Raw genomic sequence first — 115,343 nt, 5'->3', positions numbered from 1 at the left:
AACGTCGCCTGCGCGAACTCGGCCTTGGCCTCGATGTCGAGCCCGGTGAGAGCCACGGAGAACGAGTTGCGGTAGCCGCCGAGCTCGTTCATCGCGACCTTCAGCGTCGGCGGAGGGGCCTCGCCGCGCACCGGCGAGATGCGCACCCGGTCACGCTCGACCTGCTCCAGCTCGATCGTGTCGAAGCGCGCCGTCACGTCGGGACCGAGGTAGCGCGGCCCGCCGATCTCGTAGAGCAGCTGGCTGGTGACGGTGCCCACGGTGACCGCGCCGCCCGTGCCGTCGTGCTTGCCGACGACGCTCGAACCGTCGGCGGCGATGTCGGCCCACGGGAAGCCGAACCGGGCACCGCCGCCGACGTCGGTGCGGCCCTCGATCTCGTCGAAGAACGAGTAGTTGCCCCCCGTGGCCTGGCCGCTGCACTCGATCACGTGGCCGGCGACGACGCCACCGGCGAGCTGGTCGAGGTCGGTGCGCTCCCACCCGTGGTGCCAGGCGGCGGGTCCGCACACGACGGCGGCGTCGGTGACGCGGCCGGTGATCACGATGTCCGCGCCGGACTCCAGCGCGTCGACGATGCCGAAGCACCCGAGGTAGGCGTTCGCGCTGACGAACCGGTCGACGTCACCGAGATCTCCGCCGTCGACGAAGGGCCGCAGATCGCCGTCGGCGGCCAGCGCGGCGATCCGGTCGAGCAGGTCGTCACCGTCGACGTAGGCGATCGTCGGTGACAGGCCGAGTCGCTGGGCGACCTCGTGGACCGCCTCGGCGCACCCGTCGGGATCGAGACCGCCTGCGTTCGACACGACCCTGATCCCGCGGTCGAGGCAGGTGCCCATCACCTGCTCCATCTGCGCGACGAAGGTGCGGGCGTAGCCCTGGCCGGGCCGCTTGGCCCGGATCCGGCTGAGGATCAGCATCGTCAGCTCGGCGAGCCAGTCGCCGGTGAGCACGTCGATGGGGCCGCCCTCGACCATCTCGACGGCACCCGAGGGGCGGTCGCCGAAGAACCCCGAGCAGTTGGCGACGCGGATCGGCTCGGTCACGATCCCTCCCCCTCGTCGTCGGCGTCGCCGTCTCCGTCGGGCGCGGCCTCGAGCGCCACGAGCAGGTCGCCCTGGTCGACCCGGTCGCCGACCGCGAACAGCACCTCGCTCACGATCGAGGCCGTCGACGCGGTGATCTTGTGCTCCATCTTCATCGCCTCGACGACCATCAGCACCTCGCCCTCGGAGACCCGGCGCCCCGCCTCGACGTGGACGGCGATGACCGTGCCCGGCAGCGGGCAGACCGGCCCGCCTCCGGCCGAGACGGCGTCGTGGTCGACGAAGCGCGGCTCGAGCTGCCAGACGACCGAGCCGGCGGCGCTGCGGGTGCGGACGACCCACTCGCCGTGCGGGTGCGACTCGTGGTCGACGTCCACGACGCGACGCACCCCGTCGAGCTCGATGGCGAGGCGATCCTCACCCACGGCGAGCAGGCGCACCGCGACCCGTCGCCGCTCGTCGGCGGGCATCGCGCCGTCGGCGTCGGGCTCGGGCCAGGCGCCCAGCAGGACGGCGGCGGCGTCGCCGCACACGGTGTACTCCACCTGCTCCGACGCCTCGGCGCCGCGCCGGCTCCACCGCTGGCGCTGTCCCCTGGTGCGCAGGTTGCGCCACCCCGACGGGGCGAACCCGGTGACCCGGTCCGCCGCTCGGCGCTCGCGCTCCGTGGCGAACACCGCGGCGAGCAGGAGCGCGACGCGGTCGTCACCCTCGGGCCCGGACGCGGCGACCACGTCGGGGTGCTCGTCCAGGTAGGCGGTCGGCGTCGCCGCCGCGAGGAAGTCCGCCTCGCCGAGGATCGAGACGAGCGCGTCGAGGTTCGTCGTGACGCCGACGATCTGGGAGCGACGCAGCGCCCGGCGGAGCCGCGCCGCCGCCCCGGCGCGCGTGGGAGCGTGGGCGATGACCTTCGCGAGCATCGAGTCGTAGTCGGCGGAGACGGCCGCGCCGTCGCGGAACCCGGTGTCGATCCGGACGAGCTCGGCGGCGGCCGGAGCGTCGCGCCCACCGGACGCGCCGTCGCCGCCCGCGAGGTCGAACGCGGTGATCGTCCCGGTGGAGGGCAACCAGCCGGCCGCCGGGTCCTCCGCGACGACGCGCACCTCGATCGCGTGGCCGTCGAACGTGACGTCGTCCTGGGTGATCGGCAGCGCCTCGCCCGCTGCGACGCGCAGCTGGAGCTCGACGAGGTCGACCCCGGTCACCGCTTCGGTGACCGGGTGCTCGACCTGCAGCCGGGTGTTCACCTCGAGGAAGTTGATCGAACCCACGCTGCCGGCTTCGTCGACGAGGAACTCGACGGTGCCCGCACCCTGGTACCCGACCGCCCGTGCCAGCGCGACCGCGCCGTCGCACAGCGCCGCCCGGGTCTCGGGCGTGATCCCGGCGGAGGGGGACTCCTCCACGATCTTCTGGTTGCGCCGCTGGATCGAGCACTCCCGCTCGCCGAGGTGGATCACGTTCCCGTGAGCGTCGCCGACCACCTGGACCTCGACGTGGCGGGCGCGCTCGATGTACGGCTCCACGAACACGGTGCCGTCGCCGAACGACGAGCGCGCCTCGCGCGATCCGGCCGCGACGGCCTCGGCGAGCTCGTCGGCGCCGCGCACGACGCGCATCCCGCGGCCACCGCCCCCGGCGGCGGCCTTGACCAGCGCGGGCATCGGCACCCCGTCGGGGATGCGCACCTCGCCGTCGCCGCCACCACCGCCGGCGATCTCGAACAACGGGGCCGTCGGGACGCCGGACTCGATGGCGAGCTTCTTCGCCGCGACCTTGTCGCCGAGGGAACGGATCTGGTCCGCCGTCGGCCCGACCCAGATCAGCCCGGCGTCCGCGACCATCCGCGCGACGTCGGCGTTCTCGGCGAGGAAGCCGTAGCCGGGGTGGACAGCGTCGCAGCCCTGCTCGCGGGCGATCTCGACGATCCGCTCCGCGCGCAGGTACGACTCGGCCGGGGTGGACCCGCCGAGGGCGACGGCGAGGTCGACCGCGTCCACGTGCATCGCGTCGGCGTCGGGCTCGGAGTACACGCCGACGGTCGAGATGCCCAGGCGGTGGGCGGTGCGGGCGATGCGCACGGCGATCTCGCCGCGGTTGGCGATGAGCAGGCGGGTGATCCGGCGCGACAACGAGCCCTCGGGGACGGACAGCGACGACATCAGTGCCTCCACACGCCGTAGGACTCGGTGCCGCGCACCACGTTGCTGTGGACGGCCGAGAGCGCCAGGCCGAGCACCGTGCGCGAGTCGCCGGGGTGGATGATCCCGTCGTCCCACAGCCGCCCGGTCGAGAACAGCGCCGTCGACTCCTCCTCGATCTGGGCCTCGAGCGCGCTCGTTTGCGCCGCCAGCGCCTCCTCGTCGACCTCGATCCCACGGCCCTCGGCCGAGTTGCGTGCGATGATGTCCATCACCCCGGCGAGCTGCTTCGGGCCCATCACCGCGATCCGGTGGTTCGGCCACGTGAAGATGAAGCGCGGGTCGTAGGCCTTGCCGGCCATGCCGTAGTTGCCGGCGCCGTAGCTCGCCCCCACCATCAGGTTGAGGTGCGGCACCTCGGAGTTGGACACCGCGTTGATCATCTTCGCCCCGTTGCGGATGATCCCGCCCTGCTCGGACTTCGAGCCGACCATGAACCCGGTGATGTTGTGCGCGAACACGATCGGCACCGACATCTCGTTGCACAGCTGGATGAACTGGGCGCCCTTCTTGGCCTCCTCGGAGAACAGGATGCCGTTGTTGCCGAGCACGCCGACCGCGAAGCCGTGGATCGACGCCCAACCGCACACGAGCTTGTCGCCGTACAGGGCCTTGAACTCCTCGAACCGGCTGCCGTCGAACAGGCGGGCGTAGACCTCGCGGATGTCGAACGGGATCCGCACGTCGGCCGATGCGCACCCGAGCAGCTCCATCGGGTCGTAGAGGGGAGGCTCGTCGACCTCGGTCGGCCCGGGGCCCAGCTTGCGCCACCCGAGGTGGCGGACGATCTGGCGGATCTGGCGGATCGCGTCCATCTCGTCCTGGGCGAAGTAGTCGGACAGGCCGCTGGTGCGCGAGTGCATCTCGGCACCGCCGAGGGTCTCCTCGTCGACGATCTCGTCGATCGCCATCTTCACCAACGGCGGCCCGCCGAGGTAGGCGGTGCCGGCCTCGGCGACGAAGATCGTGTAGTCGCTCATCCCCGGCACGTAGGCGCCGCCGGCCGTGTTCGGCCCGAACACGGCGGTGATGGTGGGGATGCCGAGCTTGGAGAGCTGGGTGAGGTTCTTGAAGCTCGCGCCTCCCTGGATGAAGAGGTCGGCCTGCCGTGGGAGGTCGGCGCCCGCGGACTCGTTGAGGTTGATCAGCGGCAGCCGGTTCTCGCGGGCGATGTCCTGGAAGCGCTGGCTCTTCTTCCACGTCGTGGGGTTCGCCGCGCCGCCCTTGACGCTCATGTCGGTCCCGGTGATCGCGCACTCGACGCCCTCGACGACCCCGATGCCCTGGACGACGCCGACGCCGACGGGGTCCTCGGTGCCCCACGCCGCCAGCGCCGACAGCTCGAGGAACGCGGTGTCGGGATCGACGAGCGCCTCGACGCGATCGCGCACGAGCATCTTGCCGCGCGCGCGGTGCCGGTCGACGTAGCGCTCACCGCCGATGCCGGGGACCGTCTCCATGAGCGCGGCGACCTCGTCCCACATCTCCTGCATCGCGGCGAGGTTCGACCGGTACTCCTCCGAGCGCGTGTCAAGCTTCGAGCGCAGCGGGGTGCCGATCGTCATCGCCGGTCGTCCTCGCGCCACGTCGCAGGGCACGGCCTCGGGTCGTTCGGCCTGGGGTGGCTCATGGCGGCGACGGTAGTTCCGCCCCACCGTCGCGCTACGGGTCAGACCCGAAACGCGACGTGCCGTACGCTCCACGCGATGGCGACGACCTCCTCCCCCACCGCTGCGTCCGTGCGCGACGACCTGATCGCCGAGCAGGAGGCGCTGGATCCCATCGTGGCGGACCTCGACTCCGCCGGCTGGGGGGCGAGCACGCCCAGCGAGCGCTGGACGGTCGCCGATCAGATCGGGCACCTCGCGTTCTTCGACCGGACGGCGGCGTGGGCGATCACCGACGAGGAGCGCTTCCGCTCCTCGATGGCCGAGCTGACCTCCGGGCTCGACCCCTCCGCCGGCGTGGACGAGATGGACCGCCTGACGCTCGGGGAGTACCGCGCGATGAGCCCCGACGAGCTGCTCGAGGCGTGGCGCGCCAACCGCCGCGACCTCGCCGACGCGGCCGCGGGCCTCGCCGACGACGACCGGGTCGTGTGGTACGGCCCGTCGATGGGCGCGAAGTCGTTCCTCACCGCCCGCCTGATGGAGTGCTGGGCGCACGGCCAGCACGTCGTCGACGCGCTCGGCGTGGAGCGCGACGCCACCGACCGCCTCGCCCACATCGTGCGCCTCGGGGTCAACACCCGCGGCTGGACCTACGTCAACCGGGGCCTCGACGCCCCCGAGACGCCGGTGCGCCTCGAGCTCGACGCCCCCTCCGGGGGCACCTGGACGTACGGGCCCGACGACGCCGAGCAGTCGGTGCGCGGGCCGGCGGAGGACTTCTGCCTCGTCGTCACCCAGTGCCGCCACGTCGACGCGACCGACCTCGTCGTCGAGGGCGACGCCGCGCGCGACTGGATGTCCAAGGCCCAGGCGTTCGCCGGCGCCGCCACCTCCGGCCCGCCGGCGTGAGCCGCGACCCGCGACCCTCGACCCTCGACCCGTCCGGCGCCCGACACCGGGCGGTCCGCGGACGGCGCTGGCGCGGCGGCGGGGCGCTCCGCTCCCGAGTCGTGCGGGGGAGCGTCGTAGGTTCTCCGAGATGAGCTCCGAGGTCCGACCGTTCACCATCGACGTCGCCGACGAGGTCCTGGACGACCTGCGCTCGCGCCTCGCGAACACGCGCTGGCCGGAGAGCGAACCGGTCGACGACTGGAGCCAGGGCACCCCGCTCGCCTACGTGCAGGACCTCTGCGCGCACTGGGCGGACGGCTACGACTGGCGCGATCGTGAGGCGAGGCTCAACCGCTTCGACCAGTTCACCACCGAGATCGACGGGCTCGAGCTGCACTTCGTCCACCAGCGCTCCCCCCACGAGGGCGCGATGCCCCTCCTGCTCACCCACGGGTGGCCGGGCTCGATCGTCGAGTTCCACAAGGTCATCGAGCCGCTCGTCGACCCCACCGCGCACGGTGGCGACGCGGGCGACGCGTTCCACGTCGTGGCCCCGTCGCTGCCGGGCTACGGGTTCTCCGCCAAGCCCGCCGAGACCGGGTGGGGCGTCGAGCGGATCGCCGCGGCGTTCGCCGAGCTGATGGCCCGCCTCGGCCACGACCGCTACATCGCCCAGGGAGGCGACTGGGGCTCGGCGGTGACGAGCGTCATCGGCGCCCACGATCCCGACCACTGCGCCGGCATCCACCTGACGTTGGCGATGGGCGCCCGGCCCGACCTCGACGGCGAGCCCACGGCTCAGGAGGAGCGCGTCCTCGAGAAGATGAAGTACTACGCGGACTGGGACTCGGGGTACTCGAAGGAGCAGTCGACCCGCCCGCAGACGGTCGGGTACGGCCTCGTCGACTCCCCCGCCGCGCAGGCGGCGTGGATCGTCGAGAAGTTCTGGGCGTGGACCGACAACGACGGCCACCCCGAGGACGTGCTGACCCGCGACGAGCTGCTCGACAACATCATGCTGTACTGGATCAACGGCAACGGGGCGTCCTCCGCCCGGCTCTACTGGGAGAGCTTCTCCGAGCGTCGCGAGCTCGACATCGGCGTGCCCACGGGGTTCGCGTCGTTCGCCGAGGAGATCGTGCCGCCGGTGCGGTCGTGGGTCGAGCCGGTCTACCCGAACCTCGTCCACTGGGCCGAGCACGACCGGGGCGGCCACTTCGCGGCGTTCGAGGTGCCCGAGACCTTCGTGTCCGAGGTGCGCACCTTCGTCCGCCCTCTGCGCTGAGGCCCGGTCCCCCGGCGTCCCTCCATCCCGGCCCGGCCATCGCTCGGATCCGGCTCCGGTCCGCGCTCGGTCGCGCCCGGTGTGACGTCGGGAACGCGTCCTCGATCGACCCGAACGGCTCCCGGGCGCGCCGGTAGGGTCGCCGCTCACCCCATGACCCCCCGCCAGACACCGATGACCGCTCCGATGGAGCCGCCGGCGCACGGATTGCGGCCCGGCACGGCCCGGGCGGCGATGTCGTACCCGAAGTTCCGCCTCGTGTTCATCGGGCTCGCCCTGTCCCAGATCGGGACGTGGATGCAGAACGTCACCCTCCCGGCCTACATCCAGGACCGGACCGGACGTCCCGCCCTGGTCGGCGTCGCGATCGCCGTCCAGCTCGGCCCGCTGCTGCTGTTCTCGATCCCGGCCGGCGCGCTCGCCGACAAGGTGTCCAAGCAACGCCTCATGCTCGCGATGCAGTCGGCCTCGGCGGTGCTCACCCTGGGGACCGCGTACCTCGTCGCGACCGAGGCGAACGTGTGGTGGATCTTCGCGGTGCAGGCCGGGATCGGCACCGCGAACGCGCTCAACGCGCCCGCCTTCCAGGCCTCCATGCCGCTGCTCGTCCACCGCTCCGACCTGCCGGGGGCGATCAGCCTGAACTCGGCGATGATCAACGGGACGCGCGTGATGGGCCCCGTCGGAGCCGCCGTGCTCGGCGCGGCCGGGCTGTCGATCGCGGGGATCTTCGTGATCAACTCGATCTCCTACGTCGCGTTCATCGTCGCGCTGGTCCTCGTCAGCATGCCCGACGTCAAGGCCGACACCCTCGTGCGCGGCTGGCGCCAGCTCGGCGTCGGGCTGCAGATCGCTCGTGGCCGGCTGGTGCTGTCGCGCCTGCTGGTGGGGATGTTCTCGTTCTCGGCGATCAGCCTCATCTACGTCGGCCTGTTCCCGTCCGTCGCGGAGCTGAACTTCGGCATCGCCGCCGACTCCAGCGCCTACCGCTGGCTGTACGCCACCTGGGGCCTCGGCGCGTTCTTCGGCGCGATCTCGGTCGGCACGTTCCTGTCGCGGTTCCACCGCCGGGTGCTGATCGTGCGCGGCCTCACCGGGTACGCGGTCGCGCTCGCCGTGTTCTCCCAGCTGCGCGACGACGTCAGCCCGTTCGCGGTCGGGTTCGTCCTCGGCTTCTGCTACTTCATGACGGCGACGGCGATCACCACCTCGCTGCAGCTCAACCTGCGCGACGGCGAGCGCGCCTCGGTGATGCCGCTGTGGTTCATGGTGTTCGGCGGGACGGTCCCGATCGGCAACCTGATCGGCGGGGTCCTGTTCGAGATCGTCGGTCCGCGCACGGTGCTGGGCGTCGGAGCGGCGTGGGCCCTGTTCCTCGCCTGGTGGCTGGACCTGCGTCGCCAGCCCCCGTCGGCGTTCCTCAGCGAGGCCGACGGCGGCGAGACCCCGCCCGATCTCGTCCCCCGCAGGGCCTGACCCGCCGGAGACCGGTCCGCACGACCGCCACCCGTCCGCTCACGCCGAGCGGGGTCAGGTGACGCCGTCGACCAGCGCGCGCACGACCCGCTCGAGGCCCGCCGCGCGACTCGCCTTGACGAGGACGACGTCGCCCTCGCCGAGCCCGCCGAGCGCTGCGACGGGATCGTCGCTCGGCCGCACACCGTAGAGGTCGGTCCCGACCGCGAGCACCTCGACCCCGAGCGCCTCGGCGCGACGGGCGACGTCGCGGTGCCCGGCACCGGGATCGTCGAGCTCGCCCATCTCGCCGAGCACCGCGACGTGGCGTCGCGCGCGCATCGCGACGAGCGCGTCGAGGGCGGCGGCCATTGACGTGGGGTTCGCGTTGTAGGCGTCGTCGACCACGACGGCGCCCGAGTCGAGCTCGACGATCTGCATCCGCATCGGCGACAGGGACGCGTGAGCGAGCCCACCCGACGCCGCCGTGAGGTCGATGCCCAGGGTGCCCGCGACGGCGATCGCGGCGGCGGCGTTGAGGGCCATGTGCGCCCCGCTCACCACGAGGGCGACCTCCGCCGCGCCCCACGGCGTCTCGACACCGAAGCGCGCCCGGGCGAGGTCGTCGAGCTCGAGATCGACGATGCGCACGTCGCCGTGGTGGCCGAAGGTGACGACGTCGGCGTCGGTGGCCGACGCCATGGCCGCGACTCGGTCGTCGTCGGCGTTGAGCACCGCGGTGCCCGTCCGCGGCAGCGCCTCGACGAGCTCGCGCTTGGCGCGCGCCACGCCCTCGATCCCACCGACGCGCTCGGTGTGGGAGTGGCCCACCGTGGTCACCACCCCGATGGTCGGGCGCGCGACCTCGCACAGGCGGGCGATCTCGCCGAAGCCGCGCATCCCCATCTCGACGACGAGCACCTCGGCGTCGGAGGGAGCGTCGAGCACCGTGATCGGGAGCCCCTGCTCGTTGTTGAAGCTGCGCTCGTTCGCCGCCGTCCGCCGCGACGAGGCGCACGCCGCTGCGACGAGGTCCTTGGTCGACGTCTTGCCGACGCTCCCGGTGACGCCGACGACCTCGGCGCTCGAGCGGCCGCGAGCGAACCCGGCGAGGTCCATCAGGGCCCGCGCGGTGTCGGCGACCTCGATCGCGGTCCGCTCCCCGTGCTCGCTGCCCGAGCGGCTGGTCATGTGGGCGACCGCGCCGGCGTCGAGGGCGGAGTCGATGAAGTCGTGGCCGTCGCGCTCGGCGACGATCGGGACGAACAGCTGGCCGGGACGGACCGAGCGGGAGTCGAACGAGGCGCCGTCGAAGGCGACGTCGTCGCCGACCAGGCGCCCGCCGATCCCGGCCGCCGCCTCGGATGCCCTCATCCTCATGGACGCGAACGGTACCGTCGGGTGATGGTCCGCACCGTGATCATCGACGACGTGATGGTGACCCCAGGAGCCAGGACATGACCGACCGACCCGACCCGGACGACGCCACCACCTCGTCGGAGGCGGCGCCTGCCGCACGCGTTCGCGCCGCGACCGACGAGCGGATCGATCTGATCGTGCTGTTCGGGGGGGAGTCGGCGGAGCACGACGTGTCGTGCACCACCGCCTCCCACGTGCTCGCCGCCGCCGATCCCGGGCGCTACCGGATCACCCCGGTCGGCATCTCGACCGACGGGCGGTGGTCGATCGCCACCGCGGCCGCGGACGCGCTCGAGTCGGGAGCGGGTGCGCTCCCGGGCCGGCTCGACCCGTCCGGGACCGCGGTCTCGCCGAACGCCCTGCTGTCGGCGGCGGCGCGCGAGCCGTCGACGACCGTGGTGATGCCCCTGCTCCACGGCCCCCTCGGGGAGGACGGGACGGTGCAGGGCCTGCTCGAGCTCGCCGACATGGCCTACGTCGGGTCCGGGGTGCTCGCCTCGGCGGTGGCGATGGACAAGGCGATGGCCAAGCAGGTGCTGACGGCCGCGGGGATCCCCCAGGCACGGCACCTGTCCGTCCGCGAGCACGAGGTGAGCCCGGGGCTGGCCGACGAGGTGCTCGCCGCGCTCGGGTCGCCCGTCTTCGTCAAACCGGCGAACATGGGCTCCTCGGTCGGCGTGTCCAAGGCGACCACCGCCGACGAGGTGCGCGACGCGGTGGCGCTCGCGCTGACCTACGACGAGACGGTGGTCGTCGAGGAGGCCATCGTCGGTCGCGAGATCGAGGTCGCGGTGCTCGGCGATCTCGACCCGGTCGCGGCGACCCCGGGCGAGATCGTGCCCGGCGACGACTTCTACAGCTACGACGACAAGTACGTCTCCGACCGGTCGTTCGCCCGCATCCCCGCCCCGATCGGCGACGCCGCCCTCGACGAGGCGCGCCGCCTGGCCGTCGAGACGTTCCGTGCGCTGCGCTGCTCCGGGCTGGCGCGCGTCGACTTCTTCTGGGAGGACCCCGACGCGGGAGGGCGCGGCCTGCTGTGCAACGAGGTCAACACGATGCCCGGGTTCACCCCGATCTCGATGTTCCCCAAGATGTGGATCGCCGACGGGGTGCCCTACGGCGAGATCATCGACCGACTGGTCGGGTTCGCGCTCGAGCGCCACGGCCGCCGCCGACGCAACACCAAGCGCTGAGCACGGTCGCGCACCCGACGATACCGTTCGCCCCCCGACCGAGCGGGGAGCACCCATGACGACGAACGAGCACGCCGGCGATCCGATGGCCGCCGACCACCACATCGAGCCCGACGCCAGCGGCGGCGCGGCTCGCGGTCCGAGCGCCGACCCGCCGGGCGCCACCGACCTCGGGTCCTGGTTCGACGAGGGGGACGCCGCGGCCTCGCAGACGCCGGAGCTCGCCGACGACGCGCACGACATCGGTGCCCGGATCGCATCGGCGCGCACCACGATCGGCCTCTCCGTCGGCGACGTCGCCGACCGCCTCGGGGTGCGCACCTCCACCGTCGAGAAGTGGGAGCAGGGGGGGACCTCGCCACGCGGTCACCACGTCAGCAAGATCGCCGGGATGCTGGGCGTCTCGGTGTCGTGGATCCTCATCGGCCGTGGCGTCCCCCCGACGTCGAGCGACCCCGCCCTCGCCGAGGTGCGCGCCGATCTCGCGGACGCCCGCGCCCGGCTCGACGACCTCGCGAACAGCCTGGCGGTCCTCGACCAGAAGCTCAGCGCCGTCGATCGGCGCTGAGCTCGCCACCCCGGCCGGGCGCCTCGCGCTCGGTGATCGCCGGTCCCCTTCCTGCGCGCGGCTCCGGCGTCAGGGCGCCAGAGCCGCGCGCAGGAAGGCGCGCAGCTCGTCGCGCAGCCGTCGCAACCCGGCGGCGTCCGCGCTCCACGCCACCGCGCGCAGCGCATCCGGCTCCGTCGCGATGCCGGTGACCGTCGCGTAGGCGAGCGCCGCGACCAGGCCGGGATCCCCGCTCCGCAGTCGGCCGGCGGACATCTCGTCGCGGAGGTAGCCGACCGCCCGGTCCACGAGGGGACCGATGCGCTCCAGCAACCGGTCGGCCTGGGCGCGATCGAGCCGGCTGACCTCGCGCACGAGTCCGAGCAGGGCGGGACGGCGCACCGCGGGTCGGAACGCGGCGCGCACGATCGCATCGACCCGCTCGAGGGGATCGTCGGGGGCGGCGCGCACGGCGGCGTCGATCACCGCGAACAGCTCGGCGGCGACCATGTCGAGCACGGCGTCGACGAGGACGTCCTTCGATGCGAACCAGTAGAGGACGGTCTGCTTGCGGACGCCGACCACGCCGGCGATCTCGTCGAGCGACACCGAGTCGACGCCGCGCCGTCCGAACAGGTCGACGGCGACGGTGAGGATCCGGTCGCGGGTCGGCGCGACCGAGGTCATCGCCGACCCCCGCCGCCGGCAGCGCCGCCGCCGGGTCCGTCCGCCTCCCGGTCCCGGGGCACCCCCGGCGTCGACGCGGGAGTGGGACGGTCGGGTGAGCGGGGCACGGGTGGCGAGGGGCGGTCGACTCGTCCCGGATCGGGTGCCTTGCCCGGGGGTTCTCCGTGTCGTCGTCCCATCTCGTGCACCGCACCTGTCCCACCGGTCGAACGCGCGCTCGGTCACGGTAGTCGCCCCGAGATCGCCGGATCCGACCCCACGCCGATCGACGACCCGGCCAGGTCGTCCCCGACCTCACGGCGGGCGCCCGTCTCCCGGCCGTCGCGCCGCCGGGCCGGTCCGGCCGCGTGCACCTCTCTACCGATTGGTAGAGCATCGTGCTAGAACGGACGACCGTGGATGCCGTCCCCATCGCCGACGCGCTCGCGCACCGGCGCATCGCGATCACCGGCGCCACCGGGTTCGTGGGCACGGCGCTCGTCGAGCGGCTGCTGCGCTGCGTCCCCGACTGCGAGCTGATCCTGCTCGTGCGCGACGGGCAGCGCACCCCCGCCGCCCGGCGCACCCAGCGCGAGATCCTCAAGAACGACGCCTTCGACCGGTTGCGCGCCACCCACGGCGACGACTTCGACGACGCCGTCGGCGGCCGCATCACCACGATCGCCGGAGACGTCACGGTCGACGGCCTCGGGCTCGGCGCCGCCGACCGGGCGGCGTTCGGGACGGCGGACGTGATCATCCACTCGGCGGCGGCCGTGTCGTTCGACAGCCCCCTCGACTCCGCGGTGCAGATCAACCTGCTCGGGCCGACGCGGATCGCGGACCTGTGCAACGAGATGGCGATCACCCCGCACCTCGTCGCCGTGTCGACCTGCTACGTGGCGGGCAACCGCCGGGGGCGTGCCCCCGAGGCGCTGGTCAGCGCCGGACCGTTCGACGTCGGCATCGACTGGCGCAGCGAGGTGCGCGCGACCGAGCGGGTGCGCTCGGACCTCGACGCCGAGAGCCGCGCCCCGGAGCGCCTGCGCGGCTTCCGTGCCGCAGCTCGAGCGGAGATCGGCGCGGCGGGGGCCCCGGCCCTCGCGTCGAAGACCGAGGACCTGCGTCGGTCGTGGGTCACCGACGAGCTCGTGACGGCCGGTCGCGCCCGCGCCGCGAGCGTCGGCTGGCCCGACGCCTACGCGTTCACCAAGGCGCTCGGCGAGCAGGCGCTCACCGACGTCAAGGGCGACGTCCCCGTGTCGATCGTGCGACCGTCGATCATCGAGTCCGCCCTCGCCGAGCCCGAGCCGGGGTGGATCCGCGGCTTCCGGATGGCCGAGCCGGTGATCATCTCCTTCGCGAAGGGCCTGCTGAAGGAGTTCCCCGGGGTACCGGAGGGGACCGTCGACGTGATCCCGGTCGACCTCGTCGTCGCCGCGCTGATCGCCGTCGCCGCCCAGGGTCCCGACCGGGCGCCCGCGATCACCCAGGTCGCGTCGGGCGACGTCAACCCGCTCGAGTACCGCACGCTCGTCGACAACGTCACCGGCTGGTTCACCCGCAACCCGCTCTACGACCCGAAGGGCCAGCCGATCCTCGTGCCCGAGTGGCGCTTCCCCGGTCGCGGCCGCGTCCAGAAGCAGCTCGACCAGGCCAAGAAGGTGCTCGAGACGTCGGAGCGGGTCCTGCAGGCCCTCCCCCTCCGCGGCCGCCAGGCCGAGTTCACCGCCCAGCTCGAGGAGAAGCGGCTCGAGGTCGAGCGCGCGCTCGACTACGTCGAGCTCTACGGGCTGTACACCGAGTGCGAGGCGATCTACCAGGTCGACAACCTGCTCTCGATCCACGACTCGATGACGGCCGACGACCGGCGGACGTTCAACATCGATCCGCGCACCATCGACTGGATCGAGTACGTCAACGAGATCCACCTCCCGTCGATCGTCCAGCACGCACGGGTGAAGACGACCCCGGGTCCGTCGCGGTCGACCGACCGGATGGAGCGCATGCGCCGACAGGTCCTCGACCCGAAGCGCCACGTCGCCGCGTTCGATCTCGAGAACACGTTGATCGCGTCGAACGTCGTCGAGAGCTTCTCGTGGCTCGCGACGCGCCGCCTCGACACCGCCGAACGGGCGCGGTACGTGCTGCGCACGCTCGCCGAGGCGCCGGGCCTGCTGCGCCTCGACCGCCAGGACCGCACCGACTTCCTGCGCCACTTCTACCGCCGCTACGAGAACGCGCCGGTCGAGCAGATCGAGCACGACGCACGCGAGATGCTCAGCCAGCTGATCATGACCAAGGCGTTCCCGGAGGGGCTCCGGCGGGTGCGACGCCACCGCGAGCTCGGCCACCGCACGGTGCTGATCACCGGGGCGCTCGACTTCGCCGTCGCCGGCCTCGCCCCGCTGTTCGACGAGATCGTCGCCGCCGAGATGACCGTACGGCCCGACGGGACGCTGTCGGGGGAGATGAGCACCGTGCCGCCGACCGGGGAGGCCCGGGCCCAGATCCTCGCCGACTGGTGCGAGGCGGAGGGGTTCGACATCTCGAACTCGGTCGCCTACGCCGACTCGTCGTCCGACCTCCCGCTGTTCGACGCCGTCGGGTTCCCCGTGGCGGTCAACCCCGAGACCCGCCTGTCGGCGATCGCACGCAAGCGCGGGTGGCTCGTCGAGAACTGGGAGAAGGCCGCCGGCGGTCCCCGGCCGCTGCTCCCCATCGGCGAGCTGATGGGCGAGCGCGAGCGCCGACGGAGGTTCGCGTGACGTCGCCCGGGCCCGCACGGCGCACCACGAGGCGCCCGGCACCGAGGGCGACGCGAGGTGGCCCGCGATGAGGGCGCTGCAGGTGCGACGCTCGGTCGGTCGCTTCGGCGCCGCCCGGATCGTCGGCGCCGTCTCCCCGGCGGGAGCGACGCGCGTCGGGCCGCTCGAGCACCGCACGATCGACGACCCCGAGCGGCCCGGCGACGAGTGGCACCGGGTGACCACGCGCCTGTCGGGGATCTGCGGGTCCGACCTGTCGATGGTCGGCGGGCACGCGTCGACCTACTTCGAGGACTGGGTGAGCTTCCCGTTCGTCCCGGGCCACGAGGTCGTCGGTGACCTCGACGACGGCACCCGCGTGGTGCTCGAGCCGGTCCTCGGGCACGCCGCGCGGGGGGTCGCGCTCCCCTTCGAGGGAGCCCGCCCCGCCGACGGCGACGACCACGCCCACCTCGCGATCACCTCCCCCGACGGGATCGAGCCGGCGATCCAGACAGGGTTCTGCTGCTCGACGGGGGGAGGCTGGGCGCCCTGGTTCTGGGCCCACGAGTCGCAGCTCCACCGCCTCGATGCCACGGTCGAGGACTTCCCCGACGAGCGGGCCGTGCTGATCGAGCCCTTCGCCGGCGGCATCCACGCCGCCCTCCTCGCCGCCGGGAGCGCGACCGGCCCGTCCACGCCGGTCGTCGCCGTGATCGGAGCGGGGACGATGGGGCTCGCCGCGATCGCCGGGTTGCGGCGCCACGCCCCGGGCACCCGGATCGTGGTGGGCGCCCGCTACGCCCACCAGCGCGCCCTCGCCCTGTCGATGGGGGCGGACGTCGCCGTGGCGGACGCCGAGATCGACCGCGCCGTGCGGCGCGAGGTCGGGTGCCACATGATCGGCGGGGGACGCAGCGGCGCGCTGACGAGCGGAGCCCACGCGACGATCGACGCCGTCGGGTCCGGTGCGTCGATCGCCACCGGGCTGCGCATCACCCGTCCGGGCGGACGACTCGTCCTGCTCGGGATGCCCTCCGAGGTGACGATCGATCTCACCGGGCTGTGGCACCGCGAGATCGAGCTCAAGGGCGCCTACACGTACGGCACCGAGACCCTCGCCGACGGGAGCGTGACCGACACGTTCACGCTCGCGACGCAGACCGTCGAGGCCGTCGGCGCCGAGCGCCTGGTGTCGGCGGTCTACCCGCTCGCCGATCACGCCGACGCCATCGCCCACGCCGCGAACGCCGGTCGCCGCGGCGCCGTGAAGATCGCCTTCGACCCCCGGACCGCCCCGTGACGACACCGCCGACGACGACACGCACGACCACCCCACCTCGGACGACCACACGTCGCGCCGCGGGCCGGACCCGACCCGCGACGCGCGGGCAGGAGAACTGATGCCACGACCAGGATTCGTCCTCGACGTCGATCGCTCGACACCCCCCACCCTGTTCTGGCGCGGCGAGGGGTTCAGCCTCGAGCGGCTGCCGGCCGACCGGAGCCGCATCGTCTACCCGCCCGAGCCGCTCCCCGGCATCGACGACCTCGACGGCCACATCCGCCGGGCGCTGCTCGATCCGATCGACTCCGAACCGCTCCCCGAGCTGCTCCGACCCGACATGAAGCTGACGATCTGCTTCGACGACGCGTCGCTGTCGCTGCCCAAGATGCAGCGACCCGACAACCGCCAGCGCATCGTCGAGGCCGTGCTCGACATGGCCGCCGAAGCCGGGGTCGACGACGTCCACATCATCGCCGCGCTCGGGCTGCACCGCCGGATGCACGACTACGAGCTGCGCCACGTCCTCGGCGACCGCGTCGTCGACGCGTTCGCACCCCAGGGCGCGCTGTACCAGCACGACGCCGAGGACCCCGACAACCTCACCGTCATCGGCCACACCGACGAGGGTGAGATCCTCGAGATCAACAAGCGGGCGGCGGAGTCCGACCTGGTCGTCTACGCGAACGTCAACCAGGTCGCGATGGACGGAGGGTGGAAGTCGCTCACCACGGGCCTCGCGAGCTACCGCTGCCTGGCCGAGCACCACAACCCGAGCTCGTTGCAGAACACGCGCAGCCTGATGGACCGCCACCACTCGGCGCTGCACCACTCGATCTGGCGGATGGGAGCTCTGCTGCGCGACCAGGGCCCCCGCGTCTTCCAGGTCGAGACGACGATCAACACCGAGGCCTTCCCGTCCCCGTTCGACTTCCTCGCGAAGCGCGAGTGGGAGTGGTCGGCCAAGGACCGGGCGCTCTACCTCGCCACGTCGAAGACGCTCGACCGGATGCCGAACCGGACGAAGCGCAAGATCTTCCACGGCATCGAGGCGCCCTACCGCACGACGAGCGTGCAGGCCGGGTTCACCGAGTCCGTCCACGAGCGGACCCTGGAGAACGTCTACGCCCAGCACCTCGTCGAGGTCGACGGCCAGACCGACATCCTCACGATGGGCATCCCGTTCATCAGCCCGTACAACCCCGAGTCGGTGATGAACCCGATCCTCGTGATGTGCATGGGGCTCGGGTACCTGTTCAACATGTACCGCGGCAAGCCGCTGGTGCGCGAGGGCGGGGTCGTGATCATGACGCACCCGACCTACGAGGAGTTCCACCCGGTGCACCACCCGAGCTACATCGACTTCTTCGACGAGGTGCTCGCGGACACCACCGACCCCGCCGAGATGTCGACGCGGTGGGAGAAGAAGTACGCCGAGGACGAGTGGTACCGACACCTGTACCGGACCAGCTACGCCTACCACGGCGTGCACCCGTTCTACGCCTGGTACTGGGGCGCCCACGGCCAGCAGCACGCCGGCAAGGTCATCATCGTCGGCGGCTACGCCTCGGCGGTCCGCAAGCTCGGCTTCACCCCGGCCTCCACGATGAACGACGCGCTCGAGATCGCCTCCGACACCGTCGGGCGCTCGCCGACCGTCACCCACCTCCACGTCCCCGGCGTCCTCGTCGCCGACGTCACCTGAGGCGACCGTGTCGGCACGCACCTCCCGCACGACGATCCGCCGGGCCCAGCGGCCCGCGGGATCCGGCGCGGCGATCCGCTCGGCGCAGCGCGCCGCCGGGGCCGCCGAGGGCCTCGTGCGCTCGGCCGTCCGCCCCCTGGCCCGCCACGGCTTCCCGTACCGGCCGCCCACCGTGCCACGCTCGGTCGTCGTCCCGCGCCGCCCGAACCGACTCGGAGACGCCTACGACACCGAGTGGGCCCGCCGGCCCCTCGCGCGCGCCGTGCGCGCCGCCATCGTCGACGGGCCGATGCGCGCCGCGGTCCGGGTGGTCGCCAGCCCGACGGTCCACGGCGGCGACCGCCTCGCCGACCTCCTGCGCCGAGACGACGTGCCGCCGGTGATCTTCGCACCGAACCACCACAGCCACATCGACACCGGGGTGATGATCCGATCGATCCCGGCCGCGTGGCGGGGCGAGCTCGTCGTCGCCGCGGCCGCCGACTACTTCTTCGACGCGACCTGGAAGGCCGCGCTGTCGGCCCTGGCCCTGAACGCCATCCCGATCGACCGCGACGCGGCGAGCCGCGCCACCTTCGATCGCCTGCGCGACATGATCACGGACGGCGCGAGCCTGATCATCTACCCCGAGGGCGGCCGCTCCCCGGACGGGTGGGGGCAGGACTTCAAGGGGGGCGCGGCCTACCTCTCGGCGCGCACCGGCGCACCCGTGATCCCGGTGTTCATCGACGGCACGGGCGAGATCTTCGGCAAGGGCGCGTCGAAGCTGTCACCGGGGCGCACCAGCGTGCGCTTCGGCACGCCGCTCACCGCCGACGACGGCGAGAGCACCCGGCGGTTCAACGAGCGCATCGAGTCCGCGGTGACGCGCCTCGGCGACGAGACCCTGACCGACTTCTGGACCGCGTCGCGGCGAGCCGCTCGCGGGACGAGCCCCCGGCTGTCGGGATCGGTCGACGGGGGCTGGCGGCGGCAGTGGTCGCTCGGCGAGAAGCGCCGCCTCAGCACCGCCGGGATCCGGCGCCGGCGCGCCCGCCGGTGGCCCGACCTCGGGTGACGACGCCGCGACGCCGCGACGCCGTGACGCCGGCGCACCGGGTCCACTCCGAGCGCACGGCCGGGGCGTCGCGGCGGTCCGGGGACCCATCGGCCAGAATGGCACCGATGACCTGCCCGAACCGCCGCCGAGCGGCCCTGCTCGCGCTCGCCGTCGCCGCCGCCGGGTGCACCTCCAGCGAGGCGGTCCCCCCGGCCGATCCCGGGACGGTCCCGGTCCCCGGCGCGACCGAGCCGGGGTCCGCGGCGGCGCCCGTCGGGTCGGAGCCGTTCGTCGAGGCGACGGCCCCCGGCGGCTCGACCGCGCCGGACCCCACGACGGATCCGGCCGGGACGAGCTCCCCGGAGTCGTCGACGAGCGCGTCGAGCACGACGACCACCCTGCCTCCCCCCTCCGGCGAGCCGACCGACCGCTCCACCCCCCTGTTCGCCGGCGGCGACCCCGACGGTTGGCTGCCCGTCGGGCGCTGGACCGGCACCGACTGGGAGAGCGCGGGCGCCGACGGGGACGCACCCACCGACGTCCCGCGCTCCGGCACCGAGATGAGCGTCCTCGAGGCCGACCTCGACCCGATCGCGGGGATCAGCGGCTCGAGCGTCGAGGCGTGCTCCGACGGTCGGGTCGGTCCGTCCATCTCGCCCAACGCGCGCGCCCCGGAGGAACCCGGCTTCGGGTTCCGCTCGATCGCCCTCCCCGCCGACTGGGATCCGCGCCCGCGCCCCGTCGCCTCGGTGGACGCGGTCATCGAGAGCTACGTCACGGCCGGGCGCGAGGCGTTCGACGGGACCGACGTCGACGTCGCCGCCGGCACGATCGACCAGATCGTCGTCTCCGACCTCGACGGCGACGGGGACACCGAGTCGCTCGTCGCGTTCGGCGGCAGCGGGTACTCCAGCCTGCTGCTGATCGACGCCGACAGCGGCGACGTGATCGAGGTCGGCCTCGACGTCGAGACCGCCGTCGAGCCGCCCGCGCCCGAAGGATCCGCTCCATCGACCGGGGACGCGACCCCGGAGCCGTCGGTCGAGCCCGCGACCTCGTATCGGGTCCTGACCGTGGCCGACCTCAACGGCGACGGCCTGATGGAGATCGTCACCCACGCCTGGGTCGCCGGCGTCGCCACCGTCGGCGTCATCACCTACGACGGCGACGGCGTCGAACGGGTCCTCGTCGCCGACTGCTGATCACCCCGCGCACGTCGCGGCGCCCGGTGTCGCGCGCGCAGCTCACCAGGTGTCGACCTGCGGTCGAACGGGGCCGTCGCCACCGCGTGCGCTGCGGTGGGTGTCGGGAGCGGCGCCGAGCAGGGTCGCCATCCAGCGGCGGGTGTCGGCGGGATCGATCACGTCGTCGATCTCGAAGTGGGAGGCGATGTTGAGCGCCTTGCCCCGCTCGTACATCCGGTCCACCATCTCCTGGAACAGCTCGGCACGCTCGTCGTCGTCCTCCACCGCCGCGAGCTCCTTGCTGTACCCGAGGCGCACCGCTCCCTCGAGGCCCATCCCGCCGAACTCCCCCGTCGGCCAGGCGAGGCACGCGAGCGGCGCCTTCGTCGAACCGCCCATCATCGCCTGGGCGCCCAGACCGTAGGCCTTGCGGGTGACCACGGTGATCGTCGGGACGGACAGGTTGGCGCCCGTCACGAACAGGCGCGAGCAGTGGCGCACGAGCGCCGTCTGCTCCACGTCGGGCCCGACCATCATCCCCGGGGTGTCGCAGAGCGTGATCAACGGGAGGCCGTGGGCGTCGCAGAGCTGCATGAACCGCGCCGCCTTGTCGGAGCCGTCGCTGTCGATCGCCCCACCCAGGTGGCGCGGGTCGTTCGCGAGGACCCCGACCGGGCGCCCCTCGAGGCGTGCGAGGCAGGTCACCATCCCGTGGCCGAAGTCGCGGCGCAGCTCGAGCACCGAGTCGACGTCGAACAACCCGTCGATCGCGTCGCGGATCGCGTAGGCGCGCAAGCGGTCGAGGGGCACCACGTCCCGCAGCGCATCGGAGTCGGGATCGGTCCACTCGCCCACCGGTCCCTGGAAGTACGCGAGGTACCGCTTGGCCACCTCGACCGCCTCTGCCTCGTCGGCGACGACGACGTCGACCACGCCGTTCGCGCGCTGGACCTCGATCGGACCGATCTCGGTCGGCTCGAACACCCCGAGTCCGCCCCCCTCGATCATCGCCGGGCCGCCCATCCCAATGTTCGAGTCCTCCGTCGCGATCACCACGTCGCAGCACCCGAGGATCGCGGCGTTGCCGGCGAAGCAGTATCCGCTCGCGATCCCGACGATCGGGACCGTCCCCGACAGCTCCGCGAACCACCAGAACGCGAGGCAGTCGAGGCCGCTCACGCCGGTCGCGTCGGTGTCACCGGGACGGCCGCCGCCCCCCTCGGTGAAGAACACCACGGGCAGGCGCATCCGGGAGGTGACGTCGATGAGGCGGTCCTTCTTCAGGTGGTTCCGGTGGCCCTGGGTGCCGGCGAGGACCGTGTAGTCGTACGACATCACGGTCGTCGCGGTGCCCTCGGAGAAGAGGTCCCCGTTGACGTGGCCGATGCCCCCGACGAGGCCGTCGGCGGGGGTGTTGTCGATCAGGTCGTCGAGCTCGCGGCGGCGGCGCTGCGCGGCGATCGCCGTCGGGCCGTACTCCACGAAGGTCCCCTCGTCGACGAGGTGGGCGAGGTTCTCGCGCGCGGTCCGCTTCGCCTTCGCCCGACGCTTGGCGACGGCCGGCTCGCGCGCCTCGTCCCCGCCGCGGGCGTGGCGCTCGAGCACCTCGGCGAGATCCGGGCGCAGCTCGCGGTCCGTGTCGCCCGCCTCCGCGGCGCCCGACGGCGCGGAGTCGCCCGACGGCGCTCGCGCGCCGGCCCTCCCCGCCTCGTCGGGGGGCGGGAGCGCGGCCGAGCCGGCACCGCGAGCCGGGGACGGGGCCGAGAGCTCGAACACCACCCCTCCCGGACGCAGGGTCGTCCCCACCGGGGCGACGACCGACGCGACGTCGCCGTCGTCGGGGGCGACGATCTCGTGGTGCATCTTCATCGACTCGATGAGCGCGAGCACCGCCCCCTGCCGCACCCGCTCGCCGACCTCGACGAACACCTCGACGATCGTTCCCTGCAGCTCGGTCGTCACGGTGATCGGGTCCGACATGCGTTCGGTCTACCACCGCCCCGCGCCGAGGTCCGAAGCAGCGCCCGGCGTCAGGTCTGGACGACGGTGGATCGCTGGAACGAGGTGATCGACACCTCACCCATCACCAGGTCCGCCGCGACCGCGGCGAAGAACGCCGGGACGATGAACCCGGGTTGCCCTGTCGTCTCCGCGACGAACATGATCGCGGCGAGGGGGACCCGGTACCCGGCGCCGAGGAAGGCGGCGATGCCGAGCAGGACGTACAGCGCCGGGTCGAGGGTGTTGAAGATCACCCCGACGGCCTGCCCGACGATCGCCCCGCCGACCACCAGCGGCACGAACAGCCCGCCGACGCCTCCCCCCGCGACCGTGGCCGCCGTGGCGCAGATCCGCAGCACGAAGACCGCCGACAGCACCCACAGCGCGCTCTCCGTGGCTCCGAGCCACCGGATCACCTCGTACCCGGTGCCCAGCGACAGGCTCTCGCCGTTCGCCGGGTCCCACCCGTCGGCGGTCACCACCCGGGTCACGAGGTGGAGGGCGCTGAGGCTGGCGCCGGCGACGGCGAGCCGGAGGGTCACCGGGCGGAGGGTGAACGCCTTCGCCATCTTGACCAGACGGGAGAACAGGCGCGCCCCGACGGCGCACCCGACCCCGATCAGCACTGCGCCGAGCAGATCGACGTAGTCGAACAGCGACGCGACGCGACGCTCGTCGGTGAACGAGAAGATCGGGCTCGTGCTGCTGAGCGCGACGAAGGTCAGGTAGCCGGTCGCGCTCGCCACGAGCGCCGGCAGCAGCATGCGTCGAGCCATCTGATCGCGGTAGGGCACCTCGAGCGCGAAGATCGCACCGGTGGCCGGCGCCTTGAAGATCGCGGCGACCCCCGCGGCGGCGCCGGCGACGAGCAGGGTGCGGTAGTCGGCGCCGCGGAACGAGGCCGGCAGCCGGCGCTGGACGAGCGCCCCGATCGCGGACCCGCCGTACATCGACGGCCCCTCGAGGCCCATCGCGCCGCCCGACCCCAGCGTGCAGACCGCGGCCGCGATGCGCCCGGTGAACGCCCGCCACCGCAGCGGGTACTCGCTGTCGTGGAACGCACGCAGGTACTCGTCGGAGGTGGCGGGAGTCGCGCCGTCGCCGACGCTGCGCAGGGTGAGCGCGGACAGTACCAGCCCGAGCGGCGGGACGACCAGGCCCCAGCGCCAGTCGGCGTCGAGCAGCGCGTGGAGGGCGACCTCCGCGACCACGTACTCGAAGAACCGCACGAGCAGCCCGGTCAGGGCTCCGGTGATCGCCGCGAGCAGCACGACCTCGCGTGATCGACGCACCAGGTCGCGGAACTCGTCGGTGCGGATCTCGATCGACGGGGGCCGAAGGCCGGTCAGCACCCGATCTCGCCACACGACGTCCAACTCTAGGTGCGCGCCGCGCCGGGCGCGGCGGCGGCCGAGACGGTGTCGCGTGATGTCGACGTGCCCCCTCGTCGATGGGGGGAGATCCGCTCAAGTCGGGCGAGGTGCGCGCCGATGAACCCGCTGAGCCCGTCCGGCTCCGTCACCGTGGTGGTGCCGGGACCGCACGGACCCGGCAGGGAGTTCGGCGGAACGTGGCGTCGCAACCACTCGACGTCACACTCCGTGTGGATCGACCACGAATCGTCACACGACACGACCCCTCGGCCCCACGCTGGGTGGTATGTTGACGCACGGATGGATGAGCGGGCCTGGACGGGCCCGGGGACAGGACGGGTGGAGCGGTGCAGACCACGATCGACGACGACCGACGGCCCACGGGCGGACGGTGGGCAGACGAACCGGAGATCTCCGAGCGCAACAGCCGGGTCGTGCGCCTCTTGAACGTCGACATCGACGACATCTCGATGGACGACCTGCTCGACCTGCGCCACGGCACGTTCATCACCGTGCACACCGACATGATGCGCCTGTTCCAGCGCGATGCCGAGTTCCACCGGATGCTCGACAAGTACGACCTGGTGACGTGCGACAGCCAGATCCTCGCCTTCGCCGCTCGTCTCCTCGGGACCCCGGTCCGCGAGCGGGTGTCGGGCTCGGACTACTTCCCGCGCTTCTACGAGCGCTACGCCGACGACCCGACCGTGCGGATCTTCCTCTGCGGTGCGAAGCCCGGCGTCGCCGATCGCGCTCGCGACCGGATCAACGCCAAGGTGGGCCGCGAGATCGTGGTCGGCACCGACTCGCCCGCGTTCGGGTTCGAGGACGATCCCGCCGAGGTCGACCGGGTGATCGACAAGATCAACGCGTCGGGCGCCACCGTCCTGGTCGTGGGGCTCGGGGCGCCGAAGCAGGACCGCTTCATCCACACCTACCGATCGCGGATGCCCGACGTCGAGCTGCTGATGCCGCTCGGGGGCACGATCGACTACGAGGCGGGCGAGGTCCGTCGTCCGGCGCCGTGGGTCACCGACCTCGGGCTCGAGTGGGTCGCCCGGATCCTCGGGGACCCCAAGGCGCGCTGGAAGCGCTACCTCGTCGAGCAGCCCCCCGTGCTGCTGCAGCTCGTGAAGCAGCGCTTCGGCCGCTACTCCGACCCCTGGGCGCGCTGAGCGCCCGCCTCCCGCCCGGGAGCGCCCTCGGCGTTGCGCTCGGTGCGGGTCCAGCTCGTGCTGCGTGAGCCCGTCGCCATCTGGACGACCAGCGCGAGCTTCCACGCCACCATCCTCGGCGCTCCGAGCAGCGACCGGTACACCCATCGCGGCGCGCCCGCTCGGCGCAGCCCGACCGCCACGTGGGCGACCGTGACCGCGACCGAGGCGATCGACGCCGCACGCACCGCACGTGCCGGGCGCGTGCGTGCCGGGAGGCCGGCGACGACGAGCGCTCCCTGAGCGGCGACCAGCAGCGACAGCGGCGGGAGCACCTGGTCGAGCGCCGCGTCGACCAGCGTCGAGCGACGGGGCTCGATCTCGCGGGGGCGACGTGGTCGTGGGCGCACCGCCGCACGCAGCAGGAGCGGGACGAAGGTGCGCGCCACCTGAGCTCGCCCGAGCTCCCAGCGCTGGTGCTGGGTCTCCGACGCCTCGAAGGAGGTCGGGATCTCGGCGCGCACGATCGCGTCGGGCCGGTAGCGCACGACCACCCCGTCGAGCACGAGGCGCAGCGCCACCTCAGCACGACAGGTGGGTGGCCAGCACCGCGTTCGGGACGGCGAGCACCCCGAGGGCCGAGGTGACCCCCGCGCGCACGGCCCGGCGGAGCGCACCCGCGCGGAGGCTCACACCGTGGGGCGGCGACGGAGGGTCGCGCCGGGATCAGCCGACGACATCGCCCAGCACCCCCGCGAAGTACGGGATCGTCCGCTCCAGACCCGTGCGCAGGTCGACCTCGGGCGCCCACCCGAGCTGCTCGGTCGCGATGGTGATGTCGGGTCGTCGCTGCTTCGGATCGTCGGCGGGCAGCGGCTCGAACACGATGCCGGCGTCGCTCCCGGTCAGCTCGGTGACGATCTCGGCGAGCTCGAGCATCGTGAACTCACCCGGGTTGCCGATGTTGACCGGGCCGACCACGTCGCTGTCGAGCAGCGCCAGGAACCCGCGCACCTCGTCCTCCACGTAGCAGAAGCTGCGGGTCTGGGAGCCGTCACCGTAGATCGTGAGCGGCTCGCCACGCAGACCCTGGACGATGAAGTTCGACACGACGCGCCCGTCGTCGACCTGCATCCGCGGCCCGTAGGTGTTGAAGATCCGCACGACGCGGACCGGGAGCGAGCAGGTGCGGTGGTACGCGAAGGTCAGCGCCTCGGAGAAGCGCTTCGCCTCGTCGTACATGCTGCGCTCGCCGATCGGGTTGACGTTGCCCCAGTACGACTCGGTCTGCGGGTGGACGTGCGGATCGCCGTACACCTCGCTCGTCGACGCCATGAAGAAGCGGGCGTCGGCGCCGAGGGCCAGCTCGAGCAGGTTGCGGGTGCCGGTGCTGCCCACGGCGAGCGTCTCGAGCGGCATCTGGTGGTAGTCCTTCGGCGAGGCGGGGCTCGCGAGGTTCATCACCGCGTCGATCGGGCCGTCGATCTCGAACGGTCGGGTGACGTCCTGCTCGACCAGCTCGAACCCGTCGTGGGACGACAGGTGGGCGACGTTGTCCGGGCTCCCGGTGACGAAGTCGTCGACCACGACGACCTCGTCCCCGCGCTCGAGCAGGGCGTCGGTGAGGTGCGATCCGAGGAAGCCGGCTCCGCCGGCGACGACGACGCGCATCAGCGGCGACCCACGCCGTCGTAGCGGAGACCGAGATCCTTGACCTCGGCCGGATCGAGGAGGTTGCGGGTGTCGACGATGGTCGTCCCCGCTCCGAGGGTCTCGGCGACCTTGCGCAGGTCGAGCTCGGCGAACTCGGGCCACTCGGTGAGCACGCACAGCACGTCGACGCCGTCGGCCACCTCGAGCGGGCCGGTGGCGAGCTCGATGCCCTCGAGGCGCATCGTCTGGTGCGGGTCCAGCTCGCCGCTGGTCGTGGGGTCGTAGGCCTTCACCGTGGCCCCCACCGTGCGGAGCTCCTCGATGATCGCCATCGAGGGCGACTCGCGCAGGTCGTCGGTCCCGGCCTTGAACGTCAGCCCGAGCACCCCGACGGTGACCCCGCTGAGATCCGACTGGTGGCGCCCGACGGCCTTGGCGATCTTGTCGATCATCCGGCGGCGCTGCTCGTCGTTGACCGAGATGACACCACGCATCATCGAGAAGTCGTAGCCGTGGTCCTCGGCGATCTTGACCAGCGCTCGGCTGTCCTTGGGGAAGCACGAGCCGCCCCAGCCGGGACCGGGGTTGAGGAACCGACGGCCGATGCGGGTGTCGGAGCCGATGCCCTCGACGACGGCGGCCACGTCGGCACCGACGTGCTCGCACATCGCGGCGACCGCGTTGACGAAGCTGATCTTCATCGCGAGGAAGCCGTTCGCCGCGTACTTGATCGTCTCGGCGGACGCCGGGTCGGTGATGATGACCGAGGTGTCGATCCCCGAGTAGAGGTCGGCGACGCGCTGGGCGCCGGCCAGATCGGACGAGCCGACGACGACCCGGTCGGGGTTGAGGAAGTCGTCGACCGCGGTGCCCTCGCGGAGGAACTCCGGGTTCGACACGACCGCGACGTCGTCGCGCTGGAGGACCTTCTCGACGGCGATCGTCGAGCCGACCGGGACCGTCGACTTGTTCACCACGACCGCCCCGGGCTTGAGCACCGGCCCGATCTCTCGGGCGGCCTGCTCGATGTAGCTCAGGTCCGCGCTGCCGTCCTCGCCCTGCGGGGTCGGGACGCACAGGAAGACGATGTCGGCGTCGGCGGCTGCCGCCTGCGACCCGAGCACGAAGCTCAGCCGTCCGGCACGGCGCGACTCGTTGACGACGTCCTCGAGGCCCTCCTCGACGATCGGGATCTGGCCGTCGTTGAGCAGGTCGACCTTGCGGGGGTCGATGTCACCGCACACGACGGTGTGCCCGAGGTGGGCGAAGCAGGCGCCCGTGGTCAGACCGACGTAGCCGGTCCCGACGACGCCGAGGCGTGCAGGCGTGCTCATCCGCGCCGACCCTCCGCCGCTCTCGTTGCTCGTGCAGTCGACCATGCCATGACGGACGCCCTTCCTCGTTCAGGCCCGTGAACCTCGGATCGCCGGTCCGGGACCACCCGACGGCCGTCGAATCTATCGGAGCGGGCACGGGGCACCTTGAACACGACGGGTGACCTGCGCCCCGGGAGGCGGACCGCTCCCCTCGCCGACGCCGCAGCACGACGCACCGCGCCCTCACCGGCGCGGGTGGGGGTACGCCGGCGCGAGGTGGCCGAGTGGGTACCGTCGGGAACCATGCGATCATCGACCGTCGTCGCCGACCTCGCCGTCGCCGCCCTCCGTGCTCCGGTGCGCTCGGGGCTCGACGACGCGTGCGGCGAGGTCCCCTCGCTGCTGTGCGAGCAGGTGTACGACGCGACCGGCGACACCACCCTGACCGGGCTCGCCGACTGGATCGTGGACCGTCCCCTGACGATCCTGCTGATCGTCGCCCTCGCCTGGATCGGGTTGCGCGTCGGTCGTCGCGTCCTCGAGCGCACCATCCGTCGGATCGTGCTCACCGACACCACGGCAGCGCGGCGCTCGCTGCACGCGCTGGGCATCGACCGTGCGGACTCCCTGCTGGGCATCGAGGAGGAGGAACCGGCCCTCGCCGCCCGCCGCGAGTCCCGCGCCGCGTCGATCACGGCGGTGATCACCAGCACGGTCACGGTCATCGTGTGGACGATCGCGCTGATCATGATCCTCGGCGAGCTGGGGCTCGACCTGGCGCCGATCATCGCCGGGGCGGGCATCGGCGGCGTGGCGATCGGGTTCGGGGCCCAGAGCCTGGTCAAGGACTGCATCAGCGGGCTGTTCATCCTGATGGAGGACCAGTACGGCATCGGTGACGTCGTCGACCTCGGCGAGGCGACCGGGGTCGTCGAGGAGGTCGCCCTGCGCACCACGGTGCTGCGCGGGCTCGACGGCACCGTGTGGCACGTCCCCAACGGCGAGATCCAGCGCGTCGGGAACAAGAGCCAGCACTGGTCGACCGCCGTCGTCGACGTCGACGTGGCCTACGACGCCGACCTGGCGCAGGTGCGCTCGATCATGGCCGAGACCGCGGCGCGGGTGTGCGCGGACGAGGAGTGGAGCGACGACGTGCTCGACGAACCGCAGGTCCTCGGCGTCGAGACCCTCGGTGCCGACGGGATCACCGTGCGGATGACGCTCAAGACGGCGCCCGGCCAGCAGTGGGCGATCCAAAGAGCCCTGCGCGAGGCGCTGAAGAGCTCGCTCGACTCGGCGGGGATCGAGATTCCCTTCCCCCAACGCACCCTGTGGCTGCGGAACCAGGACACGTGATGCCATGATGACCCCTGTGACGGACCGCACGGCGACGACCAGCCGACCTCCCGTGCCCCCCCGATGATCGACGCCCTGGCCCCGACCCCCGGTGGCGCCCTGCTGGTCGTGTCGGTCCTGCTCGCGGTGGTGGGGCACGTCGCGACGAGCTGGGCCGAGCGACGTGCGACGCCGGGCCGCATCGACTCGGAGGGATCGTCGGGCGAGTACCGCTCCGAATCGCCCGCCGTGGTCAACCTGCTCACCAACGACGCCACCGTGACCGCCGCCGGGATGCGCGCGACGGTGGTGGACCTCGCCGCGCGCGGGTGGCTGCGGATCCTTCCGCCGGTCACCGACGACGAGGTCAGCCGGATCCGGCCCGCGTCGGGCGGCTACGACGGCGACGCCCTGCTCCCCCACGAGCGCCTCGTCCTGCAGCACATCCTCGCCCGCTTCACCACCGACCAGGCGATCCCCGCCCGCCACCTCGCCGTCGACGTCCACGGGTCGTGGTGGAGGCGGTACCGCAACCTGGTGCGTGCCGAGGCGCGACGCGCCGGGCTGGTCTCACGCCGCTGGACGCCGGTGCTGCTCGCCGGCCCGGTCGCCGCGGCGCTGCTGGGGCTGATGGCCTGGAACGCGTCGCGCGACGACGGGACCGACGTCGCGGTGGTCGACTCCCTCGAGCGGAGGCTGATCTCGCTCGCGGTGCTCGTCGCGCTGCTCGTCCTGGTGTACCGCATCGTGCGCCACCTCGTCGCCGACGACGTGACGCACACCCCCGACGGGATCGCGGCGACGAGCCGGTGGCTGTCCGTGCGCTCGCGCCTGGTGGCCGGCGGGTTCTCGCAGATGGCGGCCAGCTCGGTCGAGGTCGGCGACCGCCGCCTCGCCTACGCCTCCGCGATGTGCCTCGCGCAGGGGGCGCGCGTCGAGCTCCCGCTCGCCCGTGAGGACCACCGCCGGGCGTGGAGCGCGGTCGGAGGTTCCCCCCGGCTCGTGCGGGTCCGCTACCCGTGGCGACCGGTGTACGGCACCAACCCGATCTCGGCCCTGGTCGGCGGGCTGCTCGCGGCGTTCCTCGGCCTGCGCGGGCGCCGCTTCTTCGCCGACGTCGCGCGCCAGGACGCCTGGGAGTCGCTGTACGATCGCTTCGCCGACCAGGACTGGCTGATCCGGGCGATCGCGACCGGCGCCGCCGCGCTGATGTTCGTGCCCATCCTGCTCGGGCTGTGGGCGGCCTTCGCCGGCGCCGCCGACATGTTCAACACTGTCGAGCGCACCGGGGTCGTCGTGCGGGCCCGCCGCCCCGCCGAGGTGACCCCCCTTCCCCGCTCCCTCGTGCGACGCCTCGAGGGCGACCGCTACAGCCTCTACGTTGCCGTCGACGACGGGTCGTCGGACACGATCACCGCCTGGCGGGCCACGGAGCGCACCGCGATGCCCCAGGGCGCGGACGCGATCGTGCGCGCCACCCCCGTGCTGGGCCACATCCGCCGGGCGTCACCGATCGGACACGTCCTGCAGGACTGAGCTCCCCGGTGCCGACGCCGTCGGCGGTCGCGTCGGCGCGGACGAGGTCGCTGACGTCGCGGCCCGATCCGCGTTGCGGCGGATCTCGTCGACGATCTCGCCCCACCGCGGCGCCGGCAGGTCGTGGCCCATGTCGGGGAACATCACCAGGCGCGAGTGCGCCACGGCGGCGGCGGTCGCGATCCCGCCGCTGGGCTTGACGAGCCGATCGAGCAACCCGTGGACCACCAGGGTCGGCACGGTCACCTCACCCAGGCCGGGCGTCCGGTCGGGGCTCGCCATGATCGCGGTCGTCTGACGTCGCGTCCCGACCGGGCGGAAGCTGCGCTCGACGTTGCGCGCCGCTCGGGCCCGGTGCTCGACGGGGTCGTAGTGCGGACCGCTCCACAGCAGGAAGCTCTGCACCGCACGGTCCGGAGCCGTCTCGGGGGTCGGCTCGCGCAGGCGCGCGAGGCGCGCCATGACCGTGCCGGCGATGCGCCCCGACCTGCCGTCGCCGGGGTGCGACATGATCGAGGTCAGCGAGCGCACCAGCTCGGGGCGGTCGATCGTCAGCTGCTGGGCGATCATCCCTCCCATCGACATCCCCACGACGTGGGCGGACCCGATCCCGAGCGCCTCGAGCAGGCCGGCGGCATCGGCGGCCATGTCGACGACCGTGTACTCCGAGCGGGGCGGGCGCTTCGCGAACGAGCCGACGACGGCACGGACCTGCTTCGGCGGCTCCCAGTCGGTCTCTGAGCTGAGCCCGATGTCGCGGTTGTCGAACACCGTCACCCGGAAGCCCGCAGCGACCAGCATCTCGACGAACCCCTCGGGCCAGTCGGTGAGCTGGCCGCCGAGGCCCATCACCAGCAGCAACGGATCGCCCGACCCGTGCTGCTCGTACTCGATGGTGATCCCGTTCGCCTCCAGCTGCGCCATCGGGCCGAGGGTAGGGCGCCGGACCCCGCGGCGGCGGTGCGACCTCGGTCTCTCTCCCGCGGGGCTCAGGCGTCGGCGAGGATCTCGGTCGCCTCGGTGCGGAGGCGCTTGTAGTCGACCTTGCCGTTCGCGGCCCGCCCGATCGTCTGGACGACCATGATCCGCTTCGGGGACTTGTACGCGGCCAGCGTCTCGCGCACGTGGGCGATCAGCGCGGCCTCGTCGACGGTGGCGCCGGGTCGTGCCTCGACCACCCCGGTGACGGCTTCGCCGAACTTCTCGTCCGGCACACCGACCACGACGGCGTCGGCCACCGACGGGTGGGTCTTGATCGCCTCCTCGACCTCCTCGGGGAAGACCTTCTCCCCGCCGGTGTTGATGCACACCGAGCCGCGCCCGAGGAGGGTGATCGTCCCGTCGGCCTCGACGGTGGCGAAGTCACCGGGGCACGAGTAGCGGCCACCGTCGATGTCGAGGAACGTCGCCGCCGACTTGTCGGGGTCCTTGTAGTAGCCGAGGGGCTGGCGACCGCCGACGGCGAGCCGACCGATCTCGCCCGACCCCGGCTCGACCGGGCGGTCCTGCTCGTCGATGACGATCGTGTGGGGGCTCAGCTCGAAGCGGGCGGTCTCGGCGGCCTGCCCGCCACCCGACACCGACATCCCCATCCCGAGCGCCTCCGAGGAGGAGAACGCGTCGAGCAGCATCATCTCCGGGTGGTGCCGCAGCAGGCCCTGCTTGGTCTCCTTGCTCCACATCACCCCCGACGACACGATGGCGACGAGGCTCGACAGGTCCCAGCGGCCGGGCTCCGCGTCGAGGGCGCGCAGGATCGGCTTGCCGAACGCGTCGCCGACGATCGCGAGGTTGGTGACCCCTTCCCGCTCGATCGTGTCGAGCAGCTCGACCGGGTCGAAGGTGCGTCCCACGAGGGTCACGACGCTGCCGCCGCCCGTGAGCGTCGACAAGCCGGGGAAGTTGCCGGTGCCGTGCATCTGCGGGCACGCGGGCAGGAACACGTTGCCGGGCTCGGCGTAGGAGGAGCGCAGGGCGTCGAGCCCGTCCTGCGCGTCGATCGGCGTTCCGAGGGTCGCGGTCAGGGTCACGACGAGGTCGTCCTGGCGCCACATCACCCCCTTGGGCATCCCGGTCGTGCCTCCGGTGTAGAGCATGTTCAGGTCGTCGCCCGAGCGTCCGCCCTCGGGGACGGCGCGCTCGCCGGAGGTGGTCGCGGCGTCCTCGTAGGGGGTCGCCCACTCGGGGCACGAGCCCTCGCCGTCGTCGACCCACAGCCACGACCGCACCTTCGGCAGCTGGTCGCGGATCGTCTCGATCGTCGGCGCGAACCCGCCGTGGAAGACGACGGCGCCGGCGTCGGCGTTGTCCCACAGGTAGAGCAGCTCGTCGGAGGTGTAGCGGTAGTTCGTGTTGACCGGGACGAGCGCGGCCTTGAACGCCGCGAACATCGACTCCACGTACTCCGGCCCGTTGTAGAGGTACTGGGCCACCGCCTGCTGGCGCTCCAGGCCGGAGTCGAGCAGGTGGCGGGCGATGCCGTCGGCGCGCGCGTCGAGCTGCGACCAGGTCCGGTGGAGGTCGCCGTGGACGAGCGCCTGCGCATCGGGCAGCTCCTCGGCGACGATCTCCCAGATGTCCGCGAAGTTCCAGTTCCCCATGCGGCTGGTGTAGCAGGAACGAGGTCGCCGATCGCCCCCGGACGCACCGGTTCGTCCGGAGCCCGCTCACCCGCCCCGGTCGCGGCGGCGTGGATCGACCCGCCAGAACCCCGCCTTCAGGTACTCGCCCTCGGCGAAGGTCACGGGGTGGTCGACGTCGTGACCGGTGCGTCGGATCTCCTCGAGCTCCGCTCCGTGCTCGGCAGCGGCCGTGGTCACGGTCTCGAAGAAGTCGCCGGTCGTGACCCGGCTCGAGCACGACGCCTGCACGAGCACGCCCCCGTCCTCGATCACCGCGATCGCGAGCTTCGTCAGCTTGGCGTACGCGGCCCGCGCCGCGCCGATCTCCGAGGCCCGCCGCGCGAACGACGGCGGGTCGACCACGACGAGGTCGAAGCGCCGGCCCGACCGACCGAGGGAGCCGAGCGCGTCGAACGCGTCCTCGGTCGCGAACGTGACCCGGCACCGAGCGACCTCGGGGACGTGGGCGTTGAGCTCGAGGTTCCGACGTGCCGCGTCGACCGTCGGCGCGGACATCTCGATCGCGTGCACCGAGTCGGCGCCTCCGGCGGCCGCGTGCACCGTGAACCCCCCGGTCGAGGCGAACACGTCGAGCACCCTGCGGCCGCCCGCGATCCTGCCCACCTGAAGCCGGTTCGCGCGCTGGTCGAGGAAGTGGCCGGTCTTCTGGCCACGGCGCACATCGGCCTCGAAGGTCAGGTCGCCCTCGCTGAACAGGACCGGACCGTCGGGCACCTCGCCGGCGACCACGTCGCCGTCGGCGAGTCCGTGGGTGTCGCGCTCGGCGAGGTTGCGCGCCAGGCGCAGCACCACGCCCGTCGACGCGGTCGTCGACACCACGGCGGCGACGATCGAGCGCAGGTGCGCGAACCAGACCTCGCTGTAGAGCTTGACCACGGCGACGTCCGCGTAGCGGTCGACGACGAGACCGGGGAGTCCGTCGCTCTCGCCGTTCACCGCCCGGTACCCGGGTCCGTGGAGGGCCCGGCCGCTGCCCACGTGGCGGTCGATCAGGATGCGCCGACGCGCGGCCGCGGCCGCGATCCGCTCGGTGAACCAGTCGCCGTCGATCGTCTCCGGATCACCGACGTGGAGCATCCGCAACCGGATCGGGGAGTTCGGGTCCCACAGACCGATCGCCGCGAACCGTCGCTTGCGGTCGAACACGACACCGAGGTCGCCGGGGGCCCCGTCGTCGTGGTTGACCGACTCGATCGAGCCGTCGTAGACCCACGGGTGGCGCGCCCGGATGCGGCGCAGCGCGTCGGGGGTCACGCGCACCGCGAGCCGGCGCTCGGACGGTGCCGGGAGGCCGTCGGGGAGGTGGATCGCCACGCTCACCGCGACGTGTCGACCGAGGCCATCGTGGCGACGATGCCGACGTCGGGGGTCACGTCGCCGGCGTGGACGTCGGCCCACCCCGTCCGCGCCGCCTCCGGGCCGACCCGGTGCTCGACGCGCAGCCAGTCGGAGCTCGCGTCGACGAAGTCCGCCAGCGCCTCGGCGCACCGCCGCGCGTACTCCTCACGCCCCCACTCGTCCTGGCGCCGGCCGACCTCGGAGGGGGCGAAGAACAGCTGGGGCTCGGGTCCCTCCATCTCGAGGTCACCGGCCGGGCGGGCGTCGTGGTGGCTGCGCCCGACGGTCATCGAGTGGGCGAGGTCGTCGCCGAACCGGCGGTGGACGGCCGCCAGCGCCTCGGCGTCGCCCGCCATGTCGATCGACACCGCTCCCCCCGGGGTCGGGATCTCCCCGATCGCGTCGTAGCCGACGACCAGGTCGTAGAACCCGAGGCCCTCGACGAACTCCCGGTTGCGGTCGGAGGTGACCCCGACGACCTCGACCCCGCCGCGCACGGCGGCCCGCTGGGCGAACCCGATCGCGGTCTTCGACGAGGCGGACAGCACGACGACGCGCTCCGCCCCGAAGTAGGTGACACCGCTGCCGGCCCCGTCGGCGAAGAACTCCTCGGCGAGGAACCCGGTCAGGAACAGTCCGCGCAGCAGGCTGTGGCGGTCCTCGCCGTCGCTCGAGCCGACCCCGTCGGCGTCGACGCCGGGGTGCATCGGGTCGGCGTCGGTGGCGACGTAGGACCGGTACACCGGTGCGTGGGCGGAGCGATGGGCACCGTCGTCGCGGAAGCCGTCGCGCGTCGCGGTGGGGGTGAACACGACGTCGCTCGCCATCGGGTACCAGCCGTAGAACCGACGGCCGAGCGCGATGTCGGGGGCGCGCGACTCGGTCACCGTCGCCCACCCCATCGCGGGGACCTGCCCCCACCCGTCGCCGTCGGGGACGGGGAAGAAGTCCCAGTAGCCGAGCGCGTCGCCGAAGACGGCGTAGGTGATGTTGTTCGCGGTGATCGCGAAGCGGTCGACGGCGAGGCGGATCTGCCCCGGCTCGAGGTCACCCACGCCGCGGACGACCTCGTCCAACCGGGTCTCGCCGATCGAGTCGCGTCGGACGAGGAGTCGGGTCGTGCGATCGGTCGGGTCGTCGGCGCTCATCGGACCAGCATGCCCGATTCGGACCCGCCCGCGATCGTCGACCACACTCCCACGATGAGCGCCGACCCCGACGACCGCCCCACCTACCGCTCCACCGGATCGACCGACCTCGACGTGACCAACCTGTTCGGCCTCGACGGCAAGGTCGCCGTCGTGACGGGCGGGTCGCGTGGGATCGGGTACATGATCGCCGCGGGCCTGGTGACGAACGGGGTGACGACCTACATCACGGCACGCAAGGCCGACGCCTGCGACGCCGCCGCGAGCGAGCTCGACGAGCTGTCGTCCACCGCGTCGTGCGTGTCGATCCCGGGCGACCTGTCGTCCGCCGAGGGGGTCGCGGAGTTCGCGGCCGCCGTCGGCGAGCGGACCGATGCCGTCGACGTGCTGGTCAACAACGCCGGGGCCGCCTGGGGCGCCCCCCTCGGCGAGTTCCCGGAGACCGGCTTCGACAAGGTGCTCGCGATCAACGTCAAGGCGCCGTTCATGCTCACCCAGGAGCTGCTCCCGCTGCTCGAGGCGCGGGCCACGGCGCAGGACCCGGGTCGGGTCGTGATGATCGGCTCGATCGACGGGATCCGCGTCCCGGGCGGAGACAACTTCAGCTACTCGGCGGCCAAGGCCGGGGTGCACATGCTCGCCCGCCACCTCGCGGCCGACATCGTCGGGCGCCACGTCACCGTCAACTCCGTCGCCCCCGGACCGTTCGAGTCGAAGATGATGGAGTACATGCTCGACAGCGACGACAAGCGCGAGATGGTCGAGGCTTCGGTGCCCCGGGGGCGGATCGGCTCGGCCGCCGACATCGCCGGCGCGGTCATCTTCCTCGCCGGGCGGGCGGGAGCGTTCACCACCGGTGCGACGATCCCGGTCGACGGCGGGATCTCGACGATCCGCCGCGGCTGACGACGCAGGGCCGCCCCGCCGGCTCACATCATCGAGATGTCGCGGTTCGAGAACCGCCCGCGGTACTGGTCGCGCAGCATCACCTTGTGCTCGAGGTCGCGCAGGATCGCTCCGGAGAAGTCCTTGCCCGACAGGTCCTCGGCCTGGCCGATGCCGCCCGGGGTGTCGACGTTGATCTCCATCATCTTGTCGCCCACGACGTCGAGGCCCGCGAGGTACATGCCGTCGCGGATCAGCTTCGGGCCGGCGATCGCGGCGACCGACAGGGCGTCGGCGTCGGGCTCGACGAGCTCCACCGCCCCGCCCGCGCTGATGTTCGAGCGCGCGTCTCCCGTCTCGTTGTAGCGGCGGAAGCAGGCGTAGGTGCCGTCGACGATCAGCGGCCGACCGTTGAGGGTGAGCAGGCGCAGGTCGCCCTCGGACGCCGCGGGGAGGTACTCCTGGACGATCGCGTACCCGAAGCGGATGGTCGCCTCGATCATCTGGTTGACGTTGGCGCCGGAGCCGTCGGTGATCACGAAGACGCCTTCGCCGCCGGATCCCTGCAGCGGCTTGATCACCGCCTTGCCGCCCTCCTCGTCGATGAACGAGCGGATCGCGACGGGGTCGCGGGTGATGCAGGTCCGCGGCCGGATCAACTCGGGGTACTGCTGGAAGTAGGTCTTGTTGGAGGCGTCGGTGAGCTTGCGCGGATCGTTGAGCACGATCACGCCCTGATCCGCGACGAGCTGGGCGAACAGGAGGCTGGAGCCGTGCGCCCAGGGGCGCTCGACGACCTCGTCGGCGGGGTCGGCGCGCAGCATCATCACGTCCTGGTCACCGAGCGCGATCCGCTCGCGCGGGGCGTCCGCCTCCTGCAGATCCGACAGCAGGTCCGCGTCGTCGGTGTAGGAGTCGCGTCGGGGACGCGACGCCGGTGCGGTGAGCGCCCCGTCGGACTCGTAGGTGATGTCGACCAGGGAGACGAGCGAGACCTCGTGGCCCTCGTCGACGGCTCGCCGCGTGAGGCGGATGGTGGTGTAGTTGTCCTTCTCGGTCGCGATGTCGTTGATGATGAACACGAGCTTCATGAGGGGAACTCCGTTTGGTAGAGACGGGTGACGGGGGTGGCGACGGCGGCGGCGAGCCGCTCGGCCGACCCCTCCTCGGCGAGGCAGGTGGGCAGGATCGCCGGGGGCACGAGCAGGCCCTCCTCCAGGAGATCGGAGACGAGGTGGCGCTCCGTCAGCGAGTACTTCCCGAGGAACACCTGCTCGATGTCGCCTCCGTCGGCGAGCCACGCGAGCAGGTCGCGCAGCCCGGCGAGGTAGACGGCGTCCTTGGTCAGCCCGCCGCCGCGCTTGGCGCGCACGGCGACGTCGAACGCCGGCTCGGCGCCGAGGCCGTGGTGGCGGTGCAGCACGTCGAAGATCTCCTCGATCGGCTCGTGCGCGATGGCGAGATCGGCGGCGACGACCCGGGCGGCGAGCACCCGGAGACGGGTCGGCGGGAGGCAACCGGCGAGGAACTCGCAGAAGGTGGCGAGGCCCTCCTGCAGCACGTCGTAGTGCGCGAAGCCGCTCTCGAACAGCCGCAGCGGCTGGCGTCGACCGTTGTAGCGGGTGATCACGTGGACCCCGACCTCGTGGGCGACGAGGGGGGCGACGCGGGCGTGCGGGATCCGCAGCGTCGAGTCGATGACCAGGTCGCCCTGGTGGACGAGCATGATCGCATCGGCGTCGTCGACGAGCTCGATGCGGAAGTCGAAGTCGGGGACGATCGCCCGGTACCGGTCGCGCGCCTCGACGGCGGCGGCCACGACCACGTCGGACCCGACCTCGGGACCGGTCGGCGCCTCCTCCTCGACGGTCTCGAGGATCTCGACCGCATCGGCGAGCAGGCCGGGGTCGGAGCCACCGAACAGCGCCATGCTCGCGGAGGTGAACGCCGGGGTGTCGCGCGACTCGAGCAGCGTCACCAGCCGCTCGAGCTCGGTCCGCTTCTCGCTGAGCAGGACCCGGAAGGTGGGCTGCGCGATGTCGTCGATCGCGAGCGCGTCGAGCCGTGCGGAGACCGCGTCGGTGTCGAGGTCGAACTCGGGGTAGGTCAGAGGCGGGCAGCGGGCGAAGTCGCTGGCGCGGAACGCCTCCCAGCGCGCGTTGTTGTCGAGCGGCGACACGCGCGCGAGCCAGTCGATGTCGCGCTGGATCTCGAACAGCTCGGCGTCGATCGAGGCGGTGATCGAGTCCGGAGCCGGGGCGTCGACGCTCACGACAGCGGGGCCCGGGCGGCGTCCGTCGCGTCGGCGAGCCCCGAGCGCAGGTGCTGCAGCAGGGCGATGTCGGCCGTCCCGGCCCACTCGTCCATGAAGAACTTCTTGTACTCGAGGGTGATCGTGCACACGTCGTCGCCGTACTCGGCGAACACCCACTCCGGCCAGTTGCCGCCGTCGGGGAAGCGCACGTTCTCGCGCACGTCGGCGGCGCGGTCACCGATCCGGATCTCGGACAGACCGCCCCACAGCGCGTCGACGACGTCGCCGAAGCGGTCGCGGTCCGCCGTCGACAGCCCGAGGTCGATGTCGGGCAGGCCCTCGGCTTCCACCCGCTGCCCGCTGTCGTCCTCGCGCCGGTGGTTGAAGCTGTGCACGTCGAGGAGCAGGACGCGGCCGTGCTCGGCGATCAGCTCCTCGATCCAGGAGCCCATGAGGTCGTAGAAGCGGGCGTGGGAGGCCAGCGACTCCTCGACGATCCGCTCGGGGAGCTCGCTGCTCCACAGCTCGAGGCCCCAGGCGTCGCTGGGGACCTGGTACACGGCCTCGTCGGTCGGGCGGTTCAGGTCGACCTCGAAGCGCGACACCCACGAGGTGAACGTGTGGTCGCCGACGGTCGCGAGGACGTCGGTCATCGGGTCCTCCTCGAGCAGGCGCTCGGTGTCGGACAGCGCCGTGAGCTCGGCCACCTCGTCGCGCAGCAGGTGCCCCGCGTGGACCGCAGTCGCCATGACCGGTCCGGATCCACGTCGGATCGTCCAGCGTCGGTCGAGGTCGGTCTCGGGGGGGGACGACATGGCCGAGCCGTACCCGACCCCGGCGCGACCCGAACGTGGGCGGGGTCGACCGCCGCCCTCAGACCCGCTCGAGCACGGCCGCGATCACCGATGCGACGCACTCCCGGGTGGTCCCGGTCACGGTGTCGATGCGCAGGTCGGGGTCCGACGGGGCCTCGTAGGGCGCCGAGATCCCGCTGAACTCGGGGATCTCACCGGTGCGGGCGCGGGCGTACAGGCCCTTGACGTCGCGCTCCTCGCACACCTCGACCGGGGCGTCGACGAAGACCTCGAGGAAGCCGCCGGGCGGGTGCAGCGCGCGCACGGCGGCCCGATCGGCGACGAACGGGGAGATGAACGCGCTGAGCACGATCACCCCGGCGTCGTGGAGCAGGCGGCAGACCTCGCCGATGCGGCGGATGTTCTCGGTGCGGTCGGCCGGGGAGAACCCGAGGTCGCGGTTCAGGCCGAAGCGGACGTTGTCACCGTCGAGGACGTGGGCGAGGCGGCCGGACGCGATCAGCCGACGCTCCACCTCGAGCGCCAGGGTCGACTTGCCCGACCCCGACAGCCCGGTGAACCAGACGGTCAGCGGTCCGTGGCCGAGCAGGTCACGGCGGTCCCGTGCGGTGACGAGGGACTCGGCGCGCACGATGTCACGCGACCGGGGCGCTCCGGGGCGGTCGACGTCGTCCATCGCTCAGCGACCGGCGCCGAGGAACCCGCGCTCGACGAGCAGCTCGATGATCTGATCCACGGCGCCTTCGACCTCGCTCGTCTCGGCGTCGATGCGCAGGTCGGTGTCGGTCGGCCGATCGTAGGTCGCCGAGACCCCGGGGAACTGCGGGATGTCGCCGCGATCGGCCGCTGCGTACATCCCGTTCGCGTCGCGCTGGCGGCACACCGCGACCGGGGCGTCGACGAACACCTCGACGTAGCGCTCCGGACCGACGAGCTCGCGCGCTCGTTCGCGCACCTCGACCTTCGGCGCCACGAGCGCGGCGATCGCGATGATCCCCTGGTTGTTGACCAGGTTCGCGACCTCCGCGACCCGGCGCAGGTTCTCCGAACGCTCCTGAGCGCTGAACCCCAGGTCGCGGCTGATGCCCATCCGCACGTTCTCGCCGTCGAGGCGGATCGTCGTGCGCCCGCGATCGAACAGGCGCCGCTCGAGCGCGGTCGCGATCGTCGACTTGCCCGCTGCGGTCAGGCCGGTCAGCAGGATCGTGCACGGACGCTGCCCGAACCGTGCGGCCCGCTCGGCTTCGGTGATCTCCGACGCCTGGCGCGTCAGGGTCGCCGACGGAGCCCGGTTCCACGACGACGACTGCCCGACGATCATCCCGGCCGCGACGGTCGCGTTCGACAGCTTGTCGACGAGCACGAACGAACCGGTGGTGCGGTTCTTCCGGTAGGGGTCGTACAGCAGCTCGCGGTCCGATGCGATCGCGCACCGCGCGATGTCGTTCAGGCCGAGCGACTCGGATTCGACCTCGTCGAGGGTGTTCACGTCGACACGGTGGCGGATCGCGGTGACGGATGCGTTGCTCGTGCCGGTCGACGTCTGGAGCAGGTACTGCCTCCCGGGTGTCATCGGCGAGTCCGACATCCACACCACCATCGCGTCGACGTCGTGGGCTCGCTCGGGCGGATCGGCGGGGCCCGCGAGCAGGTCGCCACGGCTCACGTCGATCTCGTCGGCCAACGTGAGCGTGACCGCCCTCCCGGGCCCGGCCAGGTCGAGGTCGCGGTCGAAGGTGACGATCCGCTCGATGCGCGACCGCACCCCCGACGGCAGCGAGACCACCTCGTCACCGGGACGAACGGTCCCCGAGGCGATCGTCCCGGCGAAGCCGCGGAAGTCGTGCACGGGCCGGGTGACCATCTGCACCGGCATCCGGAAGCGCTCGAGGTCGACGCCGGCCTCGACGTCGACCGTCTCGAGGTGCTCCATGAGAGCCGGTCCGTCGAACCAGTCCATGTGCTCGCTGCGCTCGACGACGTTGTCCCCGCGCAGCGCGGACATCGGCAGGAAGTACGGGTCGACGAGATCGAGCGACTCGGTGAAGCCGCGGTAGTCCTCGCGGATCTCCTCGAAGCGCGAGCGCGACCAGTCGACGAGGTCCATCTTGTTGATCGCCACCACGATGTGGCGGATGCCGAGCAGGCTGGCGATGTAGCTGTGCCGCTTGGTCTGCGCGAGCACGCCGTGGCGGGCGTCGATGAGGATCACCGCGAGCTGGCAGTTCGACGCTCCGGTCGCCATGTTCCGGGTGTACTGCTCGTGGCCCGGGGTGTCGGCGATGATGAACTTGCGGCGCGCGGTCGAGAAGTAGCGGTAGGCGACGTCGATGGTGATCCCCTGCTCGCGCTCGGCCTTGAGACCGTCGGTCAGCAGGGCGAGGTCGATCTCGTCGCCCTGGGTCCCCGATGTCGTCGAGTCGACGGCGAGCGAGGCGAGCTGGTCCTCGTAGATCATCTTCGAGTCGTGCAGGAGCCGACCGATGAGGGTGCTCTTGCCGTCGTCGACCGATCCGCAGGTGAGCAGCCGCAGCAGGTCCTTGCGCTCGTGCTCGGCCAGGTACGCGTCGATGTCGGTCGCGATCAGCTCGCTGGCGTGCGACATCAGCGCTGCCCCGCCGACGAGGGGTCGATCGCCCTGCGCAGGCGCGGGTCCACCCGAGGTCGCCCGCCCCCGCAGCGGGCCACCGTCGCATCGGATCGATGGGCCATCAGAAGTAGCCCTCCTTCTTCTTCTCCTCCATCGAGCCGGACTGGTCGTGGTCGATCACGCGGCCTTCCCGCTCGGAGCGGGTGGCCAGGAGCATCTCCTGGATGATCTCGGGCAGCGTGTCGGCGGTCGACTCCACCGCCCCCGACAGCGGGTAGCAGCCCAGGGTCCGGAAGCGCACGGAACGGAGCTCGGGCTCCTCGCCCTCGGCGAAGCGGAACCGGTCGTCGTCGACCATGATCAGCGTCCCGTCGCGCTCGACCACCGGTCGCGGGGCCGAGTAGTAGAGGGGGACGATCTCGATCCCCTCGAGGTGGATGTACTGCCAGACGTCGAGCTCGGTCCAGTTGCTGATCGGGAAGACGCGGATGCTCTCGCCCTTCGCGACTCGGCCGTTGTACAGATCCCACAGCTCGGGGCGCTGGTTCTTCGGGTCCCACCGGTGGCGCGCGTCGCGGAAGCTGAAGATCCGCTCCTTGGCGCGCGAGCGCTCCTCGTCACGGCGGGCGCCGCCGAACGCGGCGTCGTACCCGCCGATCGTGAGCGCCTGCTTGAGCGCCTGGGTCTTCATGATGTCGGTGTAGTTCTTCGAGCCGTGGTCGAAGGGGTTGATCCCCGCCTCCACGCCCTCGGGGTTGGTGTGGACAAGGAGGTCGATCCCCGTCTCGGCGGCGATCCGGTCGCGGAAGGCGATCATCTCGCGGAACTTCCACGTGGTGTCGATGTGCAGGATCGGGAACGGGATCGGACCGGGGTGGAACGCCTTGCGTGCGAGGTGCAGCAGGACGGAGGAGTCCTTGCCGATCGAGTACAGCATGATCGGGCACTCGAACTGGGCGACCACCTCGCGCATGATGTGGATCGCCTCCGACTCGAGCTGGGCGAGGTGCGTCATCCGCACCGAGCCCTGCTCGGCCGCGGACGCCTGGACGGTCGCGCTCATGCGTCGACCCTACCGGCACCCGCCGAAACCTGACCGGGTGGGTCGGGTTTCTGGGTCGCTCGGGCACGCATCACCCGATCGGGCTCCACCGCCCCACCACCAGCGCGATCCCCGACCGCGCCAACCACACGGTCGTGTCGTCGTGGCGTGCGTCTCGGGCAGCGGCGACGACGACGTCGAGGTGGTCGCCGTCGGCCTCGACCGGGTGGAGGTACTCCATCTCGGCGCGGCCCTCGCGGTCTGCGTCGCCCTCGCCGAGGTCGACGTGCTCCTCGACCACGGCCCAGCTCGCCGCGTTGTTGACGTGACCCCACGGGTCGAGATCGGTCCGGCGGACGTGCCATCGGGCGGTCACCGGTGGCGGATCCTCCGGTCCGGTCGATCCCGGCTCCGCGGGCAGCGAGAGGCGCGACGAGATCGAACGGCCTCCGGCAGCGGCGTCGTAGGCGTCGCGGAAGTCGCTCGAGATGCGTGCCGGGCGCGAGGTGGTGACGTCGACCTGCACCCACAGGCTGACCGCGTCGATCGAACCACCCCGATCGCCGACGATGCTCGAGCGCCGCTCGGCCCACGCCCGACCGATCCCGGTGCACCAGGTCGACACCTCGACCCCTTCGCCGAGGCGGGGGACGCGGGTGACCTCGATCATCGTTCGGCGCACCAACCACCCGTACCGACGGTCGAGCCGGGCCTCGGAGGCGTCGTCGTTCGCGACGTCCTGGAGGAGCCGGGCGGTCGCGTCCAGGCGGAGCCGTCCGGAGGTGTCGACGTCGCCGAGGCGCACGGCCGTGCCGAGCGAGAAGACCCGCCCCCGCTCGGGGCGTGGGAGGAGCTGGACGGCGGGGAGCGCACTCGGCACCGCCCGATCATGCCCCCGGCATCGCTCGCCGACACGTGCGGCCCCGGCGGGGCGGCCTCGTCGCGTCCGGCGTCGCTCGGCGCGAACGAGGCCCGGCCGGACCGGCCGCCGAACGGCGCTCGGTGGCTGCGAGCACGAGCGGGCGGCGGGTCGGGAGAGGTGGCTCGACGGCGATCCGGGCGACGAGGGCACCGGTCCGGCGGTTCCGACGACTCGAGACGTCGTCGTTGCCGCTCACCGCGGCGCGCGGGCAGCGTGGCCGCCCGTCGCCGGCGCCTCGGCGACGGCGACGACGGCGACGACGATCGAGCGGGCACGGCCGCCCCCCGGATCGTGCTGCTCGAGCGTGGTCCACCGGGAGCGGACGGGGTGGCGGATGCGTGCCGCCACCGCCGCGCCCGGGAGCGGCGCCAGCTCGATCTCGCCCGCTCCGACCGGCCGGGCGACCACGTCGGTGAAGTCGACCCAGAGCGCGGTCAGCGGGTGCTGCGCCTTGTACAGGGCCTCCTTCGCGCAGAACGCCGCGGTGACCACCCCCTCGGCGTCGGGGCGGTCCGACAGAGCGGCGAGCTCGTCGGGAGCGAACACCACCCTCGAGACGTCGGCGTCGACGCCACCGACCAGCTCGGCGTCGATCCCGACCGAGCGCCACGGCTCGAGCAGACCGGCGACGGCGAGGCACCACCCGTCGGTGTGGGTGATCGAGCCGCTCACCCCGTCGGGCCAGATCGGCGACCGGTCGCCACGCCGACCGACGCCCACGTCGTGGACGCCGAGCTCGGCGAGCGCGGCGCGAGCGCACGCCCGACCCCCCGCGAACTCGGTCCGCCGGAGCCGGACGGCGCCGTCGACGGCCGGCGACTCGATCGCGTGCAGCGGCGGGGGTGGACCCGCGGCGGTGTCGAGGGCGCACGCCACGACGGGTGCGCCGAGGTGGTCGAGCAACCCTTCGACGACGGTGGTGCGCACGGGACGGTTCGCGTCGACGTCCACGGCGCCGCAGGCTACGACCGAGCCCGCACGACGCGCGACGCACCCGCCGCGCGACCGGTCAGCGGAACTCGAGCCCGGCGAAGTCGCCCGAGCTGCGCCACCGCTCGATGTGGTCGAAGTAGGCGGCCGGGCCGTCGGGGTAGCCGAGGCTGTTGCGCTTCGCGGACCCCTCGATCGGGCGGCCCTCGTTGTTGTAGTAGCCGGGGGTGCACGACGGGTCGCCGCCGAAGGTGCGTCCCCCCGCCTCCAGCAGCGCCACCCAGTCGGCCTCGGCCCGCTCGGTGACCTCGACCTCGGCGGCACCGATCTCCTCGGCGTGGGCGATGACGGCGGCGATGGTGGCCGCGGCCTCGGTCAGGTTGTGCGGCACGTTCGACACGAGGTTGGCGCCCTGGGCCGGACCGACCACGAACAGGTTGGGGAAGCGGTGGACGTGGATGCCGTGGAGGCTCGTCATCCCCTCGCCCCACCGCTCCGACAGGCGGATCCCGCCGCGGCCCACGGCGTCGAAGCCCGCTCGGCGCGCGTACTCGGTGCCGACCTCGAAACCCGACGCGTAGATGATGCAGTCGAGCTCGTACTCCCGGCCGGCGACGACCACCCCGTCCGGGGTGATCCGCTCCACCCCCCGGCCGTCGGTGTGGATCAGGTGGGTGCCCGGCTCGTTGTAGGCCTGCAGGTAGCGGTCGTGGAAGCACGGGCGCTTGCACAGCTGGCGGTACCACGGCTTGAGACCCTCCGCGGTGAGCGGGTCGGCGACGACGTCGTCGACGCGGGCGCGGATCTCGGTCATCTTCTCGTCGTCGCTCGCGTGGTACGCCTCGACCATCCCCTCGGGCGACAGATCCGGCTCCGGCGCCGACAGCAGCTCGTCGCGGATCCGCTGGGCGATGTCGGTCCAGCCGTCCATCACCAGGTCGTCGTCGGCGAAGCCACCGGTCTGGAGGGTGGTGAAGTTCTCCATCCACCGCCGCTGCCACCCCTCGTCGAGGGCCTCGAACCACTCGGGGTCGATGGGGTGGTTGCCGCGCACGTCGATCGACGACGGCGTGCGCTGGAAGACGTACAGCTCCCCGCACGCCTCGGCCAGGTGGGGGACGCACTGCACGGCCGTCGCTCCCGTTCCGATGATCCCCACCCGCTTGTCGGCCAGCTTCGCCATCGGCGCTCCCGACGGATCCCCGCCGGTGTAGTCGTAGTCCCAGCGGCTGGTGTGGAAGCTGTGCCCGGCGAACGAGCCGATCCCCGGGATCCCGGGGAGCTTGGGGCGGTGCAGCGGCCCCGTGCCCAGACCGACGTGCTTCGCCCGCATCCGATCGCCGCGGTTCGTCGTGACGATCCAGCGGCGCGCGTCGTCGTCCCACTCCAGCCCGGTGACCTCGGTCGAGAACAGGGCGCTCTCGTCGAGGCCGTAGTGCCGTCCGATCCGACGGCAGTGCTCGGCGATCTCGGGGGCGTGGGTGTACTTCTCGGTCGGCATGTGGCCGGTCTCCTCGAGCAGCGGCAGGTAGATCATCGCAGCCGTGTCGCACTGCGCTCCCGGGTACCGGTTCCAGTACCAGGTGCCGCCGAAGTCGCCGCCCTTCTCGACGATCCGCACGTCGTCGATCCCCGCCTCGCGCAGGCGCGCCCCGGTCACGAGGCCCGCGAAGCCGCCGCCGACGAAGACGACGTCGACGTCGTCGGTGCACGGCTCGCGCGGCGCCGGCTCCACGTAGGGGTCGTCGAGGTAGTGCGCGAACTGGCCCGTCGGCTCGACGTACTGCTCGTTGCCGTCGTCGCGCACGCGCTTGTCCCGCTCGGCGGCGTACTTCGCCAGCAGGGCTTCTCGGTCGATGTCGGTCGCACCCATCGCCACATCATCGCGGAACCCGCCGCGGCGGCCCCAGCGAGGTGGCCCGACGTGGCCGACGCCACGCCCGTCGGGATCGAACCCGACCCGTCGCCGCGGTGCGTCAGGCGCCGCCGTAGGTGCCGGCGAGCTCGTCGAGGCGGGCGCGGCACTCCCGAGCGCAGGTCGCGATGATGTCGGCGACCGACTCGACCGACTCGATCCGTCCCGCCACCTGCCCGGTGAGCGCGAGGCTCGCGTTCATGTCGCCGCCGAAGTAGAGGTCGAGCGTCGACCCGACGAGCGCCGTCATCGCGTTGGTCTCGGTGTCGAGCTCGAGCGCCTCGCTGCGCTCGGTGCGCAGGGCTCTCAGCGCCGGCGACGTGTGCCGGTTGAGGAACACGGTGTCGGTCTCGGCGGCCTCGACGATCGACGTCTTCCAGTTCTCGTGCACGGGCGACTCCGCCGCCGACACCATGCGCGTCCCCATCTGCACCCCCTCGGCCCCGAGGGCCAGCGCCGCCGCCATCGAGCGGCCGTCGACCATGCCGCCGGCGGCGATGATCGGCACGTCGACCTTCGAGGCGATCAGCGGGAGCAGGACCATCAGCGCCACGTCGCGCGGGTTCTTGAAACCCCCGCCCTCCCCGCCCTCGACGACGAGCCCGTCGACGCCGGCCTCGAACGCCTTGAGCGCGCCGTGCAGGGTCGGCACCACGTGGAACACCGTCAGCCCGGCCTCCTTGAGCGTCGAGGTGTACTTCGTCGGGTTGCCCGCCGACGTCGTCACGAACTCGACGCCCTGGTCGATGACGAACCGCACGATGTCGGGATCGCGCACGAACGCCTGGGCGATGTTCACCCCGAACGGCTTGTCCGTGAGGTCGGCCATCTTCTCGATCTCGATGCGCACCGCGTCGAGCTCGCCCGAGGAGGTCTCGATGATCCCCATCCCGCCGGCGTTGGACACGGCCGACGCGAGCTGGGCGCGAGCGATCCACCCCATCGGGGCCTGGACGATCGGGATCTCGACGCCGAGCATCTCGGTGACGCGGTTCGGGAAGGTGGAGCTCATCTCCCCACTCTCGCATCGGGGCCACCTCGGGGCACGAACCCGTGGCCGCCCGGCCCGATGACCGAGCCCCCGCGCGAGATCGTGCGGATCGTGCGGATCGTTCGGCTCAGGGTTCGCCGAGGCGGCGGGCCTCGACCATCCGCCCCCGACCGCGCCGCTTGGCGAGGAGCATCGCCCGGTCGGCGGCGTTCAGCGGGTCGTCGAGCTCTCCGAGCTCGGCCAGGCCGACGCTGACGCCGATGCGCTCCGGCCCGAGCTCGAGGCCGAGGTCGCACCCGACGCTGCGCAGGATGCGGTTCCCGAGCCGTGTGCCGATCGAGTCGTCGGAGTCCGCGACGAGGACGACGAACTCGTCGCCGCCGAGGCGCGCCACGGTGTCCTCCTCGCGGCAGGTCTCGACGATCTGGGCCGCGATCGTGCGCAGCACCCGATCGCCGACCGCGTGCCCGTAGCGGTCGTTGACCGATTTGAACTCGTCGAGGTCGAGGTACAGCAGGGTCCCTCCGTCGCGGTGCCGGGCGAGGGTCTCGAAGAAGGCGTGCCGGTTGGGCAGCCCGGTGAGCTGGTCGGTGGTCGCGGCGATCTCGAGCTTGCGTGACTCCTCCCACCGCGTCATCAGCATCCGGGTCGAGCGCACCAGCACCTCGATGCGATCGGCGACGTTCGACTTCAGCTCGATCGGCGAGTAGCCGTTCGGCACCAGGCTGAGCATCACGAACGCGGCGACGAGAGCGCCGTCGACGTGCACCGGGGCGATCAGGCAGCGCCGCCACCGGCGCTCGCCCATGACGTCGCGCACCGCGCTCGGCAGCTCGTCGACGTCGAGGCCTCGGACCGATCCGGGGTCCATCTCGGCCCAGGGGCTCCAGCCGTCGAAGCGGACGACGTGGTCGATCACGTCGGCGACCTGGTCGTCGGCGGGACCGACGCGGTGGACCCGCTGACCGCCGGGGTGCGCGAGGTCGACGAGGAACCACCGTCCGGAGAAGGCGGTGTCGTCCATCGTGAGCTCGTCGCACAGCAGGGCGCACACCTCGTCGCGCTCGCCGCCGTCGAGCTCCCGGTCGATCGCGCGCACGACCGAGCTGTTCAGCGCGACCGGCACGATCACCGCCGTCCATCGCCATCCCCCGGACTCGTCGCGGTGCCCCGACGGGATGATGTCGACGGGGCGGCCGATCCCGTCGCCGCCGATCACGGTCAGCCGGAACGGCATGGGGAGGGCGATGACCTCCTCGATCTCCCCCACGGTCTCGACGAGGTAGGTCGCGAGCTTGTCGACGTCGGCCGGATCGAGGAAGTCGAACACCGACGACCCGACGATCGCTTCGAGGTCGAGACCGAGGAACCCGCCGTAGCCGCCCCGGCGCTCGAGGATCGTGCCGTCGGAGTCCATCGCGAGCACGAGGGTGCGCATCTCGTCGACCATCGAGGACGGGCGGACCACCGGCCCGGGCGGCGCGGTCTCGGCGGCCGACATCGTCACCGGACTCACGATCGCTTCGCCGACCGGGCCACCTCGGCCCGCCCCGGACGGGCGTGCGACGAAGGTACCATGGACGCTCACGGTATCATTGTTCCTACTGTCAGTGACGAGTGCGGCGATCAAGTCAGGCGTAGAGTCAGTTCCGTGCCCGACGAGCGACCCACCGCCTCGGCGGCGTCGTCGCTTCCGCTCGGCTCACCACCGATCCCGATCCCCACGACCTCGACCCCACCCCGCCGAGCCGCTCGATGAGCCTGCCCACGATCGCCGACCTGCTCGACGAGTACGAGCGCGCGCTCCGTCACACCGACGACCTGGTCGCCGACCTCACGGACGCCGAGGTCGCGTGGCGCCCCCACCCTGAGTCGAGCGCGATCGGCTGGCACCTCGGTCACCAGGCGGCCGTTAGCCACTTCACGGTGCGCAACCTGATCGCGGCCGAGCCGCCCCTCGACGACGAGCTGGACCGGCTGATGGACTCGGCGACGGCGGAGAGCGAGCGCGGGGACCTCCCCGGCCGCGATCGGCTGCTCGCCTACCGCTCGAGCGCGGCCGAACGGCTCCGGTTCCACGTCACGGCGATCGACGAGGGCCGCGTCGGCGCTCCCGCGCAGCTCCGGCTGGTGGCGGCCCACCTCCTCGTCGCGGTGACCAACCACGAGTACCAGCACGACACGTGGATCGGCGAGGTGCGTCGCGACGCCCACGGGCGCGAGCTGCCTCCCGATCCGGTGTCGCCGCTGCTGTCGACGCTCGACGGCCACCTCGTCGTCGGGGCCTGAGCCCGCCGGGATCTCCGCCCGTCGCGGCGGACCGTCAGCTCGTGCGACGCCGCCGCAGGAACGGGTCCTGCAGAGCGTCGGGCACGTAGCCCGCGTCGGAGTCCGACAGGTTCACCCCGGGCGGGACGATCTCGTCGATCCGGTCGAGCACGTCGGAGCTCAGCGTCACCTCGGCCGCCCCGATCTGGGATTCGAGGTGCTCCATGGTGCGCGGGCCGATGATCGGCGCGGTCACCGCCGGGTGCTGCATCACGAACGCGATCGCCAGGTGGATGAGGGAGATGCCGGCGTCGTCGGCGAGCAGCGCCAGCTCCTCGACGGCGTCGAGCTTGCGGGCGTTGGCCGGGTCGTCCATGTCGAACATCGACGGCCGTCGCTTCGACCGGTTGGTCTCGGGCAGCTCCTCGCCCTTGCGGATGCGACCGGTGAGCCAGCCGCCGGCGAGCGGGCTCCACGGGATGACGCCCATGTGGTAGCGCTCGGCGACCGGGAGCACGTCGGCCTCGACGCCGCGCACGAGCAGCGAGTACGGCGGCTGCTCGGTGACGAACCGGCCGAGCGCTCGCTTCTCGGAGATCCACTGCCCCTCGACGATGCGGTGGGCCGGGAACGTCGACGATCCGAACGCCCGGATCTTCCCCTGGCGCTGGAGGTCGGTGAGCGCCGCGATCGTCTCGTCGTCGTCGGTGCCCGTGTCGGGTCGGTGCACCTGGTACAGGTCGATCCAGTCGGTCTGCAGTCGACGGAGGCTGTTGTCGACCTCCTGCACGATCCAGCGGCGAGAGTTGCCGCGCTGGTTCGGGTCGCCGCCGGACTCGCCCATGTCGATGTCCATCGGGCCGTGGAACTTGGTGGCGAGCACGACGTCGTCACGTCGGCCGCCGGCGAGCGCCTCGCCGACGATCACCTCCGACTCGCCGCGCGCGTAGATGTCGGCGGTGTCGATGAAGTTGATGCCCTCGTCGAGGGCACGGTGGATGACGGCGATCGAGGTGTCGTGGTCGGGCTCGCCCCACGCTCCGAACATCATCGCTCCGAGGCAGAGCGGGCTGACCATCATGCCGGTGTGTCCGAGGTTGCGGTGTTCCATGACCCGGCCGTACCCGCTCGGTCGGGCCGCCGAACCGTCGCGACGCCCGTGGCGAGGGTGCGGGTGCCTCCCGCTCAGCCGGGCGACGTCGAGAAGCCGTCGTGGTCGCACAGCGTCCGCGCGACCTTCGACATCGCCTCGGCGAGCGCAGCCGTCTCGGCGTCGTCGAGGTGGTCGAACACCAGGCGGAGCACGTCGTCGGCGTGGATCGGAGCGACCCGCTCGAGGAACCCGCGCCCCGACTCGGTGAGGGCCGCGTGCTTGCCGCGACCGTCGGCGGCGTCGGTCGTGACCTCCACGTGGCCCCGCTCGATCATCGTCCGGAGGCGGTGCGTCAGTCGGCTCGGGGACAGGTTCGCCGCATCCGCGAGGTCGGAGAGCCGCATCGTGTCGCCGGGGGCCGCCGAGAGCGCGACGAAGATCGAGTAGTGGACGACGAGCAGATCGTGCTCCTTGAGGGTGCGCTCGATGCTCGGGAGCCCCCGGTTGACGAACACGAGCAGCGCACGCCACGCCTGCTGCTGGGTGTCGTCGAGCCATCGCACCTCGTCCACGCCTCCCGAGGCTAGACCGCCCGGAGAGGTGCTCGATCGGACGGCGATCCGGCCTGGCGCGCCCGACCTCCACGGCGACCGTCGCGCCCGGGTCCCGACCCCCGGCGCGGTCGCCACGTGATCCCCGTGGCCGTCGTGCCAAGATGGCGCCCACCACGACCGGGGGAGTTGGTGCAGCGTGGCAGCAGGACAACGAGTGCTCGTCGCCAACCGCGGCGAGATCGCCATCCGGATCGCTCGGGCCGCCGCGGGGCTCGGGATCGAGTCCGTGTCCGTGCACACCGCCGTCGACGCCGCGGCGCTCCACGCGCGGATGACCACCGAGTCCCGCTCGCTGGGAGGGTCGAGCGCCGACCCGGTCGCAGCCCACCTCGATTCCGAGGCGCTCGTGGGCATCGCGCTCGACACCGGGTGCGACCTCGTCCACCCCGGCTACGGCTTCCTCGCCGAGAACGCCGGGTTCGCTCGGCGGTGCGCCGGAGCCGGGCTGACGTTCATCGGCCCCTCGCCGGACGCCCTCGCGCTGTTCGGCGACAAGGTGCGGGCGCGCGAGCTGGCGCGCTCGCTGGACATCCCGGTCGTCGAGGGCAGCGCCGAAGCGCTGGCCTCCGTCGACGACGCACGCGACGTGGCCGGGAGCGTCGGCTACCCGGTGATGCTCAAGGCCGCGGCCGGCGGTGGGGGGCGGGGGATGCGCGCCGTCGCCTCGGCCGACGAGCTCGACGAGGCGTTCGAGCGGTGCCGCAGCGAGGCTCGGTCCGCGTTCGGCGACGGGACGCTGTTCTGCGAGAAGCTCGTCGAGCGACCCCGCCACATCGAGATCCAGGTCCTCGCCGACTCGGCCGGGTCGGCGATCCACCTCCACGAGCGCGACTGCTCGGTGCAGCTCCGCAACCAGAAGGTCATCGAGATCGCACCGGCCCCGCAGCTGCCGGCCGGGCTGAAGGCCCGGATGTGCGCCGACGCGCTGGACCTGGTCCGCGCGGCGGGGCTGGTGAACGCGGCGACCGTCGAGTTCCTCGTCGACCCGGCCACCGACGAGCACCGCTTCATCGAGTGCAACCCGCGCATCCAGGTCGAGCACACGGTCACCGAGGAGATCACCGGCGTCGACCTCGTCGAGGCGCAGTTCCTCGTGGCCGGCGGCGCCACCCTCGCCGAGATCGGCCTCGCCGACCAGGACGCCGTGGGGGCGCCCCGTGGCGTCGCCGTCCAGGCGCGGGTCGTCGCGACCGGCCCGGGGACGATGACCGCCTACCAGGAGCCGTCCGGCCACGGGGTGCGCGTCGACTCGTGCGGCTACGCCGGGAACACCCCCGCGCCCCAGTTCGACCCGCTGTTCGCCAAGGTCGTGGGCAGCGCCCGCACCCACCGCGGTGCCCTGGACCGCACCCGGCGCGCGCTGGGCGAGTTCCTCGTGGAGGGCCCCGCCACGAACATCGCCTCGCTGCGAGCGATCCTCGCCCACCCCGACGTCGTGGCGGGCGACGCGCGCACGACCCTGCTGAGCGAGGCGCCGGAGCTGGTGTCGCCCGACGCCGAGCACACCACCCCGCTGGAGACGCTGCTCGAGCGCGTCGCCGGGCCCGGCGCTGCGACGCCCACCGGCGCGCCCTCCTCGGCGACCCCGTCGCTCGAGGTCGCCGACGGGCTCGAGGGCGTCGAGTCCCCGAGCGCCGGCAGCGTCGTGGAGGTGCGTGCCGCGGTCGGCGACGCCGTCCGGGCGGGCGACACCTTGCTCGTCGTGAGCGCGATGAAGATGGAGACCCCGATCACCGCCCCCCGGGCCGGGACGATCGTGGCCGTGGCCGAGGTCGAGGTCGGCGAGGCGGTGTTCGCCGGCCAGGTCGTGGTCACCCTCGAACCCGCCGACGACGCCGACGGTGGCGCGCCCGCCCCGACCGGAGCCGACTCGTGGGGTCCGATGCTCGACGACGTGGAGACGCTCCGGGGCCTGGCCGACGCCCGCCTCGGCCCCGATTCCGACGAACCCGGCGTCGTCCGCCAGCGCGACCGGGGCAAGCTCACCTGCCGCGAGCGCATCTCCCGTCTGCTCGACGACGGCTCGTTCCGTGAGGTCGGCAGCCTCGCCGGCTTCGCCTCCTACGACGCCGACGGGAACGTCGCCGCGTTCACCCCGGCGAACCACGTGGGCGGGTGGGGCACCGTCGAGGGACGGACCTCCATCGTGTGCGCCGACGACTTCACCTCGCGCGGCGGCCACGCCGACGGCGCGATCGGCGCGAAGAGCCTCCACCTCGACCGCCTGTCGATCGAGCTCCAGGTCCCCTCGATCCGCCTGCTCGACGGATCGTCCGGGGGCGGCAGCGTCGCCGCGATGGTCCCGAAGCAGGCCGCCGAGGGCGAGAGCTCCGCGAAGGAGAGCTCGGGCGCGATCACGGCGGGCCGACCGCGCGTGAGCGGAGGCGGGGGCTCGTTCCTCCCCGGCCACCTCGGCAGCACCCCGTACGCCCGCCAGCTGTCGACGGTGCCGGTGGTCAACCTGCTGCTCGGCAGCGTCGTCGGCATCGGCGCCGCGAAGGCCGTGCTCGGCCACTTCTCGGTGATGGTGCGCGACATCGCCCAGCTCTTCGTGGCGGGTCCACCGGTCGTCCGCCACGCGATGGGTGTCGACATCACCAAGGAGGACCTCGGCGACTGGAGGGTCCACTGCACCAACGGGTCCGTCGACGACCTCGCCGAGAGCGAGGACGAGGCGTTCGAGAAGACCCGCCGGTTCCTGTCGTACCTCCCGTCGAGCGTGCACGAGGCGCCGCCGGTGCTCGCTCCCGACCCCGCCGATCCGCCGGATCGGCGCGACGAGGAGCTCCTCTCGATCATCCCCCGCGGCCGCACGACCACCTTCGACATCCGTCGCGCCATCTCGCTGATGGCCGACGAGGGCTCCTTCTTCGAGATCGGCTCGCGCTGGGCGACCGACCAGGTCACCGGCTTCGTGCGGTTCGACGGGCACCCGCTCGGGGTGATCGCCTCCGACAGCCGCCACCCCAACGGCGGTGCGCTCACCGCGGACGGGTGCCGCAAGCTCACCCGCCACCTCGACCTGTGCGACCTGTTCCACGTTCCGGTGCTGAACCTGGTCGACAACCCCGGGTTCGCGGTCGGGCTCGAGCACGAGCGCGCCAGCACGATCCGAGCCGGGGCCGAGTGGATGGTGGCCTTCGCCCAGGTCCAGGTGCCGATCTTCACCGTGCTGATGCGCCGCAGCTTCGGGGTCGCCGGGAACAACTACGCCACCCCACGATCGCAGCCGTCGGTCCGCGTCACCTGGCCGGCGGCCGACGTCGGGGGGATCCCGCCCGAGGGCGGCATCGAGGCCGCCTACCGACGCCAGCTCGCCGAGGCCGAGGACCCCGACGCGCTGCGCGCGGAGCTCAACGCACGCATCGAGAGCGCGCGCGGGCCGGTCGGTCCGCTCAATCGCTTCGAGATCGAGGAGATGGTCGACCCGCGCGACACCCGCCGGCTGGTGTGCGAGTGGGTGGGCACCGCCTACCGGATCGTGCGCCAACCCGGCCGGCTCGGCCCACGCGAGATCCAGTTCCGGCCGTAGCTCGCTCGCCCGACGCGCCGGGCCCGCTCCGCCGATCGGTCGAGCGGGATCGGCTGCGACGCACCGGTCGAGCAGCCCGGCCCGTGCGTCTCAGACCGGGGTGGTGCGGAACTCCACCCCGGCGATGACGTCGGCGCGCTCGACCGATCCTCGGCAGTCGACGGCGACCAGCCCGCCGGTCCCCTCGGTGAAGCGGATCGTCGCGTCGTCCAGCTCGATCGCGCCGTCGACGACCGGGACGTCGCAGATCGCCGACCACCGGGCGGCCACGCCGTCGGGATCGGGGTCGCGGAGCTCGACGCCGGTGATCGCCGACACGACGTCGGTCCGGACCGCGTCCTGCCACCGGTCCCCCGCCGGCATCCACGGCCCGTCCGGGTCCTCGCCGCCCGGCTGGAAGTCGAGCTCGAGGAAGCTGCCGCCCGTGTCGGCCGGGTGCAGCTGGAGGATGCGGTACCCGCCGTCGTCGACGTGCTCCATGGCGACGCGCACGCCGAGGTCGTCGACCCGTCGCCGCAGCGCGTCGTGGTCGTCGGTGTGGCCGATCACCATGTACCCGCCGTCCCCTCCGAGGCGCTCGAGGCGACGACCGCCGGCGGTGCCGGGCCGGGTCGGCGACACCACCTCGACGAACTGGGAACCGAGCGGCAGCACCGCGTTGACGAGTCCGAACGCGGCGACCGACGGGTCGCGGTGCGCGACCTCGAGGCCGAGCACGCGGCGCAGTTCGTCGACGACGGCCTCGAGGTCGTGCGCGACGAGGGCGACCTGGCGGAGTCGGATCCAGCTCACGTGAACCTCGGTGGCCGCTTCTCGAGGAACGCGCGGAACGCCTCGGCGGTGTCCGCGCTCGCCGCGATGCGCAGGTGGCGCTCGGATTCGAGGTCGAGGTAGTCGCCGAGCCCCGTGCGCTCCGCTGCGAGGTAGTTGGCCTTCATCCCGCGCAGCGCCGTCGGCGACATGGCCAGCAGCCGGTCGACGACCGCCTCGGTCTCGTCGGCGAAGGCGTCGTCGGCGAACACGCGGGCGACGAGTCCGATGTCGAGCGCCTCCTGCGCGGTGACCTTGCGCGGGAGGAACGACAGCTCGCGCGCCCGGCCGGCGCCGACGAGGCGCGGGAGCGACCACGGGATCGCCATGTCGCCGGCGACCGCGACGTCGAGGAACGCCGTGTTGCACTTGGCCGATGCGGCCATCGTCCGCAGGTCGCAGGCGAGCGCCCACCCGAGCCCGGCTCCCGCGCAGGCGCCGTTGATCGCGGCGACGGTGACGGCGGGGACCTCGTGGAGCAGGGCGGCGACGCGGAACTCCCGGGCGGACAGCGTCTCGTCCTCCCCGCCCTCGGTGAAGTGGCCGAGATCGGCGCCGGGGCAGAACGAGCGGCCGGCACCGGTGAGCAGCAGGACGCGGATCTCGGGGTCGGTGGACGCTGCCTCGAGCGCGTCGGTCGCCTCGCGGACCATGCGGTTGGTCATCGCGTTCATGCGGTCGGGGCGGTCGAGGGTGAGGCGCGCGAGGCCGCCCTCCACCTCGTAGCGCAACGTCTCGAACGTCATCGCGACGTCCGACCGGGGCCGTGGGTGCGGTCCGCGGCGAGCACCTGCCCGACCCCTCGCGGCTCGTCGGGCCGCTCGAGCGCGGTCCACGTCGGCCGGTCGTCGGCTTCGTCCCGGTTGTCGTCGTCGGCCATCGTCGCTCCCGTCGTCGTCGGACCGACCGCGCGGCTCGACCTGTCGGCGAACGTAGCCCGCGACCGGTCCGCCCGGCGAGGAGGAGACGGTCGCCGATGGCGCCGTCGGCGCACGGGCGATCCGCGACCGGCCTCGCCGAGAAGTCGGTCAACCGGATCGGGTGCCGGGACGTGTGATGGTGGATGGAGATGGTGGACGACGCACGGGCCGTGGCGGGAGGTGGTGCGTCCTTCGATGCGTTCTTCCGTGCGGAGCACCGGCGCCTGGCGGCGCTCGCGACGGCGATGTGCGGCGACCGTGAGACCGGGCGTGACGTCGCGCAGGAAGCGCTGGCGCGCACCTACGAGGAGTGGGATCGGGTGGGTGCGATGGAGCGGCCCGGTGCCTGGACGCGCCGGGTCGTCGTCAACCTCGTGCGCGATCACGGACGCCACCTCGCGGTGCGGCGCCGCCGCCTCCCCGAGCTGGCGCGCCAGCTCGATCGTGGACCCTCGCCCGACGTCGCCGCGCTCGACGCCGAGACGTGGGCTGCCGTCGCGGCGCTGCCCGAGCGGCAACGGATCGCGATCGCGATCTTCTACATCGGAGATCGCTCGGTGCGCGACGTGGCCGAGGCGATGGGGGTGCACGAGGGGACCGTGAAGACGACGCTGCACGCGGCCCGTGAGCGCCTGCGCCGAGAGCTCTCGGGAGGATCGGGATGAGCGACATGGACCACGACCGCACCGACGACGTCGAGGACCGGTTGAGGGACGCCTCCGATCGCCTCGTCGCGAGCTTCGCCGACCTGGACTCCGACGCCGAGGCGCGCGCGGTCCGTCGAGGCGCGCGATCGGGCGGGATCGTGCCGCCCGATCGGCGGCGGTCGCGCTGGCTCACCGCCGCTGCGGTCGTCGCGCTGCTGGCCGGCGGCATCGCGGCGCTGGCGGGTGGGCTCGCGACCAGATCCGACGGTGGCGAGGACGACCTCCGCTCCGCGACGGTCGTCTCGACGTCGGATGAGACGGAGGACGCGTCGCCGGAGACGACCCCGGCGTCGTCGACCGCGCCCGAGCTCACCGACCCACCCCCCGCCACGTCGATCGCGGCCCCCGACACCTCCGCGCCGTCGACCTCCCCGCCGTCGACGGCGCCCGCTCCCCCGGCGCGGCCGGAGACGACCCCGCCGTCGACCGACCAGCCCGACCCCTCCGGACCTCCGACGGCCGCGGCGGGCGAGCTCTTCGTGACGGTCACGGGCGAGTCCCGGGCGGTCATCGACGTCCGCGACCCCGGCGGCGTGGTCGCGTCGTTCGACCTGACCTGCGCGACCGACGTGGACTGCGTCGTCCGGTCCGCACGGGTGATGGGTGACACGATCTGGGCCGCGATCGCCGACACCGAGCCGGGTGACGAGGGCGCCGTCGTGCGGTCGCGCATCGTGAGCGTGACGTGGTCGAACGGTGAGGTCACCGAGCACCTCTCGCTCGACGGGCCCGACGCGGTGCGGTCCGCGGGGCGGGGCGCCGACGGCGTGCTCTACGCCCACGTCGACTCGCTGCGAGGCGATGACCGTCCGTCGTTGGTCGAGGTCGACGACGGCGCGGCGCGGGTCGTCGAGACGGGGGTGGCGGGCTTCCGCCTCAGCGACGACGGGCGGTTCCTCGCGGTGTCGTTCTCGAACCCGTCGGCGGGCGCGCCGACCCGGTTCGAGGTGGAGGACCTCGTCGACGGCACGACGGCGGCGACCTTCGAGCTGGCGTACGTCAACGCCGGGCCGGCAGCGTGGTCGCCGGACGGCCGGTTCCTGATCGTCGACGAGCAGTGGGAGGACGGCACGGCGTGGGCGATTGATCCGTGGTCGGGGTCGGGCGAACCCGTCGGCGGGACGCAGCGGTTCCTCGACGGTGCGTGCTTCCTGCGCGCCGACGTCGTCGCGCACCGGACCTGGGACGTCGGGTACGGCCAGGGGGACGCCCGGCCCGGCGTGATCCGCCTCACCTCGCTCACCGACGGTTCGACGGTGGGCGAGCTCGGTGACGGCCTGTTCGGTGACGGCCTCCGCTGCCACCCCGACGGCTCGGTCAGCTACCTCCGACGCCCCGTGGTCGAGGTCGGGCAGTCGGAGGACGTCACGCAGTCGGAGCCGGATCGCAGCGCCCCCGTCGACCTCGTGCGCATCGCCCCCGACGGGACGACGACGGTCACGGCGTCCGGCGACCTCCGCCTCGTCTGACGCCCGGGTCGGCAGACGAACGCGCCTGCGAAGCGACGGCGGGTGCGCAGCCCCGGTCGTCGACGGGGCCCACGGGGTCGCCCATCCTCCCGCCGACGTCGAGGTGATCCTCCGGCGACGGCGGGATCTGGAGCGTGAGGATCCTTTGCGCCCACTTGCAGGGCCGGTGCGTTCACATGTCTCGGGACGCCACCGAGGCCGGACGCGCCCGCGGGCCCCGTTCCTCGATCGAGGCGAAGCGCAGCCGACCAAGACAAGAGCCCTGGTCAACGTGGTGTCGAAGGGGGACTTGAACTCCGGTATCTGGAGACTACGCCGAGTGTCGTTCTGTCACGTTTTACCTGGTCAGAGATTGTTTTCGTCCGTTGCTCATGTCGGTTGATGTCGTCTGATTCCCGCGAGTTTCGCCCCGTTCGCGGACATTCCGCGGACAAACTGCTGACAAGCGACACCTCCTACTGCGCCGATTCGCAGCTCTCCGTATAATACGTTGCATATATAACGTATTAACTCTACCGTGTGTGCATGTCCCAACTCAGTGTGGACCAGGCCGCCGATGCGCTTGGCGTTTCCCATGTCCAGGTGGGCCGGCTCATCGACGCTGGCGAACTGGACGCGAAGCGCTTCGGGCGGAGCTGGGCCATCGACTCCGACTCCCTCCACCGCTACCGCGTCTTGAGGCCTCGACGAGGTCGACCGCTCTCGGAACGAGCCGCCTGGCAGCGTGTGCTCGAAGCTGAACCGCCAGCCGACATCGATGAGGCCATCGACCTCGCTCGTTTTGTGCGACGACGAAGCCGCAACGAACGAGTCCGCATTCTCCCCGCCCTCGACGCCCGCATTGACGACGATCCGCGTGTCCGCCACGGCGGCGCCCACGCGGCCATCCGTCACGGCGCCAGCATCGGACGGCCGGAGCAACGAGACGTCTACATCAGCGCGCTGGACGCCGATGCGTTCCGCTCCGACTATCGAGCGAACCCGAATGCGGACCACCCGAACGTCGTTGTGCGCGTCGTCGATGAACTCATCGCCGGTGACGACCAGTTCTTGCCCCCGATCGTTGCCGTGCTCGATCTTCTCGATGCCGCTGACACACGCGCCGCCTCCGAAGCGCTCCGAGCTGTCCGATGACGATCACCGTCGACTTCACTCGGCTACACCCTGCCGCCGACGCTACGTGGACGGCGATCGCCCGACTGGTGGCCTCCACGAACATCCAGACATGGGCGGTCGTCGGCGGACAGATGGTCGCGATCCACGCGACCGTCTGGGGCGTCAAGGTGCCACGGGCGACCGACGACGGAGACATCGTGGTCGACGTCCGTACGTTCACACGCAGCGCCCTGCGAGACGTCGCCGACGCGCTCGTCGTGGACGGGTTCGGCTCGGAGCAGTCGCCGGAGGGGATCGTCCGATTCACCAAAGGTAACGCCAAGATCGATTTGCTCGCACCCGACGGACTCGGAGCCGAGCCGGTCGAGACCGGGAAGGGCCGGGTCGTCCAAGCGCCTGGTGCCACGCAGGCGGTCAAGCGTGCGGGACCTGTCATAGTGGAGCTCGCAAGCGAGCGGTTCGAGGTCCGCACCCCGAACCTGCTGGGCGCGATCGTCGCGAAGTCGGCTGCAGCGACAGAGGTCGTCTCCGCTTCACGGTTCGACAAGCAGAAGCACGAACGAGACCTCGCCACCCTCCTGATGTGCGCGGCACGAGATCCGGAGTTGGAGCAGTGGGCCGAGGCGATGACGAAGAAGGATCGAAAGCGGCTGACCGCTGCGCGCCGAGCGTTCCGGGATGATGCTCACCCGTGCTGGTCCGACGGTGCCAACCGAAGCGACGTCCGGACGGTGCTCGAAGTGCTCCTCGGGTAAATCGCTTCACTCCCCCGCTCGTGAAGTGGGCACTTGCACCATCGCAGCGCGACGAGCCTCCCAGATCTCCGGCCGCAGCCGACCTCGATCGCTCACATCCAGGCCCTCGGCGATCGCCCAGGCCCGCACCTCGGCCGTGGTCGGTTCGGGTGCCGGCACCGGGCCACCGGTGGTCAGGGCGTCGAAGCGCGCAGTGCCGACTGCATCGTTCGCACGGTGCTCGATCGCCGCACCGAAGAATCGATAGGTCCATTCCTGAGCGAGCTGGCGGGTTTCAGCGAACACGATCGGCACCGCCGGATACCTCACCGCCGCCTCGGCGATCTGCTCTGCCACCGAGGCCGGGCGAACGCGAGTGAGCTTGAACAACGACGAGTATCGATCATCGACAACCACGGCAGCATGGGATACATCGGCCATCGCAGCGAGCAAGGTCCAGAGCTTTCCGCCGACGATCGTCGACACGAGATCCTCGATGCTCTTGCGTTCGACGACTGCCACGACCTCACCGTCTGCCTCGACGGCGTAGTCGCCAACCGGCAGCGCCCGCTTCGAGGTCGTCGCCTGCTGGTCGGAGAACTTCCAGGCGTACCGCTCACGCGTGTCCACCACGATGTCGAGGCGACGACCCGACGCGCGAGCCGTCGGCACCGCAACGTTCGGCCGAGCCTGCTTGCGGGTTCGCGCCGACTGCCAGAACACCAGCTCGCGACCCCGAGCCTTCGTGAACACGAACTGCGACCTGTTCTCCCGCGCCCGATCGAGCACGAGATCGATGGCGACGCCGCGACGCACACATGAAGTCACTGGCACCCGCTCCACGATCTCGAGATCCTCGGGATCGGGCCACTCGGTCCCCGGATGGCAGAACACCTTGGCAGTGCGAGGCCACGTGTCCTTCACCTTCAGGACGACCGGACGCGATCCCACCGGCAAGCGCACCAGGAACGGCAGCGACGACTCTGCGTCGGGGTTCCGGGCGATGACGAACTCCACGACCCAACCGTAGATCGGCGAGCGACGCCCCCGGTTTACGGCGCTCACATTATGACGCTCTTCTGCTGTATCCGTGGGTCAGGTTCGGCCTGGGAGGGCGGGTGGGTGGCTGCCAAGCGCGAGCAGGGCGAGGGCGATGAGGGGTTCGGGTCCGTGGAAGCCGAACGCGATGCGGGTGAGGAGCCGAATCTTGGTGTTGGTCGACTCGATCAGGGCGTTGGAGAGCCCGGAGTCGAGGGCGTGATCGATCGCCACTCGGTGCTTCACGATCTTGCGGGCGAGTTCGACGAAGGCCGGCATTCGCGACCGGCGCGCCCACGACAACCACCTGTCGAGCGCGTGCTTGCCGGCGTCACCCTTGACGGCAAACACGAACCGCAGTCCTTCCTTGAGCAGGTAAGCGCGATGGAGCCGAGGGTCGATCTTGGCGATCCAGTCGAGCTGGGCGCATTGGTTCTCGGTGAGATCGCCGGGGTTCTTCCAGAGCGCGTAGCGGGCGCGTGCGATGCCGAGCGAGGTGCCTCGTGCGCGTCCTCGCTGGGACATGACGGTCGTGATCGCGTTTCGTCCCGATGCCTGGTTCCAGGCTCGGCGACGCTCGACGTCGAGCGCTTCGATGGCCCACGCGACGACGTGAAACGCATCGGCGCAGCGCACGGCGTTCGGGGCTCGCTTGGCGACGACGCGGGCGATCCAGCCCGCCATGTCCGCAGAGATGTGGGTCAACTCCGCAGCGCGTTCGTTGCCGAGTTCGTCGAAGAACACCTCCAAGTCGGCGTCGGTGCGGCCAGGGCCGACCCACACCAGATGGCCGGTGTCGTGATCGACCACGACGATCAGGTAGCGGTGTCCGCGCTTGTAGGAGATCTCATCGATCCCGATCCGTCGCAACCCGTCGAGACGATCAACACGCGCCTCGACATCTGCATTGACCCGCGTGACGATCGCACCGATGGTGCGCCACGCCACCCGCAACAACTCACACGTCGCGGACTTCGAGGTGCGCACCGCCAGCCACGCCGCCAAGTCGTCGAAGTCGCGGGTGTGGCCGACCCCATGACGAGCCCACGGCACTGCCACCACCGTCGGTCCGTGCGTGCGGCAACGCACCCGGGGTGCGTCGGCTTCGATGAACACCTTCGTCGTGCCGGCGTCCAACGCCCGCCACCGCCGACGACCATCACCACGGTCGTAGCGAGGCGAACGTCGATGGCAGTGTCCGCAGCGGCCACGAGCCCTCGCATCAGGTCGTGCCGACACCACGATCGATCCATCGGTGTCGTCGACACGGACCCCTTCCACGACCGTGCGCGTCAACCCGCACGCCTTCTCCCATACCTTGGTGTTCAGCACCCCGTCTGCCGTCCTTTCAGTTTCGAGCCTTCGACAGCGCGAAACCTAGGAATCAGGCGGGGTGCACCCGCGGATAGGCCCTCAACTCACCCACGGACAGAGCAGAAGAGCGCATTATGAGTGGCATTCCATGGGCGGGCACCGATCGCAAGGGTCTGCTGCACGGTTCGGTGACATCTGATCTGGCTTGCCCTCGAGGCGGGCCTGGAAGGATGTTGCTATGCCGAAGCCTTACCCGAAGGAGTTCCGCGACGATGTCGTGAGAGTCGCCCAGAACCGCGAAGAGGGGGTGACGTTGGAGCAGATCGCGAAGGACTTCGGGATCCACCCGATGACCCTGTCGAACTGGCTCTCCCAGTCCGCTGTCGACGCCGGCACCAAGCCCGGCAAGACCACAGCCGACAACGCCGAGCTACGCGAAGCGAACAAGCGCATTCGGCTCCTCGAGCAGGAGAACGAAGTGCTGCGCCGAGCGGCTGCGTATCTGTCTCAGGCGAACCTGCCGGGAAAAGGATCTACCCGCTCGTGACAGAGCTCGCTGCTGATGGGATCCCCGTCACGGTGACGTGTCGGGTGTTGAAGCTCTGCCGCCAGGACTACTACCGCTGGCGCCACGAGCCCGTCACCGACGCGCTGCTCGACGAAGCGCACCTCACCAACGCCCTCTTCGACGCCCATGTCGATGACCCGGAGTTCGGATATCGATTCCTGGCCGACGAAGTTCGAACCGCCGGCTTCGAGGTCGCCGACCGAACCGTGTGGCGAATCTGCCGCGACAACCAGTGGTGGTCAGTGTTTGGCAAGAAGAAGTCGAAGGTATCGAAGCCGGGCGCTCCTGCGCACGACGACCTGGTGAAGCGCGACTTCACCGCTGCCGGGCCTGACGAGTTGTGGCTGACCGACATCACCGAGCACTGGACGAGAGAAGGAAAGCTCTACCTGTGCGCGATCAAAGACGTCTGGTCGAACCGGATCGTTGGCTACTCGATCGACTCACGCATGAAGGCCCGCCTCGCCGTCCAGGCGATCGACAACGCAGCTGCGCGTCGAGGCGGTGACGTGGCCGGCTGCATTCTGCATTCCGACAGAGGATCGCAATTTCGTTCACGGAAAGCCCAGCAGGCGTTGATCCGTCACGGCATGGTCGGCTCGATGGGCCAAGTCGGCTCCGCCGGCGACAACGCCGCGATGGAATCGTTCTTCTCACTGCTCCAGAAGAACGTGCTGAACCGGCGCACCTGGACCACCCGAGAAGAGCTGCGGATCGAGATCGTGACCTGGATCGAACGCACCTACCACCGCCGCCGGCGACAGCCCCGCCTCGGCCGGTTGACCCCGATCGAATACGAGACCATCATGACCCCGACCGCCAAGGTCGCCTAACAAACGCCACCTGTCACCAGATCGTGCAGCAGACCCTTCCGCCATCACGGTGTGATCCGTGAGTACTCAATGATATGGTCATGGAATGACCGATGCCGAAACCATCGATGGGGCCGTTCTCGCCGCGACGCTCCACGACGCATGGAGCGCCTTCGAACGGATCTTGAACGGCAATCTCAGTGCGATTCGCGGCATCACCTACTCCGAGTACCGGCTGCTCTCGGCGATCGCTGGCGGTCTCGAGAAGGGATGTAGCCGTGTGGACCTTGCCCGATCGGTCGGCCTTTCTCCATCCGCGGTCACACGAGCGCTTCGGCCGCTGACCGAGCTGGGAATGGTGGTCACGACGAAGCACGAGCGCGACGCGCGTCTCGCAATGGCGCGTCTGACGCCTCAGGGTGAGGAGTTGGTTGCGGATGCGGCGGGAGTCGTCGACGACGTCGCGTCTCGCATGGTCGAACAGACTCCACTCGCCAATGAGCACAGAACCCGGTTGCTCGAAATGTTGACCGAACTCGCTCACCTCTGAGCCGGAAGGAACCCACCATGCACGTTTCCGACATCGAGGCCATCGGCCGCCAACTGTCTCCTCGCACCTACCTCGCGACCATCGGACCACACGACGAACCTCACGTCGTTCCGGTGCACCCCGGATGGGAAGGCTCGACCATCTGGATCATGACGGGCACCACCGCCGTCAAGACCCGCAACATTGCGGAGCACCACAAGGTCTCGATGCACTGGGAGGCCAACGACGCCGGCGACGGGCTGCTCGTCTGGGGCGACGCCACGATCCACAGCGACGCAGCAACCAAGGCCAGGTTGTGGAGCGGTGTCTTCGACTACGACCTCGCCGAGTTCGCTCCCGGCGGCAGCGCCTCACCCGACATCGTCTGCCTCGCGATCGAGCCGGTGAAGGCCGTGCACGCTCTCGCATACGGAAGCGCCGGGGTGCAACGATGGACAACGCCCTGAAGCACTCCCACGTGCAGTGGCTTTCGTGTCGGACCGGAGCGAGAAGCCGGACGACCACTCACGCGCAACCTGTCGGCCCGGGAGGGTGGGAACAGACGTTGTCTTCAGACCTTCCGCGGACAACCCTGAGTACCTGCTGGTATCCGGGAAGCCTGCCCGCTCTGGTCTCAACGCCACGCTCCGCAGGTCCTCCTCATCTGAACATCGGGCGAGCCCGCTCGGGGTCGCTCAACCCGATGTTGGCCTGCGGCGAATGGCTCACCCGGCAACAGAGCATCGGTCGATGAACCGTTACGTGGCGTCCTGCTGTTCCAGCCAGGTCAGAATCGCCTCGGTCGTGTCCTCCGGCCGTTCTTGCTGGATCCAATGGGACTGTCAGATCCGCGGTGTAACTGGTCTGGCCTGAAACGCTGAGCGACTCGCTTGGCCGGAAGGACAGACAACGATGACAGACCATGATGTGGCGGTGGTGACACCGTCGGATGAGACAAGCGAGGAGCGGCCAGATCGGTCGCTTGCCGAGCAGCTCGTCGACCAGGCACGATCGGACGGGCGGAATCTCGTCGGCCCCGGCGGGCTGCTGAGCGATCTCACGAAGCAGGTCCTCGAGACGGGTCTCGAGGTCGAGATGGAAGAACATCTCGGCTATCCGAAACACGCCGTCGAGGGCCGCAACGGTGGCAACAGTCGCAACGGGACACGTTCGAAGACGGTGATCACCGAGATCGGCCCGATCGAGCTGGAGGTGCCACGCGATCGTGACGGCAGCTTCGAGCCTGAAACGGTGCGCAAGAACCAGCGCCGGCTCGACGGGGTCGACTCGATGGTCATCTCCTTGACGGCGAAGGGTTTGACGACTGGTGAGGTCGAAGCCCATCTGGCCGAGGTGTACTCGACGAACATCTCCCGCGAGACGATCTCGAAGATCACCGACCGGGTCCTGGGCGAGTTGGCCGAGTGGCAGAACCGGCCGCTCGACCGCGTCTATCCGGTCATCTTCATCGATGCGATCGTCGTGAAGATCCGCGACGGTCAAGTCGCCAACCGGCCCGTGTACGCGGCGATCGGTGTCACCGTTGACGGTCAACGCGACATCCTCGGCCTCTGGGTCGGCACCGGTGGCGAGGGCGCCAAGTACTGGTTGCAGGTGCTCACCGAGATCAAGAACCGCGGCGTCGAAGACGCCTGCATCGTCGTGTGCGACGGACTCAAAGGCCTGCCCGAGTCGATCGAGGCGACCTGGCCGTTGGCGATCGTGCAGACCTGTGTGCTGCACCTGATCCGCAACACCTTCCGCCTCGCCAGCCGCGCCGACTGGGACAAGATGGCACGCGATCTGCGACCCGTCTACACCGCCGTCAACGAAGCCGACGCCGCAGCGAGATTGGACGAGTTCCACACCATCTGGGGCAACCGCTACCCGGCGATCCAGTCGCTCTGGAAGAACGCGTGGGCCGAGTTCGTGCCGTTCCGGAACCTGTCAAGCCGTTTGAGACATTTCTAGTTTGAGTGGATGAGGGCCTCGCGTTGGGGTTCGTTGATCCAGGCGACAGCTGGGAGTTTCGGGGGTTCGGGCCGGCGGTGACGGAATCGGGCCGGGTTTGAGGCGTAGGCAGCGTCGAGGGTGACCGACCGCTGCTCGCGGATCTGGTCGGCGGTGCCGTAGTGAACCGAGGCCGGCGTGTGGAGCCCGATCCCGGAGTGGCGATGCACGTGGTTGTAGTGATCGAAGAACTCGGCGCAGAACGCTCTGGCATCCGCGATGGAGCCGAATCGGTCGGGGAACGCCGGGCAGTATTTCAGCGTCTTGAATTGGGCTTCGGAGTAGGGGTTGTCGTTGGAGACGTGCGGCCGGGAGTGGGATCGTGCGACGCCGAGATCGACCAGCAGTTGTGACACCGGCTTGGAGGTCATTGCGCTGCCGCGGTCGGCGTGCAACGCCAACTCGCCCTTCGCGACACCTTGGTCTCGGTAGGCGGCGTCGATGAAGTCGGCAGCGAGTTGGCCGGTCTCTGCTGGTGCGACGCACCAGTTGACGACATAGCGGGAGTAGATGTCGATGATCACGAACAACTCGTAGTAGACGCCACGCGTCGGGCCCTTCAGCTTGGTGATGTCCCACGACCAGACGGCGTTGGGTGCAGTGGCGATGAGTTCGGGTTTCTTGCGTGCCGGGTGGGTGCGCTGGCGGCGTCGTTCGCGGTTCTGACCCGCGATGCGCAGCAGGCGGTACATGGTCGAGATCGAGCACAGGTAGGTGCCGTTGTCGAGGAGTCGCGCCCAGATCTGGGCGGGTGCGAGGTCGCAGAACTCCGGCGAACGCAGCACCGCCAGCACGTGTTGGCGCTCGGCCTCGGTCAGCTTGTTCGGTGGCACCGGTCGAGGTGCGGGCGGACCCAACTTGGGTGGTCGACAGCGCCGGTAGTGCGAGGCCCGGGGCTGGCCGAGCAGACGGCACGCTTGTCTGGTCGACGTCGCTGCGGTGAGGTCGTTGAGGTGGGTGTCGATCACTGCTTGTACTTCGGGTCGATGTCCGCGCTCTCGGAGAGCAGCTCCAAGAGCGCGTGTGCTTTTCCCGTGATCTCCAACGCCAACTTCGTGCGCTCCAGCTCCGACTCGAGCTTCGCGTTCTTCTTCCGGAGCCGGTCGAGTTCGGCCTGCTCCGCGCTGCGACGTCGACGATCCTTGGCCGTTGTGGCCGGCTGGTCGCGGCGGGCGCGCTGGTTGCGCCACTCCGAGATATGCGACGTGTACAAGCCCTCGCGGCGCAACAACGCACCGCGCTCCTCGCTGGTCGCGGCGTTGTCGTACTCGTCGATGACGCGGTCCTTGAAGACGTTCGAGAACCGTCGACGGGTCGGTTTCGCTGCCGGATCGACAGCATCATCGTGTTCGTTCACGCTCCCATTCTGGGCGCGAACTGATGTGGTGGTTGTGGTCATGGTCATCGGTCAGGTGTCCTTGTTCTCGCCCCGATGGACAGTGAGCACCGGCATCACCGGTGTCTCACCTCAGCCTGACAGACAGGGTTCCTCGACTACTCACCGGAGATCCGCCGGGTCATCTACTCGACGAACGCGATCGAGTCGTTGAACGCCCGGTTCCGGCGAGCAACGAGGGCACGCGGTCACTTCCCCAACGAGCAAGCAGCGCTCAAATGCCTCTACATGGTCGTGCGGTCGCTCGACCCGAAAGGCACCGGCCAGGAACGCTGGATGAACCGCTGGAAGCCCGCCCTCAACGCCTTCGCCATCACCTTCGAAGGCCGCCTCTTCTAAGGCCCTAAGATCCCAACAACAACCATGAGCCAGGTCAGTTACACCAACGATCTGACAGTCCCGATCCAATGCCCGCAATCGAAATCGACCTCATCCACGTTCGGCACGAAGTCCTTCAGGTTTTGAGACTTCGGGATCGCATCCTGGATACCGGAGATCATGAGGGCGGGTTGTTGGATGATTGGTTCGATGGAGTTCCCCCGTCCTGTGAGACACGGGCTGTTGTGAGATTTCATGCCACGGCTGAGGCAGCGTAGACCTCGGCCGGGGTGTGATGTTGCAGCCCGGCCTGGTGCCGTTGGCGGTTGTAGAAAGTTTCGATGTAGTCGAACAGAATCGTGCGCAGCTCGGACCGCGTGATGTGTTTCCAGTCGCCGTGAATCGACAACACGTCACGCTTGATCGTTGCCCACGTCGATTCCATCGCGGCGTTGTCGAAACAGTCGCCCGTCGAGCCGTAGGACGCTGTCAGGTTCCAATCTGAGAGCCGGTTGGCGAACTCGAGAGAAGTGTATTGACCGGATTCAACTGGTGGAAGCAACACCGGCTTGTTGAAGGGAGCGTAGGTGATCGTCGAGGGCTTCGGCGGGGGTGCGCCATCCGAGGATCTTCCGTGGCCGCTAGTTGAGCGTGGCCGCAACGGCTTCGATCTCGTCGCTGTTCCATCGGGCAAGGTCGGTACCTTTCGGGAAATTGAAGCGCCCCGGGTTTGGTAGAGGCCGGGGTTATTGAGTCCCGGCCGGGTTGGCGGGGACGATTTGACTGTAGTGGGCGGTCTCGAATGCGGTCGGGGTGGTGAAGCCGGGGCCGGGTTCGATCTCGCCGTGGAGACGTCGGTGGTTGAACCAGTCGACGTAGGTGAGGGTGGCGAACTCGACATCGTCGAGACCGCGCCAGGGACCCTGCTTGTAGATCAGCTCCCACTTGTAGAGCCCGTTGAACGACTCGACGAGGGCATTGTCGTAGCTGTCGCCCTTGGAGCCGACCGACGCGACGATGGTGTTGTCGGCGAGGCGGTCGGAGTAGCGAACGGACAAATATTGGACTCCGCGGTCGCTGTGATGGATCAGCTCCGACAGGTCCGCGCCCTGGCGTTTCCGGTTGAACACGGCCATCTCGAGAGCGTCGATCGCCAGATCCGACTTGAGTGATCGGCTGGCCTGCCACCCGACGACCATGCGGGAGAACACGTCGACGATGAACGCGACGTAGACCCAGCCCGAGTGCGTTTTGACGTAGGTCAAGTCCGCCACCCAGAGCCGGTTCGGTGCCGGCGCTACGAACTTGCGATCCACCAGATCCGCCGGCCGATCGAGTGCATCGTCGCCTTCGGTGGTGCGGATCCACACCCGTCCCCGCCGGCAGCCCTGCAAGCCCATGTCGCGCATCAGGCGCTCGACGGTGCAGCGAGCGACTCGGACCTCGTCTTTGTTCAGTTGGTCCCAGATCTTGTCGGCGCCGTAGACCGCAAGGTTCTCCTCCCACACCCGCAGGATCTGCGGGCGCAGCTCCGCATCACGAACCGCACGTGCCGACAGCGGGCGCTTCTTGGCGGCGTGATACGTCGACGGGGCGATCCCAACCGTGTTGGCGATCGACTCGATACCCCACCGCAACTGTCCGCTGCGGTTGTTCTTGTGTTCGTCGATGAACCGGATCACTTCGTTGATCGGCGGTCGAGTTCCGCCCCGAAGAAATGCGCCGCCGCCTTCAAGATGTCGTTGGCGCGCTTCAGCTCAGCGTTCTCGCGCTTCAGGCGTTTCAGCTCCGCGAGCTCGTCGGTGGTGGCGCCGGGCCGGCGACCGGTGTCGGTCTCAGCTCGTCGGACCCACAGCCGGACCGTCTCGGCCTTCGGGCCCAGCTTCTCGGCGACCGAACAGATCGCCTCCCACTGGGATCCGTACTCGTGCTCGTGATCGAGCACCATCCGAACGGCACGCTCGCGCAGCTCGTCGGGATACTTGCTTGGCATCACTCCATCCTCTCAAGGAACAGAGCCTCCACGAATCCCGGGGCGCTTCAAGACACCAACCTCGTCGTCGCCGCGCTCGAGATGGCGTTGGCCCGCACGGGCAACCCGGCCGAAGTGATTCACCATGCCGACAAGGGCTCGATCTACACGTCGCTGGACTTCGCGTTCGCGGCCGGCAACGCCGACATGTCGCTGTCGTTCGGTTCCACCGGCGACGCCTACGACAACGCCGCTATGGAAACGTTCTGGGCTCGATTGAAGGTCGAGATCGCGTGGATCCGAGGCAGCATCTGGTTCGACACCCGCGCCGAGTGCCACGCCTACCTGTTCGAGTTCATCGAGGTCTTCTACAACCGGCAACGACACCAGAGCGGCCTCGATCACCTCACCCCAACCGAATACGCTGACAAGTGGCGCCACGACCACGGCCAGCCGAATCCGTCATAACCCCGTGTCCAAAGAACCGGGTCAACATCACATACCGCCGGCATCGAGCGCCACGGAGACGATGACTCCTCTGGGAGCGGATCGATTGGACAGAGGCGATTCTGAACGCTGCCGATTCTCACGGAGTCGACTGCTATCGAACTGTCTGCGGGGACTTTCAAGCAGCGATGGTGTCGGGCGTCCGCTCAGGTACGCCGGGCGAGCCGCTTCCTCATGACATCGAACAGAGGGATCGATCAAGAGCAGCTGCGGCGCAGCTTCGCCCTGGCTCACCAGCTCACCGGTTCTTCATGAGTCTGGTCGCTGGTGCCGAGGCGTCCATCGAGTGGAGCCTGCAACGCGACGACGAGCTGTTCGACGGCTGACGCTGCCAAGCCGAAAGTCCACCGTGCTGACAAACCGCGGACAAGCGGGCGATTTCGGCGTTTCGACCCGACCCGAAAAAGACGCTGACCAGGGCCGGAGCCCTGGTCAACGTGGTGTCGAAGGGGGGACTTGAACCCCCACGCCCATTAATAGGGCACTAGCACCTCAAGCTAGCGCGTCTGCCAATTCCGCCACTTCGACGAGTGGACCCACCACGTTACCCGTCGCGCCGCCGGGTCGCACGTGATCAGGTGCGCTCGAGGAAGAACGAGAACGCGACCAGCGTGAAGATCCACACCAGCGCCATCACGAAGGTGATCCGGTTCAGGTTCCGCTCGGCCGCCGTCGATCCCAGCGCCGCTCCCCCGCCGCCGCCGAACATGTCGGACAGCCCGCCGCCCCGCCCGCTGTGCAGCAGGATGCCTGCGATCAAGCCGATCAACGAGGCCACGTTCAGCACGAGGGTCACATAGAGCATCACGTCACGCACGGCCGACCATGCTAGCGAGGCCCCCGGCGGGCCGCTCGGCTCCCGAGACCCCGGGGATAGCGTCGCCCGGATGCCGTCCGACGAGATCGCCCAGCGCCACCACGACATCGCCCGCGCCCTCGTCGACGGCCGCAACGAGGTGTCCGCCCCCGCCGTCTCTCCCGACGGTGTCCACGTGGCGTGCGTCGTGTCGACCACCAGCCTCGAGCGCAACACCGTCACCAGCCGCGTCTGGCTCGACGGGGCGCCGCTGACCGCCGGAGACCACGACGGCGAGCCCACCTGGTCACCCGACGGCCGCTTCCTCGCGTTCACCTCGCGCCGTGGCGGCGAGAAGACCGAATCGACGCTGCACGTCGTCCCCATCGGCTCCCCCGGCGAGACGCGCACCCTGTGCACCATGCCCGACGGCCTCGGTGACGTCTCGTGGTCACCGGACGCGACGACCCTCGCGTTCACCAGCCGCACCCGCGACGAGCGCTACACGAAGAGCGACGAGTCGTGGCAATCGCCGCGCAAGATCGAGCGCTTCTTCAGCCGCCTCAACGGCGAGGACTGGGTGTTCGACCGCCCCGCCCACGTCCACGTGATCGCCGCCGACGGCACCGGCGCCGTCCGCAACCTCACCCCCGGCGAGTTCGAGTTCTCGGGCACCTCGTGGGCCGCCGACTCGCGCTCCGTCGTCAGCGCCTCCCAGCGCGACGAGGAGTGGGACCTCAACCTCTCGAAGGACCTCTACGTCATCGCCCTCGACGCCGACGAACGGCCCGACGCCATCCGCCGGGTCACCTGCGGCGACGGCGTCTACGGCCACCCCGCCGTGTCACCCGACGGAACCCGCATCGCCTTCATCGGCCACGACGACCTGCTCACCTTCCCCACCAACTCGGCGATCGGCATCCTCCCCTTCGACGCCGAGGCCGCCACCACCGACGACATCGTGTGGGCGTCGGCCGCCCTCGACCGCACCTTCGCCCCGACCGTCGGCTTCGTCGCACCCCGCTGGATCGACGACACCACCGTCCTCGCCGCCGCCGACGACCGCGGCGACACCCACCTGTTCTCGATCGCCGCCGACGGCGCCACCGACCCCGTGGCGCTGACCTCCGGCCCGCTCGCCGTCACCGCGCTCGACGCCGCCGCCGACCGCGTCGCGACCACCCGCACCACCATCGACCACCCCGCCGAGCTGTTCGTCGACGACATCCAGGTCACCACCACCGGAGAGCACCTCGCCGCCGAGCTCAGCGGATGGGAGAAGTTCACCGTCCCCACCTCCGACGGCACCGGAGACATCGACTGCTGGATCATGCGGCCCGCCGACCTGTCCGACGGCACCACCCACCCGGTCCTGCTCAACGTCCACGGCGGGCCGTTCAGCCAGTACGGCGAGTACTTCTTCGACGAGGCGCAGATGCAGGCCGCAGCCGGCTTCGTGGTCGTGCTGTCCAACCCGCGTGGCAGCAGCGGCCGCCACGCCGACTGGGGCCGCGCGATCCTCGGACCCAAGCACCCGGTCGCTCCGGGCACGGGCTGGGGTGGCGCCGACGTCGACGACGTGCTCGCCGTGATCGACGCGGCGCTCGACCGCTACGACTTCTGCGACCGCGATCGCGTCGGGATGCTCGGCGGCTCCTACGGCGGGTTCATGGCCACCTGGCTGGCCGCCCACCACGGCGATCGCTTCCGGGCGTTCTGCTCCGAGCGAGCGGTGAACAACCTCGTGTCGGAGGAGTGGAGCAGCGACATCGGCACCTTCTTCCGCACCGAGCACGGCCCCCTCTACATCGACGACGTCGAGGTCTACGAGGCGTCGTCGCCGGTGCGGGCGATCCGCGACATCGACTCGCCGATGCTGCTCATCCACTCCGAGGAGGACTGGCGCTGCCCGATCGCGCAGGCCGAGGAGCTGTGGATGGGTCTCAAGCTGCTCGGCAAGGAGGTCGACTTCTACCGCTTCCCCGGCGAGGACCACGAGCTCTCGCGCACCGGCTCCCCCGTGCACCGCGTCCAGCGCGCCGAGATCATCCTCGACTGGTTCCACGACCACCTCGCCGAGCGCCGACCACCGGCGGCGACGTAGCCTCGCAGCCGTGCCCGACGACGACGGCGAGCAGCGACCGGACTCGCCCGGGGGGTCCGAGATCGGACCGGTCGCCCGCCGCTACCTCGACGCCGTGCGAACCTCGGCCGAGGCGGATCTCGGCCACGAGCTCCCGGACGGCACCACCGTCGTCCCCGCGCCGGACCGGCAGGGCAGCCGCTCGGCGGTGTGCTACCCCCTCCACCGCTCGACCGTCGTGTGGTGCGCTCCCGAGCGGGCGCACCTGCTCGAGATCGTGCGGTCCGATCGCGCCGCGACGAGCGAGCGGTTCACGCGGACGATGCTCGACGCCGGCGCCACCTCGCCGTCGCGCGGCCACGACCGGGTCCTCGAGCGCGCCGACCGACCCGTGGGGCCGACCCCCTCCGGGGCGCGCCGACTCGACCCCGGGCGGCCGGGCGATCGTGAGCTGGTCGCGGCGCTCGCCGCCCGCTGCCCCGCCGACGACCTCGACGAGGCCGAGCTCGACCCCGACCACCTCGACCCCCACATCGCCGGCGTCGAGGCACCTGGCGGCGACGGCGCCCTGGCGGCGGTCGCGTACGCGCAGCCGTGGGTCCACGACCCCGTCCTGCTCGACATCGGGGTGATCTGCGACCCCGCGCACCGCCGGACGGGAGCGGCGCAGCGCGCCGTGACCGCGCTCGTCCTCACCCACGACGACGACCACGACTGGCTCTACCGCTGCGACGCCGAGAACACCGCCTCCGATCGGCTCGCCGTCGCGCTCGGCTTCCGCCTCGTGAGCGAGGTCACCTCCGTCGACGTCACGACGATCGCGGAGCAACCCGGGTCCGACGGCTCCATCGCCGACCCCTCGGGCCGCTAGGCGCCCTCGGGGCGCCACCGCCGTCGGCGACCGACCCACGTCGGGGTGCGCTCCGGCGGGGGCGGATCGAGGTCGTCGATGCGCTCCGACGACAGGTGCGCGGAGGCGATCGACCGCAACCGGGCGTGCTCGGCGCTCCCCTCGGTCCGATCGACGAGCAGCAGCGTCCGACCGCCGACCCGGGCGGCGAGGCCGACCGACGAGGACGACGACCGCCGGGCCACCGAGCGCCGGGTCAGGCGGGTCAGCTCGTCGACGTCTCCCCACTCGACCAGGTGCCGGCGCACGAGGGTGCGACGTGTCGCTCCCCGCTCGTCGAAGGCGGTCGCGAGCGGGACGCTCCACGCGACGTACCCCGCCGCGGCGCACGCCGCGACGGCCAGGACGACCGACGGGATCGTCGCCCCGTTGACGGCCACGACGACCACGGCGATCGCCACCAGCGACGCCGCGCCGATCAGCGTGGCGACGTAGGCCGTCAACGACGAGTGCAGGGTGAGCGACCCGGGGGGTGCGGGGCGACCGGCCGCCGCCATCGCTCAGACGGTCGTCGCGACGGCGTCGGCGTCACGGCGCCGGACGATCTCGTCGGGTGCGATCGGGTGGTGGCAGGCCGTGAGCAGACCCGGGGTGTGCTCGAGCAGCTCGGGCTCCTCCTCGGCGCACCGCTCGGTCGCTCGCCAGCACCGGGTCCGGAAGCGGCACCCCGACGGGGGGTCGATCGGGGACGGCACGTCGCCCTGCAGCACGATGCGCTCCCGCTCGCGCTCGCGCACGGGGTCCGCGATCGGCACCGCGGACATCAGCGCTCGCGTGTACGGGTGCGCCGGGTGCTGGTACAGCGGGGGCCGATCGCCGATCTCGACGATCTTGCCGAGGTACATCACCGCGACGCGGTCCGAGACGTGGCGCACCACCGACAGGTCGTGGGCGATGAACAGGTAGGCGATGTCGCGCTCGCGCTGGATGCGGCGCAGAAGGTTCACGACCCCGGCCTGCACCGACACGTCGAGCGCGGAGACCGGCTCGTCGAGCACGATGAAGTCGGGGTCGAGCGCGATCGCCCGAGCGATCCCGATCCGCTGGCGCTGACCGCCGGAGAACTCGTGCGGGTAGCGGTTGCCGTGCTCGGGTTGCAGCCCGACGTCGGCGAGGAGCTGGGCGACCTCGCGCTTGCGCTCCTTCGAGGAGAGGGAGGTGTGGATGACGAACGGCTCGCCGACGATGTCGTTGACCGGGAGCTTCGGGTTGAGCGACGCGTAGGGGTCCTGGAAGACGATCTGCACGTCCTGGCGCAGCCGCTGCAGATCGGGGTTCGACAGCTCGGTGACCTCGCGCCCGTCGTACACGACCGATCCCGAGGTCGGCTCGTGCAACCGCAGGATGGCTCGTCCGGTGGTGCTCTTGCCCGAACCGGACTCTCCCACCAGGCCGAGCGTCTCGCCACGGGCGATGTCGAACGAGATCCCCGACACCGCCTGCACCTGGTTCACGACCCGCTTGAAGAAGCCGTCGCCCTCGATCGGGAAGTGCTTGACCAGGTCGGTGACCCGCACCAGGGGCTCGCTCACGACGACGACTCCGGCGGGGCGTACAGGTGGCTCGGGTCGTGCTCGTCGACCAACTGCTCCCAGTGGTGGCAGGCGACGAGGTGGCCCGGGCGGTCGCACGCCGCGAGGGGCGGATCCGACTCGACGCACACGCTCGTCGCCAACGGGCACCGTGGGCTGAACGCGCACCCGGCGGGCGGGTCGATCAGGGTGGGGGGAGCCCCGCCGATCGGGACGAGCTCGTCGGCGTCGGAGTCGAGGGCGGGGATCGAGCCGATGAGCCCGGCGGTGTACGGCATCCGCGTCGCGTGGAAGATGTCGTCGACCGGGCCGGTCTCGACGAACTCCCCGGCGTACATCACCCCGACGCGGTCGGCGACGCCGGCGATCACCCCGAGGTCGTGGGTGATCAGCACGATCGCCGCGCGCACCTGGTTCTTGACCTCCATCAGCGTCTCGAGGATCTGCGCCTGGACGGTGACGTCGAGCGCCGTCGTCGGTTCGTCCGCGATGATGATGTCGGGGTCGTTGATGATCGCCATGGCGATCATCACGCGCTGGCGCATGCCGCCGGAGAACTCGTGCGGGTACGACTTCGCCCGCTGCTCGGCCTGGGGGATGCCGACGAGGTCGAGCATCTCGATCGAGCGCTCCATCGCCTGCTTCGGCGGGATGCGGTCGTGGGCGAGCACCGACTCCGAGAGCTGGCGCCCGATCGTGTACACCGGGTTCAGCGAGGTCATCGGGTCCTGGAAGATCATCGCGATCTTGCTGCCGCGCAGGTCGCGCACCTCGCGATCGGGGCGTCCCAGCAGGTCCTCGCCGAGGTACCGGGCCTGGCCCTCGATGCGGGCGGTCTTGGGGAGCAGGCCCATCAGGGCCATGCTCGACACCGACTTGCCGCATCCGGACTCGCCGACGATGCCGAACACCTCGTCGCGCTTGACCTGGTAGCTCACGCCGCGCACCGCTCGCACCACGCCGTCCTCGGTCGGGAACGACACGTGCAGGTCGTCGACCTCGAGCATCACCTCGTCGTCGACCACGTCGCGACCGTCGTGGTGCGGCCCGGGCGCGGCCGGCGCGCCGAGGCCGGTCACTGGCGGACCCGGGTCTGCTTCGGGTCGAACGCGTCGCGCAGCCCGTCGCCGATGAAGTTGATGCACAGGGCGATGATGATGATGAACACGCCCGGCCACCAGAACAGCCACGGTCGTGACGCGAACGCCGTGCGGTAGATCTGCACCTGCTGACCGAGGGAGTACTCGGTGACGCCGAACCCGAGGAAGGCCAGCGCCGCCTCGACGAGGATCGCCGCCGAGATCAGCAGGGTCGCCGACACGATCACCGACCCGATGACGTTCGGGAGCATGTGCTTGAAGATGATCCGCCGGTTCGAGGCGCCGAGGGCACGGGCGGCCTCGACGAACTCCTTCTCCCGGATCGACAGGAACTCCGCCCGGATCACGCGCGCGGTGGTCAGCCAGGCGAGCGAGGCGATGATCAGCGAACCGAACAGCACGTTGCCCTCGACGTTGAAGCGCCGGCTGACCACGGCGGCGAGCAGCAGCAGCGGGATCGTGAACAAGACGTCGACGATGCGCATCAGCACCGTGTCGACCCAGCCGCGGTAGAAGCCCGAGAGCGCGCCGACGATCGCTCCGACCGTCGTCGCGATCAGCCCCGCCAGGACGGCGACGGTGATGCTGCCCTGCGCTCCCTTCAGCGTGACGGCGAAGTAGTCGCGCCCGATGTTGTCCTGCCCGAAGGGGTGCTGGCCGAGGGCGAACCCATCGCCGTCGAACCACGGGATGAGGTCGATCGTGGACTCCCCCCGGTTGACGACCGTCCCGCTCTGGTCGTAGGGCAGATCCCAGAACCACAGGCCCCCGTAGGCGAGGAAGACCATCCCCGCCAGAACGGCGAGCGAGGTCATCGCGAGGCGGTGGCGGAAGAACCGTCGCACCACCATCTGACGCTGGGAGCGGGCCTTCACCGACATCCCCGAGCCGTCGCCGGGCTCGGTGTCGGCGTCGACGTGGCCGCCGACGGCGTCGGCGCCGATGCCCACCCGCGTGGCCTCCGAACCGGTCGTCGCCGCGTCGGGCCGGACGGTGTCGGAGCTCATCGGCGGATCCTCGGATCGAGGTAGGCGTACAGGATGTCGGCGAAGGCGTTGAGGATCACGATCGACAGCGACACCACGATCACGAAGCCCATCACGGGGTAGGGGTCGACCTCCTGCAGACCCTCCACGAAGAGCTGGCCCATCCCCTTCCAGCCGAACACCGTCTCGGTGATGACGGCGCCCTCGATCACGGTCGCGAAGCTGATCGTCACGACGGTCATCACCGGGAGCAGGGCGGTGCGGAAGGCGTGGCGGAGCACGACCTGGGTGGCGGGCAGGCCCTTGGCCTTCGCCGTGCGGACGTAGTCCGACTTGAGGGTGTCGAGCATCGACGAGCGCGTGTAGCGCATGAACGTGGCGAAGCCGATCAGCGCGAGGGCGAGGGACGGGAGGATCTGGTGACCGGCGTAGTCGACCATCCGCTCCCAGAACGACCCCGTCAGGTTCGGCGTCTGGGGGCCGACGGTGCCGATCGTCCGACCGGGCTCCCACGCCGAGAGGAAGCGGTCGACGAGGACGATCCCGGCGACGAGCAGGGTGGCGGCCATCCCCGCTCGCACCGCCGGGCGCCGGTCGACGGCGCCGCCGACGACCGCTCCGGTGGCGGCGCCGACCGCCAGCGTGGCGAGCAGCAGGACGAACAGCTTGGTCCAGTTCGGGTCCGCGATCCACGACGACGCCACGAGCGAGCCGACGACGCCGACCACGGCGGCCGCGACGCCGGCGAGCACGACCCGCGTGACCGAGAGAGGGGCGAACAGCATCGCGGCGACGACACCGGCACCGAGCGACATGACGGCGATGACCGGGGTCGAGAAGCCGGGGCCCGAGATCCAGTCGGTCGCGTCGATCACGAGCAGGATCGCGGCGAGGGCGCCCGCGACGGCGAGCGCGATCGGGACGCGGCGTCCCATGCGCCCGGGTACGACGCCGAACGCGAAGAGGCCCCCGACGGCGACGAGCAGCCAGATCCCGGTCGCCGAGAGCCCGGGATCCTGGAGGTAGTCGTTGTACTTGATCGCCCCGAACTCCTTCAGCAGGACGGCGACCCAGAACACGGGGAGCGAGAAGAAGAGGAAGGCGGCGAAGGTCGAGCCGTAGTCGATGGCGCTGTACTGGCGCACGGCGGTGATGATCCCGAAGACGATGCCGATGACGATCGAGAGCACGGTCGCGAGGATCACCAGGCGGAAGGTCGTCTGGACGGCCTGCCAGAGCAGGGTCGACACGTTCTGACCCTCCCGGTTCTGGCCGAAGTCACCGCGGAAGATGCCGGTGACCCAGTCGACGTACCGCTCCCAGCCCGAGTCGTCCAGTCGGAGCCGTTGGCGCCTCGCGGCGATGAGCTGGTCGACGTTGGGGTTCGTTGATCCGCGCAGGTCGAACAGGGGGTCACCGGAGTTGATGACCAGGAAGAACATGAGCACGCTCGATGCCAACAGGATCGGGATCGACACGAGGATGCGGCGGAGGACGAAGAAGAACATGGGGTGAGACCGTGCGGGTGGCGCACCGCGTGCTGCGGTGCGCCACCCGTCCGTTCAGTGGTGTTCGATGGGTGCTGGGCCGATCAGGCGATCTGCCACTGCGACGCGTTGAACGTCAGGCCGTTCTGCGACGGGTTGTAGATGACGTTCTCGGCGTCGTCGGCGTAGGCCGCGACACCGGGGAAGGTGAACACCGGGATGGTGGCCAGGTTCTCCCACAGGATCGTGTCGATCTCGTTGGCGAGCTCGATCTGGGCGTCCGGATCGGTCTCGCCGGCGAGCTCGGCCAGCAGCGGCTCGAGCTCGGGGATCGAGATCGATCCGACGTTGTTGCCCGAACCGGGCTGGTAGGTCGCGATCGCGCCGCTCTTCAGCGGGCTGCCCGCCCAGGCGAACATCGCGATGTCCCAGTCACCGGCGGCGAGCTCGACGTCGAAGAAGGTCTCCGAGCCGGCGTCCACCATGTTGAAGCCGGCCTGGTTGCAGCTCTCGACGGCGAGGGCGACCTGGTCGGTGCGGCGCTGGTTGCCGCCGTTGTCGAACCAGCCGATGCGGAGCTCGAGCCCCTCCTGGCCGGCCTCCTGCAGGAGCGCCCGGGCGCCTTCGATGTCGACCTCGTCGTACTCGCCGCCCGAGGTGTCCTCGTAGCCCTCCTCGAAGGGCATCACCCAGCGGTTGTTAAGCACCTCGGCCTCGGGCTGCAGCGGGACGATCAGGTTGTCGACCATCTGCTGGCGCGGGAGGCACTTGACGAACGCCTCGCGGACCAGCGGGTCCTGCAGCGTCTCGTTGAGGAAGTTGAAGTCGAAGTGCTCCCAGGTGTACTGCGAGCCGTTCTCGACGGTCACGCCGTCGGTGCCCTCGAGGGTGCTGAGCAGGTCGGGGGTCGGCTGCGGGTCCATCGCGTTGATCTCGCCGTTGGCGAGCGCCTGGGCCTGGGCCTCCTCGGCGATGTAGCGGAAGACGACCTCGCCGTTGGCGGGCGTGCCCCAGTAGCTCTCGTTCGGGACGAGGGTCAGGCTCTGGCCGGCCTCCCACGAGCCGAGGGCGAACGGGCCGCCCGAGAGCATCGTGGCCTCGTCGATCGTGCCCGGGTCGACGGTGTACAGGGTGTTGTACGTCTCGGCGATCGCCTCGATCGACTCCCGGTCGTCACCCTCGAAGGCGCCGAGCAGGTCGTCGACGCCGGCCTCGCTGCCGATGACGTGGGCGGGGACCATGCCGTCGAAGAGCGACTGCCAGTCGGCGTAGGCCGTGCCGTAGGTCACGGTGATCGTCTTGCCGTCCTCGGAGCACTCGACGGTGTCGATGTCCTCGTAGCCGGTCGTCCCGACGAGGTCGAACAGGAACAGCTCGGTGCCGGAGTCGTCGGTGACGGGCTCGCCGGCGTCATCGAGCTGGAGGTAGGCGCCGTTGTTGGCGTGGTACTGCAGCTGGAAGTCGTCGCAGTCGATGGGCTCGCCGTCGGACCAGGCGGCGTCGGGGTTGACGACGTACTCGATGGTCTGCGGGTCCTCGCTGGTCAGCTCGACCGACTCCATGAGCTCCTCGTCGAGGACGAGGCCGCCGTCGGGGCCGGCGAAGTTGTACGGGCTCGGCTGGACCTCGTTGAGCACGATCGTGTTCTTGACCGAGTTGCTCGTGCCGAGGTTGTTGTTGTAGTTGCTGAACTCCTGGGCGTTGCCGTAGGCGAAGCTCCCGGATCCTCCGGCGCTCCCGCTGCCACCGGTCGTGTCGGTGGTCATGGCTTCGCCGTCGGTCGTCATCGTCTCGCCGTCGGTCGTCATGGTCTCGCCGTCGGTCGTCATCGGCTCGGTGCCGCCGGTCTCGCCGGTGTCACTCGTGTCGGTGGCGACCTCGGTCGACTCCTCGGCATCGCTGCCGCAGGCGGCGACGACGAGCGCCGACGCAGCTGCGACGGCGAGGAGCTTCGAGCTCCGTCGGGTGGTGTTCACGGTGGGTGTCCTCCTGGGTTGGACTACAGACGGGAGGTGTCTGTGGTGAAGGGGTTTCGCTCGGGGCGTCGCCGGATACCACCTCGATGGTCGGTCGACGCTGACCGTGCGCGCTCCGAGATCTCCTCCCCGGTGATCCGGAACACCGGAAATGTACCAGCACGCGCGCACCCCGTCGTGCAACTTCGTTTCGGTCCCGTGAACTCCGACCCGACGCTCCCACCGTTCGTAGCCGAGCGAATGCTGAAGGCGACGTTCTGCGGCCGGTCAGCGATCGAACCGGATCACACCGGCGAACTCGTCGGGGTCGAGGCTCGCCCCTCCGACGAGCGCCCCGTCGATGTCGGGCTGGCCCATCAGCTCGGCGGCGTTCGCCGCCTTCACCGAGCCGCCGTACTGGATCCGCACCGCTTTCGACGCGTCGGTCCCGAACGACTCGGCGATCCCCGACCGGATCGCCGAGCACACGCTCTGGGCGTCGTCGGCGGTCGCCGTCCTCCCCGTCCCGATCGCCCAGATCGGTTCGTACGCGACGACGAGCCCGCCCACCTGCTCGGCCGGCACCCCGGCGAGCCCGGCGGCCACCTGCGCCAGGACCTTCGACTCGGTCGAGCCCGCCTCGCGCTCCTCGAGCGTCTCGCCGCAGCACATGATCGGCGTCATCTCGTGCTGCAGGATCGCGAGGACCTTGGCGTTCACCGTCTCGTCGGACTCCCCGAAGACCTGGCGGCGCTCGCTGTGCCCGCAGATCACGTACTCGGTGTTGAGCTTGGCGAGGAACGCGGGCGACACCTCACCGGTGAACGCCCCGCTGTCGTCGGTGTGGCAGTGCTGCGCCCCGAGCGCGAAGTCCATGCCCTCGCTCTCCACGAGGGTCTGGACCGAGCGCAGATCGGTGAACGGCGGGTGGATCGACACGTCGACCTCCTCGAGCACGTCGCTCGGGACGAGGTAGTGCAGCTTCTGCACGAGCTGGATCGCCTCGAAGTGGTTGAGGTTCATCTTCCAGTTGCCCGAGATGAGCGGGGTGCGTGACATGTGGTTCCCTTCGTGGAGCGCGAGTTCGACGTGCGGTGCCGGCGCTGTCGGCACACGGTGGTGCGATGTTGGTGCGCGCCGTGGCGCTCAGGCGGAGCGGAGCGCGGCGAGGCCCGGCAGGTCGCCGGTCTCGAGCAGCTCCAGGCTCGCTCCCCCGCCGGTCGAGACGTGGTCGACCTCGTCGTCGAGGTGGAACTGGGCGAGCGCCGCGGCCGAGTCGCCACCGCCGACGACGGTGAACGCCTTCGTGTCGGCCATCGCCTGCGCGATCGTGCGCGTCCCCGACTCGAAGCGGCTGTCCTCGAACATGCCCATCGGACCGTTCCAGAAGACCATCCGCGCGTCCATGACCACGTCGCTGAACGCGGCGGCCGAACCGGGACCGATGTCGTACCCGGTCGCCCCGTCGGGGAGGCGCGACCCGAACTGGGCGAACTCGCCGCTCGAGTCGGTGCCGACCACGTCGTCGGGGAGGTGGATCACCTTGCCGAGCCGCTCGGCCTTCGCGAGCAGCTCCGCGCAGGTCTCGATCATCTCCGGCTCGTGCAGCGAGTCTCCGATGGACGATCCCCGGGCGGCGAAGAAGGTGAAGCACATCGCACCGCCGATGACGATCGCGTCGACGCGATCGAGCAGAGCTTCGATCACCCCGAGCTTGTCCGAGATCTTCGCGCCCCCGAGCACCGCGACGAAGGGGTGCTTCGGTCTGTCGCGCAGCCCGAGCAGGACGTCGACCTCGGTCTCCAGGAGCCGACCCATCGCGCACGGCACGCGCTTGGGCGGCCCGACGATCGACGCGTGGGCCCGGTGCGACGCGCCGAACGCATCGTTGACGTAGGCGTCGATCCCGTCGACGAGCTCCTCGACGAACTCCGGGTCGTTCGCCGTCTCGCCCGGGTCGAAGCGCAGGTTCTCCAGCAGCTCGACACCCGGCGCCAGCTCGGCGAGGCGTTCGCGCACCGGTGCCATCGAGAACTCGGGCTTCTCCTGACCCTTCGGACGCCCCAGGTGGCTCGCCGTCACCACCTGCGCGCCGCGCTCGGTCAGCCACTCGATCGTCGGCAGCGCGGCCCGGATGCGGAAGTCGTCGGTCACCGTCGACTTGCCGTGGTCGTCGTGGGACAGGGGGACGTTGAAGTCGGTGCGCACGAGCACGCGCGACCCCGACAGGTCGCCGATCTCACGCTCGAGATCCTCGAGGCGGGGGACGTCACCCACGCCCACGCGTCACCTCCGGACCTTAGCGCCGCAGAACGCCGCCAGGTCGACGAGGCGGTTCGAGTAGCCCCACTCGTTGTCGTACCAGCCGTTCACCTTGACCATCTTCCCCATCGTCATGGTGAGGTCGGCGTCGAAGGTGCAGCTCGCCGGGTCCGTCACGATGTCGCTCGAGACGATCGGGTCCTCGGTGTACTTGAGGATGCCCTTGAGCGGGCCCTTCGACGCAGCGGCCTTGAACGCGGCGTTGATCTCGTCGACGGACGCCTCCGTCGAGAGGTTCGCCGTGAAGTCGGTGATCGAACCGGTCGGCACGGGCACCCGCAGGGCGGTGCCGTCGAGCTTGCCCTTCATCGACTCCATCACCAGCGAGGTCGCGCGCGCCGCCCCCGTCGAGGTCGGGATGATGTTGATCGCGGCGGCGCGGGCCCGGCGCATGTCGGAGTGCGGACCGTCGACGAGCGACTGGTCACCGGTGTAGGCGTGGACCGTCGTCATCAGGCCCTCCACCACCCCGAACGCGTCGTCGAGCACCTTCACCAGCGGGACGAAGCAGTTGGTCGTGCAGCTCGCGTTGGAGACGACCTTGTGGTCCTTGTGCTTGAACGTCTTGTGGTTGACCCCGTACACGAAGGTGGCGTCGGCCTCGGTGCACGGAGCCGACACGATCACCAGGGGCGCCCCGCCCTCGAGGTGCGCGGCGGCCTTGTCACGGGTGTTGAAGATTCCCGTCGACTCCACCACGACGTCGACGCCCAGATCCCCCCACGGCAGCGCCGCCGGGTCACGCTCGCTCAGCACCTTCAACGTGTCGGAGCCGACCTTGATCCCGTCCTTCACCGGCTTGATCGTCTCGGGGAGCTGCTCGAGCACCGAGTCGTACTTCAGCAGGTGGGCCATCGTGTCGAGCGATCCGAGGTCGTTGACGGCGACGAAGTCGATGTCGGCTCCCTGCTCCTTGGCGGCGCGGAAGAAGTTGCGACCGATGCGGCCGAAGCCGTTGATGCCGACGCGAACTGTCATGGTGGAATCCTTTGCGTGTTGCGGTCCCGGGGGGCGGCCGAACGGGCGGCCGACGTGGGAGGTGCCCCGTCGGCGCCGACTGTAATCGCTGGCCTCGTGCGGGTTCAGCGCCCGACGTCGCGATGGGTCGCGCGCACCGCCACCCCGCGCGACCGCAGGCGCGCCGCCAGCTCCTCGGCGATCGCGACCGATCGGTGGCGGCCCCCGGTGCACCCGATCGCGACCGTCAGGTAGCTGCGCCCCTCGGCCTGGTACTGCGGCAGCAGCGATCCCAGCAGGTCGTCGAAGCGGTCGCAGAAGTCGGACCCGGCGGCCGTCTCGAGGACGTGGTCGCGCACCTTCGGGTCGTGGCCGGTGAGGGGGCGGAGCTCGGGCTGCCAGTGCGGGTTCGGCAGGAACCGCACATCCATCACGACGTCCGCGTCGAGGGGGAGGCCGTGCTTGAACCCGAAGCTCTCGACCGACACCTGGAGCCGCGACTCCGACGACTCGTCGAACGCCGCGACGAGGCGGTCCTTCAGCTGGTGGACGTTGAGATCGGTGGTGTCGATGACCAGGTCGGCGGTGCCGCGGACGGGGTCGAGCTGACGACGCTCGAGCGTGATCGACTCGACCAGGCCGTCGGCCTGGTCGGCCAGCGGGTGGCGTCGGCGCGTCGCGTCGTAGCGGCGGACGAGCTCGGGGGTGGTGGCGTCGAGGAACACGACCGTCACCCGGTGGCCGCTCGCGCGCACCTCGCCGACCTTGGGGAGCAGGTCGTCGTGCTGGCGTCCGGCGACGAGGGCGAGCCGCGAGATGTCGCTGCCCGGCTTCGACGCGATGTCCACGATCGTGCCGACGAGCGCGGTCGGAAGGTTGTCGACCACGTACCAGCCGAGATCCTCGAGCACGTCGGCCGTGGCGGATCGCCCGGCTCCCGACAACCCGGTGATCAGCACGATCTCGGCCACCGCTCCAGGGTACTGGCAGCGGTCGCGGGCGTCGTCGGAACGAAGCCGGGCCGTCGCGACGACCTGTCGTCAGGCCGTGCGCCGGGAGCGCAGGAGCAGCAGGCGGGGGAAGGCGGCGCTGGCCGCGTAGCCGGGGGCGCGGGCGAGGAAGCCGGGCGGTGGGGCCGGTTCGGCCATGTGCTCGATCGCGAGCCCGTTCGCCGCGAGGGCGTTGACGTAGCGCGAGAGCGGCCGGTGCAGGAAGCGGACGTGGACGCCGAGCTCGACCTCCTCGACCGTCTCGACCTCGTCGAGGTAGGGGCCGAGGCGCCAGTACTGCTCGGGCGGGTCGACGAGGTGGTCGTCGACCCAGACGCTGCCCGGCGCCTGCAGGATCGGGTGGTTGAGGAAGAGGCAGAACCGGCCGCCCACCTCGGTCACCCGCGCCACCTCGGCGATCGCGGCGTCGACGTCGTCGATGTGCTCGAAGACGAGGCACGCGACCACCGCATCGAAGGAGCGGTCGGCGAAGGGCAGCGACGCCGCCGCGGCGCGTGCGTACGCGGGTCCCCCGCCGCGACGTGCCGCCACCTCGAGGCACCCCCACGTCGGATCGACGCCCACGACGTGCGAGCCGCCCTCCACGGCGACGCGTGCGATCTGGCCCTCCCCGCACCCGACGTCGAGCACCCGCTCGGCACCGGCGAGCTCGGCGGTCGCCATCGGGATGATCTGCTCGGTGTACTCCGGGTCGACTCCGTCGGTGAAGCCGTCCACCCACCACCGGGCGTGCTCCTCCCACATCTCCCTGGTCACGGCGCGCTCCGGCGGCGGGGGCGACGATCGCAGCGCGGCACGTCGGCAGGCTACGCACCGCTCCCCCGAGGCCGACCCGACGCTCGTCGTGGACCGCATCCGCCGTCGCGGAGGTGGTCGGTCCCGCTCGCGCGGGGCGCTCGCGGGGGCTCGCCCCGGATCGGCTCGCTACGGTGCCAACGATGGACTTCTCCGTCTGGCCGAACCCGTCCCGACCGCCCGCGGAGGTGCTCGACCTCGCCCGCATGGCCGACGAGGGCGGCTGGTACTGCCTGTGGTACGCCGACCACTACATGCCCAACACGGGAGACGAGACGTTCTCCCCCGGCGACGTCCACGAGTGCTGGACGATGCTGCCCGCGGTCGCGGCCGTCACGTCAAGGCTGCGGCTCGGTCCCCTCGTCGCCCCCACCTCGATCCACCACCCGGCGCTGCTGGCGAACCGCGCGGCGACCATCGACCAGCTCTCGGGCGGTCGCTTCACCCTCGGCATCGGCGCCGGGTGGCAGATCAACGAGCACGCCGCCTACGGCATCGAGCTCGAGCAGCCCGGGGCGCGGGTGAGCCGGTTCGAGGAGTCGATCCAGATCGTGCGGTCGCTGCTCGACCGGGACCGCACCACCTTCCACGGTGACTTCCACGACATCACCGACGCGCCGTGCGACCCGAAGCCGGTGCAGGACCGCCTGCCGATCCTGGTCGGCACGGGCAGCCCGCGGATGCTCGGGATCACCGCCCGCCACGCCCAGGAGTGGAACACCTGGGGCAACCCCGACACCTCGGCCGACACGCGTCGGTCGTTCGTCGAGGCCTGCGAGTCGGCGGGGACGGACCCGACGACGCTGCGGACCTCGGTGCAGGCGATGTTCTTCCTCACCGACGACGACTCGAAGGCGGAGAAGCTGCGCTCGGGTGAGATGGGCGACCGTGCCGTCGCCGGCAGCGACGACCACGTCGTCGAGCAGCTCGGCCGCTACGCCGAGCAGGGCTTCGACGAGGTGATCGTCCCCGACTTCACCCTGGGAGCGACCCCGTCCGAGCGCCTCGACGCCTACGCCCGCTTCGCCGACGACATCATCTCCCAGCTCACCTGACCATCACGGTCCGGGCCCATCGCAGCGCATGTCGGTGCGGGCCGGATCCGGAGCGCGACGGTTCAGTCGGCGGGGTGGAACTTGGCGTGCACGGCCTCCGCGACGGCGTCGGGGAGGAAGCTGTGGGAGCGCAGCTCCTCGAGGCTCGCCCGCTTCACCGCGGTGACCCCGCCCATCGCCTTGGTCAGCTTCCGCTTGCGGACCTCGCCGAGGCCGGGGATGCCGTCGAGCGCGCTCGAGGTCATCCGCTTGCTCCTCCGCTCGCGGTGGAACGTGTTGGCGAAGCGGTGCGCCTCGTCGCGGATCCGCTGCAGCATGAACAGCGCCTCGGACCCGCGGGGGATCTCGACCGGCTCGGAGCGCCCGGGGACGTAGACCTCCTCGAAGCGCTTCGCGAGCCCGGCCACCGGGATCTCGTCGGCGAGCCCGAGCTCCTCGACGACCGCCTGGGTCGCGCTCACCTGGCCCTTGCCCCCGTCGACGAGCAGGAGCTGGGGCGGGTAGGCGAACTTGCCGGGGGTGCGCGCCTTCTTGCCGGAACCGTCGGACCGACCGTCGTCGTCGGGTCCGGTGCGCTCCTCGAGCGGCCGGTCCTGCTCGGCGAGGTACGCCTTCAGCCGCCGGCGGATCACCTCGGCCATCGCCGCGTAGTCGTCGCTGCCGCCGCCCGCCTCGGCGCCGACGTCGTTCACCTTGAACCGGCGGTACTCGCGCTTGGCCGGCAACCCGTCCTCGAGCACCACCATCGAGCCGACGTAGTCGGTCCCCTGGAGGTGCGCCATGTCGTAGCACTCGATGCGCAGCGGGGCCTCCGGCAGCCCGAGGTGGTGCTGCAGCTCGGTGAGCGCCCGGCTGCGGGTGTTGTGGTCGCTCGCCCGGCGCAGGCGGTGGCGGGTGAACTCCTCCTGCGCGTTGCGCGTGACGGTCTCGAGCAGGGCCTTCTTGGCGCCGCGCTGCGGGACGCGCACCTGCACCTTCGAGCCGCGGATCAGCTCGAGCCAGGCCTCGTAGGTCGATCCGTCGTCGGGTTCGTCGGGGACGAGCACCTGCTTGGGGATCCCGACCACGGGTTCCTCGCCGTAGAGCGACTCGAGGATCCGGTCGATCAGCAGGCCGGGGGTCAGCTCCTCGACCTTGTCGAGCACGAACCCCTTGCGCCCCATCACCCGCCCCTTGCGGACGTAGAACACCTGGACCGACGCCTCCAGCTCGTCGCCGGCGATCCCGATCACGTCCAGGTCCTCGTTCTTGTCGGCGACCATCTGCTGCTTGGCGATCGCCTTGCGCACCGCCTCCAGCCGGTCGCGCAGCCGCGCCGCCTTCTCGAAGTCGAGGTCGGTCGCCGCCGACCGCATCTCCGCCTCCAGCCGGTCGACGATCTCGTCGGTGTCCCCGTCGAGGAACTGCGTCAGCTCGGTGACGAGCTGGCGGTACTCCATCTCCTCGATCTCGCCGACGCAGGGCCCCGAGCACTTCTCGATGTGGAACAGCAGGCACGGCCGGCCGATCCGCTCGTGCTCGGCGAACTTCGACTCGCTGCAAGTGCGGATCGGGAAGCTGCGCAGCAGCAGGTCGAGGGTGTCGCGGATCGCGTAGGCGTGGGCGTAGGGCCCGAAGTAGCGCGTCCCCTTCTTCTTCGTCCCGCGCATCACCATCGCCCGCGGCCACACGTCGCCGTCGGTCACCGCGAGGAACGGGTAGCTCTTGTCGTCGCGCAGGCGGACGTTGAAGCGCGGGTCGTGCTCCTTGATCAGCGAGTACTCGAGCATCAGCGCCTCGACCTCGTTGCGCACGATCGTCCACTCGACGGAGTGGGCCGTCTCGACCATCTGGGCGGTCCGCGGGTGCATGTTGCGCGGGTTCTGGAAGTAGTTCGACAACCGCTGGCGCAGGCTCGACGCCTTGCCCACGTAGATGACCCGGCCGCGCTCGTCCTTGAACTGGTAGGAGCCCGGTTCGTCGGGGATCGTTCCGGCGGGTGGACGGCTGATCATGACGTGTCCAGGCTACGGACGGGCCGGTACGGTAAGCGGCTGATGTCGCAGTACTTCGCCGCCATGTTCCGACGCCGGCCCAACGAGGGCTGGTTCCGTGTCGGCCGCTACGACGCGACCACCGTCGACATCATCAGCGTCCTCGCGATCGCCTCGATGTTCATCTGGGCGATCAGCCCCGACCAGCTGTTCGCACGCCTCGTGTTCAACGGCGCCGCCGTGCGCTCGGGCGAGATCTGGCGCCTCGTGACGTGGCCGATCGCCGAGATCCCCGGGTTCTTCGCGCTGATCTCGATCGCGTTCTTCTGGTCGTTCGGTCAGCAGCTCGAGGCGCTCTTCGGCAAGGTCAAGTTCCTCGCCTGGGTGCTCGCGGTGGCGATCGTCCCGGGCGTCGTGCTGGCCCTGCTCGGACTGCTCGACTCGACCTTCGACTTCAACGTCTCGTTCGGCCTCGGGCCGCTGTTCCTCGCCGGGATCTGGGTGTACGCGGCGACCTACCCCAACGTGCGCTGGTTCGACGTCGTGCCGCTGTGGGCGATCGCCGCGGTGTTCACCGGGCTCCAGCTCCTCCAGTTCACCGGATCCCGCGACTCGGGGGCGATCCTCTTCCTGCTCGTGTCCGTCGCCGTCGCGCTCAGCGCAGGGCGCTCGCTCGGGCTCGCGTCGGCGTGGCCCATCCCCCACATCCCGATCGACGTCAGTTCGGGCCCGCGCCGCCGCTCGTCGGGCAGGGGCCGGGCGAAGCCGACGAAGCCGAAGCGCCCCGAGGGCGGACCGGGCCAGCGCGTCGTCGAGGGCCCGTGGCGCTCGCCCGCCGCGCCGATGCCGCCCCCGCCCGGGAGCGCTCCGGCGTCGCCGGGCGACCAGGCCGAGCTCGACGACCTGCTCGACAAGATCGGCAGCCACGGGATGGACTCGCTCTCGGGCGCCGAGAAGCAGCGCCTGAACGAGCTCAGCAAGCGCCTCCGCAACCGCTGACGCCGTCGCGACCCCCGGCCGCGCCGGCGCCTCGGTACCGTGATCGCGTGGACACCCTCGAGATGCCGGTCACGGCCCGGCCCGACCGGCAGCGGCCGCCCCGGCGACCGGGGCCCGCTCCGCGCGACCGGCCACCGCTGGCGCTGCGCGCCCTGATCGGTCTCGTCGGCGTCGCCGCCGCGCTGTCGACCGTCGCGCTGCTGCTCGCCGATCGGGCGCCCCGTCTGCTCGAGTCGGTGTTCGGCGACCGGACCCGAGCGCTGTGGGACCGCGTCGACGCGTCCGAGCGGGTCGCCCTGCCGGCGGGTTCCGACCTCCCGCCGACCGACTTCCTCGTCCACGTCGCCATCTGGGCCGTCGTGTCCGCGCTGGGCGCGCTGGCGATCTGGTCGTGGCGCGGCCTCGTGCTGTCGGCAGCCCTCCTCGCCATCGCCTCGGTGGGCCTGGAGCTGGCTCAGGGCCGCTACTCGCGCACCCGGGCCGTCGAGTTCGACGACGCCGTCGCGAACCTGCTCGGGATCGCGGCGGGCACCCTCGCCGCGGGGGCGTGCTTCGTCGCCTGGTCGCTCGTCGCGATCGCGGTGCGCCGGATCAGGTCGTGAGCAGCTCGCGCAGGTAGTGCCCGGTGTGGCTGGCGTCCACGCTCGCCACGTGCTCGGGTGAGCCCTCGGCGACGATCGAACCGCCCCCGCTGCCGCCGAGCGGGCCGAGGTCGATCAGCCAGTCCGCCGTCTTGATCACGTCGAGGCTGTGCTCGATGACCAGCACCGTGTTCCCCTGGTCGACCAGGCGCTGCAGGACCGTCAGCAGGCGGCGCACGTCGTCGAAGTGCAGCCCGGTCGTCGGTTCGTCGAGCAGGTAGATCGTGTGGCCCGTCGAGCGCTTGGCCAGCTCGGTGGCCAGCTTGACGCGCTGAGCCTCGCCCCCCGACAGCGTCGGTGCCGACTGACCGAGCCGGACGTAGCCGAGGCCGACGTCCACCAGGGTCTCCATGTAGCGCGCGATGCCGGGCTGGTTGGCGAAGAAGTCGACCGCCTCGGAGACCGGCATGTCGAGCACGTCGGCGATGTTCTTGCCCTTGAACTCGATGTCGAGGGTGTCGCGGTTGAAGCGCGCCCCCTTGCACACCTCGCACGGGACGTACACGTCGGGGAGGAAGTGCATCTCGATCTTGATCGTCCCGTCGCCGGCGCACGCCTCGCACCGACCGCCCTTGACGTTGAACGAGAAGCGACCCGGCAGGTAGCCCCGGATCTTCGACTCGTTGGTCGACGCGAACAGCTTGCGGATCTTGTCGAAGACCCCGGTGTACGTCGCCGGGTTGGAGCGCGGGGTGCGCCCGATCGGCGACTGGTCCATGTCGATGACCTTGTCGAGGTTCTCGATGCCGTTGACCCGCTTGTGCTTGCCGGCGGGCATCTTGGATCGGTAGATCTTCTGCATCAGCACCGGCAGCAGGATCTCGCGGATCAACGTCGACTTGCCCGAGCCCGACACCCCGGTGACGCACACGAAGTTGCCGAGGGGGATGTCGACGGTGAGGTCGCGCAGGTTGTGCTCCCGTGCGCCGACGACCTGCAGCGACCCGAACGACTGGGGCCGCCGCTGCGACGGCACCGGGATCGACTTGCGGCCCGAGAGGTACTGCCCGGTGACGGATCCCTTGACCTTCTCGATGCCGGGCACCGCCCCCGCGTAGACGACCTCGCCGCCGTGCTCGCCCGCGCCGGGGCCGATGTCGACGATCCAGTCGGACGCGCGGATCGTGTCCTCGTCGTGCTCGACGACGATCACGGTGTTGCCGAGGTCGCGCAGCCGGGTGAGGGTGTCGATGAGCCGCTGGTTGTCGCGCTGGTGCAGCCCGATCGATGGCTCGTCGAGCACGTACAGGGTGCCGACGAGTCCGGAGCCGATCTGCGAGGCGAGCCGGATGCGCTGCGCCTCCCCGCCGGCGAGGGTGCCCGCCGAGCGCGACATCGTGAGGTAGTCGAGGCCGACGTCGAGGAGGAACCCGAGGCGGGCGTTGATCTCCTTCGTCACCCGCTCGGCGATCATCCGGTCGCGCTCGCTGAGCTCGAGCGCAGCGAGGAACTTGGCCGACTCGCCGATCGACATGTCGCACACCTCGGCGATGTGCTTGCCGTCGATCGTCACCGCGAGCGTCGCCGGCTTGAGCCGGGCGCCGTCGCACGCCGAGCAGGCGACGAGGCGCATGTAGCCCTCGTACTGCTCGCGCGACCACTCCGAGTCGGAGCCCTCGTGGCGGCGCTTCAGCCACGGGATCACACCCTCGTACTCGGTGGAGTACGAGCGCTGCCGCCCGTAGCGGTTCTTGTACTTCACGGTCATCTTGCCCTTGACGCCGTGGAGGATCAGCTTGCGCTGCTTCGCGGTCAGGTCGTCCCACGCCTCGTCGAGGTCGATGTCGTTGCCGTTCGCGACCGACTCGAGCATCCGCGTGAAGTACTGGGTGTTCGCGCTGCGCCACGGGGCGATCGCGCCGTCGCGCAGCGACACCTCACCGTCGGGGACGATCAGCTCCGGGTCGACCTCGAACGTCGTTCCGAGACCGTCGCAGGTCGCGCACGCGCCGTAGGGCGAGTTGAACGAGAAGTTGCGCGGGGCGGGCTCGTCGTAGCTGTTGTCGCACACCGGGCAGGCCAGGTGCTGGCTGAAGGTGATCGTCTCGTTGTCCGCGTCGCGGTGGACGATCTCGATCTCGGCGACGCCCTCGGCCAGCTTCAGCGCGCCCTCGAGGGAGTCGGTCAGGCGGCGCTCGATCCCCTCCTTCAGCACGAGCCGGTCGACGACGACGGCGATCGTGTGGTTCTCGTAGCGGGCCAGGCGCTCGTCGCGCTGCAGGAACTCGTCGATGTCGGCGATCTCACCGTCGATCACGGCACGCACGTAGCCCTGGCCGGACAGGTCCTGCAGCAGGGTGTCGTAGTCGCCCTTGCGGCCGCGCACCACCGGGGCGAGCACCTGGAAGCGCAGCCCGGCCTCCATCTCGAGGATGCGGTCGACGATCTGCTGCGGCGTCTGGCGCTGGAGCGGGGTTCCGTCGTTGGGGCAGTGCTGGACGCCGATGCGGGCGTAGAGCAGACGGAGGTAGTCGTAGACCTCGGTGATCGTCCCGACCGTCGAGCGGGGGTTGCGCGACGCCGACTTCTGGTCGATCGAGATCGCCGGCGACAGCCCGTCGATGACGTCGACGTCGGGCTTGTCCATCTGGCCGAGGAACTGGCGCGCGTAGGAGCTGAGCGACTCGACGTAGCGGCGCTGGCCCTCGGCGTAGATCGTGTCGAACGCGAGGCTCGACTTGCCCGACCCGGAGAGCCCGGTGAACACGACGAGCTTGTCGCGCGGGAGCTCGACGTTGACGTTCTTCAGGTTGTGCTCGCGCGCGCCGCGCACGGCGATCTGCGGCGCATCGGCGCGCAGCTTCGACCGTGCGGCTCGCTTCCGGGTCGTCGTCGGTCGATCGGACGTGGCGGCGGGGGTGCGGGAGGCCATGAGCGCGCCATCCTACCGACGAACGTGTGTTCAGGAATCCGTCGACCCATGTCACCGCCCCCCGCCCGCGGTCGGGGTCAGCCGGCCACGGGGGCGTCGTGCGCGACGGCGTCATCGTCACCGCCACCGCCACCGTCGCCGTCGCCGTCGCCGTCGCCGTCGCCGTCGAGCAGGTAGCGCCGCGACCAGGCGGCGACCACCCCCGCGACGTAGCGTGCGTCGGCGGCGTCGACAGCAGGTGATCGGCGCGGTCGAGCGACACGAAGCTCTTCGGGTGCCTCGCTGCCTCGAAGATCCGCCCGGCGTCGTCCACCCCGACCACCTCGTCGACGGGCGAGTGCATCACCAGCAGCGGGCTGCCCAGCCGGGCGACGCGCTCGAGCAGGCGCTGATCGCGCAGGTCCTCGACGAAGCCCCGACCGATCGTCAGGGTCCGACCGGCGATGGTGACCTCGGCGGAACCCTGCGCCGCGATCTCGTCGACGGCGTGATCGAAGGCGTGCTGCACGTGGCTCGGGTCCGCCGGGGCGGCGATCGTCGCGACCGCCGCGACCGACTCGATGTCGGCGGCGGCGCTGAGCACGGCCGCCCCGCCGAGGGAGTGGCCGACGAGGAGCGTGGTCGGGGCCACCGCGGACTCGAGGTGGGCGGCCGCCGCGACGACGTCGCGGACGTCGGCGGTGAACGTGGTGTCGGCGAAGTCGCCGGCGCTCTCGCCCAGACCGGTGAAGTCGAACGCCATCACCGCGAACCCGTGCGCGGTGAGCGCGGTCGTGATCTGCTGCTCGACGCGCAGGTCCTTCGAGCAGGTGAAGCAGTGGGCGAACAGCGCCGAGCCGCGCACCGCGCCGTCGGGCCGCTGGATCCGGGCGTGGAGGTCGTGGCCCCGAGGGCTCTCGAAGGTGCAGGTGGACGAGCTGGGCACCGGTTCTCCGATCCGTCGACGACGTCGCACCGTAGCGCTCGCACGCCGGCCGCCCTCGCGACGCCGCGCAGGACCGGGGAGCGCGCACCCGCCGGATCGGGTCCGTGCAGGAGGGTCGTGTGCCGACGGCGCGCGCCGCGACCTCCCCGGACGCGGCCGTGGGTCACCGCGCCCGGGTGACGGGCGGGTGGTAGCGCAGGAAGGCCATCGCCGCATCGGCTCCGTCGACGCAGCCGACGAGGTCGGCGTAGGCGCGCTCGCCGGCCAGGGTCCGCAGCAACGGCTCGGCCGGGAGGGTCCGCGTCCAGAACTCGGTGTCGAGGAAGACCATCGGGCTGACGACGCCGAAGACCTCGTAGTGGTTCTGCGTCGCGTCCTGGAAGACCTCCTGCAACGTCCCCGCCGCTCCCGGCGCGAACACCACCCCGCGCGTCGCGATCGCGAGCAGGCCGTCTTCGCGGATGGAGTTGGCGAAGTACTTCGCGACGCTGGTGGCGAACTGGTTCGTCGGCTCGTGACCGTAGAACCACGTCGGCACCGCGAGGCTGTCGGCTCCGTCGTCGAAGCGTCGCAGGACGTCGAGGCCGGCCGCGAGGTACCCGTCCGCCCGGTGGAAGTCGGGCTCCACCGAGAGCAGCGCGAGCGCCTCGTCGAGGGCGTCGTCGTCGCGGGGAGACAGCCAGGCACCCAGGTTCGCGGCCTCCATCGCCCCCGGTCCACCACCGGTCGCGACGTACCACCCCTCGCGCGCCATCGCCCGCCCCAGCTCGGCGACGGTGCGGTACTCGGCGTCGGTGCGCAGCACGGAGTGGCCACCCATCACGGCCACGACCTCGGGGTGGTCGTCGAGGTGCTCGCCGAGGGCGTCGTCGATCGCGTGGTCGTGGAGTCGGCGGGCGAGGGCGTCGAGCACCTCCGGGTTGCGTCCGGGCGGGGTGAGCGACGACCATCGGTGGATGCGCGAGTCGAGGGCCCGCTCGTCGAACGACCCGGCGGTGTCGGGATCCCACCCGTGGAGGAGCTCGCCCTGCGCGTACAACCGGGGTCGGTACGGCTCGAACGGGAGGCCGTCCAGGTCGGGGAACGCGATCCCGCCGGTCGCGATGACGTGGGCCAGCGCGCCGGGGCCCAACCCGCAGCCGAGGAAGGTGGTGCCCCGGCAGGTGACCGAGGTGACCACGTGCTCGGACTCCGATAGGTCGACCCCCTGCACGACGGTGCCGTCGAGCGACCCCTCCCGCCCGACGTGGTCGAGGACGGACCCCAGGTCGTGCATCTCGCGCATGGCGGGAACCCTAGGTTCGCCCCGGGTCGGCACGATCGTCACCGCCGGTCACGGCCGACGGCCGCGGGGGGTCGTGTGAGCGCGGATGACGACACCGACCGCGCCGACGAGCGCGCACGGATGGTCGCGCGCCAACTCCGTGCGCGCGACATCGACGACGAGCGGGTCCTGCGTGCCTGCGCGACGGTCCCACGCGAGCTCTTCGTCCCGCCGGAGGTGGCCGCCGACGCCTACACCGACCGACCGCTCCCGATCGGCCTCGGCGTCACGATCTCGCAGCCCTACATCGTCGCCCTGATGACCCAGGCGCTCGACCTCTCCCCCACCGACCGCGTGCTCGAGGTCGGCACCGGTTCGGGCTACGGCGCCGCCGTCCTCGGCGCGCTCGCCGCGCACGTCACGACGATCGAGACCCTGACCGAGCACGCCGACGCCGCACGTCGTCGACTCCGCGACCTCGGCGACCTCGGCGACCGGGTGGAGGTGGTCACGGGCGACGGGTCGCTCGGCCACCCGCCGGGCGCGCCGTACGACGCGATCAGCGTGACCGCAGCGGCTGCGGAGGTGCCCGCTCCCCTGCTCGACCAGCTCGCGCCCGGCGGCCGCCTGATCATGCCCGTCGGCGAGCGGGTCGAGGAGCTCGTGAGGATCACGCGCACCGCCGGCGGGGATCGGCGTGAGGTGCTCACCCGGGTGCGGTTCGTCCCGCTCACCGGCCGTCACGGTCGCTGACGACGCACGGGCACCCGGCTCCCCGGTCGGGCGGGTCAGCGGGCGTCCTGGATCTCCCGACGCAGGTCGGAGATCTCGTCGCGCAGCTTGGCGGCGTACTCGAAGCGCAGCTCGGCCGACGCCTCGTGCATCTCCTCCTCCAGGGTCTGGATCAGCCGGGTGAGCTCCTTCTGGGGGAGGTTCCTCAGCTCGTCGGACACCTTGTCGCGCTCGCGCTGGCGGCGACGGTCGCGCCCCGGCACCGGGGCCCGGTCCTCGGGGCCGCGCAGCATCGAGAGGATGTCGCCGACCGCCTTGCGGATCGTCTGCGGGTCGATGCCGTGCTCGGTGTTGTAGGCGAGCTGGACCTCGCGGCGTCGCTGGGTCTCGTCGATGGCCGCGGTCATCGAGTCGGTCATCTTGTCGGCGTACATCACCACCTGGCCGTCGACGTTGCGCGCCGCCCGCCCGATCATCTGGATCAGCGACGTCTCCGAGCGCAGGAACCCCTCCTTGTCGGCGTCGAGGATGCAGACCAGCGACACCTCGGGGAGGTCGAGGCCCTCGCGCAGCAGGTTGATGCCGACCAGCACGTCGAACTCGCCGAGGCGCAGCGCGCGCAGGATCTCGATCCGCTGGATCGTGTCGATGTTGGAGTGCAGGTACCGGACCTTGAGGCCCTGCTCGAGCAGGTAGTCGGTGAGGTCCTCGGCCATCTTCTTGGTGAGGGTGGTGACGAGCACCCGCTCACCCTTGGTGATGCGCCCGTTGACCAGCTCCATCAGGTCGTCGATCTGGCCCTTGGTCGGCTTGACGATCACCTCGGGGTCGACGAGGCCGGTCGGGCGGATGATCTGCTCGACGACCTGGTCGGACACGCGCAGCTCGTACTCCGACGGCGTCGCCGAGAGGAAGATGCCCTGGTTGACCCGCTCGAGCACCTCCTCGAAGGTCAGCGGGCGGTTGTCGCGCGCGGAGGGGAGTCGGAAGCCGTGGTCGACGAGCATGTCCTTGCGGCTGCGGTCGCCGGCGAACTGGCCGTGGAGCTGGGGGACGGCGACGTGGCTCTCGTCGATCACCAGCAGGTAGTCGTCGGGGAAGTAGTCGAGCAGGGTGAACGGCGGCTCGCCGTACTCACGCCCGTCCATGTGCATCGAGTAGTTCTCGATGCCGTTGCAGTACCCGACCTCTCCCATCATCTCGAGGTCGTACGAGGTGCGCATCCGCAGGCGCTGCGCCTCGAGCAGCTTGTCCTGCTCCTCGAACTCCTTCAGTCGGACCTGGAGCTCGTGCTCGATCTTGCCCATCGCGGTCTGCAACCGCTCGGTCGACGTCGCGTAGTGGGTCGCCGGGAAGACGTACGCCCGGTCGAGGTCGCGCAGGTTCTCGCCGGTCACCGTGTCGATCGTGGTGATCCGCTCGATCGTGTCGCCGAACATCTCGACGCGCAGCACGTTCTCCTCGTACGCCGGGTGGATCTCGATCGTGTCGCCGCGGACCCGGAAGTTGCCGCGCCCGAGCGTCATGTCGTTGCGGTCGTACTGCATGTCGACGAGACGCCGCAGGATCGAGCGCATGTCGTAGTCGACGCCGACGTTCATGTCGAGCAGGTGGCCCCGGTACTCCTCGGGGTTGCCCATGCCGTAGATGCACGAGACCGAGGCGACCACGATCGTGTCGCGCCGGGTGAGCAGGGCCGCCGTCGCCGAGTGCCGGAGCCGGTCGATCTCGTCGTTGACCGAGGAGTCCTTCTCGATGTAGGTGTCGCTGGAGGGGATGTACGCCTCGGGCTGGTAGTAGTCGTAGTAGCTGACGAAGTACTCGACCCGGTTGTTCGGGAAGAACTCGCGCATCTCCTGGGCGAGCTGGGCGGCGAGCGACTTGTTCGGGGCGAGGACGAGCGTCGGCTTCTGGACCTTCTCGATCGTCCAGGCGATCGTGGCCGACTTGCCCGAGCCGGTGATCCCGAGCAGCGTCTGGAACCGGTCGCCCCGATCGACCCCACGGGCGAGCGCGGCGATCGCCTCGGGTTGCGCACCGGCCGGTTCGAACTCCGAGACCACCTGGAACGCCCGGGCGTCGTCGGCGCCGTAGTCGGGCGCCTCGACGTCGTGGCCGAGCACGGCCAGATCCTGCTCGACCGCCCCGGAGCGGGGCACCGAGGAGGGGGCGTCGACGACGGCGGGGTCCGCGACGGTGTCGGTCATGGGGTGATCCTACCGACTGAACAGGTGTTCGATCGACGCACGACGCCCGGCGCGTCAGGCGACGGGATCGGCGAACCTCACGCGCAGGGCGTCGATCGCGTAGCCGTCCATCGCCAGCACCTCGAAGGTCCCGAGATCGGTCGAGATCCGGTCGCCGGCGCTGGGGATCTCGTCGAGCGCCGCGATCACGTACCCGGCGACGGTGGTCCACTCGCCGTCGGGGAGCTCCACCCCGGTGCACTCGTGGAACTCGTCGTGGCGCAGGGTGCCGTTGACCCGGTAGGTGCCGTCGTCGAGGGCCACGCAGTCGCCGAGACGACGATCCGACTCGTCGTCGAAGTCGCCGATCAGCTCCTCGAGGATGTCCTCGAGGGTGACCAGCCCGACGACGGTGCCGTGCTCGTCGATCACGAGCGCGATGTGCTGGCGCTCGGTGCGCATCTCGAGCAGGAGGTCCTCGAGGCCGTGGTGCTCCGGTGTCACCATCACCCGGCGCACGATCTTGCCGACCGCCGTCGACCGCCACGACCCGTCCGGGAGGCGCAGCAGGTCCTTCGCGTGGATGAACCCCTCGACGTGGTCGAGGTCGCCGTCGAACACGATGATCCGGCTCCGACCGGTGCGATGGGCCTCGGCGGCGGCGTCGTCGGCCGAGGAGTCCGACGACACCGCGACGATGTCACGCCGCACCGTCATCGCGTCGGCGGCGGTGAGCCCCGACAGCTCGAGCGAACGGGTCAGCAGCTCGTGCTCGGTCGCGGCGAGCCCGCCGTGGCCGGCGGACTCCTCGAGCAGGAGCAGGAGGTCGCCCGGCGAGTGCGCCATCGCCCGCTCGTCCTGGGGCTCGACGCCGACCGCCTTGACGACCAGGTTGGCGAGCCCGTTCATGAACCAGATCACCGGTCGGAACACCGTGACGAAGGCGCGGAACGGGCGGGCCAGCTTGAGCGCGGAGTCCTCCGGGTGCGAGATCGCCCACGACTTCGGCGCCATCTCGCCGACGACCATGTGCAGGAACACCACGATCGAGAGCGCGATCGCGAACCCGATGACGTGGGAGGTCGTCTCGCCGACGACGGTTCCCAGCAACCCCTCGAAGATCCCGGCCACCGCGGGCTCCGCCACGAGGCCGAGGCCGAGCGAGCACATCGTGATCCCGAGCTGCGCGCCGGCGAGCATGAGGGTCAGCTCGCGGATGCCGGCCAGCGCCGACTTCGCCGACTTCTTGCCGTCGGCCGCGAGCTGCTCGATGCGCGAGCGGCGCGAGGCGAGCAGAGCGAACTCGGCGGCGACGAAGAACCCGTTGAGGATCAGCAGCACCAGGGCGAACGTCAGGCCGAACCCGTCGACCCGCACCCCCTCCTCGGCGGCGATCAGCGCGGCGATCACGGGCGCTCTCCCTCGTCCGGCTCCGAGATCGCGCCCACCCCGTCCGCGTGCAGCGCCGCGGCGTCGGGATCGTGCTCGAGCGACGTCGTGGCGACCGCGTCGTCGGAGCCGTCGCCGTCGGGTTCGTCACCCCCGTCGCCGTCGGGCGCCGTCGCGTCGGCATCGGCGTCGGGGTCGACGCACAGCCGGACCTCCTCGATCGCGTAGCCGTCGATGCGCGTGACCTCGATGCGCACCCCGTCGACGTCGACGCGATCGCCGACCTCGGCGAGACGCTCCAGGCGGTCGAGCACGAGCCCGGCGACGGTGTCGTACTCGCCGTCGGGGAGCTGCATCCCGGTCATCCGCTCGATCTCGTCGGGTCGCGAGGTGGCCGACACCGTCCACACCCCGGGCTCGGTCTCGAAGTGCTCGGCCGCCTCGGCGGGGTCGTACTCGTCCTCGATCTCGCCGACGAGCTCCTCGACGACGTCCTCGAGCGTGATGATCCCGGCGGGACCGCCGTACTCGTCGACGACGAGGGCGATCTCGGTGCTGTGGGTGCGCAGCTCCGACAGCACCACCGTGAGGCTCGCCCGCTCCGGCACGGCGATCACGTCGTGCATGAAGGAGGCGACCGTGGTGGATCCGTAGCTCGACCGCGCGATCCCGAGGAGGTCCTTCGCGTGCACGATGCCCTGGACCTTGCCGTCGACGTCGAGCACCGGGAAGCGCGAGCGGTGCGACGCCATCGCGTCGCGCAGGTCGGATGCGCTGGCCGTCGCGTCGATCGACACCACCTTGTTCCACGCGACCATCGCGTCCGACGCCTCGAGCTCGGCGAAGTCGATCGCCCGCTCGAGCAGGGTCGCCTGGGAGTGGGTCAGGTGACCCGACTCGGCGGAGGAGTCGACGATCAGGTCGAGCTCCTCGGCCGACACCCCGCCGGGCAGCTCCTCGACCGGCTCGATCCCGACCATGCGCAGCAGCCGGTTCGCGGCCCCGTCGAACAGCCGGATCAGCGGGCCGGCGACCCGCATGAACAGCAACGTCGTGCGCGCCACGGCCCGTGCCACCGGTTCGGGCTTCGCGATCGCGAGGTTCTTCGGCGCCAGCTCGCCGAACACCATCTGGAAGATCGTCGCGAGCACGAAGGCGACACCCAGCGAGATCCCGAAGCTCGCGCTCGGCGACACCCCGACGGCACGCACCACCGGGTCGATCGCGCCGGCGATCGCGGGCCGTGCGATGAAGCCGAGCACCAGCGAGGTGACCGTGATCCCGAGCTGGGCCCCCGACAGCATGAAGCTCAGGCGCCGGTGCACCTCGAGCGCGCTGCGCGACTTGCGATCGCCGTCGGCCGCTCCCTCGGAGAACTTCTGGCGGCGCGCGGCGACGTAGGCGAACTCGGCGGCGACGAAGTAGCCGTTGGCCGCGACGAGCGCGACGACGGCCAGCAGGCCGAGGGCGGTCAGCATCTGCTCAACGTGCGTGCGGACGTGCGCGTCGCCCGTGCGCCATCGTCGATCGGTCGTCGTCGGACATCAGCGACCCGATGCTACCCACCCTCGGCGCCGATGAGCCCCAGCGTGATGCCCGCCGTCGTGGAGGCGTGTCCGTGGGGGCGCTACCGTCGACCCGATGCGCTTCCACGACATCTCGATGACCTCGATCACCGGTGACCAGGTGAGCTTCGCCGACTACGAGGGCTCGATGGCGCTCGTGGTCAACGTCGCGAGCAGATGAGGGCTCACCCCCCAGTACGCAGGTCTGCGTGCGCTCCACCACGACAACGACGACCTGGTCGTGCTCGGCGTGCCGAGCAACCAGTTCGGTGACCAGGAACCCGGGACCGACGCCGAGATCCTCGAGTTCGTCACCACCGAGTTCGACGTCGACTTCCCGATGTTCTCCAAGGTCGACGTGAACGGCGACGGCGAGAGCGAGCTGTACACCCTGCTCAAGGCCGGCCAGCCCGGTGACGGCGACACCTCCGACATCGTGTGGAACTTCGAGAAGTTCCTGGTCGGCGGCGACGGGACGGTGCTCGCTCGGTACGGCCCGCGGACGACCCCCGAGGAGGTCGGCGCCGACCTCGGGCGGTTCCGTTGACGCACGTCGCGGCGCGCTCGTCGTGAACATCGACTTCGAGCCCAACGCCCGCCCGACCATCGGGGTGGAGATGGAGCTCCACCTGGTCGACGCCACGACCGGTGACCTGGCCTCGATCGCCGGGGAGGTCCTCGCCGAGATGGGCGACGGGCACCCCGGCGGCGAGCACCCCAAGGCGAAGCACGAGCTGTTCCAGAGCACGATCGAGGTCATCACCGGGGTCTGCGACGGGCCCGAGGACGTGCGACGCGACCTGCAGGCCACGCTCGCCGAGCTGCGCCCGCTCCTGGATCGGCGCGACGTCGCGGCGATGAGCTCGGCGACCCACCCGTTCGCGCTGGCGAGCGAGCAGCTGATCAGCCCCGACGAGCGGTACCACCGCCTGATCGAGACGATGCAGTGGCCCGCACGTCGACTGCTGATCTGCGGGATGCACATCCACGTCGGCGTGCCCGACGGCGAGCAGGCGATCGCGGTGATCAACGAGCTGACCCGCCACCTCCCGGTGTTCCTCGCGCTGTCGGCGTCGAGCCCGTACTTCGAGGGCGCCGACTCGGGGATGTCGTCGGCGCGGTCGCTCGTGTTCGAGTCGCTGCCCACGGCGGGGCTGCCCCCGCAGATCTCCGAGTGGACGGAGTTCGAGGACTTCATGGACACCCTGATCGGGGCCGGCTGCATCGAGACGGTGCGCGAGGTGTGGTGGGACATCCGACCCCATCCCGGCTTCGGGACCGTGGAGCTGCGGATGTGCGACGCGATGCCGACCGTCCACGAGACGGTCGCCCTCGCCGGCCTCGCGCAGACCCTCGTGGTGTGGTGCCTCGACCGGATCGCGGAGGGGACCCTCCCCGACCCGCCGACCCAGTGGTCGGTGAAGCAGAACCGCTGGCTGGCGGCCCGCCACGGCCTCGATGCACGCCTCATCGTCGAGACCGAGCCGGGCGCCCCGGGGCCGACGCCGAGCGACCCGCACGCGGCGGAGGTCGGGGGTCGACTCGTCGACGTGGTCGACGCACGCGACCTCGTCGGGGCGCTCGTCGAGGTGCTGCGGCCCACCGCGCATCGCATCGGGACCGACGCCCACCTCGACGACGTGCTGGAGATCGCGCGCACCGGGTCGGGCACCGACCGCCAACGGGCCGTCGTGGCCGACGGCGGTACCCTCCTCGACGTGGTCCACCACCTGGTCCGCGAGCTCGCGACCGACACCCCGACGGCGCGATGAGCGACCCCGCACCCGATGTCGTGGACGCGGCACGACGCTGGGTGGCCGAGCACCACGACCGGCTGGTCGCGATCCGGAGGGACCTCCACGCCCACCCCGAGCTGAGCGGCGCCGAGCACCGGACCACCGAGGTCGTCGCCTCCCTGCTCGGCGACGCCGGGTACGCGATCCGCCGGCTGACGTCGGGGACCGGGCTGCTCGCCGACAGCACCTGGCCCGCCGACGCCGGTCGCGTCGCCGTGCGCGCCGACCTCGACGCCCTCGCGATGCACGACCGCAAGCAGGTCGCCTACCGCAGCACCGTCGACGGCGTCGCTCACGCCTGCGGCCACGACGTGCACACCACCATCTCGCTCGCGACGGCGCTGTTCTTCGCCGACCACCCGCGCCTGGCCGGTCGCTCGATCCGGTTCGTGTTCCAACCCGCCGAGGAGCGCGTCCCCGGCGGAGCGCTCGACGTGCTCGCCGACGACGGGCTCGCCGACGTCGACGCGGTGCTCGGGCTGCACTGCGAACCCAAGCTCGACTGCGGCACCATCGGGCTGCGGGCGGGGGCGATCACCTCGGCCGCCGACATGGTCGCGATCACGATCGGCGGCCCGGGCGGCCACACGGCCCGTCCCGAGCTGACCGTCGACACCGTCGGCCTCGCCGCGCGCGTCGTGACCGAGGTCCCCGGGATCGTGGCCGGTCGACTGGCGGCGGAGAGCGACGCCGGCGACGGCGGCGTGAAGCTCGTGTTCGGCGCCGTCCACGGCGGCGACGCCGCGAACGTCATCCCGACGCGCTGCGAGCTGCGCGCCTCGGTGCGCACCCCGTCGTCGAGCGCCTGGGAGCTCCTCGAGGAGACGGTGCGCGCCGCGGTCGCGCACGTCCTCGACGGCTCGGGGGCGACCTGCGAGATCGACTACACGCACGGCGTGCCGCCGACGGTCAACGACGCCGCCGTCGTGGAGCGCGTCCGGGGCGCGGCGGCGGCGATCGAGGGGACGACGATCGTCGACGCCGAGCAGAGCTGGGGCGGCGACGACTTCGCCTGGCTGACCCGTGAGGTGCCGGGGGCGTACGTGCGCCTCGGCGTCCACGACGTGCGGTCGTCGGCGCCACGGCTCGACCTCCACGCCGGTCTGTTCGACGTCGACGAGCGAGCGATCGGGATCGGCACCCGGCTGATGATCGCGACGGTCGCGTCGAGCTGACCGGAGGCCGGTCGTCGAGATGAGCACGCGCCACGAACCGCCGGCTGCGGCCGGCACCGATCGGACGTGGATCTTCGCCTACGGCTCGCTGGTCTCGCCCGCCTCGCTCGGCGCGACGATCGGCCGCGACGTGACGCTCGCGCACGACGTGGTCGCGGCGGAGCTCCACGGGTACCGACGGGCCTGGAACTACGGCTCCGCCGTGCTGCGCGGCGACTGGTCGACACCGGACGGCGGCGAGGTGGTCGGCGGTCTCGTCGTCTCGCTCGGTCTCGTCGCCGAGGAGGGCGCGACCGCGAACGGCGTGGTCTTCGCGGTCGGGGCGGACGAGCTGGCCGACCTCGACTGGCGTGAGCGGGCCTACGACCGCGTCGACGTGACGGACGCCGTCGTGCTCGACCTCCGCGACGTGGGCGACGGCGCCGCTCGCCGGGTCGGCGACCCGCACGGAGGCGCGAGCGGTCGACGCATCGTCACCTACGTCCCGCGCAGCTCGTCGATCGAGCGCTACCGCGAGCACCGCGACGCGGGGACGGCGGCCGTGCGGCGGAACTACGTCGAACTGGTCGAGCGGGCGTTCGACGAGCTGGGCCCCGACCACGGCGAGCGCTACCGCACCACGACCCCGGAGCCCGACGTGCCGATCGCCGACGTCCGGATCGACCCCCTGCCGTCACCGCGCCCTCGGCCGTCCTGACCCGCGAGGCGCAGCGACCGGTGCGACGGTGGCCCTCGTCGGAGGACCGGCGCCGAGGTGCGCCGGCTCGGAGCGGAGCCGCGAGACGATCCGTCCGGGGCGCTGTCGTCGGACATGGGCGCTGCCGCGGCGTTCGGCGGCGCGCCGTCAGGAGCGCTGCTCGTCGACGATCGAGGCGAGCTCGGCCCACACGGCGTCGACCTGCTCGCGCAGGTCGTCGAGGTCGCCGCTGTTGTCGACGACGTGGGTCGCCCTCGATCGCCGCTCCTCGCGGGAGATCTGGCTGGCGATCCGGTTGCGCACGTCGCCTGCCTCCATCCCGCGCGCGACGGCGCGCTCGACGGCGACGTCGTGGGGCACGTCGACGACGATCGTCGCCGCGAGGTCCTCCCGGGGGTTCTCGCCGAGGAGCGGGAAGTCGAGCACGACGACGCGATCCGACTCGCGGTGCGCATCGATCTGCGACTGGATCTCGGACTGCATCGCCGGGTGGACGATCGCGTTGAGGTCGGCGAGCGCGTCCGCGTCGCTGAACACGATCTCGGCGACCGCGCCGCGATCGAGGGCGCCGTCGCCGTCGATGATGTGACCGCCGAAGCGCTCCGCCATCTCGTCCAGCAGCGGAGCTCCGGGGGCCTGGAGATCACGGGCGATCCGGTCCGCGTCGACGATCACCGCTCCCCTCTCGGCGAGCATCGACGACACCGTCGACTTGCCCGCCCCGATCCCGCCGGTCAGCCCCACCACGATCACGCGGCCATGTTGGCCCACGGCGACGACCGGGACCGCATCCGCCGCCCGTCGGCCGCCACGACCCGGCACCGACGATCGCCATCGAGACCCCGGTCGCGACGGAGCCCGGCTCGTCGAGCCGGGCTCCGTCGTCGATCGGTCACCCCTCGCGGGGTCGGCTCACTCGGCCGTGGCGGGCTCCTCGACCGGAGGACCGGCGGCGGCGGCCTCGGCCGCAGCCTCCGTCGGGTCGCTCGGCGCATCTCCCTCGGCTGCGCCCCCCTCGCCCTCGGCCGGGCGCTCGGTCCCGTCGCCGTAGTACTCGGTCCACGCGGCCTCGGCCTCGGCGGAGGTCTCGCCCTGGACGTAGTTGCCGGCCTCGTCGATCTCGAAGTGCTCGCGGTACTCGGCGGCGAGCTCGCCGCCCTCGGCGGCCTGCTTGATCGACAGGCTGATCCGGCGACGGGCGAGGTCGAGATCGATGATCTTGACCCACAGCTCCTCTCCGGGGGTCACCACCTGCTCGGGGCTGTCGACGTGGTGCGCCGACATCTCCGAGATGTGCACGAGGCCCTCGATGCCGTCGCCGACCTGGACGAAGGCGCCGAACTGGACGAGCTTGGTGACCCGGCCGTAGACGAGCTGGCCGACCTGGTGGCCCTCGGCGAACTCCTGCCACGGATCCTGCTGCGTGGCCTTCAGCGAGAGGCTGATGCGCTCGCGGCTGAAGTCGACGTCGAGCACCTGGACCTTGACCGGATCGCCGACCGAGACGACCGAGCCGGGGTGGTCGACGTGCTTCCAGGAGAGCTCGGACACGTGGATGAGCCCGTCCATCCCGCCGAGGTCGACGAACGCACCGAACGAGACGACGCTCGAGACCGTGCCCTCGCGCACCTCGCCGACCTTGAGGTCGTTGAGGAACTGGTCGCGGGTCTCCTTCTGGTTCTCCTCGAGGTAGGCCCGCCGACTGAGCACGACGTTGTTGCGGTTCTTGTCGAGCTCGATGATCTTCGCGCTCACCTGGGTGCCGATGTAGGGCTGCAGATCACGCACGCGACGCAGCTCGACGAGAGACGCGGGCAGGAAGCCGCGCAGGCCGATGTCGACGATGAGGCCGCCCTTGACGACCTCGATGACCGGGCCGGACACGACCTCGTCGGCCTCCTTCTTGGCCTCGATGTCGCCCCACGCCCGCTCGTACTGGGCACGCTTCTTGGAGAGGACGAGCCGCCCCTCCTTGTCCTCCTTGGTGAGCACGAGCGCCTCGACGGCCTCGCCGATCGCGACGACCTCACCGGGATCGACGTCGTTGCGGATGCTCAGCTCGCGGCTGGGGATCACGCCCTCGCTCTTGTAGCCGATGTCGAGCAGGACCTCGTCCTTGTCGATCTTCACGACCGTGCCGTTGACCATCTGGCCGTCCTCGACCTCCACCATCGTCCCGGCGATCGCGTCCTCGAAGGACATCCCCAGGTCGTCGGAGGTGATCTCGCGTGGCGTGTAGTTGCCCTCGTCGTCGAACGTCCCGAACCCCTCCGAGTTCGTGGGAGCGGTCGAGGGAGGGGTGGTCGTGGTGTCGGACAAGAGAATCGAGCTTTCGAACGGACGGGTGAGATGGATCGGCCCACCGAGTGGGACGGCACGTCCTCGGCGAGAACGCAGGAGACCAGGGTAACAGCGACCGCCCCCGCCCGCACCGCCGCACGGGCCGACCGGAGCTACCCGCGGAAGATGCCCGGGACGCGGCCCCCGCTGCGCCAGTAGACGTTGCGCTCGCGGTCGAGCATCCCCTCGTCGACGAGGTGGCGCCGCAGGGCGGACCAGTCCGGGTGGAACCCCCCGAGGATCGAGTTGACCTCCCGCTCGGGGTACCGCCGACCGACGTCGAACTCGAGCGCCAGTCGCTCCAGCACGATCAGGCGCTTCGACCGCGACGACGGGACCTCGACGAGGGTCCGCCCCGAGAAGAAGCGGGCCAGGACCTCGCGCTCGTCGTCGTCCATCCCGAACCCGATCACCGGGTCCATCGGGAGCTCCGTCTCGGCCAGCGCGGACGCGATGTCCTGCAGCGCCCGGTCGTCGAGGCGGTGCAGCGACGCCGAGCCGTGGCGGGTGGCCACCCGGTCCCGGCCGACGATCCCGCGGCCGCGGTCGAGCGCCGTGTCGGTGTCGGTGTCGGTGTCGGTGTCGGTGTCGGTCGCTCCGTCTGCGTCGTCCTCGACGACGAGGCCCGCGGCGCGCAGATCCCCGATCGCCACGAGCGCCCGGCGCCGGTCGAGCCCGGTCACGGCAAGGAGGTCGTCCGTCGAGCGCGGGCCGGCCACGAGGCTCCCGGCGATCGCCAGTCGATCGGGATCGAGGAGCTGCTTGAGCCGGTCCACCGCCTGCATCCCCCCAGTGAACCGTCGACCTGGGCCGCCCGGCACGTCGACCGCTCGACGCCTCCGGTCGGCGCACGGTGACGGGGGCCTGCGAGACTCGTGGCATCGAGGAGGGACCCATGGCCGAACCGGCGATCGCAGCGGGACCGACCGGGACGCCGCTGCTGGACGACACCATCCCGGCCGACCTGGCGCGCACCGTCGCCGAGCACGGCGACCGCGAGGCGCTCGTGTCGTGCCACCAGGGCATCCGGTGGACGTACGACGAGTTCGCCGACCGCGTGCACCGCCTCGCCACGGGGTTCTTCGCGGCCGGTCTCCGCACCGGCGACCGCGTCGGGCTCTGGAGCCCGAACGTCGCCGAGTGGACCCTCGTGCAGTTCGCCACCGCCGAGATCGGCGTGATCCTCGTGAACGTCAACCCCGCCTACCGCACCGACGAGCTCGGGTACGCCCTGCGCCAGTCGGGCTGCCGGTGGCTGGTGTCCGCGTCGTCGTTCCGCGACGCCGACCACCGGGCGATGGCCGCCGAGGTCCGTCCCGGGCTCGACGACCTCGAGCGGGTCGTGTTCCTCGACGACGACGACTTCGCGGAGCTGTGCCGTGGCGATCGCTCCGTCGCCGCCGACGTGGCCGCCGTGACCGCCGGGCTCGACCCCGACGACGCCATCAACATCCAGTACACGTCTGGCACCACCGGGTTCCCGAAGGGGGCGACTCTCACCCACCGCGGGATCCTGAACAACGGCCACTTCGTGGTCTCGCTGCAAGAGCTCGGCCCCGGCGACCGCGTGTGCATCCCGGTCCCCTTCTACCACTGCTTCGGGATGGTGATGGGCAACCTCGGGTGCACGTCGATCGGCGCGACGATGGTGATCCCGGGCGCCGCGTTCGACCCCGCCGCGGTGCTCGCCGCGGTGCAGGACGAGCGCTGCACGGCGCTGTACGGCGTTCCGACGATGTTCATCGCCGAGATGGCCCACCCCGAGTTCGCCTCCTTCGACCTGTCGTCGTTGCGCACGGGGGTCATGGCCGGGTCGCTGTGCCCGGTCGAGGTGATGCGGCGCTGCATCGACGAGATGAACCTCGTCGACATCGGCATCTGCTACGGGATGACGGAGACGTCGCCGGTCTCGACCCAGACGATGCCGGGCGACACCATCGAGCACCGCACCGAGTCCGTCGGCGTGGCCCACCCCCACGTCGAGATCCGCGTGTGCGACCCCGAGACCGGCGACACCGTCGAGCGCGGCGAGACCGGGGAGTTCTGCACCCGCGGCTACTCGGTGATGAAGGGCTACTGGAACGACGACGAGCGGACCGCCGCGGTGATCGACGACGACGGGTGGATGCACACCGGAGACCTCGCCGTGATGGCGCCCGACGGCTACGTCGACATCGTCGGTCGGATCAAGGACATGGTGATCCGAGGTGGCGAGAACGTCTCCCCGAGGGAGGTCGAGGACTTCCTCCGCACCCATCCCGACGTCGAGGACGTCCAGGTCATCGGCGTTCCCGACGAGCGGTACGGGGAGGAGCTGATGGCGTGGATCAGACCGCGCCCGGGCGCGGAGGTCGACGTCGAGTCCGTGCGCGACTTCTGCCGGGGCCGCATCGCGCGGTTCAAGATCCCCCGCTACGTGAAGACGGTCGAGGAGTTCCCGATGACCGTCACCGGCAAGGTGCGCAAGGTCGAGATGCGCGAGATCGCCGTCGCCGAGCTCGCGTCGCCCGACGTCACGGACGCGTCCGGCTGACGGGCCGGGCGGCGGGGCCCGTCGGGACCAGGGTGCTCCGGGGAGCCGTCAGCGGTGGGATCCGGTGGGCACGCCCGGCGCGAGGTCGTCCGTGACGTCGGGCGTGCGACGACGACGATCGCTCGTCGCGAGGACGGCGATGGCGATCAGCGCGACGCCGAGGAGCGCGGGCACGACCGCCCGGTTCGCGTCGTCGAACGAACCCTGGGCGATCAGCGCACCGCCCGTGTCCACCCGTGACGGCTGCGGGGTCCCGTCGTCGGAGTCGTTCGCCGCCGCCTCGTCGGACGTCTCCTCGTCGGACGTCTCCTCGCCGGTGTCGCCGGACGTCTCGCCACCGGCGTCGTCGGCCTGCCGCTCGGAGGGCGGCGGGAGCATCTGCACGTTCCCGCCAGCGATCGACTGGAGGTAGAAGGCCAGCGTGTCGTCGGCGGCGCTCCCGCCGATGTAGACGATCAGCTCGCTGTTCGCCTCGAGCTGGAGGTTCGGCATCGAGGCCACGGGGGCTCCGTCGACCGTGACGGCGGCTCCCACGATCTCGCCCGCCGGCAGGACGACGCCGTCACCCTGACCGTTCGCGATGCCCGTGAGGACCTCGTCGCCGGCGACGGTGACGGAGACGGGCGCAGCGGCGGCGACGTGGCGCACGGTGAGGCGGCCGCGGCCCTGCTCGTCCGGGCCGGGCTGGTTCTCGAACGACGTGATCGTCGGGGCTGCTCCGGCGTCGAGGTGCAACACGTTCGACACGTTGCCCGCCGCCGGGACGTCGAAGGAGGCGATCGGTCCGATCACGACCTCCTCGCTGCCGGAGCGGCGACCCTCGACGTCGGTGAGGGTCGTCCCGGCCAGCGAGGTCAGATCCTGGGTGTCTCCCGCGTCGAACCCGGCGACGATGATCTCACCGTCGACGACGAGGTCGACCGTGACCCCGGGGATCGCGTGCAGGATCGTCACCGAGTCGGAGAGCTGCGCGTGCGCGACCCCGGCTCCCGTCACCGATGCGACGATCGCCGCCGTCGCCACAGCCCACTTCCTCATGTCCCGTCCCTCCACCCTCGGTTCCCGTCACGACCGGTCGCACGTGGTGCGCCGTAATCGGCGCTGATCGTACACGTCCGGCACGGAGTGTCCAGTCCGGCCACGACGCGTGGTGATCGAGCCGCGCCGGGCACGGCTCCCCACCAGGTGGATGACTTCGCCGTCACGGCATCGTCGCCACGGTGTCGTCGCCGGGGGCCGCGTCCTGCGGCCCGCCGACCGTCTCGACCGCCCGGACCGTCGCCTCCAGCACGGCGATCGCACCCGAGGCGATCTCGACGGTGGTCCCGTCGTCGGAGTTCGACGCACGGGAGCGGATGATCTCGCTGTCACCGTCGGTCGCGTAGGTCCACACGGAGGGCGAACCGGTCCGCCACGAGTCACCGAGGTCGAGCACGACGCTGAGCTCCTCGTCGCCGGAGTTGACGAGCACCACGCGCAGGGTCGACCGCTCCAGGGCGGCGTACGCACCGAGGTCCTCGACGCCCTCCACCACCGCCGGGAGCGCGCTCCCTTCGAACGCACCCCCGCGCCCGTCGTAGTTGCCGTACATCGCGAACGCGAGGTGCGCGGGGCTCGCCTGCTCGATGGCTCCCTCGGCGTACGCAGCAGCGTGGACGCCCTCGCGGGCGAAGACGCCGAGCGCGTTCGCGATCGCGAGCGCGCCGCTGGGGGTCGATTCCCCGCCGAAGCGCCAATCGCTGATCATCAGCGGCATGTCGGGGAACGTCTCGTCGATCGTGCGCCGCAGGCGGGGGATGAACTCGACCGCCTGCGACGACCCGGCGACGTCGTGGTCCGGGTCCCAGAGCTCGCGGACCGCCTCGACGCGATCGCGGTCGATCCCGTCGTCGGTGCGGGAGTTGACGACGTCGGCGAGCGGGCGGAAGTGGACGTCGACGACGTCGATCAGCGGGTCGTCGCCGACGCTGCGATCGCTCAGACCGCCGAGGAACCACGAGAGCAGATCCTGGTCCGACGACTCGTCCGGACCCGGCGGGTCCAGGTGCTCGAACCAGCAGCACATCACCGGCCCGGTCAGCAGCGACCGCGGCGACACGTCGCGCAGGGCCGAGGCGTAGGCCACGTAGGTGCCGAGGATCTCGAGGTAGTCCGTGCAGGTGGGGTGCACGTCGTAGTGGTCGACGCCCCATCGCTCCGGCTCGTTGTCGATGGCCAGGTAGGTGGCCTCGGCCCCCTCGTCCTCCAGTCGACCGATCCACTCGGCGACCGTCGCGGGCGAGCTGCCGACGTTCGCACGACGGGGATCCGCGATGGGCCCGGCCCTCCGGCAGTCGAACTCGGCAACCGAGAGGCACCCGTTGCCGGCGGGGTCCGGGAACGAGCACGTCTCCGGATCGGAGTCGCGAGCGACCCACCCCAGCGCCGGGACGGCGACCCGGGACACCACGCTCGCCGCCTCGTTCGCGAAGAGCCGGTCTCGGACGACGTCATCGGTCGAGCGCGCGCCGTCGTTCCGGAACGCTCCCTCGCGGGCCTGGTTCCAGGCGTCGCCGAGCTGGTAGTTGTAGCGGGTCGCTCGGGTCCCACCCCACGAGTCGAACGTGATCCCCGCCCCGTCGAGCTCGGCGACGGGACCCGCGACCCCGCGGATCAGCGGACTGATCTCTCCCAGTGGATCGTCGACACCCACCGTGACCGTCCCGTCGGAGAACGCACCCGCCACCGGGGCCGCCGGTCGTGCGTCGTCACCCAGCAGCGAGCACGCCGTCAGGGTGCACGCCGCGACCACGACCGCCGACCTCGCCCGCCACCGTCTCATCGACCCGACGGTACCCGTCCGCGGCCGGAACGCTCGGTCGCGGCACGGTACCCTGATCAAGATGTACCCACGGGCTGCGGTGGAGGCTCCCACGGCGGGTGCGCACCACCCCGGGGACGGCCCGTGAACGAGGCCGAGTCGAGCGACCGCGCCCCGGGCGAGCCCGACGCGCCACGAACCGCCGACACGAACGCCGCCACGCCACGTGCGCGCACGACGCTCGTCGTGGTCGTCGTCCTCGCCGCCGCGACCGCCGCGATCGCGGTGGGGGCCATCCGGCCGGAGACGTCCGGGGACGGGCCGGTGGCCACCTCCTCACGCCAGACGGGGGCCGCCGGTTCCGGCCCGAGCGTCGTCGAAGACCCCGCCGCGACCGTGGACGGCGCCCCGGGCACGGCAGCTGCCATCGAACCCGGCCCGCCCGCGACCGCAGGCGACGTCGCCGGTCCCGTCACCGACCCCGGCCCGACGCCCACGGGGGTCCCGACGGCCCGTCGCACCGGCTCGGGGTCCTCGGTCGCCGGCCCGGCCGGGGAGGCGTCGATCGCGAACCTGCTGCCGCCGGTGGCACGTGGCTCGGCGATCCCCGACGACATCGCCCCGC

At 71.1% G+C, this 115,343-nt stretch carries 94 protein-coding genes, 1 tRNA gene and 5 pseudogenes (2 of these 100 running past the window's edge); 38 read left to right on the top strand and 62 right to left on the bottom strand.

From position 1 onward, the window contains the following. The 3 genes in view from ACOOHC_RS07765 to ACOOHC_RS07755 are tightly spaced (each overlapping or abutting the next) and all read right to left on the bottom strand, a layout consistent with a single transcriptional unit that may run on beyond the window. Positions 1-1,046: the 5' portion of an acyclic terpene utilization AtuA family protein gene (locus ACOOHC_RS07765; protein WP_420453420.1), read on the bottom strand. The gene continues 757 nt to the left of window position 1, outside the view; the window shows 1,046 of its 1,803 coding nt (coding positions 1-1,046); it begins with the start codon at positions 1,044-1,046; its stop codon lies beyond the left edge, outside the window. After that, complete coding sequence (locus tag ACOOHC_RS07760; protein ID WP_420453419.1) at positions 1,043-3,208, bottom strand: biotin carboxylase N-terminal domain-containing protein; 2,166 nt, start codon at positions 3,206-3,208, stop codon at positions 1,043-1,045. Before ACOOHC_RS07760 ends, ACOOHC_RS07765 begins: the two co-directional genes overlap by 4 nt. Beyond that, positions 3,208-4,812 carry an acyl-CoA carboxylase subunit beta gene (locus ACOOHC_RS07755; RefSeq protein ID WP_420453418.1) on the bottom strand — a complete coding sequence of 535 codons (1,605 nt, stop codon included), beginning with the start codon at positions 4,810-4,812 and terminating at the stop codon, positions 3,208-3,210. Before ACOOHC_RS07755 ends, ACOOHC_RS07760 begins: the two co-directional genes overlap by 1 nt. Before the next feature lie 141 nt (positions 4,813-4,953). Here ACOOHC_RS07755 and ACOOHC_RS07750 point away from each other — a divergent pair, with 141 nt between their 5' ends. The 3 genes from ACOOHC_RS07750 (at position 4,954) to ACOOHC_RS07740 (ending at position 8,509) form a co-directional block, all read left to right on the top strand. Continuing rightward, the gene (locus ACOOHC_RS07750) at positions 4,954-5,766 is read left to right on the top strand and encodes a TIGR03084 family metal-binding protein (RefSeq protein ID WP_420453417.1); all 813 of its coding nucleotides are present in this window, start codon (positions 4,954-4,956) and stop codon (positions 5,764-5,766) included. Positions 5,767-5,896: 130 nt separating this feature from the next. Further along, positions 5,897-7,033 carry an epoxide hydrolase family protein gene (locus ACOOHC_RS07745; protein WP_420453416.1) on the top strand — a complete coding sequence of 379 codons (1,137 nt, stop codon included), beginning with the start codon at positions 5,897-5,899 and terminating at the stop codon, positions 7,031-7,033. A 153-nt stretch (positions 7,034-7,186) separates the two neighbouring features. Then, positions 7,187-8,509, top strand: coding sequence for an MFS transporter (locus ACOOHC_RS07740; RefSeq protein WP_420453415.1), 1,323 nt, complete (start codon positions 7,187-7,189; stop codon positions 8,507-8,509). Positions 8,510-8,563: 54 nt separating this feature from the next. On the opposite strand, the gene ACOOHC_RS07735 is transcribed toward ACOOHC_RS07740, so the two are convergent. Then, a complete protein-coding gene (locus ACOOHC_RS07735) occupies positions 8,564-9,868 on the bottom strand; it encodes a UDP-N-acetylmuramoyl-tripeptide--D-alanyl-D-alanine ligase (protein ID WP_420453414.1) in 1,305 nt (434 codons plus the stop codon). A gap of 77 nt (positions 9,869-9,945) precedes the next feature. Between ACOOHC_RS07735 and ACOOHC_RS07730 the strand changes: the two genes are divergently transcribed. Beyond that, positions 9,946-11,103, top strand: coding sequence for a D-alanine--D-alanine ligase family protein (locus tag ACOOHC_RS07730; protein ID WP_420453413.1), 1,158 nt, complete (start codon positions 9,946-9,948; stop codon positions 11,101-11,103). Between the two features lie 55 nt (positions 11,104-11,158). Further along, a complete protein-coding gene (locus ACOOHC_RS07725) occupies positions 11,159-11,671 on the top strand; it encodes a helix-turn-helix domain-containing protein (protein ID WP_420453412.1) in 513 nt (170 codons plus the stop codon). Between the two features lie 69 nt (positions 11,672-11,740). On the opposite strand, the gene ACOOHC_RS07720 is transcribed toward ACOOHC_RS07725, so the two are convergent. Continuing rightward, complete coding sequence (locus ACOOHC_RS07720; protein WP_420453411.1) at positions 11,741-12,337, bottom strand: TetR/AcrR family transcriptional regulator; 597 nt, start codon at positions 12,335-12,337, stop codon at positions 11,741-11,743. A 395-nt stretch (positions 12,338-12,732) separates the two neighbouring features. On the opposite strand from ACOOHC_RS07720, the gene ACOOHC_RS07715 reads away from it, so the two are divergent. The 5 genes from ACOOHC_RS07715 (at position 12,733) to ACOOHC_RS07695 (ending at position 20,294) form a co-directional block, all read left to right on the top strand. Beyond that, complete coding sequence (locus ACOOHC_RS07715) at positions 12,733-15,084, top strand: HAD-IB family hydrolase (protein WP_420453410.1); 2,352 nt, start codon at positions 12,733-12,735, stop codon at positions 15,082-15,084. Positions 15,085-15,151: 67 nt separating this feature from the next. Next, positions 15,152-16,366, top strand: a complete 1,215-nt coding sequence (locus tag ACOOHC_RS07710; protein ID WP_420453409.1) for a zinc-binding dehydrogenase — start codon at positions 15,152-15,154, stop codon at positions 16,364-16,366. Between the two features lie 100 nt (positions 16,367-16,466). Next, positions 16,467-18,053: a lactate racemase domain-containing protein gene (locus ACOOHC_RS07705; RefSeq protein WP_420453408.1), complete on the top strand. Its 1,587-nt coding sequence runs from the start codon at positions 16,467-16,469 to the stop codon at positions 18,051-18,053. A gap of 7 nt (positions 18,054-18,060) precedes the next feature. Then, positions 18,061-19,110: a lysophospholipid acyltransferase family protein gene (locus ACOOHC_RS07700; RefSeq protein WP_420453407.1), complete on the top strand. Its 1,050-nt coding sequence runs from the start codon at positions 18,061-18,063 to the stop codon at positions 19,108-19,110. A gap of 107 nt (positions 19,111-19,217) precedes the next feature. After that, positions 19,218-20,294, top strand: a complete 1,077-nt coding sequence (locus ACOOHC_RS07695; protein WP_420453406.1) for a hypothetical protein — start codon at positions 19,218-19,220, stop codon at positions 20,292-20,294. 42 nt (positions 20,295-20,336) lie between these two features. Here ACOOHC_RS07695 and ACOOHC_RS07690 read toward each other — a convergent pair whose 3' ends face one another. After that, positions 20,337-22,256 (bottom strand): carboxyl transferase domain-containing protein, encoded by a 1,920-nt coding sequence (locus tag ACOOHC_RS07690; RefSeq protein WP_420453405.1) that lies wholly within the window; start codon positions 22,254-22,256, stop codon positions 20,337-20,339. Between the two features lie 50 nt (positions 22,257-22,306). Further along, entirely contained in the window at positions 22,307-23,644 is a 1,338-nt protein-coding gene (locus tag ACOOHC_RS07685; RefSeq protein ID WP_420453404.1) for a chloride channel protein, read from the bottom strand. Positions 23,645-23,997: 353 nt separating this feature from the next. Between ACOOHC_RS07685 and ACOOHC_RS07680 the strand changes: the two genes are divergently transcribed. Next, positions 23,998-24,825, top strand: coding sequence for a WecB/TagA/CpsF family glycosyltransferase (locus ACOOHC_RS07680; RefSeq protein ID WP_420453403.1), 828 nt, complete (start codon positions 23,998-24,000; stop codon positions 24,823-24,825). Here ACOOHC_RS07680 and ACOOHC_RS07675 read toward each other — a convergent pair. The 3 genes from ACOOHC_RS07675 to ACOOHC_RS07665 all read right to left on the bottom strand — a co-directional run bounded on the left by ACOOHC_RS07675 (position 24,801) and on the right by ACOOHC_RS07665 (position 27,791). Continuing rightward, positions 24,801-25,385 carry a hypothetical protein gene (locus tag ACOOHC_RS07675; RefSeq protein WP_420453402.1) on the bottom strand — a complete coding sequence of 195 codons (585 nt, stop codon included), beginning with the start codon at positions 25,383-25,385 and terminating at the stop codon, positions 24,801-24,803. The two genes, ACOOHC_RS07680 and ACOOHC_RS07675, sit on opposite strands and share 25 nt — an antisense overlap. 145 nt (positions 25,386-25,530) lie before the next feature. Continuing rightward, positions 25,531-26,475: a UDP-glucuronic acid decarboxylase family protein gene (locus ACOOHC_RS07670; protein ID WP_420453401.1), complete on the bottom strand. Its 945-nt coding sequence runs from the start codon at positions 26,473-26,475 to the stop codon at positions 25,531-25,533. Further along, positions 26,475-27,791 carry a UDP-glucose dehydrogenase family protein gene (locus ACOOHC_RS07665; protein ID WP_420453400.1) on the bottom strand — a complete coding sequence of 439 codons (1,317 nt, stop codon included), beginning with the start codon at positions 27,789-27,791 and terminating at the stop codon, positions 26,475-26,477. The genes ACOOHC_RS07670 and ACOOHC_RS07665 overlap by 1 nt, the downstream gene beginning before the upstream one ends. Positions 27,792-28,076: 285 nt before the next feature. Here ACOOHC_RS07665 and ACOOHC_RS07660 point away from each other — a divergent pair, with 285 nt between their 5' ends. Both ACOOHC_RS07660 and ACOOHC_RS07655 read left to right on the top strand, forming a co-directional pair. Next, positions 28,077-29,129, top strand: a complete 1,053-nt coding sequence (locus tag ACOOHC_RS07660; protein ID WP_420453399.1) for a mechanosensitive ion channel family protein — start codon at positions 28,077-28,079, stop codon at positions 29,127-29,129. 63 nt (positions 29,130-29,192) lie between these two features. Next, positions 29,193-30,644 carry a hypothetical protein gene (locus ACOOHC_RS07655; RefSeq protein WP_420453398.1) on the top strand — a complete coding sequence of 484 codons (1,452 nt, stop codon included), beginning with the start codon at positions 29,193-29,195 and terminating at the stop codon, positions 30,642-30,644. Here the strand turns inward: ACOOHC_RS07655 and ACOOHC_RS07650 are convergent. From ACOOHC_RS07650 to ACOOHC_RS07635, 4 genes are all read right to left on the bottom strand, one after another. Next, positions 30,615-31,568 carry an alpha/beta fold hydrolase gene (locus ACOOHC_RS07650; RefSeq protein WP_420453397.1) on the bottom strand — a complete coding sequence of 318 codons (954 nt, stop codon included), beginning with the start codon at positions 31,566-31,568 and terminating at the stop codon, positions 30,615-30,617. The genes ACOOHC_RS07655 and ACOOHC_RS07650 overlap by 30 nt on opposite strands. Before the next feature lie 65 nt (positions 31,569-31,633). After that, positions 31,634-33,244, bottom strand: a complete 1,611-nt coding sequence (locus tag ACOOHC_RS07645) for an acyl-CoA synthetase (RefSeq protein WP_420453396.1) — start codon at positions 33,242-33,244, stop codon at positions 31,634-31,636. 66 nt (positions 33,245-33,310) lie between these two features. Further along, positions 33,311-34,606 (bottom strand): class I SAM-dependent rRNA methyltransferase, encoded by a 1,296-nt coding sequence (locus ACOOHC_RS07640; RefSeq protein WP_420453395.1) that lies wholly within the window; start codon positions 34,604-34,606, stop codon positions 33,311-33,313. Further along, on the bottom strand, positions 34,603-35,772 hold the full coding sequence (locus ACOOHC_RS07635) for a DUF2855 family protein (RefSeq protein WP_420453394.1): 1,170 nt from the start codon (positions 35,770-35,772) through the stop codon (positions 34,603-34,605). Before ACOOHC_RS07635 ends, ACOOHC_RS07640 begins: the two co-directional genes overlap by 4 nt. A 114-nt stretch (positions 35,773-35,886) precedes the next feature. Here ACOOHC_RS07635 and ACOOHC_RS07630 point away from each other — a divergent pair, with 114 nt between their 5' ends. Continuing rightward, positions 35,887-36,678 carry an SDR family oxidoreductase gene (locus ACOOHC_RS07630; protein ID WP_420453774.1) on the top strand — a complete coding sequence of 264 codons (792 nt, stop codon included), beginning with the start codon at positions 35,887-35,889 and terminating at the stop codon, positions 36,676-36,678. A gap of 23 nt (positions 36,679-36,701) precedes the next feature. On the opposite strand, the gene ACOOHC_RS07625 is transcribed toward ACOOHC_RS07630, so the two are convergent. From ACOOHC_RS07625 to ACOOHC_RS07575, 11 genes are all read right to left on the bottom strand, one after another. Further along, positions 36,702-37,748 carry a glutathione synthase gene (locus tag ACOOHC_RS07625; RefSeq protein ID WP_420453393.1) on the bottom strand — a complete coding sequence of 349 codons (1,047 nt, stop codon included), beginning with the start codon at positions 37,746-37,748 and terminating at the stop codon, positions 36,702-36,704. After that, positions 37,745-38,929, bottom strand: coding sequence for a tyrosine/phenylalanine carboxypeptidase domain-containing protein (locus tag ACOOHC_RS07620; RefSeq protein WP_420453392.1), 1,185 nt, complete (start codon positions 38,927-38,929; stop codon positions 37,745-37,747). The genes ACOOHC_RS07625 and ACOOHC_RS07620 overlap by 4 nt, the downstream gene beginning before the upstream one ends. Further along, the gene (locus tag ACOOHC_RS07615; protein ID WP_420453391.1) at positions 38,926-39,726 is read right to left on the bottom strand and encodes an N-formylglutamate amidohydrolase; all 801 of its coding nucleotides are present in this window, start codon (positions 39,724-39,726) and stop codon (positions 38,926-38,928) included. Before ACOOHC_RS07615 ends, ACOOHC_RS07620 begins: the two co-directional genes overlap by 4 nt. Before the next feature lie 58 nt (positions 39,727-39,784). After that, the gene (gene cysC / locus ACOOHC_RS07610) at positions 39,785-40,402 is read right to left on the bottom strand and encodes an adenylyl-sulfate kinase (protein WP_420453390.1); all 618 of its coding nucleotides are present in this window, start codon (positions 40,400-40,402) and stop codon (positions 39,785-39,787) included. 3 nt (positions 40,403-40,405) lie between these two features. Further along, positions 40,406-42,331 (bottom strand): sulfate adenylyltransferase subunit CysN, encoded by a 1,926-nt coding sequence (cysN, locus tag ACOOHC_RS07605; RefSeq protein ID WP_420453389.1) that lies wholly within the window; start codon positions 42,329-42,331, stop codon positions 40,406-40,408. Positions 42,332-42,437: 106 nt separating this feature from the next. Further along, on the bottom strand, positions 42,438-43,379 hold the full coding sequence (gene cysD, locus ACOOHC_RS07600) for a sulfate adenylyltransferase subunit CysD (RefSeq protein WP_420453388.1): 942 nt from the start codon (positions 43,377-43,379) through the stop codon (positions 42,438-42,440). Between the two features lie 70 nt (positions 43,380-43,449). Then, positions 43,450-44,238 (bottom strand): acyl-[acyl-carrier-protein] thioesterase, encoded by a 789-nt coding sequence (locus ACOOHC_RS07595; RefSeq protein WP_420453387.1) that lies wholly within the window; start codon positions 44,236-44,238, stop codon positions 43,450-43,452. Positions 44,239-44,472: 234 nt separating this feature from the next. Next, complete coding sequence (locus tag ACOOHC_RS07590; protein ID WP_420453386.1) at positions 44,473-45,231, bottom strand: 4'-phosphopantetheinyl transferase family protein; 759 nt, start codon at positions 45,229-45,231, stop codon at positions 44,473-44,475. A gap of 58 nt (positions 45,232-45,289) precedes the next feature. Then, the gene (locus ACOOHC_RS07585) at positions 45,290-47,083 is read right to left on the bottom strand and encodes a flavin-containing monooxygenase (protein WP_420453385.1); all 1,794 of its coding nucleotides are present in this window, start codon (positions 47,081-47,083) and stop codon (positions 45,290-45,292) included. Positions 47,084-47,186: 103 nt separating this feature from the next. Continuing rightward, a complete protein-coding gene (locus tag ACOOHC_RS07580) occupies positions 47,187-48,137 on the bottom strand; it encodes an NAD(P)H-dependent flavin oxidoreductase (RefSeq protein ID WP_420453384.1) in 951 nt (316 codons plus the stop codon). A 106-nt stretch (positions 48,138-48,243) separates the two neighbouring features. Further along, the gene (locus ACOOHC_RS07575) at positions 48,244-49,746 is read right to left on the bottom strand and encodes a diguanylate cyclase (protein WP_420453383.1); all 1,503 of its coding nucleotides are present in this window, start codon (positions 49,744-49,746) and stop codon (positions 48,244-48,246) included. 125 nt (positions 49,747-49,871) lie between these two features. Between ACOOHC_RS07575 and ACOOHC_RS07570 the strand changes: the two genes are divergently transcribed. Beyond that, positions 49,872-50,405 (top strand): DinB family protein, encoded by a 534-nt coding sequence (locus ACOOHC_RS07570; protein WP_420453382.1) that lies wholly within the window; start codon positions 49,872-49,874, stop codon positions 50,403-50,405. A gap of 34 nt (positions 50,406-50,439) precedes the next feature. Here the strand turns inward: ACOOHC_RS07570 and ACOOHC_RS07565 are convergent, their stop codons facing one another. Together ACOOHC_RS07565 and ACOOHC_RS07560 are read right to left on the bottom strand one after the other, a co-directional pair. Further along, positions 50,440-51,495 carry an aldo/keto reductase gene (locus tag ACOOHC_RS07565; RefSeq protein ID WP_420453381.1) on the bottom strand — a complete coding sequence of 352 codons (1,056 nt, stop codon included), beginning with the start codon at positions 51,493-51,495 and terminating at the stop codon, positions 50,440-50,442. A gap of 74 nt (positions 51,496-51,569) precedes the next feature. Next, positions 51,570-52,049: a MarR family winged helix-turn-helix transcriptional regulator gene (locus tag ACOOHC_RS07560; RefSeq protein WP_420453380.1), complete on the bottom strand. Its 480-nt coding sequence runs from the start codon at positions 52,047-52,049 to the stop codon at positions 51,570-51,572. Positions 52,050-52,227: 178 nt separating this feature from the next. Between ACOOHC_RS07560 and ACOOHC_RS07555 the strand changes: the two genes are divergently transcribed. Beyond that, positions 52,228-55,623, top strand: coding sequence for a carboxyl transferase domain-containing protein (locus tag ACOOHC_RS07555; protein ID WP_420453379.1), 3,396 nt, complete (start codon positions 52,228-52,230; stop codon positions 55,621-55,623). 90 nt (positions 55,624-55,713) lie between these two features. On the opposite strand, the gene ACOOHC_RS07550 is transcribed toward ACOOHC_RS07555, so the two are convergent. Genes ACOOHC_RS07550 through ACOOHC_RS07540 form a run of 3 tightly spaced genes read right to left on the bottom strand, consistent with a single transcriptional unit; the run spans position 55,714 to position 57,313 of the window. Further along, positions 55,714-56,415 carry a VOC family protein gene (locus ACOOHC_RS07550; RefSeq protein WP_420453378.1) on the bottom strand — a complete coding sequence of 234 codons (702 nt, stop codon included), beginning with the start codon at positions 56,413-56,415 and terminating at the stop codon, positions 55,714-55,716. Next, entirely contained in the window at positions 56,412-57,179 is a 768-nt protein-coding gene (locus ACOOHC_RS07545; protein WP_420453377.1) for an enoyl-CoA hydratase/isomerase family protein, read from the bottom strand. Before ACOOHC_RS07545 ends, ACOOHC_RS07550 begins: the two co-directional genes overlap by 4 nt. Next, positions 57,176-57,313, bottom strand: a complete 138-nt coding sequence (locus ACOOHC_RS07540) for a hypothetical protein (protein WP_420453376.1) — start codon at positions 57,311-57,313, stop codon at positions 57,176-57,178. The genes ACOOHC_RS07545 and ACOOHC_RS07540 overlap by 4 nt, the downstream gene beginning before the upstream one ends. 189 nt (positions 57,314-57,502) lie before the next feature. Here ACOOHC_RS07540 and ACOOHC_RS07535 point away from each other — a divergent pair, with 189 nt between their 5' ends. The 4 genes from ACOOHC_RS07535 to ACOOHC_RS07520 all read left to right on the top strand — a co-directional run bounded on the left by ACOOHC_RS07535 (position 57,503) and on the right by ACOOHC_RS07520 (position 61,400). Beyond that, positions 57,503-58,018 (top strand): RNA polymerase sigma factor, encoded by a 516-nt coding sequence (locus tag ACOOHC_RS07535; protein ID WP_420453375.1) that lies wholly within the window; start codon positions 57,503-57,505, stop codon positions 58,016-58,018. Continuing rightward, on the top strand, positions 58,015-59,529 hold the full coding sequence (locus tag ACOOHC_RS07530) for a hypothetical protein (protein ID WP_420453374.1): 1,515 nt from the start codon (positions 58,015-58,017) through the stop codon (positions 59,527-59,529). Before ACOOHC_RS07535 ends, ACOOHC_RS07530 begins: the two co-directional genes overlap by 4 nt. 525 nt (positions 59,530-60,054) lie before the next feature. Next, entirely contained in the window at positions 60,055-60,663 is a 609-nt protein-coding gene (locus ACOOHC_RS07525; RefSeq protein WP_420453373.1) for a helix-turn-helix domain-containing protein, read from the top strand. Continuing rightward, positions 60,660-61,400, top strand: a complete 741-nt coding sequence (locus tag ACOOHC_RS07520) for a hypothetical protein (RefSeq protein ID WP_420453372.1) — start codon at positions 60,660-60,662, stop codon at positions 61,398-61,400. The genes ACOOHC_RS07525 and ACOOHC_RS07520 overlap by 4 nt, the downstream gene beginning before the upstream one ends. 6 nt (positions 61,401-61,406) lie before the next feature. Here the strand turns inward: ACOOHC_RS07520 and ACOOHC_RS07515 are convergent, their stop codons facing one another. Both ACOOHC_RS07515 and ACOOHC_RS07510 read right to left on the bottom strand, forming a co-directional pair. Beyond that, on the bottom strand, positions 61,407-62,396 hold the full coding sequence (locus ACOOHC_RS07515) for an ERCC4 domain-containing protein (RefSeq protein WP_420453371.1): 990 nt from the start codon (positions 62,394-62,396) through the stop codon (positions 61,407-61,409). A gap of 78 nt (positions 62,397-62,474) precedes the next feature. Continuing rightward, positions 62,475-63,749 (bottom strand): ISL3 family transposase, encoded by a 1,275-nt coding sequence (locus ACOOHC_RS07510; RefSeq protein ID WP_420453370.1) that lies wholly within the window; start codon positions 63,747-63,749, stop codon positions 62,475-62,477. Between the two features lie 220 nt (positions 63,750-63,969). On the opposite strand from ACOOHC_RS07510, the gene ACOOHC_RS07505 reads away from it, so the two are divergent. The 4 genes and pseudogenes from ACOOHC_RS07505 to ACOOHC_RS07490 form a co-directional block, all read left to right on the top strand. Then, positions 63,970-65,132, top strand: a protein-coding gene (locus ACOOHC_RS07505; protein WP_420450242.1) for an IS3 family transposase whose coding sequence is annotated in 2 segments (ribosomal slippage) — positions 63,970-64,254 and positions 64,257-65,132 — 1,161 coding nt in all. Because the reading frame shifts where the segments join, the coding sequence is not laid out codon by codon here. 85 nt (positions 65,133-65,217) lie between these two features. Further along, positions 65,218-65,661, top strand: coding sequence for a MarR family winged helix-turn-helix transcriptional regulator (locus tag ACOOHC_RS07500; RefSeq protein WP_420453369.1), 444 nt, complete (start codon positions 65,218-65,220; stop codon positions 65,659-65,661). Between the two features lie 17 nt (positions 65,662-65,678). Beyond that, positions 65,679-66,107: a pyridoxamine 5'-phosphate oxidase family protein gene (locus tag ACOOHC_RS07495; protein WP_420453368.1), complete on the top strand. Its 429-nt coding sequence runs from the start codon at positions 65,679-65,681 to the stop codon at positions 66,105-66,107. 445 nt (positions 66,108-66,552) lie between these two features. Beyond that, a pseudogene (locus ACOOHC_RS07490) lies at positions 66,553-67,602 on the top strand (IS256 family transposase); the annotation flags it as partial. Positions 67,603-67,607: 5 nt separating this feature from the next. Here the strand turns inward: ACOOHC_RS07490 and ACOOHC_RS07485 are convergent. Beyond that, a protein-coding gene (locus tag ACOOHC_RS07485; protein ID WP_420451466.1) for an IS3 family transposase occupies positions 67,608-69,055 on the bottom strand; the annotation gives its coding sequence in 2 pieces (ribosomal slippage) (positions 67,608-68,686 and positions 68,686-69,055; 1,449 coding nt in all). A gap of 81 nt (positions 69,056-69,136) precedes the next feature. Between ACOOHC_RS07485 and ACOOHC_RS07480 the strand changes: the two are divergent. Continuing rightward, a pseudogene (locus ACOOHC_RS07480) lies at positions 69,137-69,385 on the top strand (transposase); the annotation flags it as partial. A 232-nt stretch (positions 69,386-69,617) separates the two neighbouring features. On the opposite strand, the gene ACOOHC_RS07475 reads toward ACOOHC_RS07480, so the two are convergent. From ACOOHC_RS07475 to ACOOHC_RS07465, 3 genes and pseudogenes are all read right to left on the bottom strand, one after another. After that, the gene (locus ACOOHC_RS07475) at positions 69,618-69,929 is read right to left on the bottom strand and encodes an IS3 family transposase (RefSeq protein ID WP_420453367.1); all 312 of its coding nucleotides are present in this window, start codon (positions 69,927-69,929) and stop codon (positions 69,618-69,620) included. Further along, positions 69,910-70,077, bottom strand: a pseudogene (locus tag ACOOHC_RS07470) (IS30 family transposase); the annotation flags it as partial. The pseudogene ACOOHC_RS07470 and the gene ACOOHC_RS07475, both read right to left, overlap by 20 nt. Before the next feature lie 33 nt (positions 70,078-70,110). After that, positions 70,111-71,357, bottom strand: a protein-coding gene (locus tag ACOOHC_RS07465; RefSeq protein WP_420451160.1) for an IS3 family transposase whose coding sequence is annotated in 2 segments (ribosomal slippage) — positions 70,111-71,084 and positions 71,084-71,357 — 1,248 coding nt in all. Because the reading frame shifts where the segments join, the coding sequence is not laid out codon by codon here. Between ACOOHC_RS07465 and ACOOHC_RS07460 the strand changes: the two genes are divergently transcribed. Further along, positions 71,292-71,804, top strand: coding sequence for a transposase (locus ACOOHC_RS07460; RefSeq protein ID WP_420453366.1), 513 nt, complete (start codon positions 71,292-71,294; stop codon positions 71,802-71,804). The genes ACOOHC_RS07465 and ACOOHC_RS07460 overlap by 66 nt on opposite strands. 477 nt (positions 71,805-72,281) lie before the next feature. Here ACOOHC_RS07460 and ACOOHC_RS07455 read toward each other — a convergent pair. Both ACOOHC_RS07455 and secG read right to left on the bottom strand, forming a co-directional pair. After that, positions 72,282-72,371 (bottom strand) — tRNA-Leu (locus ACOOHC_RS07455). Positions 72,372-72,417: 46 nt separating this feature from the next. Beyond that, on the bottom strand, positions 72,418-72,660 hold the full coding sequence (secG, locus tag ACOOHC_RS07450; protein ID WP_420453365.1) for a preprotein translocase subunit SecG: 243 nt from the start codon (positions 72,658-72,660) through the stop codon (positions 72,418-72,420). A 70-nt stretch (positions 72,661-72,730) separates the two neighbouring features. Between secG and ACOOHC_RS07445 the strand changes: the two genes are divergently transcribed. Further along, complete coding sequence (locus tag ACOOHC_RS07445; RefSeq protein ID WP_420453364.1) at positions 72,731-74,743, top strand: S9 family peptidase; 2,013 nt, start codon at positions 72,731-72,733, stop codon at positions 74,741-74,743. A gap of 10 nt (positions 74,744-74,753) precedes the next feature. Then, a complete protein-coding gene (locus ACOOHC_RS07440) occupies positions 74,754-75,593 on the top strand; it encodes a GNAT family N-acetyltransferase (protein WP_420453363.1) in 840 nt (279 codons plus the stop codon). On the opposite strand, the gene ACOOHC_RS07435 is transcribed toward ACOOHC_RS07440, so the two are convergent. The 11 genes from ACOOHC_RS07435 to ACOOHC_RS07385 all read right to left on the bottom strand — a co-directional run bounded on the left by ACOOHC_RS07435 (position 75,590) and on the right by ACOOHC_RS07385 (position 87,737). Continuing rightward, complete coding sequence (locus ACOOHC_RS07435) at positions 75,590-76,129, bottom strand: hypothetical protein (RefSeq protein WP_420453362.1); 540 nt, start codon at positions 76,127-76,129, stop codon at positions 75,590-75,592. The two genes, ACOOHC_RS07440 and ACOOHC_RS07435, sit on opposite strands and share 4 nt — an antisense overlap. A gap of 3 nt (positions 76,130-76,132) precedes the next feature. After that, positions 76,133-77,164 carry an ABC transporter ATP-binding protein gene (locus ACOOHC_RS07430; RefSeq protein ID WP_420453361.1) on the bottom strand — a complete coding sequence of 344 codons (1,032 nt, stop codon included), beginning with the start codon at positions 77,162-77,164 and terminating at the stop codon, positions 76,133-76,135. Continuing rightward, positions 77,161-78,189, bottom strand: coding sequence for an ABC transporter ATP-binding protein (locus tag ACOOHC_RS07425; RefSeq protein WP_420453360.1), 1,029 nt, complete (start codon positions 78,187-78,189; stop codon positions 77,161-77,163). Before ACOOHC_RS07425 ends, ACOOHC_RS07430 begins: the two co-directional genes overlap by 4 nt. Positions 78,190-78,239: 50 nt before the next feature. Continuing rightward, positions 78,240-79,271, bottom strand: coding sequence for an ABC transporter permease (locus ACOOHC_RS07420; protein WP_420453359.1), 1,032 nt, complete (start codon positions 79,269-79,271; stop codon positions 78,240-78,242). After that, on the bottom strand, positions 79,268-80,758 hold the full coding sequence (locus tag ACOOHC_RS07415) for an ABC transporter permease (protein WP_420453358.1): 1,491 nt from the start codon (positions 80,756-80,758) through the stop codon (positions 79,268-79,270). The genes ACOOHC_RS07420 and ACOOHC_RS07415 overlap by 4 nt, the downstream gene beginning before the upstream one ends. Positions 80,759-80,841: 83 nt before the next feature. Continuing rightward, a complete protein-coding gene (locus ACOOHC_RS07410; protein ID WP_420453357.1) occupies positions 80,842-82,713 on the bottom strand; it encodes an ABC transporter family substrate-binding protein in 1,872 nt (623 codons plus the stop codon). 267 nt (positions 82,714-82,980) lie between these two features. Beyond that, a complete protein-coding gene (gene tpiA / locus ACOOHC_RS07405) occupies positions 82,981-83,751 on the bottom strand; it encodes a triose-phosphate isomerase (RefSeq protein WP_420453356.1) in 771 nt (256 codons plus the stop codon). Between the two features lie 87 nt (positions 83,752-83,838). After that, a complete protein-coding gene (locus tag ACOOHC_RS07400) occupies positions 83,839-84,969 on the bottom strand; it encodes a phosphoglycerate kinase (protein ID WP_420453355.1) in 1,131 nt (376 codons plus the stop codon). A 9-nt stretch (positions 84,970-84,978) separates the two neighbouring features. Next, positions 84,979-85,992: a type I glyceraldehyde-3-phosphate dehydrogenase gene (gene gap / locus ACOOHC_RS07395; RefSeq protein WP_420453354.1), complete on the bottom strand. Its 1,014-nt coding sequence runs from the start codon at positions 85,990-85,992 to the stop codon at positions 84,979-84,981. A 104-nt stretch (positions 85,993-86,096) separates the two neighbouring features. Next, positions 86,097-86,942, bottom strand: a complete 846-nt coding sequence (gene rapZ / locus ACOOHC_RS07390; RefSeq protein WP_420453353.1) for an RNase adapter RapZ — start codon at positions 86,940-86,942, stop codon at positions 86,097-86,099. Positions 86,943-87,011: 69 nt separating this feature from the next. After that, complete coding sequence (locus ACOOHC_RS07385; RefSeq protein ID WP_420453352.1) at positions 87,012-87,737, bottom strand: class I SAM-dependent methyltransferase; 726 nt, start codon at positions 87,735-87,737, stop codon at positions 87,012-87,014. Between the two features lie 182 nt (positions 87,738-87,919). Here ACOOHC_RS07385 and ACOOHC_RS07380 point away from each other — a divergent pair, with 182 nt between their 5' ends. Next, positions 87,920-88,831, top strand: a complete 912-nt coding sequence (locus ACOOHC_RS07380) for an LLM class flavin-dependent oxidoreductase (protein ID WP_420453351.1) — start codon at positions 87,920-87,922, stop codon at positions 88,829-88,831. Between the two features lie 62 nt (positions 88,832-88,893). Here ACOOHC_RS07380 and uvrC read toward each other — a convergent pair whose 3' ends face one another. Further along, complete coding sequence (uvrC, locus tag ACOOHC_RS07375; protein WP_420453350.1) at positions 88,894-90,825, bottom strand: excinuclease ABC subunit UvrC; 1,932 nt, start codon at positions 90,823-90,825, stop codon at positions 88,894-88,896. Between the two features lie 42 nt (positions 90,826-90,867). Between uvrC and ACOOHC_RS07370 the strand changes: the two genes are divergently transcribed. After that, complete coding sequence (locus tag ACOOHC_RS07370) at positions 90,868-91,803, top strand: DUF6576 domain-containing protein (protein WP_420453349.1); 936 nt, start codon at positions 90,868-90,870, stop codon at positions 91,801-91,803. 47 nt (positions 91,804-91,850) lie between these two features. Beyond that, positions 91,851-92,405, top strand: a complete 555-nt coding sequence (locus tag ACOOHC_RS07365; protein ID WP_420453348.1) for a hypothetical protein — start codon at positions 91,851-91,853, stop codon at positions 92,403-92,405. On the opposite strand, the gene uvrA is transcribed toward ACOOHC_RS07365, so the two are convergent. The 4 genes and pseudogenes from uvrA to ACOOHC_RS07345 form a co-directional block, all read right to left on the bottom strand. Continuing rightward, positions 92,395-95,316, bottom strand: a complete 2,922-nt coding sequence (gene uvrA, locus ACOOHC_RS07360) for an excinuclease ABC subunit UvrA (protein ID WP_420453347.1) — start codon at positions 95,314-95,316, stop codon at positions 92,395-92,397. The two genes, ACOOHC_RS07365 and uvrA, sit on opposite strands and share 11 nt — an antisense overlap. A 77-nt stretch (positions 95,317-95,393) precedes the next feature. Continuing rightward, positions 95,394-95,516 carry a hypothetical protein gene (locus ACOOHC_RS07355; protein ID WP_420453346.1) on the bottom strand — a complete coding sequence of 41 codons (123 nt, stop codon included), beginning with the start codon at positions 95,514-95,516 and terminating at the stop codon, positions 95,394-95,396. Positions 95,517-95,560: 44 nt separating this feature from the next. Next, a pseudogene (locus ACOOHC_RS07350) lies at positions 95,561-96,457 on the bottom strand (alpha/beta hydrolase family protein); the annotation flags it as partial. Continuing rightward, complete coding sequence (locus ACOOHC_RS07345) at positions 96,405-97,526, bottom strand: LOG family protein (protein ID WP_420453345.1); 1,122 nt, start codon at positions 97,524-97,526, stop codon at positions 96,405-96,407. The pseudogene ACOOHC_RS07350 and the gene ACOOHC_RS07345, both read right to left, overlap by 53 nt. 75 nt (positions 97,527-97,601) lie before the next feature. Here ACOOHC_RS07345 and ACOOHC_RS07340 point away from each other — a divergent pair, with 75 nt between their 5' ends. Next, positions 97,602-98,258, top strand: a complete 657-nt coding sequence (locus tag ACOOHC_RS07340) for a protein-L-isoaspartate(D-aspartate) O-methyltransferase (RefSeq protein ID WP_420453344.1) — start codon at positions 97,602-97,604, stop codon at positions 98,256-98,258. A 35-nt stretch (positions 98,259-98,293) separates the two neighbouring features. Here the strand turns inward: ACOOHC_RS07340 and uvrB are convergent, their stop codons facing one another. From uvrB to ACOOHC_RS07325, 3 genes are read right to left on the bottom strand one after another with little or no spacing between them, the layout of a single operon-like run. Then, positions 98,294-100,444 (bottom strand): excinuclease ABC subunit UvrB, encoded by a 2,151-nt coding sequence (gene uvrB / locus ACOOHC_RS07335; RefSeq protein WP_420453343.1) that lies wholly within the window; start codon positions 100,442-100,444, stop codon positions 98,294-98,296. Positions 100,445-100,498: 54 nt separating this feature from the next. Further along, positions 100,499-101,833 carry a hemolysin family protein gene (locus tag ACOOHC_RS07330; protein ID WP_420453342.1) on the bottom strand — a complete coding sequence of 445 codons (1,335 nt, stop codon included), beginning with the start codon at positions 101,831-101,833 and terminating at the stop codon, positions 100,499-100,501. Next, a complete protein-coding gene (locus ACOOHC_RS07325; protein WP_420453341.1) occupies positions 101,830-103,290 on the bottom strand; it encodes a hemolysin family protein in 1,461 nt (486 codons plus the stop codon). The genes ACOOHC_RS07330 and ACOOHC_RS07325 overlap by 4 nt, the downstream gene beginning before the upstream one ends. A gap of 280 nt (positions 103,291-103,570) precedes the next feature. Here ACOOHC_RS07325 and ACOOHC_RS07320 point away from each other — a divergent pair. From ACOOHC_RS07320 to ACOOHC_RS07305, 4 genes and pseudogenes are all read left to right on the top strand, one after another. Next, a pseudogene (locus ACOOHC_RS07320) lies at positions 103,571-103,924 on the top strand (glutathione peroxidase); the annotation flags it as partial. Positions 103,925-103,946: 22 nt separating this feature from the next. Next, positions 103,947-105,149 (top strand): carboxylate-amine ligase, encoded by a 1,203-nt coding sequence (locus ACOOHC_RS07315; protein ID WP_420453340.1) that lies wholly within the window; start codon positions 103,947-103,949, stop codon positions 105,147-105,149. Further along, positions 105,146-106,348, top strand: coding sequence for an amidohydrolase (locus tag ACOOHC_RS07310; protein WP_420453339.1), 1,203 nt, complete (start codon positions 105,146-105,148; stop codon positions 106,346-106,348). Before ACOOHC_RS07315 ends, ACOOHC_RS07310 begins: the two co-directional genes overlap by 4 nt. A 19-nt stretch (positions 106,349-106,367) precedes the next feature. Then, the gene (locus tag ACOOHC_RS07305; protein WP_420453338.1) at positions 106,368-107,045 is read left to right on the top strand and encodes a gamma-glutamylcyclotransferase family protein; all 678 of its coding nucleotides are present in this window, start codon (positions 106,368-106,370) and stop codon (positions 107,043-107,045) included. 147 nt (positions 107,046-107,192) lie between these two features. Here the strand turns inward: ACOOHC_RS07305 and coaE are convergent, their stop codons facing one another. The 3 genes from coaE to ACOOHC_RS07290 form a co-directional block, all read right to left on the bottom strand. Then, complete coding sequence (coaE, locus tag ACOOHC_RS07300; RefSeq protein ID WP_420453337.1) at positions 107,193-107,798, bottom strand: dephospho-CoA kinase; 606 nt, start codon at positions 107,796-107,798, stop codon at positions 107,193-107,195. Positions 107,799-107,957: 159 nt separating this feature from the next. After that, a complete protein-coding gene (rpsA, locus tag ACOOHC_RS07295) occupies positions 107,958-109,247 on the bottom strand; it encodes a 30S ribosomal protein S1 (protein ID WP_420453773.1) in 1,290 nt (429 codons plus the stop codon). 251 nt (positions 109,248-109,498) lie between these two features. Further along, complete coding sequence (locus tag ACOOHC_RS07290; RefSeq protein ID WP_420453336.1) at positions 109,499-110,170, bottom strand: DUF2087 domain-containing protein; 672 nt, start codon at positions 110,168-110,170, stop codon at positions 109,499-109,501. A gap of 110 nt (positions 110,171-110,280) precedes the next feature. Between ACOOHC_RS07290 and ACOOHC_RS07285 the strand changes: the two genes are divergently transcribed. Continuing rightward, on the top strand, positions 110,281-111,918 hold the full coding sequence (locus ACOOHC_RS07285; RefSeq protein ID WP_420453335.1) for an AMP-binding protein: 1,638 nt from the start codon (positions 110,281-110,283) through the stop codon (positions 111,916-111,918). Positions 111,919-111,966: 48 nt separating this feature from the next. Here ACOOHC_RS07285 and ACOOHC_RS07280 read toward each other — a convergent pair whose 3' ends face one another. Then, positions 111,967-112,956 carry a DUF4397 domain-containing protein gene (locus tag ACOOHC_RS07280; protein ID WP_420453334.1) on the bottom strand — a complete coding sequence of 330 codons (990 nt, stop codon included), beginning with the start codon at positions 112,954-112,956 and terminating at the stop codon, positions 111,967-111,969. Between the two features lie 163 nt (positions 112,957-113,119). Continuing rightward, a complete protein-coding gene (locus ACOOHC_RS07275) occupies positions 113,120-114,739 on the bottom strand; it encodes a glycoside hydrolase family 44 protein (RefSeq protein ID WP_420453333.1) in 1,620 nt (539 codons plus the stop codon). A 123-nt stretch (positions 114,740-114,862) separates the two neighbouring features. Between ACOOHC_RS07275 and ACOOHC_RS07270 the strand changes: the two genes are divergently transcribed. Next, positions 114,863-115,343, top strand: partial view of a sortase domain-bontaining protein gene (locus ACOOHC_RS07270; protein ID WP_420453332.1) — the 5' portion only. 440 nt of this gene lie beyond the right edge of the window; the window shows 481 of its 921 coding nt (coding positions 1-481); it begins with the start codon at positions 114,863-114,865; its stop codon lies beyond the right edge, outside the window.

The sequence above is a fragment of the Ilumatobacter sp. genome, from assembly GCF_965215205.1.
In the GTDB taxonomy this organism is placed as follows: Bacteria; Actinomycetota; Acidimicrobiia; order Acidimicrobiales; family Ilumatobacteraceae; genus Ilumatobacter_A.
Note: the sequence above shows the minus strand (reverse complement) of the source record. Positions and strands in the feature narration are given on the sequence as shown.

Coding starts and splice junctions, on each gene's coding strand:
- ACOOHC_RS07755 (WP_420453418.1), bottom strand. CDS start 4,812: ATGACGATCGGCACCCCGCTGCGCTCGAAGCTTGACACGCGCTCGGAG.
- tpiA (WP_420453356.1), bottom strand. CDS start 83,751: ATGTCACGCACCCCGCTCATCTCGGGCAACTGGAAGATGAACCTCAAC.
- ACOOHC_RS07665 (WP_420453400.1), bottom strand. CDS start 27,791: ATGAGCACGCCTGCACGCCTCGGCGTCGTCGGGACCGGCTACGTCGGT.
- ACOOHC_RS07725 (WP_420453412.1), top strand. CDS start 11,159: ATGACGACGAACGAGCACGCCGGCGATCCGATGGCCGCCGACCACCAC.
- ACOOHC_RS07745 (WP_420453416.1), top strand. CDS start 5,897: ATGAGCTCCGAGGTCCGACCGTTCACCATCGACGTCGCCGACGAGGTC.
- ACOOHC_RS07370 (WP_420453349.1), top strand. CDS start 90,868: ATGTCGCAGTACTTCGCCGCCATGTTCCGACGCCGGCCCAACGAGGGC.
- ACOOHC_RS07625 (WP_420453393.1), bottom strand. CDS start 37,748: ATGAAGCTCGTGTTCATCATCAACGACATCGCGACCGAGAAGGACAAC.
- ACOOHC_RS07760 (WP_420453419.1), bottom strand. CDS start 3,208: ATGTCGTCGCTGTCCGTCCCCGAGGGCTCGTTGTCGCGCCGGATCACC.
- ACOOHC_RS07690 (WP_420453405.1), bottom strand. CDS start 22,256: ATGTCGGACCCGATCACCGTGACGACCGAGCTGCAGGGAACGATCGTC.
- ACOOHC_RS07310 (WP_420453339.1), top strand. CDS start 105,146: ATGAGCGACCCCGCACCCGATGTCGTGGACGCGGCACGACGCTGGGTG.
- ACOOHC_RS07500 (WP_420453369.1), top strand. CDS start 65,218: ATGACCGATGCCGAAACCATCGATGGGGCCGTTCTCGCCGCGACGCTC.
- cysD (WP_420453388.1), bottom strand. CDS start 43,379: ATGAGCGCGACCGTCCAGGCGTCCGCGGCCGAGCAGGGCTCGGTGCGG.
- ACOOHC_RS07735 (WP_420453414.1), bottom strand. CDS start 9,868: ATGAGGATGAGGGCATCCGAGGCGGCGGCCGGGATCGGCGGGCGCCTG.
- ACOOHC_RS07645 (WP_420453396.1), bottom strand. CDS start 33,244: ATGGGGAACTGGAACTTCGCGGACATCTGGGAGATCGTCGCCGAGGAG.
- ACOOHC_RS07570 (WP_420453382.1), top strand. CDS start 49,872: ATGAGCCTGCCCACGATCGCCGACCTGCTCGACGAGTACGAGCGCGCG.
- rpsA (WP_420453773.1), bottom strand. CDS start 109,247: ATGTCCTTCGAGGACGCGATCGCCGGGACGATGGTGGAGGTCGAGGAC.
- ACOOHC_RS07670 (WP_420453401.1), bottom strand. CDS start 26,475: ATGCGCGTCGTCGTCGCCGGCGGAGCCGGCTTCCTCGGATCGCACCTC.
- ACOOHC_RS07580 (WP_420453384.1), bottom strand. CDS start 48,137: ATGAGCTCCACCTTCCCGAACCGCGTCACCGAGATGCTCGGCGTCGAG.
- ACOOHC_RS07535 (WP_420453375.1), top strand. CDS start 57,503: ATGGTGGACGACGCACGGGCCGTGGCGGGAGGTGGTGCGTCCTTCGAT.
- ACOOHC_RS07420 (WP_420453359.1), bottom strand. CDS start 79,271: ATGAGCTCCGACACCGTCCGGCCCGACGCGGCGACGACCGGTTCGGAG.
- cysN (WP_420453389.1), bottom strand. CDS start 42,331: ATGTCGCACGCCAGCGAGCTGATCGCGACCGACATCGACGCGTACCTG.
- ACOOHC_RS07275 (WP_420453333.1), bottom strand. CDS start 114,739: ATGAGACGGTGGCGGGCGAGGTCGGCGGTCGTGGTCGCGGCGTGCACC.
- ACOOHC_RS07740 (WP_420453415.1), top strand. CDS start 7,187: ATGACCCCCCGCCAGACACCGATGACCGCTCCGATGGAGCCGCCGGCG.
- ACOOHC_RS07380 (WP_420453351.1), top strand. CDS start 87,920: ATGGACTTCTCCGTCTGGCCGAACCCGTCCCGACCGCCCGCGGAGGTG.
- ACOOHC_RS07415 (WP_420453358.1), bottom strand. CDS start 80,758: ATGTTCTTCTTCGTCCTCCGCCGCATCCTCGTGTCGATCCCGATCCTG.
- ACOOHC_RS07345 (WP_420453345.1), bottom strand. CDS start 97,526: ATGCGCGAGATGCACGACCTGGGGTCCGTCCTCGACCACGTCGGGCGG.
- ACOOHC_RS07655 (WP_420453398.1), top strand. CDS start 29,193: ATGATCGACGCCCTGGCCCCGACCCCCGGTGGCGCCCTGCTGGTCGTG.
- ACOOHC_RS07585 (WP_420453385.1), bottom strand. CDS start 47,083: ATGGGTGCGACCGACATCGACCGAGAAGCCCTGCTGGCGAAGTACGCC.
- ACOOHC_RS07520 (WP_420453372.1), top strand. CDS start 60,660: ATGACGATCACCGTCGACTTCACTCGGCTACACCCTGCCGCCGACGCT.
- ACOOHC_RS07495 (WP_420453368.1), top strand. CDS start 65,679: ATGCACGTTTCCGACATCGAGGCCATCGGCCGCCAACTGTCTCCTCGC.
- uvrC (WP_420453350.1), bottom strand. CDS start 90,825: ATGATCAGCCGTCCACCCGCCGGAACGATCCCCGACGAACCGGGCTCC.
- ACOOHC_RS07530 (WP_420453374.1), top strand. CDS start 58,015: ATGAGCGACATGGACCACGACCGCACCGACGACGTCGAGGACCGGTTG.
- ACOOHC_RS07325 (WP_420453341.1), bottom strand. CDS start 103,290: ATGCTGACCGCCCTCGGCCTGCTGGCCGTCGTCGCGCTCGTCGCGGCC.
- cysC (WP_420453390.1), bottom strand. CDS start 40,402: ATGGACGACGTCGACCGCCCCGGAGCGCCCCGGTCGCGTGACATCGTG.
- ACOOHC_RS07290 (WP_420453336.1), bottom strand. CDS start 110,170: ATGCAGGCGGTGGACCGGCTCAAGCAGCTCCTCGATCCCGATCGACTG.
- ACOOHC_RS07660 (WP_420453399.1), top strand. CDS start 28,077: ATGCGATCATCGACCGTCGTCGCCGACCTCGCCGTCGCCGCCCTCCGT.
- ACOOHC_RS07750 (WP_420453417.1), top strand. CDS start 4,954: ATGGCGACGACCTCCTCCCCCACCGCTGCGTCCGTGCGCGACGACCTG.
- ACOOHC_RS07525 (WP_420453373.1), top strand. CDS start 60,055: ATGTCCCAACTCAGTGTGGACCAGGCCGCCGATGCGCTTGGCGTTTCC.
- ACOOHC_RS07565 (WP_420453381.1), bottom strand. CDS start 51,495: ATGGAACACCGCAACCTCGGACACACCGGCATGATGGTCAGCCCGCTC.
- ACOOHC_RS07285 (WP_420453335.1), top strand. CDS start 110,281: ATGGCCGAACCGGCGATCGCAGCGGGACCGACCGGGACGCCGCTGCTG.
- ACOOHC_RS07545 (WP_420453377.1), bottom strand. CDS start 57,179: ATGACGTTCGAGACGTTGCGCTACGAGGTGGAGGGCGGCCTCGCGCGC.
- ACOOHC_RS07730 (WP_420453413.1), top strand. CDS start 9,946: ATGACCGACCGACCCGACCCGGACGACGCCACCACCTCGTCGGAGGCG.
- ACOOHC_RS07635 (WP_420453394.1), bottom strand. CDS start 35,772: ATGAGCGCCGACGACCCGACCGATCGCACGACCCGACTCCTCGTCCGA.
- ACOOHC_RS07650 (WP_420453397.1), bottom strand. CDS start 31,568: ATGGCGCAGCTGGAGGCGAACGGGATCACCATCGAGTACGAGCAGCAC.
- ACOOHC_RS07710 (WP_420453409.1), top strand. CDS start 15,152: ATGAGGGCGCTGCAGGTGCGACGCTCGGTCGGTCGCTTCGGCGCCGCC.
- ACOOHC_RS07435 (WP_420453362.1), bottom strand. CDS start 76,129: ATGGCGGCGGCCGGTCGCCCCGCACCCCCCGGGTCGCTCACCCTGCAC.
- ACOOHC_RS07445 (WP_420453364.1), top strand. CDS start 72,731: ATGCCGTCCGACGAGATCGCCCAGCGCCACCACGACATCGCCCGCGCC.
- ACOOHC_RS07540 (WP_420453376.1), bottom strand. CDS start 57,313: ATGGCCGACGACGACAACCGGGACGAAGCCGACGACCGGCCGACGTGG.
- gap (WP_420453354.1), bottom strand. CDS start 85,992: ATGACAGTTCGCGTCGGCATCAACGGCTTCGGCCGCATCGGTCGCAAC.
- ACOOHC_RS07305 (WP_420453338.1), top strand. CDS start 106,368: ATGAGCACGCGCCACGAACCGCCGGCTGCGGCCGGCACCGATCGGACG.
- ACOOHC_RS07720 (WP_420453411.1), bottom strand. CDS start 12,337: ATGACCTCGGTCGCGCCGACCCGCGACCGGATCCTCACCGTCGCCGTC.
- ACOOHC_RS07615 (WP_420453391.1), bottom strand. CDS start 39,726: ATGTCGTCCCCCCCCGAGACCGACCTCGACCGACGCTGGACGATCCGA.
- ACOOHC_RS07705 (WP_420453408.1), top strand. CDS start 16,467: ATGCCACGACCAGGATTCGTCCTCGACGTCGATCGCTCGACACCCCCC.
- ACOOHC_RS07695 (WP_420453406.1), top strand. CDS start 19,218: ATGACCTGCCCGAACCGCCGCCGAGCGGCCCTGCTCGCGCTCGCCGTC.
- uvrA (WP_420453347.1), bottom strand. CDS start 95,316: ATGGCCTCCCGCACCCCCGCCGCCACGTCCGATCGACCGACGACGACC.
- uvrB (WP_420453343.1), bottom strand. CDS start 100,444: ATGACCGACACCGTCGCGGACCCCGCCGTCGTCGACGCCCCCTCCTCG.
- ACOOHC_RS07280 (WP_420453334.1), bottom strand. CDS start 112,956: ATGAGGAAGTGGGCTGTGGCGACGGCGGCGATCGTCGCATCGGTGACG.